The organism is Nostoc sp. (genome assembly GCF_036917315.1).
Lineage (GTDB): Bacteria > Cyanobacteriota > Cyanobacteriia > Cyanobacteriales > Nostocaceae > Nostoc.
This window is the reverse complement of sequence record NZ_JBALDR010000047.1, coordinates 1-112,009: the sequence shown is the minus strand read 5'-3', so window position 1 is coordinate 112,009 and position 112,009 is coordinate 1. Positions and strand designations below refer to the sequence as shown.

Annotated in this window: 129 protein-coding genes and 2 pseudogenes (1 of these 131 cut by a window edge); 73 read left to right on the top strand and 58 right to left on the bottom strand. The window is 39.9% G+C overall.

The annotated features are described in order from the left end of the window. Window positions 1-585, bottom strand: partial view of a YihY/virulence factor BrkB family protein gene (locus tag V7K84_RS21015; RefSeq protein WP_292724100.1) — the 5' portion only. The gene continues 432 nt to the left of window position 1, outside the view; the window shows 585 of its 1,017 coding nt (coding positions 1-585); its start codon is at window positions 583-585; its stop codon lies beyond the left edge, outside the window. Between the two features lie 211 nt (window positions 586-796). Between V7K84_RS21015 and V7K84_RS21010 the strand changes: the two genes are divergently transcribed. Next, window positions 797-1,426 (top strand): type I restriction endonuclease, encoded by a 630-nt coding sequence (locus tag V7K84_RS21010; RefSeq protein ID WP_334840870.1) that lies wholly within the window; start codon window positions 797-799, stop codon window positions 1,424-1,426. A gap of 358 nt (window positions 1,427-1,784) precedes the next feature. Here V7K84_RS21010 and V7K84_RS21005 read toward each other — a convergent pair. Continuing rightward, window positions 1,785-2,408, bottom strand: a pseudogene (locus tag V7K84_RS21005) (ATP-binding protein); the annotation flags it as partial. Window positions 2,409-2,454: 46 nt separating this feature from the next. On the opposite strand from V7K84_RS21005, the gene xisF reads away from it, so the two are divergent. After that, window positions 2,455-3,936, top strand: coding sequence for a fdxN element excision recombinase XisF (gene xisF / locus V7K84_RS21000; protein WP_334840869.1), 1,482 nt, complete (start codon window positions 2,455-2,457; stop codon window positions 3,934-3,936). Between the two features lie 372 nt (window positions 3,937-4,308). Here the strand turns inward: xisF and V7K84_RS20995 are convergent, their stop codons facing one another. From V7K84_RS20995 to V7K84_RS20975, 5 genes are read right to left on the bottom strand one after another with little or no spacing between them, the layout of a single operon-like run. Beyond that, window positions 4,309-4,542, bottom strand: a complete 234-nt coding sequence (locus V7K84_RS20995; protein ID WP_334840867.1) for a hypothetical protein — start codon at window positions 4,540-4,542, stop codon at window positions 4,309-4,311. Continuing rightward, complete coding sequence (locus V7K84_RS20990; protein ID WP_334840866.1) at window positions 4,539-4,736, bottom strand: hypothetical protein; 198 nt, start codon at window positions 4,734-4,736, stop codon at window positions 4,539-4,541. Before V7K84_RS20990 ends, V7K84_RS20995 begins: the two co-directional genes overlap by 4 nt. A gap of 1 nt (window position 4,737) precedes the next feature. Beyond that, window positions 4,738-5,013: a hypothetical protein gene (locus tag V7K84_RS20985; RefSeq protein WP_334840865.1), complete on the bottom strand. Its 276-nt coding sequence runs from the start codon at window positions 5,011-5,013 to the stop codon at window positions 4,738-4,740. 17 nt (window positions 5,014-5,030) lie between these two features. Continuing rightward, on the bottom strand, window positions 5,031-5,522 hold the full coding sequence (locus V7K84_RS20980) for a hypothetical protein (protein WP_334840863.1): 492 nt from the start codon (window positions 5,520-5,522) through the stop codon (window positions 5,031-5,033). After that, window positions 5,519-6,319 carry a hypothetical protein gene (locus V7K84_RS20975; RefSeq protein WP_334840862.1) on the bottom strand — a complete coding sequence of 267 codons (801 nt, stop codon included), beginning with the start codon at window positions 6,317-6,319 and terminating at the stop codon, window positions 5,519-5,521. Before V7K84_RS20975 ends, V7K84_RS20980 begins: the two co-directional genes overlap by 4 nt. A gap of 329 nt (window positions 6,320-6,648) precedes the next feature. Here V7K84_RS20975 and V7K84_RS20970 point away from each other — a divergent pair, with 329 nt between their 5' ends. The 11 genes from V7K84_RS20970 (at window position 6,649) to V7K84_RS20920 (ending at window position 13,957) form a co-directional block, all read left to right on the top strand. After that, window positions 6,649-6,921: a helix-turn-helix domain-containing protein gene (locus V7K84_RS20970; protein ID WP_196511572.1), complete on the top strand. Its 273-nt coding sequence runs from the start codon at window positions 6,649-6,651 to the stop codon at window positions 6,919-6,921. A gap of 181 nt (window positions 6,922-7,102) precedes the next feature. Continuing rightward, complete coding sequence (locus tag V7K84_RS20965; protein ID WP_334840860.1) at window positions 7,103-8,167, top strand: hypothetical protein; 1,065 nt, start codon at window positions 7,103-7,105, stop codon at window positions 8,165-8,167. Between the two features lie 180 nt (window positions 8,168-8,347). After that, window positions 8,348-9,922 (top strand): AAA family ATPase, encoded by a 1,575-nt coding sequence (locus V7K84_RS20960; RefSeq protein ID WP_334840858.1) that lies wholly within the window; start codon window positions 8,348-8,350, stop codon window positions 9,920-9,922. Continuing rightward, window positions 9,915-10,220 (top strand): hypothetical protein, encoded by a 306-nt coding sequence (locus tag V7K84_RS20955; protein WP_334840856.1) that lies wholly within the window; start codon window positions 9,915-9,917, stop codon window positions 10,218-10,220. Before V7K84_RS20960 ends, V7K84_RS20955 begins: the two co-directional genes overlap by 8 nt. Before the next feature lie 42 nt (window positions 10,221-10,262). Then, window positions 10,263-10,664, top strand: a complete 402-nt coding sequence (locus tag V7K84_RS20950) for a DUF6876 family protein (protein ID WP_334840854.1) — start codon at window positions 10,263-10,265, stop codon at window positions 10,662-10,664. 26 nt (window positions 10,665-10,690) lie between these two features. Continuing rightward, a complete protein-coding gene (locus tag V7K84_RS20945) occupies window positions 10,691-10,909 on the top strand; it encodes a hypothetical protein (RefSeq protein WP_334840853.1) in 219 nt (72 codons plus the stop codon). A 428-nt stretch (window positions 10,910-11,337) separates the two neighbouring features. Continuing rightward, on the top strand, window positions 11,338-11,550 hold the full coding sequence (locus tag V7K84_RS20940; RefSeq protein ID WP_334840852.1) for a DUF2997 domain-containing protein: 213 nt from the start codon (window positions 11,338-11,340) through the stop codon (window positions 11,548-11,550). Next, on the top strand, window positions 11,529-11,864 hold the full coding sequence (locus tag V7K84_RS20935) for a hypothetical protein (protein ID WP_334840851.1): 336 nt from the start codon (window positions 11,529-11,531) through the stop codon (window positions 11,862-11,864). Before V7K84_RS20940 ends, V7K84_RS20935 begins: the two co-directional genes overlap by 22 nt. Before the next feature lie 144 nt (window positions 11,865-12,008). Further along, the gene (locus tag V7K84_RS20930; RefSeq protein ID WP_196511562.1) at window positions 12,009-12,422 is read left to right on the top strand and encodes a DUF1257 domain-containing protein; all 414 of its coding nucleotides are present in this window, start codon (window positions 12,009-12,011) and stop codon (window positions 12,420-12,422) included. Between the two features lie 84 nt (window positions 12,423-12,506). Continuing rightward, window positions 12,507-13,358 carry an ATP-dependent DNA ligase gene (locus tag V7K84_RS20925; RefSeq protein WP_334840849.1) on the top strand — a complete coding sequence of 284 codons (852 nt, stop codon included), beginning with the start codon at window positions 12,507-12,509 and terminating at the stop codon, window positions 13,356-13,358. A 101-nt stretch (window positions 13,359-13,459) separates the two neighbouring features. Further along, the gene (locus tag V7K84_RS20920) at window positions 13,460-13,957 is read left to right on the top strand and encodes a hypothetical protein (protein ID WP_292850628.1); all 498 of its coding nucleotides are present in this window, start codon (window positions 13,460-13,462) and stop codon (window positions 13,955-13,957) included. A 152-nt stretch (window positions 13,958-14,109) separates the two neighbouring features. Here the strand turns inward: V7K84_RS20920 and V7K84_RS20915 are convergent, their stop codons facing one another. The 4 genes from V7K84_RS20915 to V7K84_RS20900 all read right to left on the bottom strand — a co-directional run bounded on the left by V7K84_RS20915 (window position 14,110) and on the right by V7K84_RS20900 (window position 19,437). After that, on the bottom strand, window positions 14,110-14,643 hold the full coding sequence (locus tag V7K84_RS20915) for an HU family DNA-binding protein (protein WP_196511559.1): 534 nt from the start codon (window positions 14,641-14,643) through the stop codon (window positions 14,110-14,112). 48 nt (window positions 14,644-14,691) lie between these two features. Beyond that, window positions 14,692-17,307, bottom strand: coding sequence for a hypothetical protein (locus V7K84_RS20910; RefSeq protein ID WP_334840846.1), 2,616 nt, complete (start codon window positions 17,305-17,307; stop codon window positions 14,692-14,694). 5 nt (window positions 17,308-17,312) lie between these two features. Next, window positions 17,313-18,878 (bottom strand): hypothetical protein, encoded by a 1,566-nt coding sequence (locus V7K84_RS20905; protein ID WP_334840845.1) that lies wholly within the window; start codon window positions 18,876-18,878, stop codon window positions 17,313-17,315. 313 nt (window positions 18,879-19,191) lie between these two features. Continuing rightward, entirely contained in the window at window positions 19,192-19,437 is a 246-nt protein-coding gene (locus V7K84_RS20900; protein WP_334840843.1) for a hypothetical protein, read from the bottom strand. A gap of 204 nt (window positions 19,438-19,641) precedes the next feature. Here V7K84_RS20900 and V7K84_RS20895 point away from each other — a divergent pair, with 204 nt between their 5' ends. Together V7K84_RS20895 and V7K84_RS20890 are read left to right on the top strand one after the other, a co-directional pair. Beyond that, entirely contained in the window at window positions 19,642-19,824 is a 183-nt protein-coding gene (locus V7K84_RS20895; RefSeq protein WP_196511554.1) for a hypothetical protein, read from the top strand. A gap of 89 nt (window positions 19,825-19,913) precedes the next feature. Continuing rightward, window positions 19,914-20,480 (top strand): GIY-YIG nuclease family protein, encoded by a 567-nt coding sequence (locus tag V7K84_RS20890; protein WP_334840841.1) that lies wholly within the window; start codon window positions 19,914-19,916, stop codon window positions 20,478-20,480. 246 nt (window positions 20,481-20,726) lie between these two features. On the opposite strand, the gene V7K84_RS20885 is transcribed toward V7K84_RS20890, so the two are convergent. The 9 genes from V7K84_RS20885 to V7K84_RS20845 form a co-directional block, all read right to left on the bottom strand. Then, on the bottom strand, window positions 20,727-21,761 hold the full coding sequence (locus tag V7K84_RS20885; RefSeq protein ID WP_334840840.1) for an endonuclease NucS domain-containing protein: 1,035 nt from the start codon (window positions 21,759-21,761) through the stop codon (window positions 20,727-20,729). A gap of 69 nt (window positions 21,762-21,830) precedes the next feature. Then, on the bottom strand, window positions 21,831-22,346 hold the full coding sequence (locus V7K84_RS20880; RefSeq protein WP_334840839.1) for a hypothetical protein: 516 nt from the start codon (window positions 22,344-22,346) through the stop codon (window positions 21,831-21,833). Between the two features lie 46 nt (window positions 22,347-22,392). After that, entirely contained in the window at window positions 22,393-22,689 is a 297-nt protein-coding gene (locus V7K84_RS20875) for a hypothetical protein (RefSeq protein WP_334840838.1), read from the bottom strand. 60 nt (window positions 22,690-22,749) lie between these two features. Continuing rightward, window positions 22,750-22,965: a hypothetical protein gene (locus tag V7K84_RS20870; RefSeq protein WP_334840837.1), complete on the bottom strand. Its 216-nt coding sequence runs from the start codon at window positions 22,963-22,965 to the stop codon at window positions 22,750-22,752. A 1-nt stretch (window position 22,966) separates the two neighbouring features. After that, window positions 22,967-23,455 carry a hypothetical protein gene (locus tag V7K84_RS20865; protein ID WP_334840835.1) on the bottom strand — a complete coding sequence of 163 codons (489 nt, stop codon included), beginning with the start codon at window positions 23,453-23,455 and terminating at the stop codon, window positions 22,967-22,969. Between the two features lie 11 nt (window positions 23,456-23,466). Continuing rightward, complete coding sequence (locus V7K84_RS20860; RefSeq protein ID WP_334840833.1) at window positions 23,467-23,706, bottom strand: hypothetical protein; 240 nt, start codon at window positions 23,704-23,706, stop codon at window positions 23,467-23,469. Window positions 23,707-23,741: 35 nt separating this feature from the next. Continuing rightward, on the bottom strand, window positions 23,742-24,188 hold the full coding sequence (locus tag V7K84_RS20855) for a hypothetical protein (protein WP_334840831.1): 447 nt from the start codon (window positions 24,186-24,188) through the stop codon (window positions 23,742-23,744). 9 nt (window positions 24,189-24,197) lie between these two features. Then, window positions 24,198-24,497, bottom strand: a complete 300-nt coding sequence (locus tag V7K84_RS20850) for a hypothetical protein (protein WP_334840829.1) — start codon at window positions 24,495-24,497, stop codon at window positions 24,198-24,200. An 11-nt stretch (window positions 24,498-24,508) separates the two neighbouring features. Next, window positions 24,509-24,886, bottom strand: coding sequence for a hypothetical protein (locus V7K84_RS20845; protein WP_334840828.1), 378 nt, complete (start codon window positions 24,884-24,886; stop codon window positions 24,509-24,511). A gap of 65 nt (window positions 24,887-24,951) precedes the next feature. Between V7K84_RS20845 and V7K84_RS20840 the strand changes: the two genes are divergently transcribed. After that, on the top strand, window positions 24,952-25,098 hold the full coding sequence (locus tag V7K84_RS20840) for a hypothetical protein (RefSeq protein WP_334840827.1): 147 nt from the start codon (window positions 24,952-24,954) through the stop codon (window positions 25,096-25,098). 80 nt (window positions 25,099-25,178) lie between these two features. Here V7K84_RS20840 and V7K84_RS20835 read toward each other — a convergent pair whose 3' ends face one another. The 3 genes from V7K84_RS20835 to V7K84_RS20825 all read right to left on the bottom strand — a co-directional run bounded on the left by V7K84_RS20835 (window position 25,179) and on the right by V7K84_RS20825 (window position 26,940). Continuing rightward, a complete protein-coding gene (locus V7K84_RS20835) occupies window positions 25,179-25,415 on the bottom strand; it encodes a hypothetical protein (protein WP_334840825.1) in 237 nt (78 codons plus the stop codon). Window positions 25,416-25,496: 81 nt separating this feature from the next. Then, on the bottom strand, window positions 25,497-26,447 hold the full coding sequence (locus V7K84_RS20830) for an HNH endonuclease (RefSeq protein WP_334840823.1): 951 nt from the start codon (window positions 26,445-26,447) through the stop codon (window positions 25,497-25,499). Window positions 26,448-26,499: 52 nt separating this feature from the next. Then, window positions 26,500-26,940 (bottom strand): hypothetical protein, encoded by a 441-nt coding sequence (locus tag V7K84_RS20825; RefSeq protein WP_334840822.1) that lies wholly within the window; start codon window positions 26,938-26,940, stop codon window positions 26,500-26,502. Between the two features lie 137 nt (window positions 26,941-27,077). On the opposite strand from V7K84_RS20825, the gene V7K84_RS20820 reads away from it, so the two are divergent. From V7K84_RS20820 to V7K84_RS20800, 5 genes are read left to right on the top strand one after another with little or no spacing between them, the layout of a single operon-like run. Continuing rightward, window positions 27,078-28,118 carry an HNH endonuclease domain-containing protein gene (locus tag V7K84_RS20820; protein ID WP_334840821.1) on the top strand — a complete coding sequence of 347 codons (1,041 nt, stop codon included), beginning with the start codon at window positions 27,078-27,080 and terminating at the stop codon, window positions 28,116-28,118. A 36-nt stretch (window positions 28,119-28,154) separates the two neighbouring features. Continuing rightward, the gene (locus V7K84_RS20815) at window positions 28,155-28,388 is read left to right on the top strand and encodes a hypothetical protein (protein ID WP_334840820.1); all 234 of its coding nucleotides are present in this window, start codon (window positions 28,155-28,157) and stop codon (window positions 28,386-28,388) included. Next, window positions 28,381-28,635 (top strand): Nif11 family protein, encoded by a 255-nt coding sequence (locus tag V7K84_RS20810; RefSeq protein WP_334840819.1) that lies wholly within the window; start codon window positions 28,381-28,383, stop codon window positions 28,633-28,635. Before V7K84_RS20815 ends, V7K84_RS20810 begins: the two co-directional genes overlap by 8 nt. 11 nt (window positions 28,636-28,646) lie before the next feature. After that, window positions 28,647-28,937: a hypothetical protein gene (locus V7K84_RS20805; protein ID WP_334840818.1), complete on the top strand. Its 291-nt coding sequence runs from the start codon at window positions 28,647-28,649 to the stop codon at window positions 28,935-28,937. Window positions 28,938-28,941: 4 nt separating this feature from the next. Further along, complete coding sequence (locus tag V7K84_RS20800; protein ID WP_334840817.1) at window positions 28,942-29,334, top strand: hypothetical protein; 393 nt, start codon at window positions 28,942-28,944, stop codon at window positions 29,332-29,334. Here V7K84_RS20800 and V7K84_RS20795 read toward each other — a convergent pair. Further along, a complete protein-coding gene (locus V7K84_RS20795; protein WP_334840814.1) occupies window positions 29,331-29,510 on the bottom strand; it encodes a hypothetical protein in 180 nt (59 codons plus the stop codon). The genes V7K84_RS20800 and V7K84_RS20795 overlap by 4 nt on opposite strands. A 180-nt stretch (window positions 29,511-29,690) precedes the next feature. Between V7K84_RS20795 and V7K84_RS20790 the strand changes: the two genes are divergently transcribed. Genes V7K84_RS20790 through V7K84_RS20780 form a run of 3 tightly spaced genes read left to right on the top strand, consistent with a single transcriptional unit; the run spans window position 29,691 to window position 31,524 of the window. Then, window positions 29,691-30,776, top strand: a complete 1,086-nt coding sequence (locus tag V7K84_RS20790; protein ID WP_334840813.1) for an AAA family ATPase — start codon at window positions 29,691-29,693, stop codon at window positions 30,774-30,776. A gap of 57 nt (window positions 30,777-30,833) precedes the next feature. Beyond that, window positions 30,834-31,397 carry an HD domain-containing protein gene (locus V7K84_RS20785; RefSeq protein WP_196511540.1) on the top strand — a complete coding sequence of 188 codons (564 nt, stop codon included), beginning with the start codon at window positions 30,834-30,836 and terminating at the stop codon, window positions 31,395-31,397. After that, window positions 31,369-31,524: a hypothetical protein gene (locus tag V7K84_RS20780; RefSeq protein WP_196511539.1), complete on the top strand. Its 156-nt coding sequence runs from the start codon at window positions 31,369-31,371 to the stop codon at window positions 31,522-31,524. Before V7K84_RS20785 ends, V7K84_RS20780 begins: the two co-directional genes overlap by 29 nt. Here V7K84_RS20780 and V7K84_RS20775 read toward each other — a convergent pair. Further along, window positions 31,504-31,983 (bottom strand): hypothetical protein, encoded by a 480-nt coding sequence (locus V7K84_RS20775; protein ID WP_196511538.1) that lies wholly within the window; start codon window positions 31,981-31,983, stop codon window positions 31,504-31,506. The two genes, V7K84_RS20780 and V7K84_RS20775, sit on opposite strands and share 21 nt — an antisense overlap. 566 nt (window positions 31,984-32,549) lie before the next feature. On the opposite strand from V7K84_RS20775, the gene V7K84_RS20770 reads away from it, so the two are divergent. After that, window positions 32,550-34,535, top strand: a complete 1,986-nt coding sequence (locus V7K84_RS20770) for an ATP-binding protein (RefSeq protein WP_334840810.1) — start codon at window positions 32,550-32,552, stop codon at window positions 34,533-34,535. Between the two features lie 173 nt (window positions 34,536-34,708). On the opposite strand, the gene V7K84_RS20765 is transcribed toward V7K84_RS20770, so the two are convergent. Both V7K84_RS20765 and V7K84_RS20760 read right to left on the bottom strand, forming a co-directional pair. Further along, window positions 34,709-36,583: a 3'-5' exonuclease gene (locus tag V7K84_RS20765; protein WP_334840808.1), complete on the bottom strand. Its 1,875-nt coding sequence runs from the start codon at window positions 36,581-36,583 to the stop codon at window positions 34,709-34,711. Between the two features lie 101 nt (window positions 36,584-36,684). After that, window positions 36,685-37,911, bottom strand: coding sequence for a UvrD-helicase domain-containing protein (locus V7K84_RS20760; protein WP_196511535.1), 1,227 nt, complete (start codon window positions 37,909-37,911; stop codon window positions 36,685-36,687). 451 nt (window positions 37,912-38,362) lie between these two features. Between V7K84_RS20760 and V7K84_RS20755 the strand changes: the two genes are divergently transcribed. The 4 genes from V7K84_RS20755 to recD2 all read left to right on the top strand — a co-directional run bounded on the left by V7K84_RS20755 (window position 38,363) and on the right by recD2 (window position 42,309). Next, entirely contained in the window at window positions 38,363-38,590 is a 228-nt protein-coding gene (locus V7K84_RS20755; RefSeq protein ID WP_196511534.1) for a DUF2188 domain-containing protein, read from the top strand. A gap of 78 nt (window positions 38,591-38,668) precedes the next feature. Then, window positions 38,669-38,881 (top strand): KTSC domain-containing protein, encoded by a 213-nt coding sequence (locus tag V7K84_RS20750; RefSeq protein ID WP_196511533.1) that lies wholly within the window; start codon window positions 38,669-38,671, stop codon window positions 38,879-38,881. A gap of 168 nt (window positions 38,882-39,049) precedes the next feature. Beyond that, window positions 39,050-39,874: a hypothetical protein gene (locus tag V7K84_RS20745; RefSeq protein ID WP_196511532.1), complete on the top strand. Its 825-nt coding sequence runs from the start codon at window positions 39,050-39,052 to the stop codon at window positions 39,872-39,874. A gap of 197 nt (window positions 39,875-40,071) precedes the next feature. Then, window positions 40,072-42,309 carry an SF1B family DNA helicase RecD2 gene (gene recD2 / locus V7K84_RS20740; protein ID WP_334840803.1) on the top strand — a complete coding sequence of 746 codons (2,238 nt, stop codon included), beginning with the start codon at window positions 40,072-40,074 and terminating at the stop codon, window positions 42,307-42,309. A 205-nt stretch (window positions 42,310-42,514) separates the two neighbouring features. Here recD2 and V7K84_RS20735 read toward each other — a convergent pair whose 3' ends face one another. After that, window positions 42,515-42,937, bottom strand: coding sequence for a hypothetical protein (locus tag V7K84_RS20735; RefSeq protein WP_334840802.1), 423 nt, complete (start codon window positions 42,935-42,937; stop codon window positions 42,515-42,517). A 72-nt stretch (window positions 42,938-43,009) separates the two neighbouring features. Between V7K84_RS20735 and V7K84_RS20730 the strand changes: the two genes are divergently transcribed. Further along, the gene (locus V7K84_RS20730; protein ID WP_334840800.1) at window positions 43,010-43,360 is read left to right on the top strand and encodes a hypothetical protein; all 351 of its coding nucleotides are present in this window, start codon (window positions 43,010-43,012) and stop codon (window positions 43,358-43,360) included. Between the two features lie 68 nt (window positions 43,361-43,428). Continuing rightward, window positions 43,429-43,836 (top strand): nuclease A inhibitor family protein, encoded by a 408-nt coding sequence (locus tag V7K84_RS20725; protein ID WP_334840799.1) that lies wholly within the window; start codon window positions 43,429-43,431, stop codon window positions 43,834-43,836. Between the two features lie 5 nt (window positions 43,837-43,841). On the opposite strand, the gene V7K84_RS20720 is transcribed toward V7K84_RS20725, so the two are convergent. Then, window positions 43,842-44,669 (bottom strand): DNA/RNA non-specific endonuclease, encoded by an 828-nt coding sequence (locus V7K84_RS20720; RefSeq protein WP_334840797.1) that lies wholly within the window; start codon window positions 44,667-44,669, stop codon window positions 43,842-43,844. A 225-nt stretch (window positions 44,670-44,894) separates the two neighbouring features. Between V7K84_RS20720 and V7K84_RS20715 the strand changes: the two genes are divergently transcribed. The 6 genes from V7K84_RS20715 (at window position 44,895) to V7K84_RS20690 (ending at window position 52,285) form a co-directional block, all read left to right on the top strand. After that, window positions 44,895-45,752: a GIY-YIG nuclease family protein gene (locus V7K84_RS20715; RefSeq protein ID WP_334840796.1), complete on the top strand. Its 858-nt coding sequence runs from the start codon at window positions 44,895-44,897 to the stop codon at window positions 45,750-45,752. Between the two features lie 394 nt (window positions 45,753-46,146). Then, window positions 46,147-46,356, top strand: coding sequence for a hypothetical protein (locus V7K84_RS20710; protein WP_334840795.1), 210 nt, complete (start codon window positions 46,147-46,149; stop codon window positions 46,354-46,356). A 118-nt stretch (window positions 46,357-46,474) separates the two neighbouring features. After that, entirely contained in the window at window positions 46,475-48,565 is a 2,091-nt protein-coding gene (locus V7K84_RS20705; RefSeq protein ID WP_334840794.1) for a pentapeptide repeat-containing protein, read from the top strand. Between the two features lie 77 nt (window positions 48,566-48,642). Further along, the gene (locus V7K84_RS20700; protein WP_334840793.1) at window positions 48,643-50,817 is read left to right on the top strand and encodes a pentapeptide repeat-containing protein; all 2,175 of its coding nucleotides are present in this window, start codon (window positions 48,643-48,645) and stop codon (window positions 50,815-50,817) included. Window positions 50,818-50,826: 9 nt separating this feature from the next. Continuing rightward, window positions 50,827-52,017, top strand: a complete 1,191-nt coding sequence (locus tag V7K84_RS20695; protein ID WP_334840791.1) for a formylglycine-generating enzyme family protein — start codon at window positions 50,827-50,829, stop codon at window positions 52,015-52,017. A 76-nt stretch (window positions 52,018-52,093) separates the two neighbouring features. Further along, complete coding sequence (locus tag V7K84_RS20690; RefSeq protein ID WP_334840789.1) at window positions 52,094-52,285, top strand: hypothetical protein; 192 nt, start codon at window positions 52,094-52,096, stop codon at window positions 52,283-52,285. A gap of 140 nt (window positions 52,286-52,425) precedes the next feature. On the opposite strand, the gene V7K84_RS20685 is transcribed toward V7K84_RS20690, so the two are convergent. Both V7K84_RS20685 and V7K84_RS20680 read right to left on the bottom strand, forming a co-directional pair. Then, window positions 52,426-52,809 (bottom strand): RNase H family protein, encoded by a 384-nt coding sequence (locus V7K84_RS20685; RefSeq protein ID WP_334840788.1) that lies wholly within the window; start codon window positions 52,807-52,809, stop codon window positions 52,426-52,428. 40 nt (window positions 52,810-52,849) lie between these two features. Beyond that, window positions 52,850-53,713 carry a DNA cytosine methyltransferase gene (locus tag V7K84_RS20680; protein ID WP_334840787.1) on the bottom strand — a complete coding sequence of 288 codons (864 nt, stop codon included), beginning with the start codon at window positions 53,711-53,713 and terminating at the stop codon, window positions 52,850-52,852. Between the two features lie 18 nt (window positions 53,714-53,731). On the opposite strand from V7K84_RS20680, the gene V7K84_RS20675 reads away from it, so the two are divergent. The 17 genes from V7K84_RS20675 to V7K84_RS20595 all read left to right on the top strand — a co-directional run bounded on the left by V7K84_RS20675 (window position 53,732) and on the right by V7K84_RS20595 (window position 62,403). Further along, a complete protein-coding gene (locus tag V7K84_RS20675; protein ID WP_334840786.1) occupies window positions 53,732-53,899 on the top strand; it encodes a hypothetical protein in 168 nt (55 codons plus the stop codon). Between the two features lie 79 nt (window positions 53,900-53,978). Continuing rightward, entirely contained in the window at window positions 53,979-54,338 is a 360-nt protein-coding gene (locus V7K84_RS20670) for a hypothetical protein (protein WP_334840784.1), read from the top strand. 154 nt (window positions 54,339-54,492) lie between these two features. Next, complete coding sequence (locus V7K84_RS20665) at window positions 54,493-54,888, top strand: DUF4326 domain-containing protein (RefSeq protein ID WP_334840782.1); 396 nt, start codon at window positions 54,493-54,495, stop codon at window positions 54,886-54,888. 43 nt (window positions 54,889-54,931) lie between these two features. Beyond that, a complete protein-coding gene (locus V7K84_RS20660; RefSeq protein WP_334840780.1) occupies window positions 54,932-55,315 on the top strand; it encodes a hypothetical protein in 384 nt (127 codons plus the stop codon). Between the two features lie 122 nt (window positions 55,316-55,437). After that, window positions 55,438-55,839: a zinc-finger-containing protein gene (locus V7K84_RS20655; RefSeq protein WP_334840779.1), complete on the top strand. Its 402-nt coding sequence runs from the start codon at window positions 55,438-55,440 to the stop codon at window positions 55,837-55,839. Between the two features lie 139 nt (window positions 55,840-55,978). Further along, window positions 55,979-56,320 carry a hypothetical protein gene (locus V7K84_RS20650; RefSeq protein WP_334840777.1) on the top strand — a complete coding sequence of 114 codons (342 nt, stop codon included), beginning with the start codon at window positions 55,979-55,981 and terminating at the stop codon, window positions 56,318-56,320. 130 nt (window positions 56,321-56,450) lie between these two features. Then, window positions 56,451-56,975, top strand: a complete 525-nt coding sequence (locus V7K84_RS20645; RefSeq protein ID WP_334840775.1) for a hypothetical protein — start codon at window positions 56,451-56,453, stop codon at window positions 56,973-56,975. 126 nt (window positions 56,976-57,101) lie between these two features. Beyond that, on the top strand, window positions 57,102-57,392 hold the full coding sequence (locus V7K84_RS20640; protein WP_334840773.1) for a hypothetical protein: 291 nt from the start codon (window positions 57,102-57,104) through the stop codon (window positions 57,390-57,392). A gap of 73 nt (window positions 57,393-57,465) precedes the next feature. After that, window positions 57,466-57,948, top strand: a complete 483-nt coding sequence (locus V7K84_RS20635) for an SLOG family protein (RefSeq protein WP_334840771.1) — start codon at window positions 57,466-57,468, stop codon at window positions 57,946-57,948. A gap of 40 nt (window positions 57,949-57,988) precedes the next feature. Continuing rightward, entirely contained in the window at window positions 57,989-58,315 is a 327-nt protein-coding gene (locus V7K84_RS20630; RefSeq protein ID WP_334840769.1) for a hypothetical protein, read from the top strand. Window positions 58,316-58,526: 211 nt separating this feature from the next. After that, complete coding sequence (locus V7K84_RS20625) at window positions 58,527-58,748, top strand: hypothetical protein (RefSeq protein ID WP_334840767.1); 222 nt, start codon at window positions 58,527-58,529, stop codon at window positions 58,746-58,748. A gap of 29 nt (window positions 58,749-58,777) precedes the next feature. Next, window positions 58,778-59,224 carry a hypothetical protein gene (locus V7K84_RS20620; protein WP_334840765.1) on the top strand — a complete coding sequence of 149 codons (447 nt, stop codon included), beginning with the start codon at window positions 58,778-58,780 and terminating at the stop codon, window positions 59,222-59,224. An 84-nt stretch (window positions 59,225-59,308) separates the two neighbouring features. Then, on the top strand, window positions 59,309-59,485 hold the full coding sequence (locus V7K84_RS20615) for a hypothetical protein (RefSeq protein ID WP_334840763.1): 177 nt from the start codon (window positions 59,309-59,311) through the stop codon (window positions 59,483-59,485). Window positions 59,486-59,534: 49 nt separating this feature from the next. Continuing rightward, window positions 59,535-60,191: a hypothetical protein gene (locus V7K84_RS20610; protein ID WP_334840762.1), complete on the top strand. Its 657-nt coding sequence runs from the start codon at window positions 59,535-59,537 to the stop codon at window positions 60,189-60,191. Window positions 60,192-60,460: 269 nt separating this feature from the next. Further along, the gene (locus tag V7K84_RS20605; protein ID WP_334840761.1) at window positions 60,461-60,937 is read left to right on the top strand and encodes a hypothetical protein; all 477 of its coding nucleotides are present in this window, start codon (window positions 60,461-60,463) and stop codon (window positions 60,935-60,937) included. Then, the gene (locus tag V7K84_RS20600; protein ID WP_334840760.1) at window positions 60,934-61,242 is read left to right on the top strand and encodes a hypothetical protein; all 309 of its coding nucleotides are present in this window, start codon (window positions 60,934-60,936) and stop codon (window positions 61,240-61,242) included. Before V7K84_RS20605 ends, V7K84_RS20600 begins: the two co-directional genes overlap by 4 nt. A gap of 81 nt (window positions 61,243-61,323) precedes the next feature. Next, complete coding sequence (locus V7K84_RS20595; RefSeq protein ID WP_334840758.1) at window positions 61,324-62,403, top strand: DUF5131 family protein; 1,080 nt, start codon at window positions 61,324-61,326, stop codon at window positions 62,401-62,403. A 92-nt stretch (window positions 62,404-62,495) separates the two neighbouring features. Here V7K84_RS20595 and V7K84_RS20590 read toward each other — a convergent pair whose 3' ends face one another. The 16 genes and pseudogenes from V7K84_RS20590 to V7K84_RS20515 all read right to left on the bottom strand — a co-directional run bounded on the left by V7K84_RS20590 (window position 62,496) and on the right by V7K84_RS20515 (window position 78,781). After that, entirely contained in the window at window positions 62,496-62,942 is a 447-nt protein-coding gene (locus V7K84_RS20590) for a thermonuclease family protein (protein WP_334840756.1), read from the bottom strand. 54 nt (window positions 62,943-62,996) lie between these two features. Then, window positions 62,997-63,797, bottom strand: coding sequence for a hypothetical protein (locus V7K84_RS20585; protein WP_334840754.1), 801 nt, complete (start codon window positions 63,795-63,797; stop codon window positions 62,997-62,999). A gap of 291 nt (window positions 63,798-64,088) precedes the next feature. Then, window positions 64,089-65,480: pseudogene (locus V7K84_RS20580) on the bottom strand (YifB family Mg chelatase-like AAA ATPase); the annotation flags it as partial. Between the two features lie 249 nt (window positions 65,481-65,729). After that, window positions 65,730-66,956, bottom strand: a complete 1,227-nt coding sequence (locus V7K84_RS20575; protein WP_334840752.1) for a pentapeptide repeat-containing protein — start codon at window positions 66,954-66,956, stop codon at window positions 65,730-65,732. A 575-nt stretch (window positions 66,957-67,531) separates the two neighbouring features. Further along, entirely contained in the window at window positions 67,532-69,499 is a 1,968-nt protein-coding gene (locus V7K84_RS20570) for a hybrid sensor histidine kinase/response regulator (protein WP_334840750.1), read from the bottom strand. Next, a complete protein-coding gene (locus V7K84_RS20565) occupies window positions 69,499-69,975 on the bottom strand; it encodes a response regulator (protein ID WP_334840748.1) in 477 nt (158 codons plus the stop codon). Before V7K84_RS20565 ends, V7K84_RS20570 begins: the two co-directional genes overlap by 1 nt. Beyond that, on the bottom strand, window positions 69,972-73,106 hold the full coding sequence (locus V7K84_RS20560; RefSeq protein ID WP_334840746.1) for a PAS domain S-box protein: 3,135 nt from the start codon (window positions 73,104-73,106) through the stop codon (window positions 69,972-69,974). Before V7K84_RS20560 ends, V7K84_RS20565 begins: the two co-directional genes overlap by 4 nt. Before the next feature lie 4 nt (window positions 73,107-73,110). Then, a complete protein-coding gene (locus V7K84_RS20555) occupies window positions 73,111-73,350 on the bottom strand; it encodes a helix-turn-helix domain-containing protein (RefSeq protein ID WP_334840744.1) in 240 nt (79 codons plus the stop codon). 143 nt (window positions 73,351-73,493) lie between these two features. Then, window positions 73,494-73,673, bottom strand: coding sequence for a hypothetical protein (locus V7K84_RS20550; protein ID WP_334840742.1), 180 nt, complete (start codon window positions 73,671-73,673; stop codon window positions 73,494-73,496). Window positions 73,674-73,818: 145 nt separating this feature from the next. Then, a complete protein-coding gene (locus V7K84_RS20545) occupies window positions 73,819-74,487 on the bottom strand; it encodes an HAD family hydrolase (protein ID WP_334840740.1) in 669 nt (222 codons plus the stop codon). A 24-nt stretch (window positions 74,488-74,511) separates the two neighbouring features. After that, window positions 74,512-74,688 carry a hypothetical protein gene (locus V7K84_RS20540; protein WP_334840739.1) on the bottom strand — a complete coding sequence of 59 codons (177 nt, stop codon included), beginning with the start codon at window positions 74,686-74,688 and terminating at the stop codon, window positions 74,512-74,514. Between the two features lie 4 nt (window positions 74,689-74,692). Then, complete coding sequence (locus V7K84_RS20535; RefSeq protein WP_334840738.1) at window positions 74,693-74,836, bottom strand: type II toxin-antitoxin system PemK/MazF family toxin; 144 nt, start codon at window positions 74,834-74,836, stop codon at window positions 74,693-74,695. Further along, a complete protein-coding gene (locus V7K84_RS20530) occupies window positions 74,793-75,068 on the bottom strand; it encodes a type II toxin-antitoxin system PemK/MazF family toxin (protein WP_334840737.1) in 276 nt (91 codons plus the stop codon). Before V7K84_RS20530 ends, V7K84_RS20535 begins: the two co-directional genes overlap by 44 nt. Continuing rightward, a complete protein-coding gene (locus tag V7K84_RS20525; protein ID WP_334840735.1) occupies window positions 75,047-76,243 on the bottom strand; it encodes a pentapeptide repeat-containing protein in 1,197 nt (398 codons plus the stop codon). The genes V7K84_RS20530 and V7K84_RS20525 overlap by 22 nt, the downstream gene beginning before the upstream one ends. Before the next feature lie 115 nt (window positions 76,244-76,358). After that, window positions 76,359-77,834 (bottom strand): pentapeptide repeat-containing protein, encoded by a 1,476-nt coding sequence (locus V7K84_RS20520; protein WP_334840733.1) that lies wholly within the window; start codon window positions 77,832-77,834, stop codon window positions 76,359-76,361. 236 nt (window positions 77,835-78,070) lie between these two features. After that, window positions 78,071-78,781 (bottom strand): pentapeptide repeat-containing protein, encoded by a 711-nt coding sequence (locus V7K84_RS20515; protein WP_334840731.1) that lies wholly within the window; start codon window positions 78,779-78,781, stop codon window positions 78,071-78,073. A 277-nt stretch (window positions 78,782-79,058) separates the two neighbouring features. Here V7K84_RS20515 and V7K84_RS20510 point away from each other — a divergent pair, with 277 nt between their 5' ends. Then, window positions 79,059-80,261: an FAD-dependent oxidoreductase gene (locus tag V7K84_RS20510; RefSeq protein WP_334840728.1), complete on the top strand. Its 1,203-nt coding sequence runs from the start codon at window positions 79,059-79,061 to the stop codon at window positions 80,259-80,261. Between the two features lie 535 nt (window positions 80,262-80,796). Here V7K84_RS20510 and V7K84_RS20505 read toward each other — a convergent pair. Then, window positions 80,797-82,614 (bottom strand): tetratricopeptide repeat protein, encoded by a 1,818-nt coding sequence (locus tag V7K84_RS20505; protein ID WP_334840726.1) that lies wholly within the window; start codon window positions 82,612-82,614, stop codon window positions 80,797-80,799. 629 nt (window positions 82,615-83,243) lie between these two features. Between V7K84_RS20505 and V7K84_RS20500 the strand changes: the two genes are divergently transcribed. Beyond that, window positions 83,244-84,098 (top strand): sulfurtransferase, encoded by an 855-nt coding sequence (locus tag V7K84_RS20500; protein WP_334840724.1) that lies wholly within the window; start codon window positions 83,244-83,246, stop codon window positions 84,096-84,098. Between the two features lie 19 nt (window positions 84,099-84,117). Here the strand turns inward: V7K84_RS20500 and V7K84_RS20495 are convergent, their stop codons facing one another. Together V7K84_RS20495 and V7K84_RS20490 are read right to left on the bottom strand one after the other, a co-directional pair. Continuing rightward, window positions 84,118-87,285, bottom strand: a complete 3,168-nt coding sequence (locus tag V7K84_RS20495) for a plasmid replication protein, CyRepA1 family (protein ID WP_334840722.1) — start codon at window positions 87,283-87,285, stop codon at window positions 84,118-84,120. A gap of 259 nt (window positions 87,286-87,544) precedes the next feature. Continuing rightward, entirely contained in the window at window positions 87,545-87,799 is a 255-nt protein-coding gene (locus V7K84_RS20490; protein ID WP_334840720.1) for a hypothetical protein, read from the bottom strand. Between the two features lie 155 nt (window positions 87,800-87,954). Between V7K84_RS20490 and V7K84_RS20485 the strand changes: the two genes are divergently transcribed. The 8 genes from V7K84_RS20485 (at window position 87,955) to V7K84_RS20450 (ending at window position 93,201) form a co-directional block, all read left to right on the top strand. Beyond that, a complete protein-coding gene (locus V7K84_RS20485; protein WP_334840718.1) occupies window positions 87,955-88,377 on the top strand; it encodes a hypothetical protein in 423 nt (140 codons plus the stop codon). A gap of 119 nt (window positions 88,378-88,496) precedes the next feature. After that, the gene (locus tag V7K84_RS20480) at window positions 88,497-88,640 is read left to right on the top strand and encodes a hypothetical protein (RefSeq protein WP_334840716.1); all 144 of its coding nucleotides are present in this window, start codon (window positions 88,497-88,499) and stop codon (window positions 88,638-88,640) included. A gap of 286 nt (window positions 88,641-88,926) precedes the next feature. Continuing rightward, window positions 88,927-89,742: a hypothetical protein gene (locus V7K84_RS20475; protein ID WP_334840714.1), complete on the top strand. Its 816-nt coding sequence runs from the start codon at window positions 88,927-88,929 to the stop codon at window positions 89,740-89,742. Between the two features lie 320 nt (window positions 89,743-90,062). Beyond that, entirely contained in the window at window positions 90,063-90,410 is a 348-nt protein-coding gene (locus tag V7K84_RS20470; RefSeq protein ID WP_334840712.1) for a DUF2281 domain-containing protein, read from the top strand. A gap of 159 nt (window positions 90,411-90,569) precedes the next feature. Further along, window positions 90,570-91,127, top strand: a complete 558-nt coding sequence (locus V7K84_RS20465; RefSeq protein WP_334840710.1) for a DUF262 domain-containing protein — start codon at window positions 90,570-90,572, stop codon at window positions 91,125-91,127. Between the two features lie 79 nt (window positions 91,128-91,206). Then, a complete protein-coding gene (locus tag V7K84_RS20460; RefSeq protein ID WP_334840708.1) occupies window positions 91,207-92,364 on the top strand; it encodes an AlbA family DNA-binding domain-containing protein in 1,158 nt (385 codons plus the stop codon). A gap of 164 nt (window positions 92,365-92,528) precedes the next feature. Beyond that, complete coding sequence (locus V7K84_RS20455) at window positions 92,529-92,786, top strand: hypothetical protein (RefSeq protein WP_334840706.1); 258 nt, start codon at window positions 92,529-92,531, stop codon at window positions 92,784-92,786. After that, entirely contained in the window at window positions 92,776-93,201 is a 426-nt protein-coding gene (locus tag V7K84_RS20450) for a type II toxin-antitoxin system VapC family toxin (protein WP_334840704.1), read from the top strand. Before V7K84_RS20455 ends, V7K84_RS20450 begins: the two co-directional genes overlap by 11 nt. A gap of 63 nt (window positions 93,202-93,264) precedes the next feature. On the opposite strand, the gene bchB is transcribed toward V7K84_RS20450, so the two are convergent. After that, on the bottom strand, window positions 93,265-94,791 hold the full coding sequence (gene bchB / locus V7K84_RS20445; RefSeq protein WP_334840702.1) for a ferredoxin:protochlorophyllide reductase (ATP-dependent) subunit B: 1,527 nt from the start codon (window positions 94,789-94,791) through the stop codon (window positions 93,265-93,267). Window positions 94,792-95,280: 489 nt separating this feature from the next. On the opposite strand from bchB, the gene V7K84_RS20440 reads away from it, so the two are divergent. Next, window positions 95,281-95,970: a Uma2 family endonuclease gene (locus V7K84_RS20440; protein WP_334840700.1), complete on the top strand. Its 690-nt coding sequence runs from the start codon at window positions 95,281-95,283 to the stop codon at window positions 95,968-95,970. Between the two features lie 266 nt (window positions 95,971-96,236). On the opposite strand, the gene V7K84_RS20435 is transcribed toward V7K84_RS20440, so the two are convergent. The 3 genes from V7K84_RS20435 to V7K84_RS20425 all read right to left on the bottom strand — a co-directional run bounded on the left by V7K84_RS20435 (window position 96,237) and on the right by V7K84_RS20425 (window position 98,079). Beyond that, window positions 96,237-96,614, bottom strand: coding sequence for a DUF2358 domain-containing protein (locus V7K84_RS20435; RefSeq protein WP_334840698.1), 378 nt, complete (start codon window positions 96,612-96,614; stop codon window positions 96,237-96,239). A 53-nt stretch (window positions 96,615-96,667) separates the two neighbouring features. After that, window positions 96,668-97,231, bottom strand: a complete 564-nt coding sequence (locus V7K84_RS20430) for a hypothetical protein (RefSeq protein ID WP_334840696.1) — start codon at window positions 97,229-97,231, stop codon at window positions 96,668-96,670. A 152-nt stretch (window positions 97,232-97,383) separates the two neighbouring features. Next, window positions 97,384-98,079, bottom strand: coding sequence for a HupE/UreJ family protein (locus V7K84_RS20425; protein WP_334840694.1), 696 nt, complete (start codon window positions 98,077-98,079; stop codon window positions 97,384-97,386). A gap of 231 nt (window positions 98,080-98,310) precedes the next feature. On the opposite strand from V7K84_RS20425, the gene V7K84_RS20420 reads away from it, so the two are divergent. The 3 genes from V7K84_RS20420 (at window position 98,311) to V7K84_RS20410 (ending at window position 100,554) form a co-directional block, all read left to right on the top strand. Next, the gene (locus V7K84_RS20420) at window positions 98,311-98,937 is read left to right on the top strand and encodes a DUF416 family protein (protein ID WP_334840692.1); all 627 of its coding nucleotides are present in this window, start codon (window positions 98,311-98,313) and stop codon (window positions 98,935-98,937) included. A 113-nt stretch (window positions 98,938-99,050) separates the two neighbouring features. Next, entirely contained in the window at window positions 99,051-99,824 is a 774-nt protein-coding gene (locus V7K84_RS20415; protein ID WP_334840690.1) for a DUF416 family protein, read from the top strand. 10 nt (window positions 99,825-99,834) lie between these two features. Continuing rightward, entirely contained in the window at window positions 99,835-100,554 is a 720-nt protein-coding gene (locus V7K84_RS20410) for an A/G-specific adenine glycosylase (RefSeq protein ID WP_334840688.1), read from the top strand. 106 nt (window positions 100,555-100,660) lie between these two features. Here the strand turns inward: V7K84_RS20410 and V7K84_RS20405 are convergent, their stop codons facing one another. Then, a complete protein-coding gene (locus tag V7K84_RS20405) occupies window positions 100,661-101,503 on the bottom strand; it encodes an SGNH/GDSL hydrolase family protein (RefSeq protein WP_334840686.1) in 843 nt (280 codons plus the stop codon). A gap of 372 nt (window positions 101,504-101,875) precedes the next feature. Here V7K84_RS20405 and V7K84_RS20400 point away from each other — a divergent pair, with 372 nt between their 5' ends. The 4 genes from V7K84_RS20400 (at window position 101,876) to V7K84_RS20385 (ending at window position 107,384) form a co-directional block, all read left to right on the top strand. Then, a complete protein-coding gene (locus tag V7K84_RS20400; RefSeq protein ID WP_334840684.1) occupies window positions 101,876-102,136 on the top strand; it encodes a hypothetical protein in 261 nt (86 codons plus the stop codon). 113 nt (window positions 102,137-102,249) lie between these two features. Next, a complete protein-coding gene (locus V7K84_RS20395) occupies window positions 102,250-102,531 on the top strand; it encodes a hypothetical protein (RefSeq protein ID WP_334840683.1) in 282 nt (93 codons plus the stop codon). A gap of 104 nt (window positions 102,532-102,635) precedes the next feature. Next, the gene (locus tag V7K84_RS20390; RefSeq protein WP_334840682.1) at window positions 102,636-103,823 is read left to right on the top strand and encodes a TRC40/GET3/ArsA family transport-energizing ATPase; all 1,188 of its coding nucleotides are present in this window, start codon (window positions 102,636-102,638) and stop codon (window positions 103,821-103,823) included. Window positions 103,824-104,078: 255 nt separating this feature from the next. Beyond that, window positions 104,079-107,384 (top strand): GAF domain-containing protein, encoded by a 3,306-nt coding sequence (locus tag V7K84_RS20385; RefSeq protein ID WP_334840681.1) that lies wholly within the window; start codon window positions 104,079-104,081, stop codon window positions 107,382-107,384. 550 nt (window positions 107,385-107,934) lie between these two features. Here V7K84_RS20385 and dnaN read toward each other — a convergent pair. Then, the gene (gene dnaN / locus V7K84_RS20380) at window positions 107,935-109,098 is read right to left on the bottom strand and encodes a DNA polymerase III subunit beta (protein WP_334840679.1); all 1,164 of its coding nucleotides are present in this window, start codon (window positions 109,096-109,098) and stop codon (window positions 107,935-107,937) included. A 104-nt stretch (window positions 109,099-109,202) separates the two neighbouring features. After that, on the bottom strand, window positions 109,203-109,421 hold the full coding sequence (locus tag V7K84_RS20375; protein WP_334840677.1) for a hypothetical protein: 219 nt from the start codon (window positions 109,419-109,421) through the stop codon (window positions 109,203-109,205). Window positions 109,422-109,643: 222 nt separating this feature from the next. Between V7K84_RS20375 and V7K84_RS20370 the strand changes: the two genes are divergently transcribed. Next, window positions 109,644-110,081: a hypothetical protein gene (locus V7K84_RS20370; RefSeq protein WP_334840675.1), complete on the top strand. Its 438-nt coding sequence runs from the start codon at window positions 109,644-109,646 to the stop codon at window positions 110,079-110,081. A 183-nt stretch (window positions 110,082-110,264) separates the two neighbouring features. Here the strand turns inward: V7K84_RS20370 and V7K84_RS20365 are convergent, their stop codons facing one another. Further along, on the bottom strand, window positions 110,265-111,749 hold the full coding sequence (locus tag V7K84_RS20365; RefSeq protein WP_334840673.1) for a leucine-rich repeat domain-containing protein: 1,485 nt from the start codon (window positions 111,747-111,749) through the stop codon (window positions 110,265-110,267). Between the last annotated feature and the right edge of the window lie 260 nt (window positions 111,750-112,009).

Below are 112,009 nucleotides of genomic sequence, written 5' to 3'. Positions count from 1 at the left end.
GAACAGCACTGTTGTGATTGCAAAAGAGATGATTAAATTGGCAATCTGCCAGATGAAATCGAAACCTGGCAACAAGTTACTAAAGTACGTTACTAATGTTGCTAATATCGTACTAATTACTAGAGAAACTAAAAGTAAAAAGCCAATTCCGATCACCATTGCAAAGGACAAAACGCGGAGGCGAATCATATTATTTATGCCACGTCCAGGTTTGGGTTTCACTTCCCAAATCGTGTTCATGGCATCTTGCAACTCAGTAAATAAGCCTGTAGCACCCACTAGTAGAACTAGGACACTAATAATCGAAGCGATCGCTCCTGTCTTTGGTTGGTTAGCATTTTTGATGGCTGTTTCGAGAAACTTTGCGCCATCTACCCCGACTAAACCTTGAATTTGTCCGACAATTTGACCCCTTGCCGCTTCCTCTCCAAATACTGCACCTGCGATCGCAATTACAATAATTAGCAACGGTGCAATAGAAAAAATCGTGTAATAAGCTAACGCCGCCGCTAACCGTGAGGCTTTATCGTCACTCCATTCTTTGAATGTCTCTTGTAATAACTTCCAAATTTCTTGCAAATTCATCCAATCAGTCTCCTTCTAGGGAATGTTGCTTAGTCCCTGATATATTGGATACTGATTTACTGAGTTTTGACATCCTCCCAAGGGTATTTGTGAAGCGTTCTTGGGGAAGAATTTAGATTTTTTTAGTGAGATGACAATGCGATGTCTACGGTGGGATACGCCTACGCGCCAATTGGCGATAATAAAGATGCGTTGATGTTTGATCGAAGCAATGACACAGACCAAAGCGATTACCACTCTTGAGGATGCAGAAAATCGATTTGGTTTTGTCCGTGTTGAAAACGAGCAATTTTTCCCAGAGTGGTATGAGGGATTGTCTGAAATTACAGAAGCGGAAAAAGCCTCTGTGGATGTCGTGCGCCGCAGGTATATCTATCACCGTGCTGGAGGTGATTTACTAGAAGGGACAGTCATCTTATTGCTGGTGTCACCAATACTTGCACTCTCTGGATTTTACGATCCCCCTTTCAGAATTAAGGCTGAATCATCTGTGGAACTAATTCTGGATGATGGCGAGGAAATACTACGCGGACGGATTGATATTTTAGTGTTACAAGATCGGTTATGGGTGATGGTGTTGGAGTCAAAAAAAACCACACTCTCAGTTTGGTCGGCTGTACCGCAAGCTCTAGCTTATATGATGGCTAACCCCAATCCCAGGAAACCTGTGTTTGGGATGGTGACGAATGGAGACGATATTTTATTTGTCAAAGTGACGCAAACAAATACACCACAGTACGATTTGTCAAGAGTTTTTGCTCCGTTTGTATCCGCGAGAAAACTGTACGCCGTTTTGCAAATTCTCAAGCGTATTGGTCAGTTGATTTCTCCTACGTCTTAGTTGTTTGAAAAGTATCAAGCTGTATAAAGATCCCCCCTAACCCCCCTTAAAAAAGCTATCCATTACCCGGATCTTTCTTAACATTTGCGAGAGTATTGACTCAGGTTTTTATAACCCTGATTCGTTCGTTGTTCATTCTCAATAAAAACGCAGTTTTAGCGAGAAGATTAAAAGCTAATTTGTCAAGTATACCTAAATTCTCAATGTCTAAGAAGGTTATAGAACATGGGTTTCAAGATTGTAAAGAAAGATGTGGGTAACGCATAGCTTAAAAAAGGGGGGAACCGGAATCAAAGTCCCCCTTTTTAAGGGGGATTTAGGGGGATCTTCTAGTCTATTTACCTGAAAATAGCTATTATTACTGCATTCTATCAATTGTGCGATATTGAATTGCTTCCGCTACATGATTGGTTTGTAGCTCATCTTCTCCCGCTAAATCTGCAATAGTTCGTGCTACTTTGAGAATGCGATCGCTTGCTCTTGCCGATAAGCCTAATTTTCTAATTGCTGCTTCTAATAAATTGCGGCTAGGATCGTCTAACTTGCACCATTTTTGGAGATGACGACTTTGCAAATGGGCATTGCAACGCAGATTTACTTCTCCTTGGAAACGGGTAATTGCGCGATCGCTTGCTTGTTGCACTCGTTCGCGTACTGATATTGATGTTTCTCCCGTCGGTTGTTGGGTAATTTCTTCTGGTTTCAAACGATTCACCGCAACTTGTAAATCAATTCGATCCATCAACGGGCCAGAAAGTTTTGCCCAATATTGCTCGCGTTGGCGGGGAGAACAAGTACATTGTTGGATCGTATCGCCATAGTAGCCGCAAGGACAGGGATTGGTACTTGCAACTAAAGTAAACTGCGCGGGAAACATTACCGATAGTTTGGTACGGGAAATTGTCACATAGCCATCTTCTAGAGGTTGACGCAGAAATTCCAACACATCTCGTTTAAATTCTGTCAACTCGTCTAGAAATAAGTTACGTTTTTAAGTTTAAAATTGACTCACAATCTACAGTCTTTTCATGAAAATCATTGGTTATGCGAGAGTATCGAGCAGAGAACAAGCAGAAAACTCCCATGCTCTAGAAATGCAATGCGATCGCCTCAAGGCTGCTGGGGCTGAAGAATTATTGATTGACATAGAATCAGGAAGCAGGAATGACCGAAAATCATTTAATAAATTGATGGATTTAGTGAGGCGTGGTCAGGTCAAGGAAATTGTTGTTACTCGTCTTGACCGACTGACGCGATCGCTCCCAACTCTTAGAAGTACTATTGATGACCTGCAAAAACACGACTGTAATCTACGAGCGCTTGATGACAGCATTGATTTGAAGACTGCGGCGGGTAAATTTCACCTGAATATGCTGGGGGCGCTGGCTGAAATGGAAGTTGACCGACTTTCTGAACGGGTTCAGCATGGCTGGCAGCATCTCCGCGATCGCAAAGTGGCGATGAATCCACCCTTTGGTTACACAAAAATAAATGACCAGCATCAGCTAGATTATTCGCCGTTTCTGTGCCTGATTAATGAACGCCGAGAAATATCAAAGGCTGAAATTGCTCGTGAAATCGTTGATGCTTTGTTCTCTAGAAAAACCCTGCGGCTGGCACTAAGGGAAATCAATGAACGCTATGGAATTCAGACTTTTGCCCACAATAACAAAGCTGGTGAGAAGAAAAAGGGTGGTCGTGTGGCTCAAGGTGTTTTTAAATTTAGCCCAGGTGGTTTGAGAAACTGGCTTTTGAATCCGGTACTACGCGGGCATCTGCCTTACTTAAGAAGGGATAGCGATCGCTCACAAATCCATTACGATACTCATCCCGATCACAAACTAATCTCGGATGATGAATCTAGAGAAATAGAATCTATTCTTGCTCATAATCAGCAATTTAAGGGATATGGTAGTACTGCCCTTAAATATCCCTGTTCTGGCCTTGTTTTTTGTGCTGAGTGCCGAGCTTCTTGCTATTCGCTTAGTGGAGCAAACAACTATCACAAAGCTAAAAAAATGGGCATTCCGCCAGACATGAACTACTATTTTCAATGCAAAAACTGGCGGCTGAGAAGCTGTAATAACAAGAAAGTTATCAGGATGGAGATTATCGAAGCTGCTGTAGTTGATTCACTTACCAAGAAAGCAGCCCAAATCGCCGCTATTGCTCAAACTGTAACTAAACCTGCCATAGAACCCGAATCCCCGGAGATCCAAAAACTACGGAGCCAACTTTTTCAACTTCAGGAGGCAAACGCGATCGCTCCCAATGATGCAATCAAAACAGCAATCGCCCAAATCGAAAGCCAAATAACGCAACTACGTTATTCGTTATCCAAATCACAGGAAATTAACACTGCTTCTCATGAATTGTTACTGTGGGCATTTTCTGATGCCGAACTTTGGATGAATGCCAGCAATGACGACAAAAAAAGGGTTTACCGGGAATTGATAGAAGCTGTGGTTGTCCAAGATGGTCAGGTAGTTGAGGTCAGGCTGAAAATTTGATGTGTGGGCTATCGCCGTTTCTCAACTATTACAATAGTGCAGCATCCTAAAATTCAGTAATTAAACGAATTAATAAGACTTTCGTGCTTTTTCATCCATGCACTATGACAACTAATTTTCAATTGACCTGAACGGATATCGGGGATTGGGTATTAGAGATTGGGGAGTTGGGGGTTAGTTTGGACTATCAACTTACGCACAGGTAGCATAAAATAAAACCGCAGAGAACACAGAGTACACGGTGAAAAAAGAATTTCAGAGAGTTTTTGCATAAGTCCTATCTATGCAGTGACACCGGCCCGATTCTTGCATCGAAGCATCGCGTCTCAGGTAGCAAACTAGCTCTAGCTGTAAATTCATATTTCCCATTCTCTATTCCGATTTCTTGCTTCTCGCTTCTTGTTTGTTATTTGTCGTTTTAAACCGACTAACACGATTGGCTTTGTAATCAGCGATTGTCGAGAGGGTTGCTACTGCACATAAAAGTAATTTAATTCCATAGCGATGTCTAAAAATTTTTTCTATCAGTTGATGGCACTCAGTTCTTAGTTGTTCTCGTTTCCGCCAAAGTGCTTCTTCATCAATATAGTGATTGTGTGTTTTCACGCTGCCTCTTTTATTTCTGCCAATTCGACTAGTGCTTCTACAAGTTCATTTCTGCCTATAAAGTTTTCGTCAAATTCCACAGAATGTTTTGCAAGTTCAGCAACAGTTTCTAGCTGTCGGATGTATTCAGCAGTTTTGCGCTCTAAGTGAGCGATCGCCAGCCTATTCAAAAGTTGGGGAAAAGTTTCAGCCACGCTATTCCTCCTTTGGTAAAGCAATTGATAATCCAAGTTGAAGCATTTCTGTGCGGCTTAGAAGCTGGCATTTAGTTATTCTGTAAGAACCAAACAAAATGCTTTTGTCTCTGCCATCAAGTTGTAAATACTGGTGTTCACATCCCCAATAACCAACAATTTGCGCCAAACAACCTTCCGTTCTCACCCAATAACCAAGCGGAAATCTTTTTTCTAGTTGATTGAGAATTTCTGTTTTTGCCTGTGGCTCACAAGCTTCTTTGTTATCATTATCCATCTTTGAAACTCTCAAATTTAGATATCTTCTTGACAAATTTCTTCTTCTTTTGCTTGAAAATTATCTAATTCAAATTGCACCTGTTCTTTTCTCAGTTGCACTTCACGCTCATCGTTCTCTGTCCGCTTATAAATTTGATTAGGCATTGCCCTTTTTTGAGCTAATTCTTGAATGTTTAAAAATTTTTGCTTTACTGTGTTGTTCCAATCTTCGCGGCTGATTCTATCCAATTCACCACAGATAGCAGCCGTTAATCTCATATCTAAGTTGTCTTTGAGGTGCATCCATTTAGACCCCTCATAGCATTTAAGTCTTTGGCAGACAGGGATGCGATCGCGATCGCAGTCGTACTCTGGAATTACCAAGTGAACTAAGTGTGGATGAATTCTCCCCGTATCTTGACAACAAAAACAGTTCCAACTTGGTTTCCAGATTTCTTTATCAACACCATCACCACTTCTTGCTCGGTTAACTCGGCTAGGAGGTAGCTGTGGAAGCGGATCGCTCATGTTACCTCCGCTTTGTCCAATACGCCGCTACATCTAGCCCAATCAAAAAACTCTTGGCGTTCTGGGTTCTGGTCGCCGCTTTCGTAGATAAATGCCAAAAACCCGCTTTCGATTATTTGGTTTACCCACTCCTGTGTTCTGGGGTCATCTTCCCATCTTCGATTTTCTGCTTGTGAGGTCTTTCCTTGCCTCCTCAAGTTTTTCTCCCATTCCCCACGAATTTCCTCCCAGTGCCGTTTTACCCATGCTTCAGGTAGCTCTGGAGGTTTGGGTAGTTTTTGGGCTTTCTCTAGTCCAAAATTCAAAAAACTCTCTCTCTCAGATGGTGAGAGAGAGTTGATAAATATTTGATAAATATCTGAAGAGAAGCTGAAATCATTGCTGGATAAAGATTTCGGCTGGTTAAATTCTACGTTTGGAGAATTAGTTTCTATGTTTGGAGAATCGCTTTCTACATTTGGAGAATTGCTTTCTACGTTTGGAGAAACTTCAATACCTGACTGGATTTCGACTACATTTGATTCAGGAATCCACAAGTCAAGCCCAGCGATCGCCTCCCAATTCAGCCGCCCCTTGAGCTTCAGCTTGCTGATGGCTTTGTAGAAGGTGCTGACTCCAATGCTTAGTTCAGCACAGAAAGCTTCGATATGTTTGACTCTCAGCTTTTGACCTGGCGCTCGGTAAATTCCTACCGTGTAGTAAACAAGTCCAGTTGCCGTGATAATGCCGTCTTTATAGTCCTGAATGGCTTTACCCAGCGATAAACGGTAATGCTGGTTGGTATTTGGCAGTGTCATGTGTGCCTCTTCAACTACAAATCCCTTGAAACTTGCTTCAAAGAATTTTTAAGTAAACGAAAAAATTACACTTCGGATGTAGACTTTTTTACATCCAAGTGATATCCTTACTTGCCCTTTACAGGGTTGATAAATTTAGACAAAAATATTTGGCTAGAGAAATACTGAAACTGAAATTCTTATTTAATTTGAGATTCTTTTGGAGGTTAAACGTTGCTTTCTGTTACGCATGATTTGATAGTGGCATCCTGCATTGATTCTGGAGCCTTTTGTAAGGTTAACCTTGCTAAAATATAGCAGGCTGACCTTACACTGCCAAGTGTAAGAGCATGAAGAGATATAAATTTATGTCGTTATTGGAACGTAGAGGATTAACTCAGGAGCAATTTGCTGAAAAAGTTGAATCTGCTTGGAAAGAAATTTCCGGGAGAAAGTTGTCACGCCAAGCCGTTAGTGCCTGGATTAACGGACGCGCTATGCCAAACTTAAGCCCTGCTGAAACACTTGTAGTTATTGAAATCTTGGGTTGTACACTCACTGAATTGGCTATGGCTTTCCCCCATAATCAGGACTTGTTAACTAATGGTGTTCGAGAATCCTAAGTACAGATAGCCGTGCATGAGGTAAAGAATTCACATTTTGCAATGACTAACGTCAAGTGCAATCGCAATTTTCATTTCCGACCCCTTTATACTGACGTTTACTAAGATCCTATTTGATTGACATTGTAACCTTAACCTTACATAATAGTCATATATCTTTGTAAGGTTGAGCTTACATATCATGCCAAAGTTACCAACAACGTTCACGGCTTTAGACCTAACAGGCTTTGATATAGACAAAACTCAGCGACACAATGCAATTACGCGAGAAATGGTTGATGTTGCTTGTAATGTTTTGCAAAAGAACAGAATCGGTATTGTGGTTCGCAGTGTTCAATCTGCCTTAAAATTCATTTACGGAATTGGTGGAAGTGCTGAGACTATCTGCCAGCTACTTAAGGAGTGGAGAGCGGATAACCTCGCGGCACTGAAGTCTGGCAAAGGCGAAAAAGACCTAATTACAGCAATTCTGGAAACTTCTGACGATGGTTTGCTAGATGAGTCTGATATCCCAGAAGAGTACTTGCAAACACAGCGACAGATGGCGATCGCCGGGTATAGATTGGCTTACCAGAAAGCCGATACGAGTGTAAGCGGCGATCGCATCCAAACTCTAGTTACTGAAAACGATTTATTAAAGACTCAACTCAAAGATTTTCCTCACCTTCAGATGGAACTTGAGTTTTATAAATCTGAAACTGAACGGCAACGGTCTGAGTTGCGTGAAGCTTATTTGAACATTAATAAACAAGAATTAGCTAATTCCGAGACTTTTCGCATCCAGCTAGAATCCTTACAAAATCAGAACAACGATTTGGTTCTTAAAAACAATGAACTGAGCAAGGAGCTAGAAAAATTAGAGGAATTGCGAGATGGCGAACAGGAACGCCAAGGTAAAATCTCTAATCTGACTAGTCAGCTAGATGCCCGCGATCGTGAAGTTTTAAGCTTACATAGTCAGATTCAAAAACTACAAGCTGAGGTGGGTCAGAAGCAAGTGCTTGAATCTCAGCTTTCCACCGCCAAAAATCAACTTAAAGAAGCTAACGAGGCTGTTACTAGGCTTCAAACTCAACTACAGGAAAAATCTACATCTGAACTGCAAGTAGATATTGATGTTGATGGGTTAATGACTGAGAGAGACTCTTTAGTTGCTGAAAGAGACTCCTTGAAGCTCCACATACAAGAGCTAGAGTCTCAAGGAAAAAAGGGTAAGCAACAAACCAAAGAACCCATAGTTGCATAACAGAAGTGTTTTTCCCTGTAACAACGTTTTTGTTATGGGGTCACTTTGATTTTGTGAGTTTAATTATGAAGTTACTAATTTTTAACGCTTGATTCTCAACCTTACCTAACTCAATTTAGCAACGGCAAATGTAGCTAGAAACCATAACAGACTGCGGTACTTAATTAAATCTGCCTAGATATGCAAAGCAAAGCAGGGTGTAAAGCTGGTGAAAAATCAGAACTTGAATTGATGCTGGCTGCTAGATTTCCTCTGATTTACGTAGTCACGCTAGAGGAAGAGATAGCAGAGAAAGAATTAATTGCGATCGCCCAATCCCGCAAGGGTCAGATTTATTTCTGGGACTATGCCCGTGGTTGGTCAGACAATTCTGGACAGGACAAGGGCAACCCGATGAATGCCTTGGCGCGTGTGGCAAAATCTCCAACGAATCAGGTGGCATTATTCGTACTAAAAGACATTTGTACTCTGATTGCCCCTGGCAGCAACAGTCAAATTACCCCAGCACAATTGCCTCTGGTTCGAGAGATTAAGAATTTGGCGCGGGACATTGCACGAGACAGGCGCACACTTGTACTACTTAGCGACCAACTCAGGCTACCTCTGGAACTGCGTGAAGAAACTACGATTGTAGATTTCTCATTGCCTACTGCTACAGAGATTTCCATCCTCATTAATGATTTAGTTGGCAAGAAAACCGCGATTACTGAACCAGACCGTGAGCAATTAATCAAAGCTTGCCAGGGATTGAGCCGTTGCCGCATCAGTCGGGTGCTGGCAAAATGTTTGGCCAAATCGGGAAAGGTTGATGAAAGTGCTATCGCTGCTGTGATTGAAGAAAAGCGCCAAGCAGTATGCGAGACAGGCATTTTAGAATTTATTCCCGTGCAAGCTGGACTGGAATCTGTGGGGGGCTTGGAGAATTTGAAAGCTTGGGTAAAAGTTCGTAGTCAAAGTTTCAGTGATAGGGCTAGAAAATATGGTTTACCCGCTCCTAAAGGGGTGTTACTTGCAGGGATTCAAGGCACGGGTAAGTCACTTTCGGCTAAAACCATTGCGGCTGAATGGAAACTGCCACTCCTACGGCTGGATGTTGGGCGGTTATTTGGGGGGGTTGTTGGTGAAAGTGAATCACGGGTGAGGCAGGTGATTAGACTGGCTGAGGCGATCGCTCCCTGCTGTTTGATGATTGATGAATTGGACAAAGCATTTGGCAATATCACCAACGGTTCTGATGGTGATTCTGGAACTAGCCGCCGTGTATTTGGAACACTACTCACCTGGATGCAGGAGAAAACGGCACCGGTTTTTATCATTGCCACTGCCAATAATGTCGAGCTACTTCCAGCCGAAATGTTACGCAAGGGCAGGTTAGATGAACTATTTTGGCTTGACCTTCCCAATCAACAAGAGCGCTCGCAAATTTTCAAAGTTCATCTTTCCAGACTCAGACCGCAGCAGGTTATTGATAACGAGTTTGATTTTGACTTACTCGCCTCTCGTGGTAGAGATTTCTCAGGCGCAGAAATTGAGCAAGTGATTTATGAGGCAATGCAGCAAGGGTTTAGCAGGGGGGAGGAATTTACACAGGGGGATTTGTTAGATGCGATCGCTGGCTGCGTTCCCTTGTCTCAAATCGCATGGGTTCAAATTCAATCATTAATCAAATGGGCAGAACGCAGTGGTGCTAAAAGTGCCAGTTCTAGAGTCTGTGTGAACAGTGAAGAAACATCACTTTTGGAAGTTGATGAATAATCCAGTTGAAATGAGTAAATGTCAACATCTAGGTTGTGCAAGCACAGACGTTACAGAATGCTTTTACCCAACTGAATCAGGGGTGACAGAAAATCCTGAATATTACTGCACTAAACACGCTCGTGAACATGGTTTTTGTTACTTATGTGGTCAGTTTTGGGGTGGTGTTGAAACATTTGAATTTGCCGTCATTTATGGCGGTATAGAGGGAGTCTGTGAAAACTGCGAGGCAGAAGTTAGAGAAGATTTAGACGATTTTGAAAAGGATGAAGATAATTATTTCACAGACTATTTTTAACTAATGCTGTCGCTTTTTGAATTTGATGATTGAGGATTTATCATGCAAGCTCAAGAAGAATTAGCACAAAAACTTGAACAGGAGCTACAGCAATTTACTGGGACTGAGAACTATTACAAACACTTTCTAGGGTTTCATTTTACTGATGGAGTGAAGTTTCTTGCAGATGAGGCGCAAGCATACTGGCTAATTGATGCTATCGGCTCTTACCAAAGAAAGCTTCAAAGTTACGATTTTCAACTCTGGTTGTTAGTCGTTGGTAAAGAGCATGAATTTATCAAGCCAAAACCAGGGAAAGACGCTGTTTTAACTTGCTGGGAAGATACTCCGAATGCAGGAGTTAAGCCATTAGTTAGACAGGACATTATATTTACTGACTTTCCACTGAAAACAATCAAGCTCTATCTAGAGAACAAAGTTTTGCTGTTGCCTAGTGAACATTAATGCTTCTCAAAACATCAGGTAAAGCTATGACTAAAACTATAACAGTTGAGCAAATCAAAGCAATTATTCGAGGTAGTGAGGAAAATCTCAAGCTGCTGTCAGCGTTGCCAGAATACCAGAAATTAGAACAAAGTGAATATTTCACTACGTCTAATGATTTAGTTTTGGGTGATGCAATTGAAACATTGTTTGAGATTTACGAAGCGATTATCTCAATTGAATATCAACAAAAATCCAGTGAGTAATGCTTCTCCTAAAACTTGGACAGCATCAATCTAAGTAATTAGCGTGATTGGTGGGTCGCTCCCACCTTTCAACATGAATCAATTTAAACAAAATTTAACCGAACATCAAATAACTTTGACTGAAAGCCTGAAAACTACCAGGGGAAAAGAATATATGAGGTTTTATCGACTGGTTTTTGAGAGTTTATCTGGACAAATTAAGACAGATGCAACTGCCATTCTCGAAAATTATCATAAATTTACAGCAGTTAATATTGCAGAAATAGCAATTAAATACAATCTCGGTTTCAAGCCTTGCTGTGAATTTCTTGAAAAATTAAAAATTTTACCTCAAGGAACCTACGATAGGCTGAGATTCCAAAAAGACTTTAAAGTTGGCAATATCTTTGCCACAGCCAGAAAGAGAATATCTGAACAGGAGAAAATTAATGCAATATCGACAAATTCAAATAACAATCGCCAAAGACGGTACTATCACCGAGCGCGTGATTAATGGAGTTGGTAATAGTTGTACAGAACTCACTGCCGGGTTAGAGAAGGCATTGGGTGAGGTGCGATTGCAAGAAGTTCTACCTGAATACAATCAGCAACCAATCGAAAATCAGGAGGATGAGAACCTGTGGCAGAACCAGAACATTTAGAGTTTCCTGAACCACTATCAAGCCATGAATACTCTGCGTTTTTAACAGGATTGGTAAACTATCTTGAAAACCCATCAGAACTAGGGCGATTGGAGCAATCCCTAGAAATAATTAACGAGCAACTTAATTCAAATAGTTCTGAAAATTACTATTGCTACCACTGCGGTGCTGATTTCTCTGATTGGTACAGCCTTTCTGACGAGGAGCGAGAACATCAAATAGAGTCTGACCCAGATATAAATCCTAGAAACTTGCCTATTTGTTGCCCTTGTTGTGGGATTCCTTATGAAGATGAGGATGATGAAATATATTAAACACTATTGCTTTTGATGGAAAGCTTTTTTGCCCCCAATGTAATCGCAAGGTAATAGAAGCTGTCCGTTACTTCCAAAAACCAATTTTTGAAATTACAACACCTTTGACCCGCCCAATTTCATCAATTTTACCGGAGCAGAATAATGTCTCACCTAACCCATATCAGAACCACTATCAAAAACCCGCAAGTTCTTGAGAAAGTTCTAATTGAAATGATTGACGATGGACTTAATGGCATTCTCCAAGGAGCAAAACTGGAGCATAACACTGATATTCACGATCCTTTTGGGAATAGCAAGATAGCAGAACTTGTTATTAGACGAGTGCAAAACTATCAAGGAGGTTACGATTTTGGATTTAAACTTAGTGATTCTGGAGAGTTTCAGTTTCTAACCCGTGATGGTTCAAAGCGTGATGCCCAGAAATTTATGGAAACCCTAACTCCTTGGTACGCCAAAGAGAACGCAATCGCTGCCCTAATTGCCCAAGGTTTTGATATTGAATCTCAGACAGAATCAAATGGTGAAATGATAGTCACCGCTAGTAAATGGGCTTAGTTTTGGCAATTGAAAATTTATTCCTCGTTGAAATCAGCGAGGGATTTTTTTAAGTTAGCATAGAACATCTGTACTACAATATTTATGTTTAGTTGTCAGCTTGCAAATACTTATAGCCCGACTAAAAACTATAGCGTTAACAATTGGTTTTCAACCCCAAAACTGGATGGAATTCGAGGGTTATATATTCCCGGTCAAGGATTAATAAGCCGGACGTTAAAAACAAAATATGTTGGCCTTGAACATATCGAGAATGTCTGCGCCCAGATAGCACAAGCTGGTTATGTTATTGACGGAGAGCTTTACATTACTGATGAAAAATTTGATGTCATATCAGGAATAGTCCGCGATCGCAAAGGCTATGACATTACCCAAAAACAGCGTGTTCAGTTCCATGTATTCGGTCTGTGGAAAGACAACACCACCTGGGCGAATACAGAGGCAATGGTTAGTAAAATTCAAGAAATAATTCCTGCTAGTCAATCGGCAGTCGTAGCAGTGCCGTATACAGTTATCGAAACTAATCCGGTGATTGTGCAAACTCAAAACCAACTTAATAAAGATTCCGGTGCTTCCGATGAAGGAACGATGTTAAGGCATCCAGACGTAGCCTATTACCAGGGGCGATCGCAACACCTACTGAAAGTCAAAAACTTTGAGAAGGGCACGTTTATTGTCACGGACTTTCACAAAGGTACTGGCAAATATTACAAAAGTCTGGGGAAACTTTCTGTTGAAGGTAAGGCAGGTGAAGTCACAGTAAAATCCAAAGTTGGCACGGGATTTACTGATGCAGAAAGATTAGATATTTGGGCTAATCAATCCAAATATACTGGAGCTAAGATTGAGGTAATTTATATGGGCATCACTAATAGTTCTAGTAGTTCTATAAAAAGCTTGAGACATCCGGTATTTTCTCGAATCATTCAAGATTAATTCAGAATGAAAAAAATATTTTAAATATAGTTAATTTGTACTACCTTTGCTAAACTAGGCAGTATTAAAACTTAAAGCCTACCTACAAATCAGGAGAGAAAATGGCTTTTGAAACCGCAAGTTTGGCAGTTAAAACATTAAATGCAGTCCTGAAAGATTATAACTTTTGGGGGCAATCGGAAAGTGACTCACCGCTAAAGCCTGGACGAACAAAAGCAGTTATTGACAGTGACAAACTCTTGTCTTTGGATAGAAGTTTACGCATTAAGGCTGGTGCAACTTCTAATAGCATTCCCAAGGATCGCATTATCACTAGTAAGACGTTGGACGAAGTGTTTGTGCCACTTGCCAATAATGCGATCGCAGAACTCAAAAATCAGAGTGATATGGTTGATGCTGGAACTGCAACTTTAGAAAGCCTAGCTAGCGAAGCTGAAGCAGTTGAGTACTACGTGCAATTGTATGAAGTATTCAAGCAACTAACAGATGCAAAAATATGGTACGTTGACAGCCCAAGCGATGCTCCCGTTGGTTTGTTTATCACCGGAACAGTAGGTAGCGAAACTGTTTACGCACAGACTCTGTTAATTCAGACCTAATTGCATCTAGTTTGACAGCCCATTTCCATCTATAACCCTGGACTAATTTGGTTCAGGGTATTTTTTTATTTTTAATTCTTTTTCTACAAATTAATGCCCAAAATATAACCCTCCTTAATTTGACCGGAGGGTTTATTTTTTTCTGCATCAAACTAAGCAGCTTTTTTAAATAAGTAACCTAGTTCAGGGATGTCTTGAGCAAGTTTCCAACCAGTGCGCTCACTCCATAACGGAGTTGTTTCGGTTAACCCCTTGGCAACAAGTTGAGACTCAGGCACTTCAACAGGTTGACCATTGATTTGTATATGCCACAAGTTTTCAGTACCACTTGCTAGTAGCTCTAGTGGAATTGGTGGGGGGACTTTAGAAACTTCGGTTTTATTTTGCTCAACTGGCAATACAGACTGCGAAACAGCAGGGTCAGGTTCAATCGAAAATGTATTAGCAAATTTAAACACTGCCTTTCGTCTGGCAGAAATTTTAATTGCTTCTCCTGTTTTGGGATTTCTGCCGTCACGTTCGGGTAAATCTTTGTGAGAAAAAACCCCAAATTTTTCTAGTTTGACATTTTCCCCTTTACGAAGTGAAACTTGTACAAAATTAATGAAAGACTCAAGAATGCTATCAACAGTTGTCTTGTTGTAACCAGTTGAAGACTGAATGTATTCAGATAAGTGGGAGTTCATAATTAGAAAACAAACGCAAAACCTTCACATGATTATAGCTAATTATAGCTATTTGAAGAAAAGATAGTCTTTGATTTCTTCTTCGGTCATGTTTGGATCAAAAAGTGTAACTTCAGTTGTTTTAGAATCCTTCAATCTAGTTGAGTAAATCTTCATGGTTTTAGTAATTCCTGGGAGCATATAGGGACGATATTTTTCACCAATATTTCCTAAGTGAAACCAGCCGATTTGAGTTTTTGCACCCTCCCATTTCATCTCAAGGGCTAGATATTGCTTGCTAGAAACTTCACGAATGTAAGCACGAACCATTACCTCTTGCCCTTTCCAAGGGTTTTTTTGTGGTGCTGACCAAGAACCGTGCTGAACTGCGTAGCAAATAATAACCTTGGCTTCCTCTGGTTTAGAGTTCTTGAGCTTTTCCACAATTTCGTCAGCGAAGATCATAAACACTAATCCAGCATCGCCAGTTTCCGCCTGATGTGCCACTGTCCAGTAGGCACTAACCCAAGACATCGCTTCGTAAAAAGTGCCGTCAGGTTTGGCAGTTTCCAGAATGTTTTGCTTACTGGCCTTTGTTGCCTCCGCAGTTTCCCGAATTAATCTAGTAGACCCATCATTGGCTTCTTTCCATTCAATAGCTTTTCGCATTGCATCTCGGTAGGTGTCCCGGTGAGAAATAGCGATCGCTAATTGTTCCGGTGCATAACTTACATCATTGAACAAAACCTTTTCGTAAGTTCTAGGTGAGGAATCAAGCCGGAGGTCTGGTGCTTTCCATTTTGAATTAACTGTTTGAACTATGCGGGATACGGTATCAAGAGCATCTGCTTTTACTGCACAAGGACGGTCACGGTAACAGGCTGGTTCTTTGAAGTCTTTTAGCCAAGGAGACTCAGCGCCTTGTTCATTCAGAAACGCTTTAACAGCATCTAACCCATTGGTGTTATTGGGGTAAGCACTCTTGAGAGAGTCAACCGCGATTTGCACTTGCTGAGAGAGAAAATCGATAATCCGCATTTCCTCATCTTGTTTCTGTTCACCCCCAGCAGGAATGTTTAAAACGATTTGCTCACAACCGCCAGAACGCGCCCTTGCCAACAGCGAGGCAACAATCCCCGTTAAGTCGTTCATTGAGTTGATGGCAATTTGTTGTAAGTTGCCAGTCAGTGCCATTTTAGGAAATTTCTTCGTTGCTGGAGGTTCATCAAAGTTAGCGATCGCCTCCCTCATATTTGGGTACGCACTACTCCTAACGAGTTGAATAAAATCCCCATCGGTATCGCGCCCCAGGTTTAGAAGAAGTAAACGGGGTGCAGCCATAATACCGGTGCTGTTGATGTAAGTTCCTTCATGAAGGTTCTCCCACAGTTGACAATCGCCCCAGTGCCGCATGGGATTGCAGAAAACTATGTACTCGCCCTCTTCAAAGTCAGGAGCGCAAAATACCTTTCGTCCTTTAATTCGTCCATCAGGTAAAACAATGTGGTAGTGAGCTAGCACCTCGTCAGGTTGTGCCATAAGTGAATAGAACCGCACACCTGCGGCTTTAGCTAAATTCAACCAGACAGCTTGCATACGCTCTTTCACCCGCCGCACAACATAGGGGTGCAGCAGCAATATTCCTTGTTTATCTGCCTGGATGATGCGGATCATTGTGTTCTCATACTCAGCTTCCGATTGAAGCTTGTCAGACCCTTCTTCAAGTTCGGCTTCAGCTTCAGACTGGTCGATTCTCAGAATTTCAGCTAAGTCAGTGATACTGTTGTAGGCTTTGGATAAGCGATCGCACTTTTCTTCTAACCGACTAATAATCTTGTCTTTTTGTAAAGTCCCGAAATCAAACCATTGAAACAACATCCATCCTGGTTTAGCGCGGCGTTCTTCTGCTTCAAAGACTAACCCCATGAGAATCTTGCCTTCATGGTTGCCCAGTGTCGGTTTATTGCCCTTGAGTGAGGATAGTGGAATTACTAAATCAGCGCCAAAATCATCAAGCTTGGGGTTGTAGGCAACTGTACCCTTGCCAATCCATTCACCCCACAAAGCAGCGCGAAACTGTAGCGGTCTACCTTCATCTACATAGTTGTTATCACCATCTGGGTCAGCAGGTAAGCCCAAAAGTTGCATCAGACGTTTACTAGCTTTGGCATGAGAATCACCACTTTCCCAGTGAATATTGTTTACTTGGTCATCCAAGAAATTGCCATCATCATCTTTAGCTTCATCATCAACGACGATGAATCTCATTTGTTGATAGACCATTTTCTTACAGCCAGTGTGCAGAATTGATCCATAGATAATGCGTTTCCATTGGTCTTTGGCTGCCTCGCCGTAATATTTCTTACCTATAGTCTGTTTATTAGTAAACGTAAATCTGCCGTGATTCCTAGAACCACTTGCCATATCCAAAAAGAAAGCAGCCTCATATCCCTTTGGCTTGAATGAGTCTAGCGATCGCGGGTTAGTTTCGGTTTTCTCAATTTCCCCAATACAAAATTCTAATTTAGGGTGAAGTCCTGCAAGTAATATATTGCGGCTAACAACAACAGGTGCTTCTGACCAGTTTTTATGCTTGCAACTCCATACCCGCCACTCAGAAACAGTCTCGATTCTACCCTGAGAGGCATCTGGTAAATATCTCGTGTTTTTAAATTGAATACTCATACTCTTTACTCTTTACTCAAGAAATCAAAATTTGTAGAAAACTCAGTCCATAATGTATTAGCTATTTCATCTTTCATAGGAATTGGTACAGCCAAACTCATATCAATACATAGTTTTCTCGCATCTCCATCAAATGAAAATGCGTAGACATTGGTATACTGTTTCCCTGTTTCTTGAATCAAATCTTCTTTAATTTTGCCCAAGTCCTTAAGCTTTTCTTGAGCATCACCAAGGAGTCTAGCAAATACTGTATCAGGTTCCTGATTGTTATTACCTACTGCTAATACTGTTATCCAGTTACCGATATCAGCCTTTTGACTCAACTTAATCGTAATGATAATAATCACTGCTGCTGCAATTATGTAGGGAGCGCATGAAGTCAGAAAACTCCAAGCCCCTGCAAACATTCCAGTGTTATTAAATACTGCGGGAAGTAAGTCTTTTGCACCTCTTAGGACTCCTCCAGCGATGTAGCGAACTGCTTCAGCACCAGATGCGTTTAATCCCTTCAGAACAAGACTAGTCACTGTTTTAGTTACTGCTTCTGCTAACTGTGCGGGGATAGCTACGCCTTTGAGGATCAATGTTTGCAGCAATCCAGAAGCGATCGCATTTACCACACCAATCACATCAATAACACTCGGCGAAGCAACAGGGATAATCGCGCTGGGTGAGAAACTTGAAGAAATTGTATAGCCGCCAACCGAATCATTTTTGTATTTTTCGTCTTTTATTATTGCCAATAATTTGTTAAGTTTGTTTATAAGTTTGCGAAAATCTTTAATTGCCGGATTTAGTACTTTTTTCCTTAACTCTCTCATGTCAGCCAGAAAAGGTTCTAGAGCTTTTTTCTTCAATGCTCTAATGCCCTCAGCAAAATCATTCTTTATCTTTAATAAACTTTTCTCTAAATCAATATAGAATTTTGCAAATTCGTCTAATACCTTTTCCCTGACAATCTGAATACCTCTAATTACTTCTTCTGGAATATAATCTTTTCGTTCTTGTAACTGGTCAAGCAGAGGTTCTAAAATCTGAACTGCTTTCTCTTGAATTTTCTCTGCTAGACTCTGCAACCAATCTTTGTTTTTAATTTCTGTTGCTTTAACTTTCTGATAAATTGAAACCTCTCCCATTTGTCCGTCATAACTGTTAGAACTAAGTTGCTTGTTCAACAAACCTATATTCAAGAATAAATTGTTTGCTTGAATAGCGGCATTATAAATCTGAAGGTCACGAGTTTTTAATTTTAAACTAGCTGCAAGCTGGTCGCCTTTTGCAGCCAAATTATTGTACACCTTGGAATTAAAACACTTGTTTATCCCGTAGGAAGTTCGTAGTATTTCAATGGACGAACTTTTTACGATATTACTTATCTCGCTCTCAGAAAAGTAGCTAAGTATATTTTCTATGGTGGGTAAATTTCCTCTGGAAAAGCTGATAGGTTTCAACTCGTCGAACCAATCAAACGGACTTTCTAAGGCGCTAAAAATATCGTCGGGGACATCTAAACCACCTTTTTTTATCCAATCTTCGCCAGATATTTGACCTAAAATGTCTTCTTTGCTCATAGCTACTTTTAGTACAAAAATACTAAATATTTTAGCTCATGATTCATGTCAAGTCCGAACAATCATTTATCATTTAAATCTCTCCCTTCCGTGTCAGAGCATCCCCGCTTCCTTCTTTGAAAAAGGGCGGTACATTCCGATGTCTGGCTTGGGCTATCGCCTGGGGGCTTTCTCTAAGAATGAAGGCATGAAGGGCGATCGCTCCCTTTCCACAGAACTGGAGGTCAAGCGATCGCACTTTTGACCTTCTCAAATTACCGCCAAAAAATAGCTCCCGCTTGGGGGCATCTATTACTTAGATTTGGCGTGATGACTATTTCACCACAATAGGTCTATTCAAAATGCTCATGACTTCACCAGCATTAGGACTGGGTAGTAAAGGACTCCAATCTCCAACATCTGCATAGCCAATCACCTGCAAGTAGTGAATTGTGCTAGTTACAGCTTTAGAAGAACCAATCAACAGATGTTTGAGCGGTTCTTTAAGAGGGGTTGCTTCAGAGGATGTTTGATTGGTGGTGGGGTTGTTAGCACCTGACAAAAAGTTTTGTGTCATCATTTATTAGTCTCCCAATATGGGGGTAAACATCCGCGATCGCTCTGTTTGGTGTCCAGCCGAGGGGCGATCGCTTCGCCGTTGCGCGTTGCAACACTCACAATCATATCGCCGAAATAGGACAATCGGATAATAGGATAAACCGCTAAATCAAAATATCCTAAAAAGCTGTGCAAAAATTAAGCCGTTGTACGCTGTGCAAGGTTGATGAGCGAGAAGAAGGAATTACGGGGCTATGTTTCTCCAGAGTTAAACCGATTGTTTCGGGCAGTAGTAGCCCTCAAAGATAAAAACCTAAGCGATACGATCGCTGAGGCTCTAGAAGATTGGCTCAATAAACCTGAGAACCAGGAAATAATCAAAAAGCACAATTTGAAGTCCGAAGAATAACCGATCGCTCACTTTCCAAGAGAACTACAGCTGTTAACAGGTTTACTCGATTCAGTTCTGAGAGATAATCTGCTTTGTAACTCCCAGTGATGACTTTGGAACCCAACCAGCTAAACCTATTTCCAGAAGTGAAACCCACACCAGCACCTAGAACAGAGGCGCTGGTGATGAGCGAGGCAGTACTGCTGAAGTGGAAAGCGCAAATCTTTGACTATCAGCAGGTAGTAAGGGAAATTCAGCCACCACAACAGACGGCATTATTTGATCTAGCCCCGGCGCACTGCGGCCCAGACAGGATTGATCCGTTGCAGTTGTCAGTGCGATCGCTCTCGTTTTACCGAATGCCAGCTGATAGCCCCGGCGATGCGTGTCTTTACTTTGTTGTTGATTCTGCGGCTGACCTGATTTTGTATGTGGGGGAAACTTGCAGAAGTAACAAGCGGTGGAAAGGGATTCACGCCTGCAAGGATTACATAGCCAGCTACCAAGATTTACATTATCGCTATGGGTTGCAAACAGCAGTCAACATCGCTTTTTGGTGGGACACCCCTGTTGACCGACGCGCACGGCAGGAGTTGGAGTTGAGTTTAATTTTGAAGTGGCGATCGCCATTTAACAAGGAAATGTGGGAGCGGTGGGGGCAACCGTTTGGGTAAACTTTTTTTGTAACGATAAGAGGCTTACGAGAATGTCTGATATTTTCCTTTTCAAAATCCTGAGCAACTACAACAATGGCATCAGGGTATAAAAGATGCCAACCGCAATAATATTTTCTGTCACTGTCGTACTTGCGGTTATGAGTGGATGGATTCAAAATTTGATGTTACTTGTATTCAATGCAGTAGCAAAGATGTAGAAAGTATTTCATATTGGCAATTTCCAGATGATTAAATCAGAATAATTTATATTCTTGCTAACCACTTGCCAAGTGCTAAATCTGCTAATGATTCTAGGGAATCAGGATTTGCAATTAACTCCTTATAAGTGTTAATTACCACAGGAGAAAATGATTTATAAGAAAGGCTCCAATACAAATTTCTAGGTCTTTTTTCTCGTGGCATGGCATCCCATTCAGATTGCAGCCTCATCCGACCGAAACCTTCTGGTATATGGCCAACATGGGTAACAACAGATCCAGCCATCCACAGCCTCATTCTGCCAATCACTTGTCTTCTTTCTGCAAATAATAATGAGCTTGGAGTTGGCAGCCACAGAAATATTACTGGTTTATTAATCTTTCTTTGAAAACAAAACTCAGCTAATGGTTTAGTCTTACCCCTTCCATATCTAATGGTATTTTTACCTTCAATTTCTTCTTTGATTCGCTCATCAAAACTCAGAATTTTTTCTCTAAGTTTAAGAATTGCTTGCTGTTCTTCTCCAGTACAAGCACCAAGCCAATCTAAAAGTAATTGCGGTGGGTCTGGAATATTGCTTGATGTACTGCTAATATCAAGTTCCTGATAGGTAATTGGAATTGACCAAGTTTGATTAGTATCAGTATCTTGCAGTTGTAAGTGAAAATTTTGATTAATCTGGGCAACAGTAACCTGCAAAAAATCAACTATCAACTTTGTGTGTTTGCGGTCAATCAAATTATGTCTGTGAAATGAGGGTGCGATCGCAATTAACCGGACAGGCTGCCTGTAATCAATTTGCTCTTGAAATGGTTTTTCGTCTAGTAAGTTATCGTAGTAGCGAGTTAATTGCTGGACAACATATCTATCTTCAGCATTTTTGAGTTCTAAAATTACTAATTGTCTCGTGTTGTTAAGTGCTAAGATATCGCAGATTTCGCCCTTAACAGCATACTGTCGTTTTAAAGGTGTTAAGCCTGATAATTGCTGTAGGTTATCCCAAACAAAATCTTCTAATGCTGCCTCTGATGCAAATTCCCAACTAGAACCTGTTTTACGCAGTGCTGCACCAACTAACATATCTTCGTCACTGCAATATTAATAGAATACTGAATATTATGGCATAACACGATCGCACCCAAAACTGTTTCACTCAGGCACATTTACAGAATAGTGAAATATGGGATGAAGTGCGTGAGTTGGAAATCCTTCTTGTTTAAGTTGGTGTTCATTCATATAGTCGTTATCTAGGATTCCATAGCATTTAGTCTTTTGGGCTATTTCTCTTACAAAATCATCGGTAAAGACTACTCCAAAATAAGCACTACCTTTAAACCGCTCACCTATCCAAGTTGGATCAATTAATTCTCCATCATTATTTACTAACCAAGCATGGGATACAGCTATATCAATATCCTCACTAATAGCAAATCCTTCACAATAGTTTAGGTTTGGATACCTCAACAATCCTTTTAAGCAGTTTTCAAAGCAAGCTTTACGTTCACCTTTGAATGGTGATTTAACCTGAGTTACAAAAGGTTTACCATAATCCAAAACTAGCCTTTGTGTACTTTTATAGCGGAAATCAGAACGTGTGTTAAGTTTATCAATCAAGTCTGCTTGTTCTTTTAATATTGCTAGCAGACGGTCTAAATTAATGCTCATTATAAATACTTTTTTGCTAATTCTTCAGTCAAATTATTTTTATTATCTAAATATTAAACCACCAATACTTATGTAGTCCTCTCAGTTTTGAATTTGCATTACTATGTTCATCCCCCCATGTTAGTGTACTCTCATCACCACAAACATAACCAGAACCACCAAATTTATTCTGACCCTCATCTATTATTTCCATCATTACTTTAATAATTGTTCTTTCACTTACAGAAATTTCGTAATGTTCCAAGAGCAAATTTTTAATATCTTTAGCGCAAACACCATCAAAAAACCTTGGTTTTTCATTAATAATATTAATAATTATAGTTTTTAATTGTTCTGCTTTCATTGTTTTACATAAATATATTCAGATTTTTATTTTATATATAAATTATTGTATTAAAACCAATCATTCTATAGGTTTTAGCCAACCAATAAATTTTTCATAATGAAATTGCTTATCTTCACAGTTAGCAATTCTAACAATATCTTCTTGATGATGAGGAAAAGAGAATGAGCCAAAATATCCTTCTTTGATGGAACCATCTTCTAATAATACAAAATAAGTTCCATTGTCTTCTGGTAGCCCTTCAATTAATTCAAACTTTAATATTTTATTTGGCATTTTAATTTCCCTTAAACGAATCGCTAAAATCTTTTTGTTCTAACTGTCTAAGTTTTTCTAACTTCCGATTTAAGAGTGAAGCATCAGTTTCTGGTTCACCATTGTCATCAGTTTCGCGTTCCTCGTCCAGCCATTCCAACAGTTCGGCTTTTGGACGAAATGACATTATAGGGCGCTTCTGGTTGTAATTTTCTTGAGCTTGGTAAAGTGCATCACGATTGGCTTCATTCCATCGCTGCTGAGAAGATTTTTCTTTTCCATTATCAGTAATTTCTGGCATTACCTCAATTTTGAGATAGCCTCCTTTACTTTTAAACTGCCAATTATTATTGTAATGATCGAAGTGTTTTTTAGCTCCTTTTTCTGTTTTCCATCGCTTGCACAAATGGAAACTTTTATTGATAAAAGCATATTCAAGATTAGAGTCAAATGTGTATAGCCAACCCAAAGGCTTATCTTCTTTGGTATAGCAACGGTATCCGTAGTACATATAAGGTTAAATCACAGACCTAAGCTTTTTTTCAGCAACTTTGATAAAAGTACTTCTCTGACAGCTAACTTAATTTCATCTGCTGTTTTACCAATTGGGTTATAGTCTGGTGGTAATTCAAAAAACTCAGATGCCCAATAGCTGTTTTTGGTTTCCCGCTCGTACTTTTCTACTTCTTTATATGAACCAATACAAATTTTCTCTTCTGTAAAGTACAGTCTGACTTGACCTTCTGCGTTTGGTTCAAACATAAAAGTTAACCTCAATTAATGAAATACCTGAATCTTTAGCTAATAGGTTCGTGTTCGCTGACATATTTTTTGATAATTTGCTCAATTTCTGATTCCATAGCATCCATGTGACCATCAACATCAGCATACCAGCCATATTGATTGAGTGCTTTAATAGCAGCATTTACTGATGATGCCGCAGCTTTATCACGTCTACCTTCAGGTGATGCTATGTATGCCTTATATTCTTCTTCTTTTTGTTGTTTACGTTGTTCTGCTTTCTTTATAACAGCTTGAGCTTTTTCTGTGGTACATAAATAAGTTCCCTCGCCCAAAGCACCTACTTCTCTTCCATTTCGGTTGTAGCGAGTGCCATTTTTGAGAGTAATTGTACCACTAGATGAAATATGTATAACTTCTTCAATTACGGCTTTAGTGCCACGCTTGTCATCATAGAAAAATACTCCGATTTTATCCCCTGGTTTTAGTTCTAATGTGTTCATATTTTTTTATTAAAAAATAAACTCAATTGATGGTGAAATATTTACCGCACGTTCACCACCACTCCTAAGACCGAAAGCACCACGACCCGAAGGGAGATAGTCACCAGTTTTATAAATCACATCTTTAGCCCCAGCCATTGCTGCAATTTCTTGACTTTGGTTTTTAATGAGAGTTTGTAGCCTCCGAGTATCTATACCTGGAACACGAGCTAAAAATGTTTTTGTTGATTGTGACACTCGATTTAGTACACCCATTTCTACATAAATTTTGATGGCATTTTCTAGAGATGCTCTCTCTTCATTCGTCATAGGATTATTGCTCACGACATCAAACTCAATTCCAGCAATGCTTCACTTCGAGTTAACAACTTACCTGTATAGGGAGATAACCAACATACACCAGGAGGTTGACAGTTTTCTTGCTTCTGCCATCCAGCATCGCGTAATGTCTGCTCTTTGCGATCGCACTCGACAACTAGAGCAATAATTTCTTTCGCTTCTGTCAGCGTATCCACCCGCCGCAGGTTACTTTTATGGTGGTTTCTTTGAAACGGGGTTGCCCCGCTTCTATCCTTAATCAACCATCCTGTGCTGGTGTTACTCCGTCCGGGTATTCCGTTGGAGTAGTAAGTACTGCGGACATAAAACCTACCATCAGGAGTAAGATATTCACCTGCTTCGATACGTTGCAGTTTCATGATGGTTTTAATGGGGATAGTCAGAATGTGCGATCGCTTACTCTTAATATTCTACATAGTAAACTATGTATTTACAAGCTGACAAAATTGTATTCATAGCGATCGCCGTTGAGTTGGTAGACCCAGCCGCCTGTTACTTCTTGAATTGTTACTGCACCGATTTAGTGGCGGATGTGCATTGCGGTGTTGATATTGCCCCAGATGGCGTTTGACATCGTTGCATCGTTTTGCAGGTATGCACCGCTATCATTTTTGATTACATAGGGGTAAGCAGTATACATAACTTTTTTAATTAACTCTCTATTTCTTCTTCATTAGCATAAACGTTGATTTCACTTTCTACTTCTTCAATAGCCGCTTCTGCCATTGTTATCAAAAGATGAATTCGATGATTTTCAGTATTAAAAATATCTGTATTCTCTTCAATTTCCCAGCCATTAATTTTTGCAAAACGTCGTACTAATTTTTCAATTAAGCTGTAGCGTTGAAAGTATCCTAATTCTGTTTCGATAGTCGAATCGTTTTGCATTTTACATACTCGCCTGATTACAAATGTAAGTTATATCCCGCTTTATGATAATACAAGGCACGCTAATTTAAATATCAAAATTTAGGCTGCCCGCCGCAAAAACTCCTGACGATGCCATTGTAGAGAATCAAGTCTAGGATAATACTGTTGTTGGCTTGGTAAGATAATGCCATTGCCCCTAAATTCCCGCATTGGTTTGGCGTTGGGTGAATCTTCCCGCAGGTTGTCAGCAACAATAATGGTGTAATCGTCGTTGATAGTAAACCAAAAGCGGTCAAATGCCCAGTGATGATTTTTGCACAGTGACAGCCCGTTATTGATGCGGTCGTCGTAGAACTGGGAGAATGGTTTGATGTGTGAGCCGTCAACGATATTCTGAGCATTGATATCGAGTATCTGTAACCCGCAAAACGCGCAGCGTTGGTTGTAAGTTGAAACTACAATTTTGCGAAAAGCACCATCTCGTACAATTACAGCTTGCTCATCTTCTAATTCCTCTGGCTGGTAGACCTTGCCACCAGTGCGTTGCAACTGGTCTTGTAGTTCAGCAAAGGCGTTGACTTGCAATAATGACTCGATATCTTGTGTGCGATCGTTAAACCATGAATTAATGAGTGTGTGGGTTAGTACAGTGCGTTCGCTCTCGTTTTGCAGCAGTGACCAGAGTTCATCATCAAGGTAGGCGTACTCAACTGCCTGCCGAATAGCCCCAGGAGTAACAATTTTTGCTTTAGATGTAACCGTTAATTCAAATCCGAGATTGGGTTGAAAATGCCAAAAGCCATCGCTTCTAAGGTAGAAAAACGGTTGCCCAATATCTGGTTTGCGTACTGGCTCCAGGTGACTCCACAGTTTAAGAAATGTGGCGATGAGTTCAGCCGATAAAGGAACTTGATTTTGCCTTATTTCCCCTTGGCTTATCAGTTCAATAATTGATAGCACCAAAATAGGTTTATTCGGTGCAACCCCACTAGAACGGGATACCCTGAGATTGGCAAACTTATTGACGTAGTAGGCGAGATTTTTCGTCATTATTCACATAACTGTATAGGTCGTTTGCCATCTGCCACAAATTCTTACTGATTTACTCAACTAGAGCTAGAGCAATTTTATCGTTTAAAATAACCGCTTTAGCAGTAGTTATTGGTGTATAAGGCATTACATCTTTGCAATAAAACAGTGGGTGGTCGGGATGCAAGTTATATGTCACTCGCTGGTAGCCTAATCCTATGAGCGATCGCACTGCGTTATCACTCAGATGATCCCACCCTAACGACTGCAAAATACCCACAACATAGGCGTGGACATTTTTACGACCTTGAGCGATCGCACGTTCTCGTCCCTTGCGCTCAACCTCAAACACCGCATTGGTTAGTTGACACACCCCAGCATGAGTTAGCAGCGACCCGCTTTTTCCTCCTTTCTTGAGTGAAAAGACGTGGTAATGCAGGTTGAAGTAAACCCCTACACGCTGTCCGTAATATGCGGCTGGGTGCATTGTGCTAAATGGATACCGATGAGTCATGATGAGCGTGCAGCTACAACCCGCATATTCTACAGCAAATATTAGCTAACTAATACCGATAACCGTAATGTAACCGAGGTGTTTTTAGTTACTCCCAAGCTAGGCTTTAGCCGAAGTAATAAGTATCTAAAAATACAATGAGCGAGTCAAAGTTTCTGGCGATTGACCCGAAGTTAGAGGATTACTGGCGAGCAATTATATTGTTTGGTAAAAACGTTGCGTGTTATAAATTTGCGTTGGCAAAGTCATTGTTAGAATTAGCACCGCAGGGTAAAAGTATCATCACCTTGGAAGATTTAGCAGAACCGTATTCGAGACATATTATCGAGCATTTAAAAATTGTGGATAAGCAAACTACCTCAGTTTCTAGCCGCTTTTTAGACGCTTGCCGCAAGTTTAACACCGGAGACATAACTAAAACACGATTGATTGACACCACAGTGCAGCGTGGCTTTGAAAATGTGATTGATGCATTCCATAACCTTAGCGTCGGAGAGACGGCGGTACGGTTTTTTGTGGATGAGCGCCGAGGGGCAAATAAAGGTATTATCTTGACCAATGAGCTATTTAAACTGTTAGAAAAGCTTCAGTCTGAAAACTTACCCCACGAAGTCGAAGCACGATGGCGGCTTGTAGAGACAGCTTGGGAACTAAACATTTCGCGCAATTTGATATCTATTGGTTACGACCCAAACAACCAACTGCTGTTTACATTTAGCGATCGCAGGCGGCGGGTAGATGTTACTTCATGCCGAGATGCCCTCAACGGCTATCAAAAAGGTAAATGTTTTTACTCATTTGCAGATATTTCGATTGAGCCAGGTTCTACAAACTTAGCTGATGTAGACCACTTTATTCCTTACTCTTTGAACGAATACATAAGCAATATCGATGGTGTATGGAATTTAGTGTTGTCATCCACCGAATGTAACCGGGGCAAAAGAGGAAAATTTGATAGACTCCCAGATATTAAGTATTTAGATCGCCTACACAACCGCAACGAATTTTTGATTACCAGCAACCATCCACTACGCGAAACACTTATTCAACAAACGGGCAACACAACAAAACATCGGCGAAATTTTTTGCAGTGCAAGTATAGGAAAGCACAATCCCGTTTAGGAACTGGAAGTAATCATGGCTGGAAATCAGAGTTTGAATATCCAGTAACGTTCTAAAATAGCAGGTGCAACGTCTGGTTTCCAAAAAAAAATATGCGCGAATATCGCTGCACCCGTAACGCCCTCTATACTCATGACTGCACTGGGCGCGATGACCTTAGAGAACGCCAGGGTCATTACATCTGGGCAATCAACGAAGAAGCTGCATGGCAAGAAATGGCACGGCGGTATCCAGAAGAAACCGAGGCGGGGTTTACTGTCCAGGAGTGGGAAGGGTTTGATGTTATTGTGGTAGAGGTTCGGCAAGAGGAGTCTAAAAATGAATGAGTCACTAAATGCTGCTCAAAGCGAACTACAAGTTATGGAGTTTTTTGCAGCAGCCCTCCAAGATCAACTGTTGTTAGACCGACTGATGGAAGCAATGGGTGCAAAAGATAACGCTGCAATCATAACTATGGCTGTTGAACGTGGCTATAACTTCTCTCAAGAATCATTGCACCAGGGGCTAACGAAGATATTCCATTTGATGACACCAATCATGCAAGAGCAAAACTTAGCCGTGTCCGAAGAGTAGGTGATATTGAAATGAAAAGCAGCGTAGACAATAGGCATCGCCCCCCGCTTTTAATGGAAGCATTGGCTGAGGTTAGGGCTAGTGGACTGTGCAATATGTTCAATTATGCCTGCGTTATCATCACCCTTCAAGACCTTGGTTTTGAATTACAAGCAGATTGGTTAGAGGAACATCTTGATATTTATAACGAGATTTTAATACATGAATTTTCTGAGTGGTTGCAAGCTAATCCTCGCCCATTTAGAGAATCTGTAGCTCAACGGGTGGCTAGAGAGACTGGGTTGGAACTAATTGAGGAGTAAGAAAGTGACACAAAGGGAAATAATTAAACAACTCCTTGACCCCTATGATTCTTCTCAAACTGAATGTGATGGCATGACTCGCATCTGTCACACCGTACTAACTAATCACGGCATTGAGCATCAGCCAATGTTTGGGGTTTTAAATTTGCAAAATCAAAAGGTTGAGCCGCATTTCTGGATTGATTTACCAAATGGATATCGCATCGATTACCGAGCTAGGATGTGGTTAAAAGGAGAGGGTATTCCTCACGGAATCTTTTACCCTCAAGACTTTCCAGAGGTCATTTATACTGGTGAACCTATAAAGTTAGAGGTGCTGTCACCAAAACTATTTGAAATACTGACTCTTGAGTTTGATTGGAAAAAGTTTCAACAATATGAAACATCTGATGCTTAATTTTGCACAGGTTCTACTGTCATGATATATTGCCCATACGCACGACCATTTTCCCATTCCCTAGCATCAACTATATAATAAGTGTTATCAAGCTGGAAGACTGCCATTATTTTATTTCTTCTGGTCGCTACTTGGATTGCAACATTAACAAGTTCTTGAAAATTTTCAGATGCCATTTATAATTCCAATTCAATCTTGATAAATTGCTAGTATTTTTGATTAATTATCACAAATGTAAATAACAAAATATATTTAAAATTTTGTCATACACAGGTTTGCTCAACAAGATTCTTACAAAATCGCTTTAGATAAACAAACTATAATAAAATCGGAGAACATCTATATTTTAACTATTAATGATTAGCTCATTACGGCTGCTAAATTTTAAAGCATTTGAGAATCAATTGATTGAATTCAAATCGCTTACCTTACTCTCTGGTTACAATAACACTGCTAAATCCTCTGTGTTGCAAGCACTATCACTGCTGCATCAATCTTACCAGCAAAATTTACTACAAAGCACTGGTTTATTGCTCAATGGAAACTTGGTAAATATTGGCACAGCTAATGATGCTTTGTATGAAAATGCCAAACAAGACTACGTAGGATTTGAGCTTAGTTTAAAAAACGGAACTAAAGGAACATGGCACTTTAAATACAACTCATTAGAGAGAGAAGCAAATTTTTTAGAGAGTGGATTCAACTCTGTTGATGCCGATGTTTATCAGTCAAGCATTTTCAACGGGCAACTTTATCACCTTCAATCAGAACGTGCAAAAGTTGTATCAGGAATCTTAAATTACCAAGTGCAAGAACTTAAACAAATTGGTGCGCTTGGCGAATATACAGCACATTTTCTTTATACCTACGGTAGTCAACCAATCCCTATCGCCGAACTCGCTCACCCGCAAGCAAAATCAATAAATTTGCTAGACCAAGTTGAGGCATGGATGGGAGAAATAAGTTCTGGTCTACGCATCCAAGTTAATGCACATCTAGATATGGATTTGGTTAACTTAAAATTTAGTGACCCTATTGGATACGGCATTGCTTACGTTTTACCAATTATCGTTGCAATCCTCGCTTCCAGTCCAGGTGTGTTAATTCTTATTGAACACCCAGAAACCGGACTTCACAACCAAGCACAAACAATGTTGGGTAAGCTGTTAGCACTGGCTGCTAACTGTGGCGTTCAAGTTGTGGTAGAAACTCATAGTGAGCAGATTTTAAACGGTATTCGTCTTGCGGTACATAGTGGTAAAAGTGAGCCGGAAGATATGCAATTACATTACTTTCAACGTCACCACAACCAAGATCAAGCTTTTATTAAAGTTGTGTCACCCCGCATTAATAAAGACGGCAGAATTGACCGATGGCCTGATGGGTTCTTCGATGAGTGGGAAAACAGTTTGGAGGTTTTGTTAGAGCCTGCGAAATTATAACTCGCTTCTATTGCAAGCGTTACGCTCGTCGCTACATCCTATGACCAAAATTGACAAATGGAAACATATCAACTCAGCTTACAAAACTGGTCACAAGAAAGTTACATCAAAGCCTATAAGTTTGCTGCACACGCACATCAAGGTCAAAAAGTGCCAGGGTCAAATATACCTTACATCATGCACTTGAGTTTTGTAAGTATGGAAGTCATTGCAGCCTTAAGTGTAGAAAAAGAACATGATGGCGACCTTGCTATTCAATGTGCTATCTTACATGACACAATCGAAGATACTGATACCACTTTTGAGGAAATAAAAACTGAATTTGGTGAATCAGTAGCTAATGGTGTACTTGCATTGACTAAAGATGAAAGTTTAGCAAAACATCTCCAAATGTCAGATAGTTTACGAAGGATAAAAGAGCAACCGCCAGAAATATGGATGGTAAAATTAGCAGATAGAATCAGCAACCTCCAAGCACCTCCACATTATTGGAATCAAGACAAAATTATTCGATATCGAGAAGAAGGTATTCAGATTTATGAAGCTTTGCACGATGCCAGCCCGTTTCTAGCATCTCGCTTGGCTACTAAAATTGAAGATTACAAGGCGTTTATTAAATAGTAGCGATCGCCTTCAGTTACCCTCAGAAGCAATAAACTGGTTAACAAGTTTTGGGTGCGATCGCGCTTTGCGGGCGCTTTGCGCGATCGCTCATCCGGCAGTTCTATTACACTTCCAACTCACGTAGCAATGCCTCATTTATTCTTTGTGCCTCTTCCCCACTAGTTTCTACCACATCAAAAGCTTCTCTAACTGCTGCTTGCACTCTAGGCGGCAGCGCTTCAAATTTATCGTTATTGAGTATGGAAATGCGGCAACCAATGTAGGGCATAAAATCAACGAATGGCTGCATTCCAGATTTAATCAAAAGTTTTGATAACAAGGTAATGGGATGGTAGGGTTTATCGTTGTCTGAAGTGCTGTTAATTTCCGATGCAAAGTAACCACACAGCCAACTGAGACAATCAATGTCTTTTTTTAAAGCTGCTACTGTACCATCTAACACTTGCTGGTTAAGCTTAACAGGCAGATTGTCAAAAATTTGGTCTAATGCTTCTGGCTGTCGCTGTTGGCAATAACGCACCGCAGATTCAACAAGTTTATCGATTTTTGTAGGTTGGCGTTGTCCAAATCCTTTGCCAGACATGGTAGTTAGTGTACTGAATACAGGGATTTTAGCAGGGTTTGCGGTTGTGAGGTGGCGATGTCTACTTTAAGGGGCTGCGCCTACGCTTTCCTCTTAAAAAAAATTGAAGTTACACCGCCATGTTTCAAGGTTCTGGCAATTTGGCATAACTTATCTCTGAATTGCGGTTTAAATGAGATATCAACACAACAGAACAGCCACAAATCGCCAGTTGTTGACCCAACGCTGTAGAAAAACTCAGCAGCCAACTCACAGCACTCGGTCATCGCTTCGCCACAACTGGCTAGTAATGTACTAGAAAACACATAGTAAAGGTAGTATGGCGTACCCGGCCACTTTATAGCGATCGCTCATAATTTTTCGTCTAAGAACGAGAGGCGATGTTTTGTAGACGTTTAATGTCACTTACGTTATGATACATTGTTGATTATGTACTTTTCTGTTTTATTAGTAATGTTGTCGCTTTTTGTCGACTTAATTAAGTATTAAGTAAAATATTTTTTTCATTTTACTTGTTTTCAAAATTGTTCCAACATATAGCAGTATCAATTCTAAAGTAGAAATATATGAAAAATATTCAAATTACTTCATTAGGCATTCTAAAAGCACTTAAACATCATAGTTATTTGTCATCTATTGCAGAATATATATGGAACGGCTTTGATGCAAAAGCTACTGAAGTTAAGATATTGATTAAATCTGATGATTATGGAAGGATATCGGAATTCAAAATTATAGATAACGGATGTGGTATTGCTGATTCAAGTAGATTTACGCTTTTTTATGAATCTAATAAACAACTTACTCTTGGTACTTCAAAAAACTTATCATCTATTCACGGTACTAATGGTATAGGTAGGTTAACTTTTTTTACTTTTTGTTCTTCAGCAAAATGGAACACTGTTTATGAAAAAGAAGGTAAAAAGTACAAGTACAGCATAACTATAAATGCAAATCAATTAGACAACTATGATATATCAGAAGAAAGAGAAACTGATGAAAAAACAGGAACAATAGTTTCTTTCTATGATATTCATACAATTAGCCCTGATGATTTTGATAATGAAATTAAGAGTTATTTATATAGAGAGTTTAGTTGGTTTATTGAACTAAATTCAATGAGAAATTTTTCAATTAAAATAAATGACTCAGATTTAAATTATCAAGAAAATTTTATTAGTGATTCTATTGAATTAGAACATAAAATTGGTGAATATTTATTTAAAGTAAAATTTATTCGCTGGCTTCAAAGCCTAAATAAAGAATATTCAAGATACTACTTTATCAACTCAAAAGGCGAAGGAATATATAGCAATACGACTACTCTCAATAATAAAGGTGATAATTTTTCTCATAGTATTTTTGTTAAAAGTTCTTTTTTTAATCAAGAACATTTTTTCCCTTATGAAATTTCTGTATTAAGAAATACGCCAGATGGACAGATTTATCATTCTCTAATTCATTTTATTAATCAGCAGCTTCAAAATCGCAGAAAACTTTTTCTTAAGGCTAAATCAGACCAGATTATAGAAGAATTTAAAAGAAATAATGCTTTTCCAAAATTTGGCAATAATACTTGGGATCAACACAGAAAAAATGAGCTAGAAGATTTTCTCAAAGAATTATATCAGGTAGAGCCAAAAATTTTCAGTTCTCTAAACATTGAACAAAAAAAAGTATTTGTTCATTTTTTAAATTTAATACTTGATTCAGATGAGAGAAATAAGTTAATTGATGTACTGGGAGAAATTATAAAATTAGACTCCTCTGAATTAGAACACTTATCCGAATCTTTAAAAATTACAAAACTTGCAAATATTATTAAAACTGTAAGATTGATAGAAGATAGGTACAGAGCTATTAATCAATTAAATAATTTAGTTTTCAAACCGGATTTGGAAGCTAATGAGCGAGATCATATTCAAAAATTTGTTGAAAATCACTACTGGATTTTTGGTGAGGAATATCATCTTGTAACTGCTGCTGAACCAAAATTTGAAGAAGCATTACGTAGATATATTTATCTATTAAGGGGCGAAAAGCCCGTAGTTTCTATCGATCATTCTGATAAGAATAGAGAGATGGATATATTTATGGTACGGCAGCTTCTAAATAATTCTTCTATTAATAATGTAGTTGTAGAGTTAAAACATCCTAAAATTAAGCTTGGCTCAAAAGAACTTGAACAGGTAAAAAGATATATGGGAGTAATTTTACAACAAGATGAATTCAATGCCTCTAATATGTCTTGGGAATTCTATTTAATTGGTAATGATTTTGATCAATCTAAATATATTGAAAGAGAAATACAAAATGCTAAGTCTCATGGTGAAAAATCACTAGTTTACTTTGTTGATAATTATAAAATATACGTAAAAAAATGGAGTGAATTATTTACTGAGTTCGATTTAAAACACAAGTTTTTGAATGATAAGCTCGAATTAGAAAAGATAAAGCTTAATGCAGATGTTACAAGTGCAAGCGAAGTAATTAGTCATATCCATAGCAATAGTGCTGTGCAAGCTCCTCAACGTGTTATTCCAGAAAATTAAAATTTTTTTAATTTATAGAATGTAATAAAACTATTAGTAAACATTACCTTAATGTTCACCTCAATATTGAAAATAAAAAATAAATTGCAAGAAATTAATAAAGTGCGATTGCTCCTATTGTCCTACAACTAAACTTGTTAACAAGTTCTTTTGTCTGTGGGCAAGCTTTACGATTAAATTATTTTTGTTGCTACTTTACCTAATACTGTCTCCAAACGGCTGGTAAATTCTGAAGGGCGATCGCAACTCATAATCAACTGCTCCATTGCTCGTGTCATCGCCACGTAAAGTAACCGCGCCTCTTCTTCTGGTGTACCGTGTCCGTACTGGTCAGGCATAAAACCAATACCAGGAATAAGCACCACTGGGAACTCTAGCCCTTTGCTGGAGTACATGGTTATGAGTTTGATACTTAACTCGTCCGGGTGATAGTTGCGGCTGTCACTGTTGGCATTTACCCACTCTATTGGTATTTGGGCTTGTTGGAAACTGTTGTAAATGTTTTCGCCCATAAAGTTGGAGCGATAGATAATTGCTATTTCGTTCCAAGGGATATCTCGCTCGTGTAATTGTTGCACTCGCTCTGCAAGGTAATCTACCTCGTGTTTAAAACTGGGTAAACGGATGAGGTCTGGTTTGGGCCCTTGCCGTCCTGCACTAGTCGGTTCTACCAATACTACTTGGTCATCATCCCCGGTGGTAGGAGTCATCACTTCTTTAGCAAATTCATAGGCTACCCCTAACACCTGCTCTGTGTTGCGGTAGTTGAGTTTAAAAATGGTCGTGCGTCCCTGTGCCTGGATGCCTACACTCTTAAAGCTAAATTTCTTAGTGCGTTTTTCTCCGTAGAGGTTTTGGGCATCGTCGTAGAGGATAAGCAAAGAATTGGTTTCGGGGTTGACCATTTGAGCAATCAACTTTAACCACTCTGGTTTAAAGTCGTGACCCTCGTCTAGCATGACAGCGCCATAAGTGCCAGCCTGTATTAACTTGGCATCAACGGCTGTAATTACTCTTTGAACCAGTTCTTCTATATAAGCTTCACCTTGATACTCTCTAGAGTCGGGTCTGGGGATGTCATACTTTTTGAGTAAATCCATGCACCACCCATGAAAATGTCGTACTTTGATGCGACTAACTTTGTTTTGGTCTTGGATAGTTTGCCGGAGTTTGGCAGCAAGAGAGACGTTGAAACACAGTACCAAAATTGGTTTATTACTGACTTGTGCAAGGTGCTGGCAACGGTAGGCTAAAATCATGGTTTTTCCTGAACCCGCTACACCATGAATTACCCGATGCCCATCACCTAGACTCCTGGCTAACTGTTCCTGTTGCAAATCCATAATTTTGAGAATGTCGGGGATTTGCAACTGTGGTGATTCTTCGGTGGTATTTACATCAAATAAAGATAACTGCTTGGCACTAATGCGTAATTCTGGGAAGATATGCCAACGGATTCTATCTATTTGGCTACTGGTGAGGGTCTTGCCAAATTGATATGCCGATAAATCCCAAAGTCGTTGCTGAAATTCGCCTGCATCGATGTTTTCATACATCTCATCTTTGCAGATAACCAAGTGTTCCTCAAACACTGCTGGTAGTTCACTTTCATTGAACCCTTTGCGGGTGATGTTGGTAAATACCACGCCGTAACCATAGGGAATGACCAGCTTACCCTGATATTTACCTTCTTGCTGCACCAGGGCGGGGTCTTTTTCTAGCATTTTGTTGACTGCTAGGGCATAATCTCTGGCCTGTTGTAGTGGGTGTTTGACTTCTTTTATCCCATTCTCTGTAATGATGGTGACTGTGGAGGGGTTAATACTTTGAATAGTGTCGAGTTTCCAGTCTTTCACCTCCAGAATAAATAAGCCCCGGCTGGGGTGCAGTACTATAAAATCTGGGTGCAGCTGCTTTTTACCTACTGGCACGTCATACCAAAGTAAATAGTCATCCTCTAATTTGTCCTCCAAGCGCTGCGCTAATCTCCTCTCGCCAGAGGTCATCCGCATTGAGCAACTATTAAATGAGGGAATTAGAGTAGCCATAAATGGTAGATGTTTATATGGGTTTTTAAGGGGGACGATGTATGCCTGGGGTTTCCTCTAAGAATTTGGCGGGGGCGATCGCAATCAACGAAATGACTGTTTTAGTCTTCACTCTCTAATTGATCAGGGGAGTTTAAAGCACTTTCCATCAGGTCAACAATAGAGTTTTTTGTGTTATACAGTACAACTAAATGATCTCTTGCCCTAGTCATGGCAGTGTAAATGCCAGCTTTTTCTTGAAAATCCTTATCTAGATCATCTGGGTCTTCATCCGCTTTATCCAGTCCAGCAATGATAACCGCATCAAATTCAACACCTTTTAAGGCATTCCAAGAGTCAACAATTACAAAAGGTCTATCCACTACATTCATATTTCTGTCTGTGGATTTTTTTGGGGCATGATGCTGAATACCTAAGCTTGATAACTCTCTGCCAATAGCTTCTTTTAATCGCCAGTTTTGTGGATGTACCAAAACGCCGATTGAAGATTCTTTATAGCTTTCTAACGCATATTTAACTTGCTGTGCAATCTTAGCGGGCATTGCCTGATCTGAAATTTGCAATAAAAGTGGTTGAATATTTGAACTTCTAGATGTTTTCTTTTTAGGCTGAATAATATCACCAATTCTGTTTCCAGCTTGTCCTTTTTTGGAAACTTTCATATTGGCTTCAGATAAAGAACAGAGTATAAATTCCCAAGCCAACTCTAGTATTTCAGGAGAGTTTCTATAATTAACATCAAATATTTGAGAACGTCCTACAATATCAATTCCTAAACTTTTCCATGTCCATTCTGGCTTTCTTCTATGCGGCTGACCATATACTGATTGAGTGTTATCATACACAAAAAATAGGGAATTAGTCTCATCTAAAATTTCTAAAAGAGCTAAAAACCACTCATCATAAAAATCTTGTGCTTCATCTACTAATATTGCTTGATATTTAAATTTTGAATTTTTAGCAAAGCTTATAATTTGCTTTCTGGATTCGTCATTGTTATCAAATTTATAATCATAGCCTAACTTATTATAAGCCCAACTGTGGAATGTATTACAGGTAATTTTTCTGTTAATACTATTCTCTTGTAATTTTGAGTTGAGCCATCCACTCATAAAACGGTTATAGCTCAAAATCAAAATATTATCAAATTCCTCAATTATTGTCTCTACTCTATTTCTTAATACTAAGGATTTCCCAGAGCCAGCAATACCCCGGACAAGAGAGTGTCCCTTGATATTCATGTTTTTGACTTTGGTTTGTTCTTTATCTAGGTCTTCTCTCACCAGTCTTTGATTAACAGTTTGTTGAAAATCAATCCATTGACCCATGATTTTTACTCCAAATAACAAACTTGATAAGTTGATATATCATTTGACACATCTTAACTACATCTAGGCTTGTGCGCTCTCCGTAAAAACAATGAAAAGGCATGGAGTGCAATTGTATTTCGCCCAGAACGAGGAGTGATCGCACCCTGTACCAACAAAATAAAATACCCGCACTTGAGGCGGGGACTGTGGCTTTCTCTAAGGAATTTTTTAAATACGAATGTACTATAAAGAGTGGCAATAGACTAGCGATTGCCTCAGCTTCTCCCATAGCTGAAAGGCGATCGCACAATTGCATATTGTGCATTTGACTTGTAATCGTCAGGTTACAGCTTTAGATTTAAGTAGGTGTAAATTATATAACTCAATTTATGAACGAAAGGTCTAGTGAAGTCAATTAGTAAACCTTGTGCTAGCGTGTATATGTCATACTACATAAGTGATACTTCTTATGACAAAAAGCAAAAATCAGCACATTGTCCCCCATGCTGAAGGATGGGCAGTCCAGTCTGAAGGTGCTACTAAAGTAACTCAGGTATTCACTACTCAGCAAGAAGCGATTGCGCGCGGACGCGAGATTGCTATTAATCAGCAGTCAGAACTGTTGATCCATAATCGAGAAGGACAAATTCGAGAGCGGAACAGCTATGGCAATGATCCACACCCACCCAAGGGGTAAAAACTGGTGAGTTAAATCAAACCATACGTTCAGGTGAGGACAGCCCACCTGACGTTTACTTTACTATAAGAAAAAATAATGCTACGAACGCCAGTTAACTCACGCAATTTGCACAGTGTTGGTTACGATGCTACGACTCGCACACTTGAAGTTGAGTTTAATAACGGAAGTGTATACCAATATTCGGGAGTTCCAGAGTCCACTTATAGGGGACTAATAAGTGCCTCATCGCACGGGAAATATTTTCACGCTAACATTAAAGACTCTTATCCTTATATACAAGTGTATTGAAACAAAGCACATTACTAAACCATTACTACTTATCTTAGCTGTCACACTGATATCATTACCGCAGGCATTGACCAAGCAAAATGCAATCGCCCAATTTATTGCAGAACTAAAAACTGTTAACAAGTTAGTTCTCGCAGAACTATATTTTCCCACGATTTAGTTGGTGTTATGAAAAATAGCAAACAATCAATCATTGAAAAGTTTAAGAAAAAGGATAATATTTGTAATATTTGCCAGCAAGAGAAAGAATTATCAGATGATCATGTGCCCCCTAAAATATGTCCTCCAGCTAAAAATATAGTCATCTCTAGGCTTTTGTATGAGATGACAGGAGAGCGCTCATTTCGTCCAAGAATTTCTCAAAATGGAATAACTTATAGAACAATATGCAGCGATTGTAATAATGGATTGGGTACAAGATATGATTGGGCTTTGGGTGAATTTAGTCAGAAAATCGAAAATTTCATTAATAGCAAATTGATTCTACCAGACTCCTTTGAAATTGAATGTCACCCAAATGCAATCATGCGTTCTGTCTTAGGTCATCTTCTGGCAGCCAAAACAGAGACAGATGAAGTAGTTATAGACAATCTCATAAGACCTTGTATTCTAGAGCCTTCATTGCCTATTCCTGATGATATTCATATTTTATATTGGGTTTATCCTTATGAAAAAACTATTATATTGAGAGATTTTGTAATGCCAGCCATGAGAGGACATCTCCAAACAAGCGGCTTTTTCAATATGATTAAGTTTTATCCGATTGCTTTTTTAATCACTCACCAACTTAATAGCTATGAAAGGCTACTAAGCCTACATCGATTTAATAAGCTTACCCCAAGTGACAAGGCTAATATACCAATTAATTTACGTTCTATAAAAAGCTCTACATGGCCTGAAGAGTGTCTTGGAACGGAAAACTTTCTTTTCCTTAGTCGATCTGCCAATGATTCTGTTTATGCAGTTCCCAAAGCTCAAAAAATAAAGATTTGATTTTTAAGACTTGCGATCGCTTGGGTGAACTGAATAAACTGGTGCTATACCGAAAATTCCAAACTAGATAGACTTCTTGAACCGTAGGCATCGCTATTCTCTATAATTTTATAGTACATAAATACTATAAAAGCTCACTCTATGACTTTTCCAACAGTGAGTATCGAGTATAATAGCTGCGCCGTTTCCTGAAAGTGATGTCCACTACACCCCTACCAAGCCAGCAGCAAGTCAATGCGACTCCTAAACATGAATCAATTACCGGAGTAGTAGAACGCCTGACCTATTACAGTCAAGAGTCAGGTTATACTGTGGCACGTTTGCAACGCTCTGGTGCTAAGGAACTAACTACGATTACTGGTAGCTTTGCAGATATCCAGCCAGGACAAACGCTGCAATTAACTGGTTTTTGGCGCGAACATCCCCAATATGGTTTGCAGTTTCAAGTTGTTAATTATAAAGAAACCAAACCTGCAACTCTCACAGGAATTGAGAAGTATTTAGGTAGTGGTCTAATTAAAGGTGTGGGGCCTGTTACTGCGAAACGGATTGTTGCCTATTTTGGGATAGAGACTCTAGATATTATTGAAAACCAAATTGAGCGCTTGAGCGAAGTCAACGGCATCGCCAAAAAGCGTATTGCCATGATTCAAAGAGCCTGGAATGAGCAAAAAGCCATTAAAGAAGTGATGGTATTTCTGCAAGGTCACGGCGTTAGCACCACTTACGCAGTCAAAATTTACAAGCAATACGGCGATAAATCCATAGATACAGTTACTCATAATCCTTATCAGCTTGCGACTGATATCTATGGCATTGGTTTTTTAACTGCTGATAAAATTGCCCGTAATTTGGGGGTTCCCGCAGATTCCGAGTTTCGCTACTTTGCTGGACTTGTTCATGTTTTAAGTGAAGCAGCAGAAGACGGACATTGCTACTTACCTCAAACAGAATTAATTGAATCGGTGACTAAACTGCTTACGACTGCTGACCATCAACCAACAGAAGATGCGATCGCTCAAACTATCAAAGATATGGCTTTGAAAGATGAGCTAATTAGAGAACGTGATGCCGATAAAACGCTCAATTGTTACAAGCCTACTTACTTTTACACTGAACAAAATTTAGCTCTATTGGTACGCGATCGCCTCACCTACCCCATCAGTTCTGATATTCCTCGCGTCCGTGCTTGGTTGGAGCGTTTTAGCAGTAGCCGCCAAGTTTCACTATCACCCGAACAGCAACAAGCAGTAGAGACGGCTGCTTACTCTAGATTCACAGTCATTACAGGTGGCCCTGGTGTCGGTAAGACATTCTGCACTAGCACCATAGTCAGTTTATGGAAGGCAATGGGTAAATCAATTGCCCTGGCTGCACCAACTGGACGGGCAGCGCAAAGGTTAGGCGAGATGACGGGACTGGAAGCTAAAACCATTCACCGTCTGCTGGAATTTGACCCCAGAACTCGCAGTTTTAAACGCGATCGCACCAATCCGTTACCCCATAGTGCAATTATTGTAGACGAAGCTAGTATGCTCGACTTGTTTCTAGCGTATTCTTTGGTTCAAGCTGTGGCAGACAATGCCCAACTGCTATTAGTGGGAGATATTGACCAATTGCCATCGGTAGGTGCGGGTAACGTGCTGGCTGACTTAATTAATTCGAGAAAAGTACCTGTGGTGCGCCTCACTCAAGTATTTCGCCAAGCTGCTACTAGCAAAATCATTACTGCATCGCATCTAATTAACCGGGGGCAATATCCCAATATTGAATCAATTTCTGACACACCTCAATCTGATTGTCTTTGGCATGGTGGAGGATTACAACCAGAACATGGGGTACAGGCAATTAGCGAGTTGATTGCTGATTTTGTTCCCAAACTTGGTTTTAATCCTGCTACTGATGTACAAGTGCTTGCACCAATGTCACGGGGATTAGTCGGTACACGCAATCTCAATAACGTACTGCAACAGTTAATTAATCCACCTAGCCCTGAAAAAATTGAAATTACCAGGGGTGGGACTATTTTTAGAGTTGGTGATAGGGTTATTCAATTAACCAACGATTACCAACGCGAAGTTTTTAACGGCGATGTGGGATTTATTACCACAATAGACACTGAAGAACAGGAAGTAATCGTCCAGTACCAAGAGCGCGATGTTACTTATGATTATGCTGACATGAATGAGCTTGCTTTAGCCTGGAGTGTTAGCATACATAAGTCGCAGGGGTCAGAATATCCGGTGGTAATTTTGCCTTTGTATACCCAACATTACATGATGCTGACTCGCAATTTACTTTATACAGGGTTAACCCGTGCCAAGAAACTGGCGATTATTATTGGCAGCAAGAAGGCAATCAGTATGTGCGTTCGTTCTACAAAGTCCCAAGAGCGATATACCCGATTGCAGCAGAGGTTACAAGCATTACAATGATTGCGCTCCCACTCTTGACAAACTGTAACTATAGAAACATAAAACCAAGAACCAATGTGAATCAATTAAGAGCTGATTCGTAAAGAAAATCTTAAAGATATCCAATTGATTGCTGGGCAAGACTTTCAGAGAATAAACGCTTGCTTGGCTCAAACTCCTGAAACCCTTACGAATCAAAGACTTTACTCTAGTTTACAAATTAGCTCTAATTCAGCCAAAATCCACCTATTTTTCCATCTTTGAGGCTAAGTTTAGCTAAAACATCATCATTGCCATCTTTAAATGTCAGTTTCCATAAATAAACTTGATATCCTTGCTGATTCAGATTTCCCAAGAAAACTGCTGAATACCCTTTTTTGATGCGAGGAGCCAACTGTCCACTAACTTGTGTAAATATTTGCTTTGTAATGCCTTCTTTGAAAGCAGCATTTCCTTGAGATATAAACTGAGTGTAGTTGTTTTGTTCAACAGCATTTATCAAGCTTGTAAAAGTTCTTTGCACAGACTGTTCTGGTTGATTACTATGAGTTGGTTTTACTTGCTCGTTCACAGCTTGCACGTTTTTTACAGTTAAGGTCAAAGGTGACATGATAACAACTGCTGCAACTACCAATCCAATCTTATTCATTTATTTTGTTTACCTCCTTAAAAACTTATTTAGTTAAATATATTCGTAAAAGCAGGGTATTAAACTGGTATTATGCCAAAAATCCCAGAGTGCGATCGCTGTCTCCTTTACGCCCAGAACCCCCACATCATCTGTGTCGTACATCCGACGGGGGTAGATGGTAACAGTTGCCTAGACTTTCGAGAAGACCCTAACGCCGAATCGGTAGAACCGTGGGAGCCAGAAGCTGCAACCTACTATAACGGCGAGTTGATTTTGCAACCCAATCAGCGATGGACTAGAGAGGAACAGTTAGAACTCATCGACACTCACCCAATGTTTACTGGCAAGTGTCCCCAGTGCCAGCATGAGTTTGACCACGACTACACGGCGTGGGTGCATTGGGATTGCCCTGAGTGTGGTTGGATGGATGATAGCGTGTAGAGGTTGTTGCAGCTAGCTTCAACTTTTAGGATGATACTTTGTGAGGTGCGATTGCTCTACTATGGCTTATGACCAAAACTAATTCAGAAATCCTAGATCAGCTTCGTACAGCAACGAATGGTTTACTCATGATGAACGAATCCGAGTATCCGTTTGAAGTTTTTCTTTGGGAAGATGCTACACCGCCTGCTACACCAGAGAAAGTTATACAACAGACAAATCACCCTCAAGATACACCCATTCAAATTGTGGGGATTGACGATTTTTTTCAAGTGGCAACGACAGAAGAAGATTGGCATGAGGAAGAAGAGAAAGCAACCGTAAAACGATTTCAAACCCTTGTGCAGGAACTTAAGAAAAATCTGACTAATTTGCAGGTGTATCGCCTCGGCAACAAAGAAATTGATGTTTATGTAGTTGGTCAAACCCCGGCGGTAAATTTAGCGGGGATTTCTACGAAAGTTGTTGAAACTTGACTTGCTTACAAATTATCTACTTTGCTTTCAATAACTTCTTGGATATTTGGCGAAACATTCGAGAGGAAATCATAGTTTGTGAGTTTTTCTAATTCGTCAACACTGACTTTGTAAGCCCTCCAGTCATTGTTGATTTCTTGTTCATTTGGTATGTTCACCGCGATGACACGAGTGCTTGCAGTAATACCATTAAGTCCAGAGCCAGGATTATCTAGTACGACAACTATCTTCCAAGTTGTCTTAGGAATCGTCACTTTACCTTTTAGTTCGCCAAGACTACCAAAAGGCCCAGCTACAATATAAAGTTCTTTTCCCTGGCTTACCAAATATCGGCAATAGTCCTCTAAATTACCCCACGTATTTCTATTGTTATCGGCACTTTGCGGCATCATGTTGGTCATTAGGAAAGTTGAAGAATTATCCTCTTCCGTCAGAGAGCGGTCTGCCGAAGGTACAATATGACCCCGGTCATAACCTGAACCAGAGTACATAGAAGGAGTCACTCGCACCCAACCAGCAGGCAACGTGTTGTCCGGGCGGAAGTTATCCTGGCGCTCTGCTTTCCCTAGCCATGACTTGTTAAGCTGCCAGCTTGCCCAATTCGCAGTCCCTTTGGTTTGGTTTACCGAGAGTGCATATTGATTTTTTACCATGAGGTAATTATCAGGCGTGAGCTTTGTGGGAGTTGCACCGCTAGGATTTCCCAGAAGCAGGTGAGGGCTTATTGATGGTGCGCTAGTTATATTAGGCAGTGGCATCTGGGTTTGCGCTGGCGAACATCCAATTAAAATTGCAAGTAAAGCAGCTACACCCCAAAAATGACGATTCAGCATAAATATTTCGTACTCTTAAAGATTTATTTCACTTTCTGATTGTATTTCCAGAGTTCTACTTAGTTTTGGTATGACCTGCACTTAACGCAAGCGATCGCCTATGGTGCGTTCGTGTTTACTCTCTACGAGACGCTGAACACGAAGGCATTGTAATCGCCAAGGAGCGATCGCATATAGGGGTTCCAGTGGGAATCCTAAGAATGAAGGGATTGCTGGTCAAGCTGCATGGAATGGAAAGATTGGTCAAGCGTTGCATTTACCGAACGGTATTGTCTACCATCATGTTCGGGAATCTATGTAATTGTAGATGCAAATGACTGTGTTTGGTATGTTGGGCAAGCTGCTAATATTAAAGCTCGTTGGGCTGGCAAAACACATCATCGCTATCCACAATTGATTCGCTCAAACAAAAAACGCTCTTACAGAATCTATTGGAAAGAAGTTTCAGTTGATTTGTTAACTGAAAAAGAGAAGTATTATATTCAAATGCTTAAGCCAGAACTCAATGGTTGTAAAGTCAAAAAATATTTGCCTAAACAGCCACAAGTTGAACGAGAAATCAAAGGTTTGTTAAAAGTATTAAATAATCCCACATACTTGTTTCCCGTGGTTCGTTCCGTAGTTGCTGGCGGGTATGAAGATAATGGCGGTATTCACTGCATAATTATATTAATCAATGCCAATGATACAAGATTATTATTTAAATCGATGCAAAAAAGACAACCTCCACAAGTGAAGAACGCTTGGGGCTTGTATAAGTCATACTGTGGCAAAAACGAGCAACTTTATCAATCCAGTTCGGTAATAGCGTATAGTTTTTTAAACTATAGATTTGAGTTTCTTGAATTACCAAATATCATATTCTACTTAGAAGAAAATTTAAGCATCACTGAACGTTATGTAGGTATTATCGAAATGCTTGGTGTACAATTGAAAGCCTTTAATTATTTAGATATATTCAATGAATTACCAATTGAAGATGAATATATATTTACTAATTCTGAAGGTAAGAAATGCCTGACAAATTTAGATTATCTAAAATATCGCCACCGTGCAATTAAGCGCTTACAGCAGAATGCTTAACCTGCATATAGTTGAAGGCTGATTTTTACAACAAAAAAGTATTAAAATTTGAAGGACTTCCAGAACTTGAACTGACGATGACGTTTAACCATTCTCTGTATTCAGGTAATTGGTCAGAAATTGCCACTGGAATTAAGCTTGAAGCTGGGTGGCATTGTCAAAAGTGTAGGTTAGAGTGCATTGCCCTGGTGAAAAAATATCATATTTGACACCAAGAAAATGCAGAGTTTACACGGTACAGGTTTACCACTGGAACCGTAACCACTGGAACCGTAACCACTGATAATAGAAGAGAGAATTTAGTTGCTCTATATAAAATATCTGTAATATTTGATATCATCAGGGTGCTAAATCAAACGTTTCACTAGGGCAGTTGTCTTTGTTGTAGGTAAGTATGGACGATACTCAACAACTAATCGCTATCAAAGAAGAACTGGAGCGACTGGGCGATCGCCTGAGAAAGATTTTTCCACAAACTCATCCCCAATTTGACAGCGTGTTTGAAGACCTGGGCGCAGCTGGATATTATATGCGTGAGGCTGGTTATCGTCTCGAATCAGTTCTTCTTACCGTGCAAGGTGATGAAGAAACTGAAATTGAATAAATCCAACGCCTACTAAAACCCATATTCAACACCGATAACGTTTTTTATCCCAAAATATGGAATTTCGGATACCCAATTTGTATAACAATGTAAATCAAGACACCTTGCTTTAAAAACTATGCCCAAGGACTTCTCAGGTCAAAATCTCCGTGGGCGCTCCTTCAAAGGACAAAACCTTGAGGGGGCAAACTTTAGCTATGCGGACATTCGAGGAGCAAACTTCAGCGGTGTTAACCTGACAGGTGCAAACTTTAGCCATGCCAAAGCGGGACTACAACGCCGTTGGGTAATTTTTGCAGTACTTCTGTCGTGGTTGTTTTCAGGATTCGCAGGATTTTACTTGTTTCTCTGTGGTTATTTGGTGTCGCTAATATTTGATACTGCCAAATTAAGGAACCAAATCTGCGGTTGGACTATGTTAATTGTATTGATTGTCTTTTTTTCCAGCATGATATACCGAGGAGTAAGAACTGGCTCACAGGAGGTAGAGTTAATCTTAATCTTATTTTTAGTCTTAGTCTTTCCCTTAGCCATACCCTTCGCATACGCTGGAACCTTTGCTATCTGCTGCGGTATAGTTGGAGTTTTTGCTTTTGCCTGGGCTTTCAGTGGAGTATTCGCTTTTGCCTTTCTCAGAATCATCAGTTCTACAGCTTTAATCGTAGCTACAGCCGTAGCTGGAACTGTAGTCTTACTTAACATTTACGTTGGATGGCGAGCAATGAAAGGAGACGAAAAATATTCTTCGCTTCGTAATCTCGCTCTTACATTTGCTGCAACAGGAGGTACCAGCTTTCTTAACGCTAACTTAACCAATGCTGATTTTTCCCAAGCTACGCTCAAAAGTACAGATTTCCGAAACAGTATTCTTATGTGTAGCCATTGGCATCAAGCCAAAATGCTTGACCGTGTTCGCCCAGGCTTAACTTATCTTCAAAATTCACAAGTACGTCAACTGCTGGTTACAGGACAGGGACAAGATAAAAACTTTGACCGTCAAAACCTGCGCGGTATCAACTTACAAACAGCAAACTTAGCAGATGCTAGTTTTATTGGTGCTGACCTCAGCGAAGCGAATTTACAAGATGCCGATTTATCTAGAGCCAAACTCAAGCAAACACAAATAGACGGCACAGATTTAACAGGTGCAACACTCACCGGAGCTTTCATTGAAGATTGGGGGATTACAAATACAACTAAATTGCATGGGGTCAGTTGTGAATATGTCTTCATGCGTTTACCCACTAAAAAAGACCCCGACCCCCTCCGCAAACCTGATAATAAACAAGAGGTATTTGCAGATGGAGACTTTGGCGATTTTATCAAGCCAATTTTTGACACCCTCGACCTTTATCATAACCAAGACGTTGACCCAAGAGCGATCGCAATTTCTTTTAAGCAGTTAGCAGAGAATCACCCTGATGTTGAGTTAGAAATTGTAGCAATAGAAAAACGGGGTGAGGATAAGGTTTTACTTCGTGCAAAAACCGCAGATACGGCTGATAAGTCTGAACTGAGTGCAGAATATTTTGAAATTTATAATCAACTTAAAGCATTAGCAGAGCAAGAATTAAAAGCATTGATGGCAGAAAAAGATAGCAGAATTCGTAGTTTAGAAAATTTTGTTACTCAAGCATTACAACGTCCTACTTATTATTCAAACGTAGAACAGGTAGCTACTATGACTAACAATCAAGGTGGATTCTCAGTTAGTGATTCTGTCGGTGGTGATATTAATAATGTTCAAGGCGATAACAACAAAGTAGTTCAAGGAGATACAAACATGACTGGCGATCGCAATATCAACACAGGTCGCGGACGATATAACGAGCAAATCCAAGGTGATTACTATGAACAGAATGGAAACTTTGGTATTGGTCACATGAGCGGGGGTGAAATCAAGCAAGGGGCAAAAGTCGCTGGAGTGATAAATGAAGTAGAGAGACAGAATTTAGCCCAAGCTGCCGCCGAGATTCAAAAACTCCTCGAACAGCTAGACAAGTCGTATCCAAGCAATAGTACAGTAGGCAAGATGGCGATCGCTACAGAAACCATCAAGCAAATCGATAGTGATCCAACGTTAGCTGCACGAATACTCAGCGCCCTAAAAGCAGGTGGTGTTTCTGCATTCGAGCAATTCCTGAATCACCCCGCCGCTAGCTTTGTGATTGGTGCGTTGGAAGATTGGAAAAACAGTAAGGAAACTTAAGTATAATTTCAAAACTGAATCTTTCATAATCTAAGCGTATCTAAATATCAATCGCTATTCAATTTATTTGTAAAGTTATGTCAAAAAATTATCAAGAAATAAATTTTCAAGAAATAAGTCTACGTGGTCACTCATTTAAGGGTCGTGACCTTGAGAATGCTAACTTTTATCAAAAAGATATCCGTGGTGCTGATTTTAGTGGTGCTAATTTAACAAATGCAAACTTTAAAGGAGCAAAAATGAATGGGACTAATTTTTCTGAAGCTAACCTAACTAATGCAATATTAGATGAAGCTAAATGTGGGATAACAATATGGTGGACTATTTTTATTCTGATAATATCTTTATTTATAATGTCATTGTCGGGATTTACTGCAAGTATTGTTATAAGTTGTAATTTTTATTTTTTTTCACCTATTCGTGGCGTTATTAAAAATATTTACACTATTTTAATATCTGTTGTTTATATTGCTTGGCTTCATGCTATTTATCTTCCAGCGTTCTTATCCATTGATCAAACTTCTTTGATAATTATAGGAGTGAGCTTTATTGTGGTCGTTGGGATTCTCATTCCATTTATAGAAACTATGAATGAATCAGAAAAGGAACATATTCTAATGTTTATAATTATTGCATTTTCCTCTCTGTTTGTAATTATTATAAATTTCATCTTAATAATTTACTTACCACAACATCCTGTATTGAGACGTGCTATTGGAGCTTTTTTTGGCTCATGTTTAGGAATTGTAATAAGCGGTGAAGCGATTATAAAAAAAGATAAAATATATGTTTGGATTTGGAATTTATTTGTGCATTTTATTTCTGCACAAGGCACTAAATTTCATGGTTCAAATTTAAATGATGCCAGTTTAGTTAATGCAAATCTTAAGGGTAGTAGTTTTTTGGAATGTACAGTAATCCGAACAAATTGGGAGGATGTTAAAAAAATTGATTGCTCTAAAATCAAAGTAAATTACTTAGATAATTCTAAAATTCGGTGTTTACTTATCAATAAACAAGTTGGAAAAGACAAAAATTATCAAGGCATGAATTTACAAGGCTTAAATTTTGCTAATGCTAACCTAAATATGATTAATTTATCTAAAGCAGATTTGAGTGATTCCAAATTAATAGAAGTTCAATTACAAGAATCTATTCTTAGTTCAACACGATTAGATAATGTTGATTTAAGTGGAGCAAATATTACTGGAGCAAAAATTGAAATAAGAAGTATTCCTGCTACAGCACAATTAGATGGATTAATTTGTAATTTTTTTGACCCACATTCAAATCTAAAACAACGTTATCCAAAAAATCAAAATAAAAATTTAACTTCTGAAGAGGCTATTCAAGTATTACAGAAACCATCAGAAATTAACTTAATTTTTAAAGAAGATGGTATTGATTGGCAAGCATTCTTACAAGGATTTAAAAATTGTTTGGAAGAATTTGATATTTCGCCTGATAATTCAGACAACTTAATACAAGCTTTTGAAAGAGAATTAAACGGTGATTTTGTTATCCGATTAAATGTTCCAGACAATGTAGATAAAGTAGAATTTGAACTTAAATTAATTCAAGCATACAAGAAAAGTATAGAAGTTTTAAAGAGAAAATATCGAAATACTTTAAAAACAACTGAGATTGATTTTCAAGAGAATACAAGTATGCTAAAAATTACTGAACAACTTGCAAATCCTGGAAATCATATCATTCAGAATATAATTACAATTGGAAATAATAGTATGTTACAGCCTAACAATGGAGATATAAATATGACTAATAACCCAGGTGGATTGTCAGTTGGTGGTTCAGTTAGTGGCGATATCAGAAATCTGCAAGGCGATAACAACCGCGCAGTTCAAGGGGACAATAATCAGGGTGTCCTTGGTGATGGTAATCAAGTTACACAACAAAATAAAGTGGGGGCAGATACCGGAGAATCACTCACTAAAGAGGATGTTGTCAAGTTACTGGCACAATTAGAAACTTTGATTCAAGGGGCAGAATTACCAGCCGATACTAAAGAAGAAGTAATTGAAGACTTGAGTGCTGCTAAGAAAGCAACGGATAAAGAAGAACCAAATAAGCAACGAGCATTAGAGCGTTTGGGAACTGTGGCAGAAACACTTGATAAAACGAGTAAGGGCGTGGAAGCTGGTCAGAAAATTTGGACAACAGCCAAGCCAATTATTGTAAAAGTTGCAACTTGGTTAGGTGCGGCGGCTGGTTCTCAGCTGTTAGGATTGTAGAACTGAATTATGAGTCAGCAGCTACCAGAAAACTCTGAACCACAACAGCTTGATGCAGATCCAAGGCAGCAGGCTGATAGTTCCACACCTCAAAATGTAGTTCAAGGTAATCAAAACCGAGTTGTTCAGGGGAATGGGAACCAATCTGTTCTGGGTGACAGCAATATAGTCAATCAAGGTAATAACAATACTCAGAATATCTATATAAATTATTATTCCCGTGAAGATGTTATTCAACAAGATTTTGTAAGATTTGCTGAACAAACTAAGAACACCTTACCAAACCAACGATATGAATTAAATGCGGAACCAGACAAAGAAGGCAGAGCGCGGCTTCTTAAGCTCAGTCTCCGTAAGTATCGGTTTGAATATGCAGAAGTCGTTAAACCCTCTAGAATATTTGGATTTTTAGGAGAACCAATCATCAACTCTCGCCGCAAGCAGGCTAACTATTTTGTTGAAGATTTAGGTGGTGGAGTGGAATTGGAGATGATCGCTATTCCTGCTGGAAATTTTTTTATGGGTTCATCTGAGCAAAGAAATGCAAGTAGCCCAGAAATTCCTCAACATCCAGTATCTGTTAATTCCTTCTTTATGGGGAAATACCCTATTACTCAAAAACAATGGAAAGCTGTAGCTTGTTTACCACAGATCATTCGCCCTTTAGTAGTTGATTGTTCCAAATTCAAGGGAGACAGTTATCCCGTAGAACAAGTTTGCTGGGAGGATGCAGTTGAATTCTGCAATCGCCTTTCCAAAAAGACAGGTTATTACTACCGATTGCCCAGTGAAGCTGAATGGGAATATGCCTGTCGTGCTGGAACTACAACTTTATTCCATTTTGGAGACATTATTACTCCTGAGTTGGCAAACTATAAAAATGATGAAAAACCTAAATCTTCAAGAGAAGTTTTTCATAATAAGACTACTCCTGTTGATAACTTCAAGTTTGCAAATGCTTTAGGGCTATATGATATGCAAGGTAATGTTTGGGAATGGTGCATGGATCACTGGCATGATAGCTACAGGAAAGCGCCTAATGATGGTACTGCATGGCTCAAGGCTAAAGATAGCCAACTTCGTGTAATTAGAGGAGGTTCTTGGGCTGATGTTCCAGGAAATTGCCGTTCGGCATCTCGCAGAAACGCTCGAATTCATGAACAAGGGAATTACCTCGGCTTCCGAGTAGTTTGTTCCTAAATCAATATTCAGTCTAGTTAAAGTAAATAAAGAGCAATTTAAATTTAATAATTATTCATTTATTTAAAGCGTAAAAATGAAGTTATCTAACCCAGCTATATTTATAATATTTTTAATTATTGCTGTAACAATTTGGATTGTAACTAAGAAGAAAGAAGACAAAAAAATCATTAATGTTCGTCCATATAAAAAAACGATAACTATCAAGGGACATTCTAGAAACCAGCCTAAACCCAAAAGTAAAAAACGTCGTAGTGGGAAACGATGAAATAATTAAAACCTCTTGCTAACAACTCAGCGTGTTGGTGGTCGCTACCGCTTCATCCACAAACTACTTCAAGACCACTTCGCCGAAATGCCTAAGCAGAATTAAAAAACCACCCACTAGGGTGGTATGAATCACTTTGATTAATTCGTGTGAGATTTGGCGATCGCGTCGCACTCCTCAAGCTGAGGTAATGAATTTCGCTTAACCCAAGTCCAAGTTATGTTGTGAATATCGGCGGCTACATCAATTTCTTGCCATAGGTCGAGATTGACTTTCCGTTTCCAGCCTTTAGACATGGTGTTGACCAAGTACTGAGAATCAGAAATTATCTCGACATCACAAGGGTATTTGAGAGCGTGGAGTCCAGCCAAAGCCGCCATTATTTCCATGCGGTTGTTAGTAGTTTCCTCAACACGGCCACTAACGGTTTTAGGTGGATATTTCTCTGAAGTCAGAATAGCGGCATAACCACCAACGCCAGGATTACCCGCACAAGCACCATCACAGTAAATAGTGATTTTCATTTCCTTGAGACACAACAACACCACCTACAAGCGACAGCACTTAGCCTAATAACTCTGCCAAAAACTTCACTCTCATCAATGCGATCGCTGCTTGAAGTGGAACTATGGAACGTCCGACTAAATTTATTATTTCTCTTCTACCTCGGCTCATCGGTTGAACTCCAAACTCAACTGGTGGTGAATTTTGTTTCCACCATCCCGAATAAGACAATCCAGCCAAGTACCCGGAAACGCCATCATCCAGAGGCACAGATAAGGGCTGAGTTTGAGGGTATTTGATAATCTGCCTTGCGATCGCAATGTGTTCTCTAACTTGTTCGTCCCAGCATCGCCACCCTTGCCGTTGCTGCAAGGATAAGTAGTTGGCGTGGGCAATAACAAATACTCGGTTTCGCCTGTGTGGTGCGCCAAGCTCCGCCGCCGAGATAAGCTCAATTTCTGTTTGATAACCTGCCATTGTGAATCCGGCAATAGCTGCTCGAAGTCCTCTGTAGATAAATCCTTCAGGCTGCTCCACAACCACGAACTTTGGCCGCCCGAAGCAGATGCACCGCAAAGATTCATACCACAGGCTTGATTCTGGGTGTTCAAGTCCTGTTCGTTTCCCGGCATTGCTTGTCCCAGTACAGGGAAATGAGATGAAGTAGACATCAGCTTGTTCTGGAGTTGGTTGATAGGTTTTGATGTCTGAGTGAATGGGAATATTCGGGTAGTGCGATCGCAATACTTTCTGTGCAGTACCTCTAATTTCTACAAACTCAAACGTATTAAAGCAATTAAAAGCATAAATATCACTGACGATTTCCGCCGCTAACTCCCATGCCCCAATACCTGCAAAAAAATCAATACAAGTCAAAGGAAATGATAATAAACGCTGTCGCTTTGAGGGAGTGATTTCTATCATTTAGTGAGGTTTACTATCATGCAAACTCAGCAAACATTGAGTAAGTCTGATTTGTTGGAACTAGTAGCAAAGATTAACTTACTTGCAAATTTAGAACAGGATGAAAATCTTTCTTTAATCTTGTCCGGTGCTAGTCTGTCAATCCAAGACTACTTGTTCCTCAAATCAAAACAGAACATTAACTAATTAGCGCCAACTAATTAAGTGGGGAGAGAACCAGAACTCCCCACAGTTCTAAAATACAGGGTGTTAGGTTAATGTTAACATGAACAAAATGAAATTTTCAGGTATTGAATGTCAGGTTTTACAATCTTCACCACATGGTAATTATATTTTGGTTAACTTGAGTAAACGCATTGTAATATGTGGAACTTATAGCAATCAATTTAACTGGGAAGATTCACCAGATTTAGATTCTGGATTTACTAGCTTTATCACTTATATTGGATTAAGGAATGAGCTAGAGTTTCCAAGATTTAGAGACTTGGCAATCGCTCACAATGGCTACTTTGACAAAGATGATGGCAAACCCAGAAAAGCAAAACGAGTACCAGGGTTTTCACTTGAAATTAAAGTACGTGGATTGCTGGCAGAATCAGTTGTTGAGTTAGTGAAGTTAGGATAACAAATGTAATAGTGTTATTGATCCCCCAATAACACTAAGTTTTTTGATTCTGATATTGAGGAATTGACAATGACCTAAATCCTTACCAAATAGTTACAGTTAATCCTATGTTGGGGTGCTGTACTGGAATTATTAAACTACGGGAATTATGAATATGGATTTCATTAAAGTTGTAAATGGCAAAACTCACGGCTTTATCGGTGAAAATAAAATCTATATTGGTAGAAAAAGCGAACCTTATTCACTACCTCAAAGTCCGTTACACAATCCCTACATAATGGGCAAAGATGGCGATCGCCGCGAGGTCTGCCAAAAGTTTGATTTGTACCTTTGGAAGAAGGTTAAGCTCTGGTCTGAAACTGGTGAATGTGATGACACTGTGATGGAAATTAAAGATATTGCTTGTCAGGTTAAAGAACGTCGTGCAAAGAAAAACAACGGCGAAGATGTTGAGGATATTAAACTAACTTGTTATTGTCATCCTTGGCAGTGTCACGGCGACGGAATTATCAGATGTGTGAATTGGATTTTACAGCAAGGTTTGGTGTAATTGGCTGTCGCTACAAGAAGTTGATTTAGTTTGGTATAGCCTAATGACTATAGTCATGATTTCAGGCAGTCGGTCTATTAAAAATTTGCCCAAAGAAGCCATCGCCTCCATCGACAAAATCATCGAACTTAGCTTTGAGATAATTATCGGTGATGCCCCAGGTGTTGATGCTTTAATTCAGCAATATCTCAAACTCAAAGGTTACGATAAAGTGACAGTTTACTATGCAATGTTCAACGGCTTGGGATGTCCCAGAAACAGTAACGATTACCCGACAGTTGGCATTGCTGGTAATTACGTCGATAGAGATACTCAACTTTGTACGATCGCTAATTATGGTTTAGCAATATGGGACGGACGCAGTAAAGGTACTCGTGACAATATTGCTAGAGTCAAGTGTATTAAGGTAATTGCTGTAATTGTCTGATTTAATAGCTTCAACTTCCTGTGTGGTGTTGGAGCTTTTTATTTTTAGAGATCGCAACGCTTAAGCCAATTAGGTTGCTATCGCTTAAGGAGTATGGTTTTATTTTAGACTTAGGTGAAATAATGAAGGAAATAAATCAAGGTAAAATTTGTCCTTACTGTAACAAACACACTGAATTTGTTGATAGCTCTGTAATCTACGGCAAGTCTTACGGAATGATTTACCTTTGTCGTGATTGTGATGCTTATGTTGGATGTCACAAAGGTACAAACATAGCTTTAGGAAGTCTTGCAAATAGTGAATTAAGAATGCTAAGAAATCAAGCTCACGCTCTTTTTGATCCGATGTGGAAAGCGAAAATGAAGCGCGATCGCTGTAGTAAAACTGAAGCTAGAAAGTCTGGTTATAAATGGTTAGCTCAACAAATGAGAATCGATAGAAAAATTACACATATTGGAATATTTAACGAAGAACAATGTAAACTTGTAATTGAGATTTGTTTGCCCTACTACAGTAGTAAATGATTTTGTGATAAATTCTAATTTAATTTCTATAACTTAGATAGTTAACGATCGCCAAGATAATACATATACCTAGAGTTTTTCGGCGAGGGCGCTGTCGCGCAAGGGAAGTGACGTTTTTCTCTTTTTGGAGATTTTCATTATGGCTATCAACATTCTTTCTAAATCAGTTAAAAGACTTTCTCAACTCAAAGATGCTATTCGTATCCTTGCTTGGGAACAGTACAAGATTGAGAATAAAGAAGTTAAAGGCTTAGAAGGTTATCAATTATTTGCTGAAGAATGGCAAGCTCACGAGATTCATGATATGAGTCAAGCTGAGTTTGATAAGTTCATAGCGGGTTTAGGTTATACCGAGGCTGATTTGGTTGCAGAAAGAAGTAGGTATTACAACAAGCGTAACCAAATTAATGGTACAGCTAGTGTTGCTGCGACTCCTCAAGATATTGAAATGGATAATAGTGATAATTATCCTCCATACTAATATCTGATTTATTAGTTTGATTTGAAAGTCCTAGTTCCCCATGTGGGAATTAGGGCTTTTTTTTATTCGACTTAATTGCATTAGACTGCTGTCGCAGATGGGATTAGATTTAGTTTTATGTGAGGCTTTTATGAACTCTAACCCCAGCGCTCTCAAGTTAGTTGGCAAAGTCAAATCTGAAACTTTAGCGGATTTGAAAAGCTTTTGTAGAGGAAGTGTAGAACTAATGTCTTGTGATGTTAGTACTTATGCTCAAGGTAGATATCGGCTTTGGCTATTTCATGAGTGTAATCTCAAGACTAGTAAAATTACCAAAGGCTATTATAACGATCGCCTATGGAATTTCTGTCAGAGAGCTTATCCTGGAACTAACATCGGCTTACTGACTTTCGGTGGTAAAGTTGGTAATATCCAAAGTACAGGATTGATTCAACCGCATCGAGATCATTCTTATAGTCAAGTAATGGCTAGAACTGTGAATCTTGGTAGTTGTATATTTAACTATGACGGTAAAGATTATCAACTTAATGATGGTGATATCATTGAGTTTAATTGTAAGAAACTTCATGGAGTAACTAAAATCTTAAGTGAAGAAAGATTTAGTATTAATCTCTGGCAGTTGAATGAAGTTAAAGGTTATAAACCAGTAGGTTAGTTTGAATATATCCAGATCATATTATGGGTTTGGATATATTTATATTAAGTACCCTATTGCCGAGTCTAGATGGATTATTTTTTAAATGCTGTCGCTTGTTGACGATGATGTTTTTGTAATAACATTATGTCACAATATACTCAATATCATGAAGCTCATGGAATGCCAGTAGCAGAAAAAAAATATGAACCTGAGTATTGGGAATTAGAAGATGTTCAGGAGTATGAAAAGCGAGATAATGAAATGCAAACTAATTTATCAATGGCTCTCAATAGTGCTTTATCTGCAAAGTTCCAAATCGAAAATCTGAATAATCCAACAACACCTTATAAAGTAAGGATTGAGTTAATTAACAGACTTATTGACAGTACTATCAAATCTATTCAGGAAGTTCAAGGATTACATAACATAGAATAAACTTATGAGTCCCTAGCTAGGGACTTTTTTTATTGCTGTCGCTTATTTGTGGTGTTGTCTACTTTCAAGTAGTATGAAAGCATTTTTCACTGGACACCGAGACATTCATGATATCAAAGTTGAAATTAATCAATTGATTGATGTTGCTTTGGATAAGGGAATAACTGAATATTTTAATGGTATGGCTATCGGTATTGACCAATTAATTGCTCAAGTTTTGATTGAACGAGAATTAAATTGGACTGCTGTTATTCCTTGTCAAAACCAAGATAGATTGTGGAATCTTCAACAGAAAGTTAAATACAAAGAACTACTGAAGTATGCATCAAAACAGATTGTACTTTATCCAGAATATAAACCAGGTGTCATGCAAGCCCGTAATCAATGGATGGTCAAGCATTCTGATATCTGTCTGGCTGTTTATGATGGACGCTTGACCGGGGGTACTGCATTAAGTGTGAATATGGCGATCGCTCACAACCTCCCAATCATTCAGTTGAATCCAAAAACCTTGGAAATTACACTAATTGAACCCAGACAACTAAGTTTATTCTAATGCTATCGCTTCCCGATTCCGTTGTGTTTTGGGAAGCAAGTTGGAAAATACTTCTTGTTTTAATTGGATTGTCAGGAATAATTTTAAAGATGCTGACTTTTGGTTAGTTAATAAGGGTAGTTTAAAAAATTTAGGAAAACCAGTCAAGGAATTTCAACCATATTATACAGGGCTTAAGTGTCCGGTGCTGATATTACCTGATTATGGATATTATCTCTGCGTTTATTTCCAGACAATTGGTTTTTGGCAACAATACGGTATTGGCACAACTAACTACAAAAATCTGAGAATTGCAGATGTTCGTAGAGTTTTTAATGAACTATCTAAACAACATTTAATAAGTAAAAAAGTAGTGAATAGTTATTAATTACTACTGGCGTGATTTTCCTGCATTTATTGAAGATAGTGTAACGCTACTCCAATGTTATCTGACAGTATCAGAGCAAGTTACTTTTTATTGATGCTGTCGCTTTTTGATGTCGATTTATTGGAGTAATTTGCAGGGTTGATATAGAAATATTAATCCCGCAGAATCCCGAAATTATCAAATCAGTTGTTCGACTTAAACACAATTAATTATGACAACTCAAGATTTTCTAACCGCTCTATCTTCTGCCTACTGGGAAATTGATTATTACAAATTCTTAGAAATAACTGGATTTGTTGATAGTCAATACTCGCTTGAAAAATTCAAGCTATTTCAACAAAGTGCTAAAGGCTTAACTCAATTTGACGCAAAAACTTTGGAGTCTTTGATTAATACTGAAACAAAAAAGACTGCCGAGGCAGCCTCCGTGTAAATAATTGTTTTTTTCGATACCATTCTACCATGCAAATTCTACAACATTTATTGACCCTGCGTTCAAAAATTAATGCAATTCAACATGAAATTGACGCATTAATGCCCGATGCGATTGTCGAAGCTTTGCAAGTTGCTAACGATAACAAAAATCAGACAGTGTATCGAGAAGAGAATAACGGGAAAATTGTTTTGGTATTCAAAAAACAGTTTCCCACTCCCAATGATGACTTGAAATTGAGTCGATTGGAATCTGATATTACTGGAGCAATCGCCAAGCTAAACGAAAAGTATTCGGCTGAGATTCAACAAATTGATTTTGAGATTGGGCAGTTGCAAGAAGCGATCGCCCAGTTGGAGAGCAAAAAGCAAAAGCTGTTATCCAGTCGTTATATTTCTAGACTTAGAAATAACTACGAGAAGCATCGGCAACTATCTGCTTATTTGTCTCCTAATTTGTCGGTTTATTTGAATTAGAATGTAAGCATAATGTAGAGGTTAAGCCCTCTACTGTTGCATCAATGCTGTCGCTTTGCGGTTTTGGTGTTTTAATTATTGAACATGGACACAACGCAACTCAATGATGTTATTGCAACATTGATTAACCATTACAGCATTGGCGAAGTGCTTAACGAAATAATCAAAGTCTGTGAAATAGCTAACGCTAATAATCCTGGCTTTGGTTGGGATTCAGATAGAGAGGCGATCGCTGGAATATTACCAGTGATTAAAAACTAATTTGTTGATTTTGTGAATTTTGAAGTGATGTAATTTTTGAGGAAATTAGATGACATTCTCAGTATTTGGAACGAAACCAAGTGATTCGATTTGCTTGCCTGAAATTCCCTACTCAGCACGTTTAAACTGTAAGCTTGGCGGTATTTTTGTCGGGGGACAGGAGGACATTCATCGTAGAACTAGCTCGAATGAAACGGTTGACATTGCAATTATAAAAGTCAGCAAATATTTTGGTAGTTTGGGTTTGGAATACGTTGGCCAATGGATGCAGATATTCTTTATCCCGGCTCCGAATGTAAGTCCAAAAGTTTTACCGACTAACACTGTTTGCGTTGCTTATATCAAAAAGCAAAACATTTCAAATTTATTCGCCAAAGTTCAAGAAGTGATTGGTGAGGAAGACCCAGGTACAGGAATCTTTACTATCGGCTTTGAAAAACAAGCTGGTAAAGATAATTCAACTTACTACACTATTAACTTTGGCTGGCGCAAGCGGGAAGGTGAAGACGAAAATAAGCAATTACAGCAAATTGCTGGTTTCCTGCAAAGTAATCCAACATTAATTGACCTTGAGGGTACTCGCACTATGCAATGCTTGGATGGACTTTCTACAACAGAAGTAGCAGCGATTGTGGGCGGAGTTGAAGAACTAGAACAGTTACCATCTATGCCTAGTAAAAAGCAATTGAAAGGTACTAAAGGTTAGTATTAGCTACTTATAGTGCTGGGCTGGGAGCAATCCCGGCTCATTTTTTAATGCTGTCACTTGTGAAAAGCGATTTTTAAATTAGGAAATATGGTTATAAACATCGGTTAATTAACCGTTATCGCATTTCGTAGAGATACTGATGCGAGCGCAGTCTTTTTTTAATGCTGTCGCCTATCAGTGATGATTATTTATAAATTACTGCAATGGAAATAGATTTTAGTTGTCTAGATTGCAAACATCACGAGCATTCTTATAACACTCCAACTATGGGAGAAGGCGAACCAGAGTTGGAATTTTACTGTAATCATCCAAAAATATCCGAATTGGAGGTTGATGAGGAATCTGAACTTTTTAAAATTGCTCAGAACTGTTCTTGCTTTGAACCTACTGAGCTATTAAAGGCTGAATTAGATGATACTCATGAACCAACTAAATCTTGCTTTCAATGTAAATGGATTTTCGCTAATCTTCCGGCTGAATTATTAGAACAGGAAAACTTTGATGATTCAGAATTTGAATGGCGGTGTGAACATCCTGAATGTGGAGAGGAAAACTCAGGGATACCAATCTCACCAGAGGATCTTGCACCCGATCCAAACTGCAAAGAATGTTACGGACGTGGAATAACTTATGCCGGAAGTGAAGGTTCTTTCTTTTGTGAATGTTTTCCTGATGAAACTAACCATTTACACGTAGCCGAATATCTTGCTAATCATTGTTCAAAATATGACGTTAAATTATGAAATTACTAACAGGATTTATACCAAAAGCATTGTTGACTGCAAACAAGTCTTATCGTCATAAGCCACCAAAGCAACGCTTGTTAGAGGTCATTGAGTTATTAGATGCTCATGGGGAACTGACAGATTATAACGCGCGGTTACTTGAAGCGATCGCACTATCACCGTTCTGGGATGAAAAAGCCTACCTCAAGTTTGAAACTCTAGGTTCGGAACTGGCTGAAGAACAGTTTAATTTAGCCTTTATCAATTGTGAACATGATGAAGCTATAGCCTCACCAGAAAACCCTATAAATTGGCAGAAGTAATAGTTAATGGGTTGGGAGTTTTCCCAGCCTAATTATTAAATGCTATCGCTTAATGAAGTTAGTTATTACAGAGCGCAATAAATGAGTAAAGATTCTGCAATTCAGTGGACTAAAGACACATGGCCAATTGTAACTGGCTGTGAGTTTGCAAGTGAAGGTTGCATAAATTGCTATGCCTTAAAGGATAGTTGGCGACTCGCGCACAATCCTAATCCCAAGGTTTCAGAACCGTACAAAGATACAGTTGTAAAAACGGCTAACGGCAAGCTGCAATGGTCAGGATTGGTAAAATGCCATCCTGATAGATTGGGCTGGATTCTGAACTGGGGAAGTTGGCAAGATTCTCATTTAGTCTTTGTCTGCAACATGGCAGACTTGTTTCATAAGGATGTTCCGTTTGAGTTTGTAGACCGAGCGATCGCCTACATGATTTTGGGTGCTTGGAACAAATACCAAATCCTGACCAAACGCCCACAACGAATGATGGAATACTTTACTGCTCCTGATCGTACAGAGAAAATCCAAAATGCTCTAATTCTGGCTTGGGACACAGTTATGGACAATCCCAGCAGAAAAGTAAAGACAATGCTTGAAGGTTCACTGCATAGTAACTGGTTGTTGAAACAAACTAAAAATCTCAAGCTACCGCTAGAGCATATTTGGCTGGGTCATTCTGTTTGCACGCAGGAGGATGCCCAAGATATTGATTATTTGCTAAAAACTCCCGCAGCAGTACACTTTTTTAGCTGTGAACCTTTACTGGAGGAGGTTGATTTGTCGCAATGGTTGGGCGAGTTTATTGGTGAAGGTATGTGTGATGCTTGTGGTGAACAAGGCAAACTCTATGCTATTAACGTTGCGCCCGTAGCTGGGGCGGCAATCTGTACTGAATGTGCGCCGCGTCCTGATTGGGTTATTGTTGGCGGAGAGTCAGGCGCAAAAGCTAGACCAACTTATCTTGAGCATTTACGATCGCTCATCAAACAAGCTAACTTCGCTGAAGTCCCAGTATTTGTCAAACAACTTGGCGCTAAACCTGTGGCTCATTGGGATGAAGAAAATCAAGTTCTCACCACGCACAAGATTAGCGATCGCAAAGGTGGAATCCTAGAAGAGTTCCCCGCAGAATTGCAAATCAGACAATTTCCCGAAGCCCTGTAAGAATTCAAAACGCATTTGGATTCAACCTGTTTTAGTCAATAGTTTTACTAAATAGCTAGGTTTATGGCTCTCTCCATTGGAGTGAGTCTTTTTTATTTCCAAACCCCAAGACGTTTTTCTTTAGCAATTTGTTCAGCAAGTTTTATAGAATCACTATTGGGGCAATTATCCTGGGCATTGAACTCACCAAGCCCCTTAACCAATAATTCTTCTGAAAGCATTTTTTCTTCCTCGGAAGCAGTAGGAACAAAGATTTCTGCTGCATTGCCAGAAAATACAGCCGATACAGATTTATTTTTTGTTAGGGAAGAAATTAGCTTTCTAGCTTCTGCTTGGCTTGTTGCCGCCACGACCACACCGCACAATTTCACCTGCCGAGTTTGATTATCACAGACGAGAACCAGAGAATCCCCACTTATTACTTGCGTTGCTTCACACAATTTGCTGTTAGGTAGTTCATCTCTCGACAACAGGAACAATATTATTAACCCTAAGAACCCCAAACTAAGTAGACACGCAACAATAGCAAGTTTTTTCATCTCTCTCTCAATAAAACTGACTTATTTTTAACAATTATTCATAAAGAATTAATTTTACTTATTAATTCTTTCGATAGGTATAACTTCTTCAAGGTTAAATACCCTAACTCCCAAATCAATACACAATATACCTAGCATTTGCAAGACAATGAAGATAATTAACCAACTTTTCAAACCACCAGGAATATTGTTAATAATTGCAGATACTCTAGATAAACTTTCGATTTTTTCTATATCCTTCCACTTTTCATTATCACCCTCTTGGTAAATCTCTACAGCTTTTAATCTGTTTAAAAACGAATTATGATCTGTGTAGATTATTTTTTCCATTTGTCTTAATTTTACAGACGCTTCTCTTAACTCTACTTCCAGTGTAATTAATGTTTCAATAGACTTACGCTGGTCAACTATAGGGTTTTCTACCAAAGCTTTGACTAACCATTCCAGTTGTTCAGTGCTACGTCGTTCTTCAACAAATTTCACTGCATCAGGAATAGCCTTTAATAAAATTTTATTTCGTTCGCTGGAAGCTTTTAAGTTTTCCTCTAGAAGTTTGCGCTCAGTGATATCAATGGCTTGGCTAAAAATCAAGCTCTCTTGCCTCTTAGAACACACAAATAAACAAACTTCGTTATAGTAACATTCCCAATTTAGCTCTGTTCCCAAAGGTGAATCTACAAGATTCTTTATAATTTGTATTTGACTGTCGCATTTACTCCCAGCTGGCATACCTGGAACAGATTCTTTGTTCAAGTTAAATAAATCAGCTAGTTTTTGATTTACAGCAAAATATTTAAGATCCAAATCAATAATTGAGATGAATCCAGGCATTAAATCTAACTCAAAATTATTCATAATTCTAAAAAGATAAAAATTCATTTTATCCTATCAAAATTACTATTTCTCACAACCTATTCCATCGCCATCACCATCAAACCCATGCGGGTCATTACCGACAACCCGGAAATTACGATATTCTATTTCTCCACAGTCTATGTCAGGCGCACCCACTGGAATACAGAAATCAGGATATGACGGATCACAATTGGAAGATTGCGATACTGGCTTAGGCGATGAATTTGGTTTTTGTTTGCTGTTCTGTCTGCGAAAATCCCAAGGCATCACAGGCTTAGTCTGGTTCCAGAATCCCAGTTTTTTACTTTTAGCATCCACCTCCGCAGACAACAAACTCTTTTGGCTGGCAGGACAATTTTTTAAGTATTGCTGATACACAACCGCTTGCCCTTCCTGAACCATAACAAGATTGATGTTGCGATTCTCTACAAATATCTCAGCAACAAACCTGCCATACCTATCTTTTTCCTTGATCGAGAATTTAGCTGGTTTTCCAACTGGTAGTAGCTGCTTGAGCCTATCCCGCGATCGCTCACCCCAAGGAGCCTGTTTCATCTCAGCAGCATCAATACAAGCTAGCCGAATAGTTGCTTTTTTGCTACCAAATTGGGCTGTTACCGTGTCGCCATCACCAACACTGATGATTTTCGCGGTGATTGGCCCAGATTGAGCCAGCACTGGCATTGACACCAAAAATAATGCAGCCGACATAGCAGCTGCAACAACAGTTTTTTTGTTCGTGATTAAACTTGGTATTGTGATATCGTTTAGAAACAGCACACCTCTGTGAGATAATGATATTTCTCCAGGACGAGGAAAGCTACCACCGCCAACTAGAGAAGGCCCGGATGCCGAGTGGTGGGGACTGCGAAAAGGGCGATCGCGTACCAATGAACCACGATTTTTCAATAAACCAGCTACCGAATGAATCCGAGTTACTTCTAAAGATTCGGCAAAGCTCAATGGCGGTAAAATTCCCGGTAAGCGCCTTGCTAGCATCGTCTTTCCACTGCCAGGTGGCCCGACAAAAATGAGATTATGCCCACCAGCCGCAGCAATTTCTAAAGCACGACGCCCATGAGCTTGTCCTTTCACATCATGCAAATCTGCACCAGGGTAGGATACTGTTGTTGTCTGTGTTGTACTATCTATCTGCACAGGTTTGTAACGTCCCGGATTATTTAAAAAATCCACCACCTCAGACAAATGCTTGCAGCCGTAAACAGCCAAATCTTCAACCACTGCCGCTTCTTGGGCATTATCAGCAGGGAGAACTAAACCTGCAATTCCCATCTTTTGGGCTGCTGCTGCGATCGGTAATACACCAGCCACCGGACGCAAACTGCCATCCAAAGAGACTTCGCCCAAAAAGAGATAATCCCCCAACAAATCAGCGCTAACCTGCTCAGAAGCCGCCAAAATTCCCACACTAATAGGCAAATCGAAACAGGGGCCTTCTTTGCGTAAATCTGCCGGAGTTAAATTAATTACTATTTTACGCATCGGAAAGGCAAAGCCAGTATTTTTCAAAGTTGCTTTGACTCTTTCTCTTGACTCTTGAATCGCTGAATCTGGCAGTCCCAAGACAACAATTCCCGGTAATCCCCCTGACACATCGACTTCTACGCCGACTTTGACGGCATCGATGCCTACAATTGATGCACTCCAGACTCTAGCAAGCATTGCTTATATAACACTAAACCTTTAAAATCTCTAGCAGATGAGTTGGTAGATTGGCATTAGTGAAACCACATAGACGATTTTTCTGAATTACAGCAGTGTTCATCCACATCTATTTTGACTGATAGAGAATATTTATCAGGTTTTTGGCAATTTTTTAGTTTTGGGTACTAAATTAAACACGATAGAGACGCATAGCTATGCGTCCCTATCGTGTAATCAAGTTTTAAATGCTGAAACTTTCGCTTGTTATTACCACCAATGTTGAGGTATTTTCAAGTTTTCCGGTAGGATGGTTGTGCGATCGCCAATTGCCTGTTCAATCTGCTGTGATTCTACATTTTCCGAGCCACTCAAGTTGGCTCCACAGAGGTTAGCTTCTTGAAGATTAGCTTCTTGGAGGTTAGCTGTACTCAGTAATGCACTGTCTAGATTAGCGCCAGCCAGTTTTGCTCTTTGCAAGTTACTGCCAATTAGGTTTGTATCTTGGAGATTGCTACCCTCGAAGTTGACTTCTTCCAAGTTGGCATCACAAAGGATTGCTCCTTCCAAGTTGGCATCACAAAGAACTGCTCCTGTTAAGTTGGCATCACACAGAACTGTGCCTTCCAAGTTGGCATCGTAAAGGATGGCTTGAGAAAGGTTCGCTTTTCTGAGAACTGCGCCTTGAAGATTGGCTTCTGGGAGGATTGCTTTTTGCAGGTTGGCTTCATAGAGGATTGAGCCACAAAGACAGGTAACAGATAAGTCTGCTTCAGAGAGGTTTACTCTGGTAAAGTTGACCCATTGCAAGTTAGCCCCGACGAAAATTGCTCTAGAGAGGTTAGCTTCCGTTAAGTCTGCATTACAGAGGTCTGTATTGCGTAAATCGAGTTTCTGATTGACTGGATCTTTAGATGAATCGCGTCTGCCAATGACAGTTAAGGCTGTTTGAATATCTGTAGGAAGTTTTGATGATTGCAGTGACTCATCCTCATATTCCCTATTCACTGGGGCATTCTCGCGGATAAAAGCAGCGAGGATTTCCATGATTGTCCAATGATCTTTCGGGGAATCTTTGGCAATTCGTTCTAAAGCATAAATTGCGGCAAATCGCGTTTCAATCTTTTCATTTCCCAGTTGTTCAATCGCTTTAGAAAAGCGTTCGGAAACAATTTCTTGTGGAGCTAATGGGGTCTGATTGATGCAATTTACGATATTGTTATCCCAAGCTACTGTTCCAGTCAGGAGCTGCGTTAACAAGCTGTGATTCTCATCCAGAGAGAGTCTAGAGGTATAGTAAGCATTAAGAATTAATGCCAATCCCCCAATAATTATGGCAATTGTTGTTAATGCTTGAGAGATGTATTCAATTTTTTCTTGATTTGAAAATCCTTGAATGCTTTCAAAAAATAATATAATTAGAGTGAATGATAAAATAAATATAACTGAGACAAATGCCAACAAAGTCGTGAGTCCATTGGTCTTTATGAAAGACATGTCATAAGTCTTCATATCCGACTCCTTACGGAAGTAAATTTAGGTTGATTCTAAGAGTATCCGTAAAGTTATGATAGAGTACAAACACGGATAAAATTGGCGAACCTTTAAATCCACTATATAGAAATTATCTATATAACAATCCTGAATTATTTATGAGGAACAAGAGCATTGACTTTCTAGAGAAGCCAGGGGTCTGATTATTCACGAATGATTAGATATCTGATGAAATTAAATATGCTGTATCCAGAAACCTTGTAGAGACTTAGTACTGCAACATCTCTACACTCTTTTTCACTCATGTTTATTTGATAAAAATTTTCAGGTATTTAACCCACGATCCAGACAGGGAATGAAAAGTAGTGTAATTCAATTAATTGAAAAGTACTGTCAATAGGGTGAGATAAATTTTTGATAAGAGAATAAACTTTTTATATCAACACGCAGTTGGGGCACAACATTTTTCTGGATTACCCGGAGTATTCCAGACAATTAAAAAGACCATATTACCTGTGAAGAATAGTTTAAAATCTGTAACATTCAGCCAGTTCAATTACTCAGGTTGATGACACGCCCTAAGTAGATTGGACTAAGTTAGAAATTGCCACGAGCAATTCTTCTGGTGCTACAGGTTTAACAATGTGCTGTTGAAATCCTGCTCTTAGTGCGTATTGCTGATTTATTTCGCCTGCATAAGCAGTCAGAGCGATCGCAGGCATCTTTTTTGCCCCGACTTTTGCTTCCAGAGTCCGCACCTGTTCTATCAGCATATAGCCGTTCATTTCTGGCATTCCAATATCGCTGAGTAAGATATCTGGCTTTGACTCGGTTAGCGCTTGTAATGCTTCATATCCTGATGCTACTGCGGTGACGATCGCACCAAACTGTTCCAGCACAAAGCTGAAAAAGTCGCGGCTATCATCATTGTCATCCACAACCAGCACTTGTAAACCCATGAGGGGAGAGGAGGCAAAAATGGCAGTTGAGGAATCAGTATTTGTATCGTCCTCGATCGTTGCACTGTCCTTGATTAGCGGCAATCTCACAGTGAAGATCGCTCCCTGCTCTTCGCCAAGACTTTCCGCCCCAATCGTTCCCCCGTGCATCTCAATCAAGTGACGAGCGATCGCTAAACCTAACCCCAATCCACCAAACCTTCTAGTTGTTGTACTATCACCTTGACGGAAATAATCAAACATATAAGGTAGAAAATCAGAGTTAATGCCTTTACCTGTATCGCTGACAGTAATCTGCGCTTGAGCGTCGATGCGCTCCAATCGCACATTTACTTTTCCCCCAGTCTCAGTAAACTTGACGGCATTCGAGAGAAGATTCCAGAAAACTTGCTGTAAGCGGGCTGGATCGCCCAAAACTTTTCCCACATTTGGATCGAGCTTCGTCTCCATGTCAATAGTTTTAGCCTCTGCTGCTAAATGCACTGTTTCCATTGCGGCTTCAATGGTGGATACCAGATCGACTGGGATCGTGTTGAGGCTGAGTTTGCCTTGGAGGATGCGAGAAACATCCAGTAAGTCTTCAATTAATTGAGCTTGTAATTTGGCATTGCGCTCAATAGTTTTCAGGGCTTTGTTGAGTCCTGCTTCATCAAATTTCCGGCTCTGCAACAGTTTTGCCCAACCGAGAATCGGATTCAAGGGCGATCGCAATTCATGAGAAAGTACTGCCAAAAACTCATCTTTGATTCGGTTAGCAGCCTCAGCTTCCGCCCTGGCTCTTTGCTCTAATAGCAAAAGGCGATCGCGTTCTGATTCGCTGCGTTTGCGATCGGTGATATCAGTTAGCATGGCGATCGCACCTAAACACTTACCCTGTTCGTTCAAAATCGCTCTTGCAGAAATTAGTGTCCAGATGTACGAACCATCCTGGCAACGCAATCGCCCTTCTTTAAGATCGCTCTCTTCTCCTTTGAACCACCCCAGTTTTGCTTCATCTGCGATCTCATCAGCCAGATCCATAAAATCAAATATAGAACGACCGAGTATTTCTGCTGCCGGATAACCCAACATCTGAGATATCCGCTGATTCACAAACTCTGTTCGGGTTTTGGAGTCAATCATCCAGATTCCCTCATAAGAAGTATCAACAATTCGGCGATACTTGGCTTCACTCTTTTGTAAAGACTCCTCTGCTTGCTTGCGCTGACGCCGCTCCTTAGCTTCCCGCAATGCGCGTTGCACCGAGGGAACTAACCGCCCTAGTCGTTGCTTTAATACATAATCGGTTGCACCGTTCTTCAAAGCTTCGATCGCTAATTCTTCACCCAGTACGGCAGAGACAAAGATAAAAGGAATCTCAGGATAACGATTCCGGGCAATTTCCAAGGCAGAAATTCCATCAAAAGAGGGCAAGGCATAATCGGCAAGAATTAAATCGAAAGCCTCTGTTTCCAAAGCCGCTAGGAAATCAGCACCGGTTTCGACTCGGATCAGTTCGCAATTAATTCCCCCTTCAGTTAATATCATTTGGGCAAGCTCTGCATCTAACAGGCTATCTTCCAAAAGGAGGAAACGCAGGACATTCATCAGTTGCTCTCCTTTTGAGGATGAGGTGCGGGAGGTAAAGCACCAACCGGAGGCTGATTGATCACTGCCCAAAATAGACCGACACCCTTAATAGAATCCACAAAATCATGGTAATCTACTGGTTTGACCACATAAGCATTCACCCCTAACGCGTAGCAGCGAACTAGGTCAGGCTCCTCGCGGGAAGAGGTCAATACCACCACTGGAATTACTCGCATTAGTGGGTCAGATTTGAGTTGTGCCAATACTTCTAGTCCATCGATTTTAGGCAGTTTCAAATCGAGCAATACTACAACAGGATACCCTTCCATTCGCAACCGGAACAACCCCCGGCGATAAAGATAATCTAGTGCTTCTTCTCCATCACGTACCACCACTACTTCATTGGCGAGATGGTTTTCTGACAAGGCGGCTAGGATTAACTCTGCATCGTTGGCGCTGTCTTCAATTAGCAGAATCCGCTTCAGTTCTTTCATTCACTCTCCTTTTTGGAAAACTTAGGCAGCGAGAAATAAAAGGTGGCGCCACTGTCAACTACAGCCTCTGCCCAAACTCGACCATTATGCCGATGAATAATGCGTTGCACGTTTGCCAATCCAACACCAGTGCTTTCAAATTGTGGGTCGCTATGCAGACGTTGAAATACTCCGAATAGCTTGTGTACATATTGCATATTAAAGCCTACGCCGTTATCTCGTACAAAAAAGACAACTTCGTTTTCATTGTCATTACTGCCAACAGTAATATCTGCTGGGTTTCGAGTCTGGCTATATTTTACGGCATTGCCCATCAGGTTGCGAAGCACCAGCCGCAGCATGGAAGGATCGCCCTGCGCTTCTGGCAGTGATTCGATGTGCCAATGAATTGTGCGTCCTGGGGTTTCTGCAATTAAATCGCGTTTTACCTCATGTACCAATTCCTCCATATTTAAGTTGATGTAGCGCATTTCGGTGCGCCCCATCCGAGAAAATGTCAGCAACTCATCGATCAGTATCCCTGCTTGTTTGGCAGTTTCGGCAATTATTTTTAAATAGCGCTGACTTGTTTGATCTAAGCTTGTTGAGCTATGACGCTTCTGAAGCAATTCGACAAATCCGGCGATGTGGCGCAGCGGTGCGCGCAAGTCGTGAGAGACTGAGTAAGAGAAGGATTCGAGTTCTTTATTGGCGGCTTCGAGTTGGGCAGTGCGCTCTTGAATTCGTTGCTCTAGCATTTCGTTGAGTTGTTGCAGGGCGGCTTCGGCAACTTTGCGATCGTGAATGTCGCTGGCGATGCCCACCCATTTGATAATCTGTCCGCTTGGATCTCGAAATGGTAAACCCCGGACAATATGCCAACGATAGCTACCATCAGAAACTTGACGGAAGCGAATTTCTATTTCGTAGTTGGTCGCGTTAGCAACAGCCTGCATCGAACTTTTAAAGACGCCATCGCGGTCATCGGGGTGAATGACAGAAATCCAGCCATAGCCTGTAGTCTGCTCCATTGTCAATCCGGTGTAGTCTAACCAGTGTTGATTGCAATAGGTAATACCACCATCGCGCTCGCCCATCCAAATTGCCTGTGGCGACACTTCCGCTAAAATTCGGTACCGTTCCTCACTGTCACGTAGCGCTTCTTCTGCCAACTTGCGATCGTGGATATCAACACAAGAGCCGATATAGCCGAGAAATTCCCCCGTTGGTGCAAACCGAGGCACACCAGTATCAAAAACCCAACGGTATTCGCGATCATAGTGTCTGAGGCGATATTCCATTTGAAAATTTTGTCGGGCATCAAAAGCATTGGTGTATGTATCTAAGCAATGCTGAAAATCATCAGGATGAATACCTTCAGTCCACCCGTTGCCCATCTCTTCTTCCAGAGTCCGCCCGGTAAAATCTAGCCAGGGTTTATTAAAGTAGTTACAAAGTTTGTCAGTGCCGGACATCCAAATCAGTACGGGAGCGGTATCTGCCATCTGGCGAAAGCGGGATTCACTTTCACGCAACGCTGCTTCTGCCCGATCGCGATCGCGTAGCGCAGCTTGCTGTTCGCTAATATCGGTGACTAACGCCACATACCCTTCAACGATTCCTTGTCTATTAAACTGGGGAACGTAAATGGCATTAATGTAACGTGTCCCACCATTTTTATAAGGAACTTCACTTTCAAATGTTACCTGCTCTCCTGCCAGTACTTGTTCCACATAAGGACGAATCACTTCATAAGCGGATTCACCCAATACTTCCCAAAGATGCTTCCCATAAACTTCTACCGTCGAATGCCCAAACCAATCTTCATATGCTCGGTTATTGAAGCGGTAGCGTTGTTCTGAATCTACAAAGGTAATCAGAACTGGCAATGTATCTGTAATTAAACGAAGTTCTGTTTCTCGTTGGCGCAGTGCTTCTTCTACGAGCTTACGGTTGGTGATATCGCGCCAGCAATCTATGGCACCAATAATCTCACCTTGAGAATCCCGAATTGGGACGACATTGGCGATCGCTGTAATTGTAGTACCATCTGGACGTTCAATAATGCATTCTTCATCGCAGATCGTTTCTCCATAGCGCGTAGCACGGTATAAAGGTAGTTGCTCTAAGGTAAGGGGCGTTACACCATCAGCTAGGAACAGACCGTAGAGCTGAATATAAAATTCAGAAGACATACCAACGAGAGATTCACTCGGTCTGCCCAAAAGTTTTTGCGCGAGTTTGCTGTTAGCGATGATTGGGAAATCAGGGGGGCCGCCAGCGATCGTAATTCCCTCTGGGACGTGTTCTAGGAGCATTTGCAGGATGCTCTGGGCTTCTTTTGCTTGGCGGGCGCGATGCTGGGCTTCTGCTTGGGCTTGTTTGCGTTCGCTTAAGTCAAGAACAAAACCAATGATTGTCCGATCTCCCTGTTTAGCAAAGCCAATTAGAACCGAAACTAGAGAGCCGTCTTTGCGAATGTATTCCTGCTCAAAGGGCTTACAACTCCCAGTAATTGCCAGTTCTTGAATCCCTCGCTCGCTCACCTCAATATATTCGAGTGGAACAATTTCGCCCCAGCGGATTCGACCAGAGCGCAAATCCTCGCGGGTATAATTGAGCATTTTTAGAAAGGCATCATTGGCTTCAATGATTAAGCCGTTTAGATCGGCCACAATCATCCCAATAATATTAGACTCGGTTAAGCGACTAAACCGGGCTTCGCTTTCGCATAGTGACTTCAGGTTCGCCTCAGCTTGTCGTTGGGCTGTGCGGTGTGATTCATTAAGCCAGCTGATTAACCCTGCTGTCAGCATAAACACTGCCAAGGGAACTACAATATTCGGATTTGTAATGTTCTGCGGATGGAGTGGCTTAAAAAAGAAGTAATTAACTGCAAAAGTAGACAAAAGGGTTGCAAGTAACCCTGGCCCTAAGCCCCCGTACCAGGCACTCACCATCACCGCAGCAAAAAACAGTGCCCCAGGTGTTGAAGTAAAATATGGATTGAGTAGTAGGGTTGCCCGCAGTGCTAAGGCAACGGATAGGAAGGCAACACCATAGTGCAGGAGTTTCTCCCGGATGAATGCGCCCTTGTCTCCATTGCCAGAAAAGATGTTTTGGGATTCAGATGCCTTCGCCTTACGACTCATAACCCTACTCTGCTTCTGGAAAATACTGATTTAGCAGTCTTTTGCCAGGTTCACCCATCTTCTGTAACATTTCTTCTATTAGTTTTAGCGCTATCCGTGAAGGGACTGTATGCCCATTCTCCCAACGGTTGACTGTTTTGAAGGAAACTCCTACTTTAGCAGCAAATTGTTTTTGAGAAAGATTAAGCTGCTGACGAAGTTCCCGAATTAAATCTAAAATTTCTAGCTGCTTTGTTAGAGACATCTCTTGTTTTATCCCCATAGGACAATTAGCGTAGGACAGATGTCTTATTCATTGTCTCTTACTCAGGGAATATTTTAAAAGTGAATGGCTGTAATTTTAGGCACTTGTTGATCCCCGCTAACCCCCCTTAAAAAAGCTACAAGTCAATACATCGGGGGGATTAAGGGGGGTAAAGGATGTACATCATTTAGATGCAAAATGATGTAAGTTCCGCCTGTTGGATCGCTCCTTCTTTTAAATGTTCTCTGAGATTGACTAAGGCTTTTTGAGTAATAAGCTAATGCGCCTATATATTGCACAAACTCCAGACGGTCATTAGTCATTAGTCATTTGTGTTTCTAAGGACAAAGAACAAATGACAACCCTCATTAGTTAATGTGCAATTTTAATGCGTAACAGCTTACAATATTGCACAACTTCGTTGATGAATTGACTGCGATCGCCTACCCTTCTTCCTTCTTTTAGTATTTAAGCATTTGCACCCAGAATAGAAGAGTCATAGTGCTGTAGTAAATCTTCTGGATCGTTGTAAATTGCGATCGCTCCCGACAGTTGTTCATCGCTAAAGCCACCGCAGCGCAAAGCAATCACATCTACCCCTGCTTTCCCAGCAGACTCAATATCGTAGGGCGAATCTCCTAGCATCACTACTTTTTCAGGTGTCATTTGCCCTTTGTTCAAGGCAGCTTCTACAATGTCAGGAGCAGGTTTAGATGCTTCGGCATCATCCGATGTAGTTACTTCCGATAGCAAATCATCTACTTGGGCAATTTTGAGTAATATGTCCAGTTCTTCAGAACTTGCTGAACTAGCAACAACCAGATGCAATCCCGATTTTTGCATCTTTAATATTAAGTTTCTGCTACCATTGGCAGCAGTGATTTGCGGTATATATTTGTTCAATATAAGTTCTTTGCGTAGTTGAGCGATCGCTTTGCCAGTTCCTTCTTCACCATTTAATTCTGGCACTACTTTGGGAATTAGTTGATCTCCACCCATGCCGATGAGCGGTCTAACTTTTTCAAATGGCACTTCCAAGTCATAAGCTGCAAATGCCTCAACCCAGGAATTTGCATGAACATCATTACTTATAACCAGTGTGCCATCAATATCTAAAATCACCCCTTCTAATGCCATGAAAACCTCAACTGACGTTTTGCTTTATTGCTGATGATGGCATGGCAAATAATTTACTTCATCATCCCATGAGAGGAGAAGGGGGTTAGAGAAGAGATGGCGATCGCTTGAGATGATTCCAGAGGGTGCGTAGACGCATACTCCTACGGAGAAGCAAGCTACGTGCAGCGTCTTGTAGAGAAGCGGCTTGTCGCCAGACATCGCCTCAAAGCTTCACTAGGCCAAGGCTGATTTGAATTGCTCGATCTACCTGTGCGATCGTTTCTGGGCGCAGACTTCCCAAACATTTAATTAGCCTTTGCTTGTCAATTGAGCGAATCTGATTGAGAAGTACAACCGAATGAATCATCCTCTAAACCGCCTTCTAGTACTCTAATCAACACTTCAGTGGGATACAAAGGTTCTGCAAACTTTGAGGTGATGGCAGCTACAACCGCGATCGGACTATGTTCGTTAGAAACATCATTTTGCAAAATTAAAGCTGGGCGTGTTTTTTTAATCTCTGCACCAATAGTTAGATCAAAATTGACTAAGTATACTTCACCACGTTTGGGGTAATTTACTTTTCGTTTCTGTGGCACAATTCTTCTTCCAAGTCAAACCACTCTTCTACTAAACCCAAATCACGTTCTGCGCGTTGGATGGCTCCCTCTTTTAATTGTTCTCTAAGATTGATTAAGGCTTTCTGAGTAATATAATATTGCACAGCTTCGTTAATGAATCTACTGCGATCGCCTTTTGCCAAATCAATCTGGTGTTGTTCTAGGTTTTTGGCTCCCCAGAGGAATGCCCCTTGTAGGTTAGCTTCACTAAGGTCTACCCCTTGCAAATTGGTTTTACTGAGATATGCCCCTTGCAGGTTGGCTTCACAGAGATATGCCCCTTGCAGGTTAGCTTCATTGAGATGTGCCCCTTGCAGATTGCCTGCCCTCAGGACTGACTCTTGCAGATTGGCTTGATTGAGATATGCCCTTTGCAGATTGGTTTTTCTCAGGACTGCCCTTTGCAAATTGCTTCCCCTCAGGACTACCCTTTGCAGGTTGGCTTCACTGAGGTCTGCCTTTTGCAGGTCGGCTTTTCTGAGGTCTGCTCCTTTGATATCGATATTACTTAAATTCAATCTCTGATTTTCCAGATCATTCTCAGACTTGCGCCGTCCAATTACGGTAAGGGCAGCTTGAATATCCGTCTGAAGTTTTGATTTTTGCTCTATCTCCTCTGATTTCTTAGCATTCATCCAATAATTGATTAACGGTTTTGCATTCTCTGCCTTTTCCTCGTATTTTTTCAAAGGCGCATTCCCTCGCACAAAAGCCGTCAGGACTTCCATGATTGTCCAGCGATCATCTTTGGAATCTTTGGCAATTCGTTCTAAAGTATAAATTGCCCCTAATCGCGTTTCAATCTTTTCATTTCCAAGCTGTTCAATAGCTTTTGCAAAGCGCTCTGTGATTTGCTTGTCTTGTGCAGCTTTAGCATTTTGGAGTGCAGTTTTAGCACTCTCATTTGCAGCTTCAGCACTTTTATCCATAGCTTCTGCACGTTTAGCTGCATAGAACGCATTGATAAATACAGCAATTCCAACAAAAATTGTTCCAGTCGTTGTTAAAGATTTAATTCCATAATCTAACCTTTGCTCTGTTGATAAACCTTCAACATTTACAAAAGCTAAAAAAACAATAAATAAGCAAAGAATAAATATAAATGGTAGAACTATTAACCAATTTCTCAGAGGGTCTGTCTTGTTATCAGACATAGTTTTCATCTCGTTCATCTCCAGAATTGTTACGGAGACTTTTGGTAAAAACTATAGCACTAAGTGAAAACGGTAGAATACGCCCAAATAACGAATGATGCTGTGATAACTTAACTTAACCCAATTGCCGCCAATGTGTCGGTGCTTCGATATAATCAGGTAGGCGAGTGGTGCGATCGCCAAGTGCCTCTCTAATCTGATGCAACTCTAAGTTTTTCGCTCCTGTCAAAATAGTCCCTTCCAGTTTGACATCATTGAGGTTAGCTTGTGAAAAGTTAGCTCCCATCAAGTTTGCCTGAGTCAGGTTAGCTTGATAAAAAGTTGCCCTATAAAGGTTTGCTCCAATGAGATTAGCCTGATATAGGTCAGCTTCCGTTAAGCTAGCTTCTGAGAGATTGGCAAAATATACTTCTGTTTGGTGGAGTTTGGCTGCATTCAAATTAGCCCCAGAAAGGTTAGCTCCATTCAAGTTTGCCCCACAAAGATTAGCACCAATCAAACCCGTTTGGTGTAGGTTGGCTTTACCCAATTTTGCTCCTTGCAAGTTAGCTAAAAACAACTTTGCTCCAGAGAGGTTAGCCATTTTTAAGGTCGCTTGCTGCAAGTTAGCTTTATAAAGGTTCGCCCCTTGTAAATTAGCTGCACGCAGACTTGCACCAGAGAGGTTGGCTGAACGCAGGTTGGCTCCAGAGAGGTTAGTACGATTCAGGTTAGCCCAACAAAGGTTGGCTCCATATAAACTAGCTTTTAGTAATTTGGTTTCATAAAGAATCGACCTAATGAGTTTAGCGCCACTAAGGTCACATCCACTTAAGTCAGCCCCACGTAAGTCAGCCCCACTCAAATCAGCCCCACGTAGGTCAGCTTGTTGCAGGTTAGTTTTTAGCAAGTCTGCTTGTCTAATATCGGTGTTACGTAAATCAAGTTTTTGATCTTTTGGGTCTTCAAGTAAATTACGCCTGCCAATAACAGTCAGGGCTGCTTGAATATCGGTGCGTATTTTGGGAAATTCTTCATGGAGATTTTGCTCCAACTGCGGTGTCGGACGCGACCCACCTCGACGCCGACTTGAGTAAATTGCTCCTTGATATTCCGGCTGTTGTTGCTCCCCTTTTACGTGCTGGATGGGTGCATTCTCTCGCACAAAGGCAGTGAGAATTTCCATAATTGTCCAGTGTTCTTGAGGAAAATCCTGAGCAACCCTTTCTAAAGCATAAATTGCACCTGTCCGGGTTTCTACCTTTTCATGGCCTAGCTGGGCAATTGCGCCCATAAAGCGCTCTGCAATCAATCTGTCTTGATTGAGTTTGGCGTTTTGCAAGCCAATTTCTAAGTTTTTCTCAGATGCGATCGCACTCTTCTGCATCGCTTGGGCACGTCTTGCTGCATAATAAGTATTAAAGATTGCTGCCGATGCCAGAAAAACTATTGCAGTAGTTGTTAAAGCTTGGTTTCTATACTGAATTTTTTCTTGAATTGACAACTCTTTAATATTGGACAAGGCGAAGAAAATTACAGTCAGCGAACAGCCAAATATAGCTGTTAAAGCTATCAACCAATTCAAAAGAGCGTCTGTCTTTTTAGAAGACATGGTAAAAATTTTCCTTACAACCTAGAATTATTACTTAGATGTTGAGGAAAAATAGTATAGCATTTAGCAGAAATTTATAATAGGTGTCAAAACACTCATTGTACTAGAGGATTATATCGAATATACTTTTACATCACACATTAATAAACGCTGGCGCTACAAGAATTACGAATTACCCTGACAGTAGAGAATGAGTAGAGAAAAATTTTTCAATAAGCAATCAAGCGGATATGATATTACTCAGAAAATTTGGTTTCTCTGAGGTTTGCTTCATCAAGTATGGTGTCAGAGAGAATTGCTCCATGCAAGCTAGCTAGATATAAACTGGCACGATGCAGGTTAGCTTCAGAAAGGTTAGCTTTCTCTAGGTTAGCTGCACTGAGGATTGCTCCTTCTAAGTTCGCTAGATATAAATTAGCTCCTTCTAGATTAGCAGCACTAAGTATTGCCCCCGCTAGATTTGCTTCTCTAAGATTAGCCCCAGCGAGATTAGCTTGATAGAGATTTGTCTGTTGTAGATTCGCCCCTTTTAAGTTTGCTCCTCTCATATCCGTGAAGCTCAAATCAAGCTGCTCATTTACTGGGTCTTTGTTTGTATCTCTTCTAGCAATAACAGTCAGCGCGGCTTGAATATCTACACGAATTTTTGTTGACAGGTTACTCGTTACTTCCTCTTGGGGCATATAAGGAGCATTCTTTCGTACAAAAGTAGTAAGAATATCTACGATCGTCCAGTGATACTGTGGATAACTATGGGCAATTTGCTCTAAATCATTAATTACAGCTAAACTGATTTCTATAGTGTTATTTCCTAACTGTTCGCTTGCTCTTCTTAAGCGTCGTTTTAGCGACTGATGCTGATTTTGTTTAACTTGTTCCTGGAAAACTGGTATCCGCAGGAATATTTTTGATAGCTGGATGGGAGTTTTTGATAAAATATTTTTCATGGCATTAAAGGATTAATCAATAATGGAAATAAATTTCAATATTTAATTTTTATTGAATAAATTATTGACATCTGCTATTGTTTCATACATAGTTATTACTGAAATTTCTTTATGTAACCAACAAAATGTAAAATATAACTTCCGAGTAAGTAGACGGAAGCATACATACTCTTAGCATTCTCAATAATCAGTTGTATTCACTAGTCTTTAGTCTTCACGGACAATTAACTCTCGTCATGATAATTTTGATTTACTTATAATCATTGATTAACTAAAGATGACTATTAAAACTCAGCAAAATATACAACCAATAGTTAAAAATCTGGTGTTAATTGGTGGCGGTCACAGTCATGCTATTGTTATAAAAATGTTCGGTATCAAACCGTTAACAGGAGTACGTTTGATACTGATTACCACAGCATCAGAGACAGCCTACTCTGGGATGTTACCAGGACATATTGCCGGATTTTACAGCCACAATGAATGCCATATTGACTTGCAACCCTTAGCGAACTTTGCTCAAGTACAATTGTATATTGACACGGTAGTTGCCCTTGACTTAAAAAACAACAAAGTTCTTTGTGATAACGGACTTGTGGTAGATTTTGATGTGCTGTCTATTGATATTGGCAGCACTCCAGCCATACTGTCTGTATCAGGTGCGGCAGAATATGCGATCGCAGCTAAACCAGTATTGCAGTTATTAGAGCATTGGTATGAACTAATTGCAGCTGTAAGTAAAAATCCTCAAGAACCAATTAGGATTGCGATCGTAGGTGGAGGCGCTGGCGGTGTAGAATTAGCGCTATCGATGCAATCTCGTTTACATCGGATTTTGGATGAAACTCAACAACCTATTCAAAACCTAGAAATTCATTTATTCCAACGCGGACAAGAACTGATGCCCAATTATCATCAATCAGTGCGGCATCAACTTCAGCACATTTTAACTGACCGAGGTATTAAGTTACATCTGGGAGAATCTGTGTGTAAAATTGCACCTAAAACCCAGAGTGAGGCTAAAGAAGTATTTGAAATTAAATGTGAATCTGGTTTGACAGTAGAGTGCAATAAAATTTTTTGGGTGACACAAGCATCAGCACCCGAATGGTTAAAAAACGCTGGACTAGCAACTGATGAGCAAGGTTTTATTTTGGTAGAAGACACGTTGCAATCTCAAACGCACCCGCAGGTATTTGCATCTGGTGACATTGCCGCAATGGTAAATTATCCGCGTCCGAAAGCTGGGGTATTTGCTGTTAGACAAGGTAAACCCTTGTTTGAGAATTTACAGCGAATTTTATTAGGTAAGCCGCTCAAACCTTATAAACCACAAAAAGAATATTTGAGTTTAATTGGTACGGGAGATGGACGAGCGATCGCAACAAAAGGCATCTTCACTTTACCACCTCACAAACTCTTGTGGTGTTACAAAGATTGGATTGACCGCCGCTTTATGGAACGCTTTCACTTTGAATAATAAATATCATGTCTGGATAATTTAGTTGCGATTCCCAGAGTCATTGCACCCCACACGCCAGTCGCTCATGGGGGAAACCCACAAGACCGCGCTGGCTCCCCTTAATCCCCTCCCCGCAAGCCTACGGTGTACACACAAGTCTGAAATAGTTTACTCACCTGCTTTTTCGCGTCAGTTTTACCCCCTTGGAAAGGGGAGGGAACTAGATTTCTTGTTTCCCCCCTTTATAAGGCAGGGCTGTTTCATTCGATCTCTTAAAGATTTTGTCAAGAGTATGAGTCAGAAATTTGCTTGATTGGGGAAAAGAAAAGCTACCACCTCAACGAGTAAATTTAAGTGCGATCGCGATTTTATTGCCCAATCAGATTTTTTAGTCACCTGACTTTTTTGCTTGAAACGCTTGTAAATCAGAGTCTTTTAGGGAATGAAACAGCCCTGCTTTATAAGGGGGGATTAAGGGGGGTAATTTAACTTGTGTACCGTACCCGCTCTTCGGGAGGGGAGACAAAGCACAGCTTTGGCGGGGTGGGGTTCTTCAAAGCTGTTCAATTAGCTCAATAATTTGTTGATAATACTGGATATTCCCTTCTTGGTAATACAAGTCTGCGGATTTCTGGAAATCGGCAATTGCTCCTTGAGAGTCTCCCAAATTTCGGTAGACATCTGCCCGAAGGATGTAAGCTGAAGCCCAATTAGGCTGACGCTGTAAGGCTTGGTTTAAGTCTGCAAGCGCTCCTTGTAAGTCTCCCAATAGAGAACGACTACGACCCCGATTGTACCAGTCTTCGGCAAAGCTGGGGTCGATCGCGATCGCTCGACTGTAATCTTCTATAGCCCCTTGATAATCTTCTAGGGCATAGCGAGCATTAGCGCGATCGCTGTAAAATGCAGCAGATTGGGGATTTATTTGCAAAGCTTGGGTGTAGTCTGCGATCGCACTTTCATATTCTTCTAAAGCATAGTGGGTGGAACCTCGGTTGTAATATGCTTCAATTAAATCAGGATTAATTTTTAATGCTTGATTATAATCTGTAAGCGCTCCTTGTTCATCCCCTAAAAGACGACGAGCATTTCCGCGATTGCAATACGCTTGAGAAAAGTCAGGAACAAGCTCTATGGCTTGAGTGTTATCATCAATTGCACCCTGTAAATCTTGCAGGGCTTCACGAGCAATACTCCGACCATAATAAGCTGCGGCTAAGTTATCATTAATTTGCAATGCTCGATCGTAATCTTTAATTGCTCCTTTATGATCTCCTGTAGAACGACGAGCCGCCGCGCGATCGCAATATCCTTCAGCTAAATTAGGATTGAGTTGTAATAGACGATTGCTATCTTCAATTGCACCTTGATAATCTCCCAATCGCCGACGAGCATTTGCCCGAAAGCCATATACTAAAGCTAGAGTCGGATTTTCTTGTAACGCTTGGTCATAATCTGCGATCGCACCTTGATAGTCTTCAAGAGTACTACGAACCAGACCTCGCTCACAATAAGCTTGTACATCATCTGGATTCAGCTTTAATGCTTGGTTAAAGTCTTCAATTGCTTCATGATAATTTTTGAGGTGAGCAAGCACCAAACCCCGATTATAGTACGCTCCGGCAAAGCTGGGGTTGATTTTTAAGGCGCGGTTGTAATCTGCGATCGCACTTTGATAATCTGCTAAAGCGTAGTGAGCATTACCCCGGTTATGATAAGCTTCTGCCAAGTTAGGGTCTAATCGTAATGCTTGGTTATGGTCAGCGATCGCTTCTTGATAATTGCCTAAAATATGGTGAATATTACCGCGATTGCTATAAGCTGCGGCAAAATGGGGATGCCATTGTAAAGCTTGCTGAAAATCTGCGATTGCTCCTTGACGATCGCCGCGTTCAAAACGAGTTACGCCGCGATTATGATAAGCATTAGCAATATCAATATTGATATTATCAGCTAATTGGGTACTCATTTCGATAGTTTGGATATAATCTGCGATTGCTTTGTCGTAGTTTTCCAAAGCAAAGTAGGCATTGCCCCGACTGTGGTAAGATTGCGCCAGATTAGGATCGATTCGTAATGCTACGTTATGATCTGCGATCGCACCTTCATAATCGGCTAAAAAGTAACGAGCATTAGCGCGGTTGTAATAGGCTGTAGCAAAATTAGGATTAATTTCGATGGCGCGATTGAAGTTAGCGATCGCACTGCGATAATCTTTGAGTTGACCACTTAAAATCAGCCCCCGATTATGGTAAGCTTCGGCATAATCAGGATTTAGCTTGATTGCTTGGGTATAAGCTGCGATCGCTGCTGGATAGTCCCCTTGCAAATTTTGGTTTAATCCTTGGTTAAAAAAATCTTCCGCATTCATATAATTTTTTGGCTTTTGACATTCTCAAGCCTAAAGCATCAGGATTCTTAACGATATGTTTTGAAAATCATTCCAACTACTGTTGTGTCTGTTGCTAGGATTTTTTATTTCAATTTTGCGAATGGATTTCATTTCTTTGAAAGTTTGCTGTTGTTATAGGAAAGTGCATATTGATTTTTGTTTCAATCCTGCTAAACATTACTTAAGTTTAGGATGCGCCTTCTGACGTAAGCGTTGCGATCGTTTCTTTTAACTTTAACATTTTCCCGATTCTTGCGACATAACTAAACAAATGCTTTTAATTGGAGCTTCTAGACTGCATTGGCGCAATAGCTTACTCCCTTTAAGACTCGCTTGATGATTTTTGGATTATGAGATTGCTCAAATCCCTTTGCATACATCGTTGTAGTTCCTCGAAATTTACGTGCAGACCAGATTGTGAACATAATTGGTGGAGCGATGAGCAAAAGCGCAAACAGCATGTATTGATTTGGTCAGTTTTAAAACAACATAGCCACAAAAGTTCTCTCATAACATTCAACATTCATTCTTCTGTGATTTGCATGACAAAAGGCTCTCTCTAGCGAAGGCGATAATGCCTAATAGTAAGACAACATCAACATTAAAGCGTGAATACAAAACTTCTCATTTCTCCTCAATCACTCACGTTTTTGTTAGCCCAAAAGTCATCAAAGACTGTCATAATTGATACGCGAACTCCTGAAGAATATGCTATTTCTCATATTCCTCAATCCATAAATATTAGAGCTTTTTTCACCTATCTTTTAGACAGTTCCTACCCAGCAGGATTAAAGAAATTACAAGAGTATTTTGCACAAATTTTGAGTGGGGTAGGAATATCGGGTGCAGAATGGTTAATTGTTTATGAAGATACTTTAAATAAAGGTTATGGTCAATCTTGTCGAGCAGCTTTCTTACTGAAATATTTGGGTTGCGCTCAGGTATCTATCTTACACGGAGGATATAGAGCATGGCTCAAGGCAGGATTACCTACTACTGATGAAGTACCATTACGTGAAAGCAGCATCTTTAGATTGCATCCCAGCGCTGACATGATGGTGACTACCGCCGAGATGTTGCAAGCAATTGACAATCGAGCAATTATTAAATTAGATGTGCGCGACAGCGAGGAATGGCTTGGGTTGAGTTCTTCTCCCTATGGTGTTGATTTTTGTCCTCGCAAAGGTAGAATCCCTAACAGTATATGGTTAGAATGGCATCGTTTGATGAATTCCGAATCGCAAATCCCCATGTTCAGATCGCCAGATGAAATCCGAGAAATTTGTCAATCTGTAGGTATTACTTTAGAGTCCATTGTGTACATTTACTGCTTTAAAGGTTCAAGGGCTGCCAATACATTAATAGCTCTGGAAGAGGCAGGGATTTATGCCAGAAATTATTTTGGCTCTTGGAATGAATGGTCTCGTGACTTATCGCTACCCATTGATAGCAGAGTAATGTGAAGAAGGTAATTTAGGATTGCTATATCTTGGATAATGGGACAGTAGACATAGATAATCTCTGGTCTACCTTTTCAGACTTCGTTTGCATAATTTCAAACTTCCAGTCTGAAGAATAATCAGGCAATTCATAACTAACACTCTTAACATGAGCCAACATCAATTCATCTCGTTGATGCCAAACAGCAAATATTTTCTCCCTGCCATCATATAGCGTTTCTAAATCAATTTGATAAACTTCATTTACTCGCTTCAGCTTCAAACCAAACAAATTTAACAGTCGGCTGAGTATTTTTATTGCCGAAACTTGCTCTTTCTCGCCGACTAAATTAATACCAAGCGCTCTTTTAATATGTTGACTATGCTGAAAAGCAATATTTTTCAGCAATATCAAATCTGAATCGTTTTCATGAAATTCGCGTTTTTCTTCGAGAAACTGAAGCATTCCTAAAGCTCTCATAGCTTCAATTTTGAGCGTATAAGTTTTTAAATCTGGGAGAAAAACTTTTCCTTCACCCCAAGATAATTGCTGATGCCATTCTTGCTCATCTCTAATGTGAAAATACTCGCTTTCGTGAGTTAAATAATAGTGGATTAACAACTGACGATAATATCCTTGTTCATCCTGCAATTTCAGCCAAGGAGTAATTTCTACACCATATCTTTGTCTAAGAACATATTTATTAATTTGGTTGCGTTCTCCATCCGTTAGGGAATGCTTAACTAACATCTGCTCATATTCCACATAATCGATATCTTTAGCATTGGCAACAGCAGATGCTAAAGATAGTTGATTTTGCTGCTTAATATCTTTAATTTTACGTTTAATTTCTTTAGCTTTTTGACGACTTTGTGCCCAATCTTTTTGAACCTTAACAATTTCTAAAATTAACCTTTTACGGGTAGCTAAATCATCGGCATCGGTTGCCAAAAAGGCCAGACGTAAATCTCGAATAATATTATTGTGAACCGCATTACTCCGCACCTGAATTTGATGTCCATCAGCAACTAAACCATCTTGCATCGATTGCCGATAGAGGCGAATAGAAGCATTTACCCTTGCAGATAACTTCGCCCAAGTTCGCAAATGAATCGGGTCATAAACTAAGGGTAAATCTACATCTATTTTATGTAGGGGACTCAGCAAAGCTAAGTTTTCTTTTTGATTTTCTTGATACCAATCAGATAACAAGCGATAATTTGTACTACCACTACCAATTAAACCAATACCTCGTTTAGCACACCAGACAACACGCGGTACATCATCCCTGACTCTTGCTAACGCTTGTCTTGCTTCCGAGTCAGGAATTACCCCTTGAAAAATGCCATAAACTCGATCGAAATGTTGGACATCAATACTAATTCCCGTACCAAGGCTAGGGGTAACAAAAACGCCGTCATATTCCGATATTTTTTGATTAATCGCTGCAATAAAATCAACTGCTGCGTGACCAGGTGTATTTGTTGTGTGACTACTAACCACCAGCGTTTTAGGAAATTGTCGCCGTAATTTTTGTAGCCGTTCTTTCAAATAACGTTCAATTGTTTCACAACTATAACGCCCAGCCCGACTATCGGTAGTAACATAACATTTACGTCCAGCAAGTAAATCCAATTCCAGTTGGTGAATTAGCGGTGTTGGATTCGGTGAATCATAAAAAGTCACATCCCAACCTTGTTGAGGCTTCCACTGATTGAGAACTACCCAAGGTGTTAATTTAATTCCTGCCAGTCCTTGTAAATATTCAAGTGAAACATCTGATAAATCAGCATCTTGGGCAATTATTAACCCACCACTTGTTAAAACTGTTGCAATTAGTTGCTGGAATAGTTTTAATATTTTTACCCGCTTGTGCTTACAAGTATTACTATTTAACAGATGCCATAAAGATTGCTCTACTTCATCTAAAATTACTATTGCTCCCCGCCAATTTTCTGGGTTAAGTTTCCAAATTGAATCAACACACAAGCCGAGGGATTGCTGAGGAAAGAGAGAGCGCAGTATGGGAGGAGCGGGGGTAAGTGTTTTATTAATCCTTTTTTCCCCATCGTCTTTATGTGTTCCCCATTGAATACCAATTTTTTCACACAAGAATCGTCCAAGTAGGATTCTGTGAGTAATTAACAAAACGGGTTGGTTTCGACTTTTTGCTTGTTGAACAACGCCTTGCAATGCTGTAGTTTTCCCCGTTCCTTTCGCTGATTTGACTCCTACTAATCCAGAGGTGGGAAAAGGTATTTCACCTATATAAGGACGGTTGAAGGTAAGTGCCGCAGGAATACTTAACTCGGTGTGGGGTTTGGTTTGAGCAAGATAAATTTCTAAATCAACACTTTGGCGATAAACTTTTTCAAAACTACTTGCACCCTTAGCAACAATAAATTCATCAACCCCTTTTTCTATTCCTGGAAGTTCAATGACTTTCACAGGACAATTTTTTTGCTGAAATAAACAGCCAAGTTGAGAAATAGCATTATTTACAGCAGCAATTGTCTTGAGTTGAGTTTCAAAATCAAAGCAAATGTAAAAGCTGCGCTTTGTAATCGCAAACGCGGCTAAATCAGGAATTAGCTGACGACGGGTAACTTTACCAAATTCATCTTTCACAACCCGATAACCACTGGTAATTCCGGGAATGGCAATAGCTACATATCCTTGCGTCAACAACGTGGCTGCTTTCTTTACACCCTCGCAGATGATAAGGGGAATGTTCTGTTGCATCACCCATTGCCAAAAGCCTCCAGCTTCGCCATCAGGAGTAATGGTGATATTTTCAGGCATGACCAGATTGTAACGCCCAGCGACTTGCTGCCACACTTGCAACGTTACCCGCAAACAAAACACCCGCGTTGGTGTGCTGGGGGGATGCTCGTACTTGATGGACTTGCCATTGTGATTTTGTCGGGGTTGGTTTGGCTTAAAGCATCCCCATTCCATCATTTGCCAATTATTTAGAGGGTCTAGTCCCGAACACCACCAACCGCCTTCTGTAATATGAGCGTAACGCTGCAACCATCCGGCTTTCACCATTCCGGTATTGGTGCGGGGGAGTAGCTCAGAAATCAATAGGTACTCATAAGCTGTTACACCTTGGAGCGACCTAAAATTGAGATGCACTAAGTGTAAGTCTATACCACTACTCTTGACTAATTCTTCAAGGTGTTGGGGGTGTAAATAGTGCAGATGCATAGGGAAAGGCGCGAAGGGAAGACAATGAGATTAAAACAGTAACATGCATCTGCTTTTTTTTAATACGCGAGATTGCGAGGCTTTTATGATGCTTTTTTTACTTCGTTGCCGGAGACACATCGGTTAGAACTGTAGTGGGTTATTCTGCCTATTAGATCCCCGAAGTAATAATTTTGTATTGTGATATTTGTTAGCTTTTAATTTTTATTTATCAGTAAATTTCTGCGTTAAGGAATGCGATCGCTACATGACATCGCTATCAGGTAATATCTTCATATACTTCAGCAAAGGCTTTACACTGAGCATCCACTCCATACCACGCTTGTAACCTCTCTGAATGAATAAACACAAAAACGCTCACTCTACAGAACCCTTGAACTCTGCTCCAAAAGTTCGAGATAGCCTTGAGTGTTAATTTTTCTTTGCGATCGCAGCTAATACAGATACCTGAACGTAAAACTTTTACTCCAGTAGTACGGTAACTTCTCAAGCTGATTGGAGGTAAAATAAACAACAACTTTTAAAATAAGTTCAATCTGCTTTATAAACCCTTTGCTTTTAGTTGCGAATGTAGGAAATATGGCTTTGTATTTTTTCATTTTTCCGTGTGTTTGTTTCATCACTGGCTATTTTTTATTCAAAAATAGAAATAATGAAATCTCACATTTAGTGACTGTATTTGCAGCTATCAGCCTGATTTTGGGTTTAATGTTAGCTCCTTGGCAGATATTACTTCTACTATTAACTCTTATTCTTATCAGTACAAGCTCCGAGTATTATACAAGCAAAGTTGTCAACAGAGAAACACAATATACACAACAGCCAGTTTCCAAATCGGAACCAGATTATCACTTAATCTACCGTGGGGCTTGCTATCGTCATGACCTCAACCCCAAATTAGATGGCGAAACCACAGCATCAGTAACCCATAAGTTGAGCTTTCGGGGATGTACTTATGTTGTTGGCGCCGATCCTAATACCCAATCGACTGAAATCATTACACCACAAGCAACTCATAAGTTGAGCTTTCGGGGAAGCGCCTATTCTATAAATAGAACTACACACAGAGAAATTAAAGAGCAAGGTAGTTAGAAACTTGGTACAAGTCTCTGAAAGTTTACATTTTATTGGCTCATACCTTCCAAATCCAAGAGGCGATGTCTACAATGGGCTATGACGATCGCTAACACTACACTATTGATGAGGTACTGGTGCTATTTATACCAAATTCTGCTGTACACCTGCAATTTAATGTCATTTATAGACTTTATGCCCAGCAATATGCCATATCAAGGGAGAGCCTAGCAGCGATCGCACATCCTAGACTATTGCCTACCGAACTTAATGCTGCTTAATTATGCGATCGCTATAAATCATCACCATTTTAAGAAGTACCTCATACATATACTTTGAGAAATGGTATTAATATATGGCTTTGTCAAAATTCCTAGACGGACAAATAATGTTAAAAAATAAGAAAATATTGTGGAAACCACTATTGAGAAAGTTTATTTTTTATATGAGTGGAGTGGAACTTCCTTGGTAAAAGAGATATCTAGTTAGTTTGATTCTTAACTATTCACTCCTTAGGGAGGCGGTTAGTCTCCAGAAATAGACAACATATTTTTAACCTGTAAAATTATGTGGAAATCAAAGTTAATATTTAGACTTATATTGTCGGCTGCGGCGATCGCCACTAGCGTGCAGCTAAATTCAGCGAGTGACTATGCTATTGCTCAAAGTGCATCTTCCAATCCGACTGTTGAATCTGGGCAACAAAATCAAGCTTTAGAAGATGGCAAGGTTGCGATGGTAGGAGTTGGCATCGGAGCCATTGCAGGCTTACTAGTTTCTGGTTTATGGTATCAGAAACGTCGTTACCACAAAACCCAGTCACGTGCCAAAATAAACCGCTTTCGTGAAGAGTTTCTCTGCGGCTCTTTAGCAGATTATTATTTATCTAATTCTAAAGCAAATTCTTCACCTACAAATTCTCGGAAAACTTTACCAACACCCACTAAAGAAGAATCCCCTACTTCTGAGGAAACTTTAGTAACGCCAACTAAAGAAGAAATATCCGATCCCTCTACTTCTGAAACAAATAATCTAGAAGCAGAACCTACGCCAGCCACAGTATCTAATTTATTATCAGACTCCTACCACAAGTTGATCGAGGAAATTGTTAATACCGCCCTCAATGGTCAAATCAGTTTTAAAGAGTATATATATCGCCAATTAGTAGAAAATGTGAGCAGTGGTAATAGTGAAATCTTTGAACGCTGTTTGAGCGATCGTTTGCATTCTACCCAATCTGAACTACATAAAGTAATAAATTCTCCGAGTTTATTCCAAAAAGAGACTCCTGAGTTAAAGAAAGCTCGTTTAAATCGCACCTTGAAGGCATTACAAAGTATTCAATGGGAATGGGAACAAATCCAAAAAGAAACACTAAATTAAGCTTCAGTTAACCCAACTGTGCAACAAATTATTACGGACTGAAAAGCAAGAAGCTTTTCAGTCTTGTTACAAAACCGAACTAATATTATTAAAATTATTGATGTGGACGGTTATGATTAATTGTTGCAATTGTTAGAAAAATACAAGCGATCGCACTAAAGTTTTTGCAATAGATAAAGGTGCATAAGCACAGCCCGCCGCAGGTATCACTCTTTCAGCAATGTCATAAAAATAACCGTAATGCCATACCTAATTTAAAGCTGACAAAAAAGCCTATTCTGAAAGATAGGGGCTATGAGTTAGACTGTTTAATAAAGATCGTGGCTGCAAGTATGGATTCTCTCAAAGAAAAGATTTTAGAGAAACTAGAACATCTCCCAAAAAATGCACAGCAGGAAGTTCTAAATTTTGTTGAGTTTTTAGAGTGGCGAAAAGATAATAGTCAGGAATCTCTGTTATCTTTAGTCAGTGAAGAATCTGATGCAGGATGGCTAGAGACTGACTTATCAAATTTGGGTGGGAATGAACCTTATGATTGGCAACCCGGCGAACTAGATAAAGGTTTGCCTGTTAAGTATATTGAGGGAAACTTAATTGTACAAGCTGAAGGCTCAAAAAAGTGGGAAACAGTTGTGCATGATTTAGGAGAAGAACGAATTAATAAATGAGTATACTCTGGTTGCAGCGTGTCCTAACAGAATAAAAGGATTTGTTTCAACTTACACTCTAGCTGAACTTTATACTGTGTATCACTCGCTTTCTAAAAACTAAATCCATACTCGAAAAATTAAAATATACAAGTCTGAGTTGAAGGAAGACTCAATAATATGGCAAAACTACCAGATAATATTCCTGCTTCCTCTGTGCAAAGAGAACTTTCTATTAGAAGTGAAAGTATTCAAAGAATTTACAATTTTTATATAAATCATCTTTTTTATGTAAACAGAAGATATCAGAGAAAGCTAGTTTGGACTATTGAAGAAAAAAGAGCATTTATAGATTCAATACTTCAGGGATTTCCTGTACCTATAATCTTACTTGCTGAATCTGAAAGAGAAAAATTCTCTGTATTTGAAATTATAGATGGAATGCAAAGGTTAAATGCAATCACATCTTTCATTGAAGGTGAGTTTGAAATAAATGAAAAATATTTTGATTTAGAAACAATGGTAGAATCAAAATCTCTACTAGATCAAGATATTCTAAAACAAAAGAAACCTATTCTCGAACGAAATCTATGTGAGATAATAGCAAGTTACGTATTACCTATCTCTATTTACTCATTTGATAATGACGAGAAAGTTGATGAAGTCTTTAGGCGAATTAACTCAAATGGTAAGCATTTGTCTAGACAAGAGTTGAGAGCAGCTGGAGCGACCGAATGATTTTCCTGATTTAGTAAGGAAAATATCAAATGAAATTAGAACTGATACTTCTGCATCGGATGTTCTTCTTCTTAATAATATGAAATATATTAGTATCACTAATGCTAATTTAGAATACGGAATAAAAGTAAATAATATTTTCTGGGTGAAAAACAATGTTTTAACAAAAGAGATGGTTAGAGAATCGAAAGATGAAGAAGTTGTAGCTGAAATTGTTGCATACATGGCATTACAGCCAGAAGTACCAAGAAGCAGCTCTGAAGTTCTGGATGAATACTATGGATTAATTCCAGGCCCTAGAGGCATTGATATAGAGACTGCCCTACGAAGAAAAAATCCTGATGTCATTAAGGGACAGTTTGTAAAAGTATATGATGAAATGCGTAGGATTCTAGACGAATCAGGACGAAAGTTTAATGAATTATTATCAAATCAAAATGCAGTACCTCGCTACTTTCAAGTGATTTTTCTAAGTTTTTATGAATTGATGTTTATTGACAGAATGCAGATTGCTAACCGTAGAGGATTAGTAGACAGTTTAATGAATATTAGTCAGAATATTGATATCACTAGAGGTGGCAATTGGAGTTCATCGAACAAGACTAAAAATATAAAGGCAGTTAAAGGTATTGTTAGAGATTGCTTCAAGCCAAGTGAGCGGGAAGATCCCGCTCTTGATAGCTGGCTTACAGAGTTTGAAACATTACTGACTCAATCTAAAACTGAGCAAGCTTTGTATGATTTTAAGCAGGGCTTTACAAAGCTGGACGGACGAACTGAGTTTGATCAGGATAATTTCGACAAAATTATAAAAACTCTTACTGCTATGGCAAACCATTCACCAAATTCTACTGGTTATGTTTGCGTTGGCGTAGCAGATAACGATAATGATGCCAAGAGAGTAGAGTCTATATACGGTAGTCAATGTGTAGAGTACAAGGGTTTCAAAATAACAGGAATAGACCATGAAGCTACTAGATTAAAAGGTAGTGTTGATAAATTCTTTGGGTGGTTGAAACAAAAGATTGAATCTCAACCTATTCAACAGTCTGTGAAAAGTAGTATCGGTAGAAATATTAAACTGATTGATTATCACGGCAGAGAGGTAGTCTTATTTAAACTCAGTGCGGGTAGAGATCCTACTGCATACGATTCTAAATACTACGAGCGTATTGGTGCAAATGTTGAAGAAATTAAGTTTTCAGAATACAACGAACTTTTTAGGCGATTTTCTTAGATTTAATAATGATATGGCTTATACGGATTATTTTATTAGCAATGTGAAGTAAGGTTCTTAGGTAAGCGTAAAAAACATGAAGGTGAGTAATGAAGAGTAGAATTTCATTTAGTGTTCATTACTCATATATTAGCGTTTTTTTGAATTCGTAATTGGTGAATCAAATGGCTAAAACATTAACAATACAGTTGTCAGATGAATTAGAAAGTAAATTAAATGCTCAGGCGCAAAAGCTGAATCTATCTTTAGAAGATTTAATTCTGCAATCGTTATCTCAATCAGCTAAACAGGAAAATATCTCCGAATTAGATCCAATTTTACCTTTACTCGGTACATTGGAATTTGATAGTTCTGATGTAGGAGAAAACCACGATCAATATCTCCAGCAAACTTTGCAACAGGAGTTAAAAATTGACGAATAAAGTCTTTATCGATACATCGGGGTGGGCTAATTTATTTATTGCAACTGAATCCTACCATGAACAAGCAAAGCATTGGTTTCAACATAAACGTCAGCAAAATCAAGCAATGGTAACAACTAATTATGTTGTTATTGAACTAGTGGCTTTGCTGAATAGCCCTTTACGCGTACCTCGTCCGCAGTTATTTAAATATGTAGAAGCTGTCAGAACTGCTTCTTATATCAACTTGATTTATATTGAACCAACAATAGATTCAGCAGCTTGGGAGCTACTCAAAACTAGAGAAGATAAAGCTTGGTCTTTGGTGGATAGCACTTCTTTTATAGTCATGCAACAGCTTGGCATTAAAGAGGCATTAACCACAGATCATCACTTTGAACAAGCTGGCTTTATTCGTCTGCTGAAGTCAGAATAAGTAATAATAAAAGGCATTCATTAAGATATGCCCTTTATTATTAATAATTGCTAACCCGTTAACTTACGCTCCAACAGCTTCCTTCGCGGCGTACAATACCTCAGCGTTGATTTCTTTGAAACCGCGATCGCGGGCAAATTTCTCAGTATTACGCTTCACTTTACCGCGCACAAATCCCGGAATCTTATTCAATTCTGCTTGACCATCTTTTGTCCAATTCAAATCAGAATCAGCAGAAATTCCTCTAGTAATAACTTCTTTGGTATCGTGACCGCCAAAGATTTCTAATAGGTGATCTTCCATTCCCAAAGTGAAGGAATTGTAGATCAAATCTGTAATCTGATTCGTACCTTCGTAACCCATAAATGGTTTGTAACCAATGGGGAAGTTTTGGACGTGGATTGGTGCTGCAATTACGCCGCAGGGAATATCTAAGCGCTTACCAACGTGGCGTTCCATTTGAGTGCCGAAAATGGCAGAAGGTTCGACACGAGCGATCGCATCTCCAATTGCACCATGATCTTCGGAGATTAGCACTTCATCACAATACTCACTCACCTGTTCGCGGAACCAGTCTGCATCATATTTGCAGTAGGTTCCAGCCCAAACAACATGAATCCCCATTTCTCGCGCCAAAATCTTGGTAATAGCAGCAGCGTGGGTGTTGTCACCAAAGACCACAGCTTTTTTGCCAGTCAAGTTTTGACAGTCAATCGAACGGGAGAACCAAGCAGCCTGAGAGACATGGAGGGTTTGCTCATTGATGAAGTTTTCATAGTCAACTTCTGCACCTTGAGCGTTAATTACCTGCTGAATCTTGCGAATACAACGGGCAGTTTCCACTACACCCATTGGAGTAATGTCTATATAAGGTGTGCCAAATTGTTCTTCCAGGTAACGGGCTGTGGTTAAACCGAGTTCCCGATAAGGTATCAGGTTAAACCAGGCTTGGGACATCTTTTTCAAGTCATTCACCGAAGCACCTTCGGGAATTAAGGTATTTACCTCAATTCCCAAGTCAGCCATCAGCCGTTTGAGTTCGGTGCAGTCGTGATTGTTGTGGAAACCGAGGGTGGTAGTACCGATAATGTTAACTGAGGGCTTTGCTGTTTTGCCCTCAGCCAATTCGCCCCGCTTCCGAGCTTTTTCAATGTAGTATTGAACGATTTGATCCAAAGTGCGATCGGCGGCTTGCAGTTCGTTGTAGCGGTAGTGGTTCACATCCGCCAGCATTACGTCTCCTTTCGCTTCCAACTGCGCCCGTTCGACAAAGTTGTGCAAATCCTCTTGCAAAATGCTAGAGGTGCAGGTGGGAGTTAACACAATCAAATCTGGGTGTTCCTCGGCATCCTTGCGGATGATGTTATCTACTACCTTCTCTTGGGAGCCGCGTGCCAAAACGTTGCGATCGACGACACTGGTTGTCACCGGAGTAAAATCCCTCTCCCGCGATAGCATGGAGCGCATGACGTTAAAGTAGTCATCGCCAATGGGGGCGTGCATGATCGCATGAACATTTTTAAAAGAACTAGCGATTCGCAGAGTGCCGATGTGGGCTGGGCCAGCATACATCCAGTAAGCCAATTTCATGTTTGTGTCTCCCTTTTAAACTCAAATAACTAAGTAAGTGGGCGTAAAAAATATAAGATAGAGCTTACCACCAACCCCTTCGGTGCGTAGTTTACCACCGTAGGTATCGCACAGCGTGCCGTTGGTACAGAAGGGGAGAGGTTTGGAGAGAGGTATTATCTTTAATTCGGCCCATTTACTTATAAGTGCTTGATTATTAAATCGTTTCTGATTTTCTCAAACCTGCTGGCTGAAAAAAAATAAGGTTTGTTGCGGGTTTTAGGGCAGCGATATGCCTGAAACCTATTTACTACTTGGGATACAGCTATCAATTTAAACAATATTTCTGTTCGTTTTGTAAAAAAATCTTAATGTTTCAGTAAATTAGACCTAACAAGAACAGCCTCTTCCCTACTAGCCTTGGAGAGAGGTCAGAAGTCTCTCATTCTCTAGTCGGTTACGTTTTATCTAATTCGCTAGGATGTACACAAGCTCATTTTCACAAAAATTATGGTGAAAACACCCTCCCAGCCTTGGACAATTCCTCCTTTGGAAAATGGCGACAAACTCACCCGCTATGAATTTGAGCGTCGCTATAATGCCACCCCTAACCTGAAAAAAGCTGAATTAACCGAAGGAATTGTCTATATTATGCCTGCTGCTCTGCGTTTCCGAAGTCACGGTCAACCGCATGGTTGGATTTTGACATGGCTTGGTACTTACGAAGCTGCGACTTCTGGTGTAGCGTTGGGAGTTGAACCTACCGTCCGCTTAGACTTAGATAACGAACCTCAACCCGATGCTGTTCTGTTAATTGTACCGGAAGCAGGTGGTCAAACGCGGCTGAGTGAAGATGATTATATTGAAGGTGCGCCAGAGTTAGTTGTGGAAATTGCTGCTAGTAGTGCGGCTATCGATCTTCATGGCAAAAAACAAGCTTATCGTCGTAACGGTGTCAAAGAATATATTGTTTGGCAAGTTTTAGACCAAAAATTGACTTGGTTTTCTCTTGAACAGGGTGAATATCTGGAATTAGTAGCTGACAATGAAGGCATTTTGCGAAGTCGGGTATTTCCAGGGTTGTGGTTAGTGGCGACGGAGTTATTAGCAGGTAATATGCAGGGTGTGTTGAAGGTTTTACAAACAGGTTTGCAGTCTGCTGAACATGGGGATTTTATCCATAAATTGGGTAGTGATTAACCTCTTCTAAATAGGGAAAATATCTTAATCAATTATGTTTGCACACCAAATTCTTCTACTTTGGTATGTATAGTTAATTCAGCAGATATTTTAGGATTTTTGGCAGCCATCATAATAATTCATGGCTTTCGTTGTTACATCTAGTGTGATAGCAAGACTTCAGTCCTGATTTTGTTTGCCTAGCATCTCGTCAGAGAGGACTAAAGTCCTCACTACAAACCATGAAGATTTTGATGGTAATTATATTATTTGAATCATCCACTTTTTCAAGAGAAAAAATGCTGCTTCACCACATCTAAGCGCGAACAGTTCCAATAATCGATATGGGAAATAATCAAACCATCGGAGTTAAGACCTAATTCACTCCAACCAGGAATAGAGATCCGTGGCTTCCAAGGAAGAGGAGTATTCCAACTGAGTGTCCACTCAGTTTTGATTGTGTCTCCTAAACGTTGAATATTATGTAAGTCCATCTTGGGATTTAAAAACCAAGTTTCGATAAAATTAATCATTGCTTTGTAACGTTTAACACCACGGAATTTATTCATCGGGTCTTGAAAATAAACCTCTGGGGCATAAATGCTGTAAGTTTGATTGACTGGGAATCTTTGATAGTCTTCTTTGAGGATTTCAACGAGATCCATGATAGATAAATATATCTGTAATTTGGTTTAATATGAAAACTGAAAAACTGAAATTAACCCTCATTCCATAAACGTTCTAACTGACGCCGCCAAGCAGTTAGGACTTCTTCTCTTCCTTGGGAAGTTTGATTGATTTCGCCCATCATTCCTTCGGCGTAAAAACGTTCTAAGTTTTGCATGGTAGCTTGCAGAGATTGTCCTTGCTGTTTTGCTGCCTGAATAATTTGCCGGATGCGGCTTTCAACTAGTTGATTAAAGACATTATCTAATTTAGTCTGATGGAGAGATAAAAGTCGGTTGATTGCATTGAATAAATCTGCACTCACTAAAGTTTCACTGTTATGTTGAAATACCCCCCAAATTACTCTTTCATATAAAGCGTAACGTACTTCTTGAGTGTCATCAAAGTTGGCTTCTAGGAACTGTTCTAAAAATGGTTGGGCTTCTTGGATGGGCAGAATAGGCAGTAAAACTCGCAGCCAAGTATTATCTTCGGAAAGCAGCACCAACAGCCGAAAATTAGGAGTGTCTACTTGCCACGATCCAGGAGCAGTCGTAGCAATAGCCGATGTGTCAAATAATTCTGTGAGCGTACCCGCAATTTCTTCAGGTGTCATAACTTTTTATTTATATATAGCTTCTAGATTAGCGCAGAGGTGCATCAACTTATTCACTAGAACGCTTGCCCAGTCTGAAAACGTAGTGGGGGCGCACAGCTAGGTGTACGCCCCCACGAATAAATGTATTCCACTGAATTGAAATATCTGATTTAAATAAGCGAATTGCTCAAAAACACGATACCGATCGCACACAAGGCAAAACCAGCAAGGCTGATTTTCCAAGGTAAAATTCGGTTTATTTCTCCCATACCCATCCCAACACCAATTTCTCTAGCACTCATGGCAACGGCAAACAGGGTTAAGGCAATACCTAGTATATAGGCAACTACTGATATTGTTCCTGCACTAACAATAGATTCAGCATTAGCGTAACCCTGAAATAAACCAGCACTGATGCCCACTAGAGCAAGCACCAGAAAGTTTAGTTGATTTGGCATCATCAGCATAGTACCAAAAACGATGGTAGAAATGGCGATGGCTGCGCCCGCCGAAGGCATCGCTATTTCTGTGCCTGGTAAATCTAACTGAAATATATGAATTACAGTGCCCAAAACTGTTGCCAAGACAAAACATCCAGCGATCGCAGCGCCACGAACAAACACAGATGAGAGTAAGCCAATCGCAACAATACCAACTAAACAATTCAAGCTAATTACTGGATCTGCTAATCCCCAGACAAAGGCTTCCCAGGCGTTAGAAATGGTATGGTCAAATGGCGTTCCACTCAATGAACTCAGTAAGCTAATTAAAATTAAAGCTGCGATCGCCCCAATATGGCGATCCATGAACTTTGAGGGATTAAGTTCCCCCGAAGTACGGGATTCTGATAACTTAGTCTTGAACATCGCTATATACCAAATTAGTTTTTAGGTAATTTATACTACCCACCTACCCCAAAAAACTAACGTGGTAATTACGCTAGATCGTACTAGCTTCAGAAAGTTATGTAAAGCCGCAGTAGTAGAAAAAGTTCTCTCATAAGCAAGTAGGATCGGGCTATTGATATTGAGATTCAAGGTGCGATCGCTAATCAAGAATCCGCCCAAAACTGCTGACAATACAACTAAACAATAAAAATGAATCTAAAGTACCGTCAATTCCATATATTAGAGCGAGAACTAGAAACTCTTTCGCCTATGCATCGAGTGGCGTTTGCGGCAGCTTGTTGCGAGAGATTGTATCCACACTATGATATTTACTTGCAAGCAGCTAGAGAAGATGATTGGGATGGAGAAGATTTATTTAGAGTAGCACTCGATGAAATCTGGCAATTTTTGGCAGGAAAAAAGGTTGATGTGGCAAGATTTCGTCAACTATATTCTGATTCCGATCAAAGCTACCCCGACTATGAAAACGTAGAAACTCCAGAAGCACAGAGAGCCGCAGGTGCAATTCTCAATACTTTAGAACTTTGTTTAGATCCAAGCATACAACAGACCATTTCAGTAGCAAAACAAATACATGAAACTCTTTTTGAGTATATAGATTATTTATGCCAGTGTGAAGATGAATACTCGGCAGACATTTCCCACGAAGAACTAGTAGAAATAATTGCCAACCATCCTTTTACAGTACGAGAAATGGCAAAACAAAGCGAAGACTTGCAGCGCTTGCGAGAAACTCCCACGTTAACCTCTGAGTTTTTACAATGGCTGCGTACTTCTTCTCAAAATGGTGGTCAAAGCATACTAGATTTAAGTTGAGAAAACAATTGATTATAGGGTGCAATTATAGAAATTAAGAAAAGTAGTAGAAAGTTGTCATTTCAATGAACAAGTGTTACAACAACCTTTGACAACATAACTCAAGTATAAAAGTGCATCTTAAGTACGGTAAATTTGATATATTGGAGCGAGAACTAGAAGCTCTTCCGCCTATGCATCGAGTGGCGTTTGCGGCAGCTTGTTGCGAGAGATTGTATCCACACTATGATATTTACTTGCGAGCAGCTAGAGAAGATGATTGGGATGGAGAAGATTTATTTAGAGTAGCACTCGATGAAATCTGGGAATTTTTGGCAGGAAAAAAGGTTGATGCGTCTAGATTTCGTAAACTGTATTCTGATTGCGACGAAAGCTACCCTGAGTATGACAACGTAGATACTCCAGAATCACAGATGGCAGCAGGTGCAATTCTCAATGCTTTAGAACTTTGTCTCGAACAAACTCCGCAAGAAATTATTTTACTAGCAAAAGAAATAGACGAAACTCTTTTTATGTATATAGATTATTTAAAAAGCGAACCTGAAGACCAAAACTCCCAAGACATTCCACACGAACAACTATTACAATTAGAAATTTGTTTAGATCCAAGCGTACAACAGACTATTTCAGTAGCAAAAGAAATAGATGAAACTCTTTTTATCTATATAGATTATTTATGCCAGTGTGAAGACGAATACTCGGAAGACATGTCCCACGAAGAACTAATAGAAATAGTTTCCAATCATCCGTTTACAGTACGAGAAATGGCAAAACAAAGCGAAGATTTGCGGCGCTTGCGAGAAACTCCCACTTTAACTGGTGAGTTTTTACAATGGCTGCGTACTTCTTCTGAAAATGGTGGTAAAAGTCTGCTAGATTTAAGTTGAGAAAACAATTGTGAAAGATGCGGCTAAAGAACCTCAAGAAAACGCAGTATCAAATTTGGATGCTGTAAAAATTAAATGGTTTCGCCACCATCTCTCTATATGGGGAACAGAAAACTTACGCGATTTTCCTTGGCGGCATACTTGCGATTCTTACGCAATTCTTGTTGCAGAATATCTGCTACAAAAAACAGATGCAGTTTCGGTTGTTCCTATCTACAATACATTTCTCTTTAAATATCCAACGCTTGAGCAACTAGTAAAAGCAAGCATTAATCAATTGAGCGAATTGCTTGAGCCTTTGGGTCTTTTCTTCCGCGCTGAAAGATTACAAAAGTGCGCTAGCATTATCTTAGAGCAGTATGAAGGAAAAATCCCCGATTCAGAAAAGCAGTTGCTTGAGTTACCTGGAATTGGTAAATATACAGCTCGTGCTATTTGTTCTCAAGCCTTCAGTCAACCGCTAGCCGTACTCGATACTAACGTAGCTCGCATCCTCGAACGCTTCTTTGGTTTGCAAGGAGAAAGAGTGAAATCGCGTTGTAAAATTCTTTGGAGTGCAGCAGAAATAATTGCTCCTAATAAAGAAGTTGGCAAGTGGAATCTAACCTTGCTAGATTTTGGAGCGATAGTTTGCAGGGCAAAAAATCCTCTTTGTAATGATTGTCCTCTTTCAGCAAAGTGCAATTATGCCCAAACACAACGTAACTTAGAGAGTCTTAATAAAACATAGCATCAAGTTTATCAGAACCTAAAATTATCAAGGCTTTTTTGTTTTTCTGTCGCTCAACTCAACCTACTATTCTAAATTTATTTATGTGTAACACTGTTTTTGCTTTTTAATTTTTGTTAATTGATTCTGACTCCTGAATACTGACTTCTGAATTCTTTTTCACGATATACTCAACTAATTGTTGAATCATTTCGGCATCCGTTTCACTTAAACTTTCCAACTCAATTCTGTTGTTTTCTTGTGGCGTACTAGCATTACTACTATATATACGACGACTCAAGCCTACAGGACTATTCCTATAAAGTGTTGTATAGAATACACACGCTGCTACATACGAGCCAATCGGACTAGGGTGGCTTTTATCGGAACTGTAAAGGTTTAATTTCAGATTCGCTTCCTGAATTTTTTGCCAAGCTATTCCCACAGGTGCAACTTTAGCTTTCAGTTCTTGAGCAATGTTCATATAAGCATCAGTCAATATCTGTTGCGTTTCTGGTTGATTTTGCTTTGCCCAAGTTAAGTAGAAAACTGTTTGGGAATTCACTCGCTTAATCTCAGCATCAAACAGAGTAGCGTACTTGTACATTTCCTCGGGATTGGTAATTGGTAAAGTACTTTGCTCTTGCAGTACTACATAATTCCAGCGTTTTGCTTTCAAAAGTCTGAGTGCTTTACCACGTTTCCAGTGGTTTTGAAGTGTCGCTCCACCAATCACAACCATTTCAGTTTCTAACTTTTTAGGTTCTTTTGCCGAGACAGCTAACTGTTGTGTCAACCAAGGAAGATCGTTGAAATATGTATAGCTGTTGCCAATAAATAAAACTCTGATTGCTTGCTGTTCGGCTACTGGGAAAGAATTTGCCTGAATCTGCCTTTTTAGCATTTGAAACAAGGCAATCATCATCAAGAGGAATAAACATATATATACGATTTTGGTGTTGCTCATCATCCCTGAAATTTTTGCAGTATAACTTATTCTTGGACAGGATTGTTTGAAAATAGTTCTGACTATTGATGAGTGGATGAAATTTTTTCCCAAGAAATTGCAAATTTTACCCAACCTAAAACTTTTCTTAACTGAACTGTATTAAGAAGATGCTACAGTATTGAGCCGACAGGAAACCCCGGATACAAAGTTTCTTACAAAAAAAGGGTGTAGGGTGTAGAAAAGAAGAAATAAAAAACCTATTGTTGCTGAGTTCAAAGCTCAGTTTAAAAAAGAATTGTATCGAGACGCATAGCGCAACTTGCATTGCGTCCAAGTTTTCAATCTCACGTTTTTAAACGTGGGTTCCCTACACCCTCTGAAATCACTTCTCTGATGCCATTCCCACAATTAGCATTACATCAAATACAAGAGGGAAGATGGTTAAAGGCTCCCACTTTCACGACTTTTCAGTATATTGGCGCAGTCATAGACGAGATGAGTTCACCTACAGATGAGCAAATAGCACCGATTCGGCTAACGCTCGAAGATAGGAAAATGAGTTACCCCGATAGATTTGAACAGGAAAAGCTGTTGAATTTGCACAAAGCTAAGATGCTTGTTGAGCCAGTAAACAGCCCCGATCGCAATTTTTAAGTAATTAAACTGTAGTGTAGGGTAGCACAGTTATGCTGCCCTACGGGAGATTGAAACAAAATCCCTCAATACTTTAGAGTTAATAATAAACTCAACTCCAAAGCGCGATCGCAATGACTGATAAAGAACTCAAACATCTAATTGAGAGTAATGCTAAAACAGTCCAAGCTATGTTAGATGAAATGGCGGAAGCACGTCAGGAACGCCAAGAACTCCGAGAAGGAATGCTCCAAATCCAGAGTGCAGTCGCACAATTAACGAATATACAAGAGAGAATAACCAATTTACTAATTTCTATTGATGGCGATCGCCCCACAATTCTTAAAAAACTCTCAGCACTGGAAACTAAGCTGGATCGGTTATTGCAGCAAAACCCAACGGATGAGTTAGGGTAAACACTCATAATAATGCCTAGACGTGTTGAAACAACATTTATTTTCCTTAAACAGTCGATAATGTAAATAAATGTAAAAAATTCTCAGGCAGGATAAAAGCATCTATGCGTGTAATTTTAATGACTGGTAAAGGCGGTGTGGGCAAAACTTCCGTTGCTGCTGCAACTGGACTCCGTTGTGCGGAACTAGGCTATCAGACGTTGGTTTTAAGTACAGATCCCGCCCACTCCCTTGCAGACAGTTTTGATATGGAACTGGGACATGCACCCCAAAAAATTCGTCCAAATCTCTGGGGTGCTGAATTGGATGCGCTGCAAGAACTGGAGGGAAACTGGGGTGCTGTGAAGCGTTATATTACCCAAGTTTTACAGGCAAGGGGTTTAGACGGCATACAGGCGGAGGAATTGGCAATTTTACCAGGGATGGATGAGATTTTTGGCTTGGTAAGGATGAAACGCCATTACGATGAAGGTGAGTTTGATGTCTTAATTATCGACTCAGCCCCGACCGGCACAGCACTGCGTTTGCTGAGTTTACCTGAAGTTGGTGGCTGGTATATGCGCCGTTTTTACAAACCATTTCAAAACATCTCGGTGGCACTTCGACCTCTGGTTGAACCTTTGTTTAGACCAATTGCTGGTTTTTCGCTACCTGATAAAGAAGTAATGGATGCACCTTTTGAGTTTTACGAACAAATTGAAGCTCTGGAAAAAGTATTAACAGATAATACTCAAACCTCAGTGCGTCTAGTAACAAATCCCGAAAAAATGGTGATTAAAGAGTCTCTCCGTGCCCATGCTTATCTGAGTTTGTATAACGTTGCAACAGATTTAGTCGTGGCTAATCGGATTATTCCCAATGAAGTCCAAGACCCATTTTTTCAACGTTGGAAGGAAAGTCAGGAGCAATATCGCCGAGAAATTCATGATGATTTTCACCCTCTGCCTGTGAAAGAAGTTCCCCTATTTTCTGAGGAAATGTGTGGATTGGCTTCATTAGAACGCCTGAAAGAAACTCTTTATAAAGATGAAGATCCTACTCAGGTTTATTACAAAGAAACAACTCTTAGAGTAGTGCAAGAGGAAAACCAATACAGCTTAGAACTTTACTTACCGGGTATTCCTAAAGACCAAGTTCAACTCAGTAAAACTGGAGACGAATTAAACATCACTATTGGCAACCATCGTCGTAACTTAGTTTTGCCACAAGCCTTAGCAGCACTACAACCAGCTGGAGCAAAGATGGAAAATGACTATCTAAAAATCCGCTTTGCTGACAACACAAAAGTTTAATTTTGTTGAACATTAGTCTGTCAACAAAAAGTTCAAACTAAAAAGCAAGAATTTTCTCTTATAGCTAGTACAGACGCAATCTTTTTAGCGTCTGTTTTTATGATGTTTTGGTGAATTTTAATAAAAGCCAAAAAAATATTTTTATTAATGATTTGACCGTAGTTTTACTGAAGACAAAATTATGAAATAAATTTCACAATGTCTTTAGATTTAATTATGTCAGTTTTCAAATTATTAATTTATTTTACTATCACAATGTCCTCCAATTTTGAACAAGATTTGCCCTTATATCGCCATGAAGAAAGCTTACTACGCCGCATTACAAACCGTATCCGACGAAGCTTAGAGTTAGAAGAAATTATCACAGTTACAACGGCAGAAGTGCGATCGCTATTAAAAACCGATCGAGTGATGATTTACAAATTTCATCCCGATGGTAGTGGTCAAGTGATTGCTGAATCAATTAATAAAAATTGTTTGCCGTCGCTACTGGGATTAAATTTTCCCTCCGATGACATCCCACCTTATGCCCGCGAACTATTTATCAAATCACGGGTGCGTTCTGTTGTGAATGTTGACACTAAAGAGATTGGTCAAATTCACCTGCGTGACTTGGATAATGGAGATATCTCAGAGGAGATCCATTACCGCCCTGTAGACCCCTGCCATATTGAATATTTGACGGCAATGGGGGTAAAATCCTCTGTAGTAGCGCCTATTCTCTATCAAGATCGACTTTGGGGGCTGCTGGTGTCTCATAATTCTGAAGCGCGTTTGATTTCAGAATATGAGCTAGAAGCAATACAAATGGTAGTCGAGCAGTTGTCAATGGCGATCGCTCAAAGTACCCTTCACACTCAAGTTCGCAAAACAGCCGAACGAGAAGCGATCGTTAATCGCATTGCTACCCTATTACATTCACTACCGACGATTGTCTTACAGCCAGCCTTAGAAGCGGCTGTTGCTGCCTTTAATGGCGTTGGTGGCAGGCTTTGTATTAGAAATGAAGCTCTTGATTTCCACAATGGCAATGTCACCAGCTTAACAGAATGCTTAATACCAGGAAATACTTGTATCAAGCTTTATATCTGTGGAGAGCAACCTGTAATGCCAGAACAAACTATATATCCACTGATCGAGCAATATAGTATCTGGCAGGAACACTACAAATTTACTAACTACGACGTTTGGGCGATTTCGGATATATATAACACTCCTGGCTTGCGAAGTTTGCAAATTGCTTTTCAACCAACTAAAATTCGCAGCGTGTTGATGATCCCACTCCAGTATCGTCAGCAGTTGTTGGGCTACTTAAGTATTTTCCGCAATGAAGTAGATACAGAAACTTTATGGGCGGGGCAGCATGAGGGCGATCGCAGACAACAGTACCCCAGGCGATCATTTGAGGTTTGGCGCGAATCTAAAACAGCACAAGCTCAAAAATGGACAATTGAAGAGATTGAACTGGCTAGAAACCTCAGTAAACACTTTGCTTCCGCAGTTCAGCAGTATGAACTACATCAACAAGTACAAGTTTTTAATGAAAATTTAGAAAAACAAGTTAGAAGACGCACCGCTGAGTTACAACGGACAGCTGAACAAGAACAAGCTGTGTTTAAAGTTATTGCCGAGATTCGAGAATCTCTGGATACAAATACGATTTTTCAAACCACAACTAAAGAAGTTTGTCAATTAATCAAAGCCGATCGCGTTTCTGTTTATCGTTTTGATTCTAATTGGGGTGGTGAATTTGTCGGAGATTTCGAGGCTGCTAGTCCATACTGGTCGAATGAGTCTGAACTAGGTATTAATACAATTTGGAATGACACTTACTTACAAGATACACAAGGAGGGCGTTACCGCAATAATGAAACATTTGCAGTCGATGACATTTACAAGATGGGCTTTGCTAAGTGTCATATCGACAATCTAGAGCAGTTTCAAATTCATGCTTTTGTCCTTGCGCCAATTTTTGTTGGACAAAAACTTTGGGGTTTGTTGGCAACTTATCAACACACTGGCCCCCGGAAATGGAAAACTTCTGAAGTTAACTTTCTCAGTCAGATTGCCGCCCAAATGGGCGTAGCACTCCAGCAAGCTGATTTACTCACTCAGACACAACAACAGACATTAGATTTGCAACAAGCAGCAGAACAACAACGGGTATTGTTTGAAGTTGTAGCGAAAGTTAGAGAATCTTTAGACTTAGATGCGATTTTTCAAGCAACCACCCAAGAAATCTGTAAATCACTACAAGCGGATCGAGTTGCAGTCTACCGCTTCCAGGCTGATTGGAGTGGTGAATATATTGCCGAGTTTGTGGGCGATAATTGGTTAAAGCTAGTAAGTTCTGATACTAAAACAGTTTGGCAAGATAGCTATTTACAGGAAACCCAAGGTGGGCGATATCGTCACAATGAAACCTTTGCAGTCGATGATATCTATGCAGTTGGACACTCTCAATGTCACGTTGCAGTTTTAGAGCAAATTCAAGCAAGGGCTTATGCGATCGCACCTATATTTATCGGGCAACAGCTATGGGGCTTATTAGCAGCTTACCAGAATTCTGCACCCCGCCATTGGGAAGCCTCAGAAATTAAATTTATTACTCAAATTGCCAATCAGCTTGGGGTTGCACTCCAACAAGCGCAATTACATAATCAAACCAAAGAGCAGACTCAAAAGCTAGCTCAAGCTTTGCATGATTTACAGCAAACTCAAACCCAACTGATCCAAACTGAGAAAATGTCCTCACTAGGTCAACTGGTAGCTGGTGTGGCTCACGAAATTAATAACCCCGTGAACTTTATTTATGGCAACATCAATCATGTCAACGATTACACTCAAGATTTACTTGGTATATTAGACCTCTATTTGCAAAATGCTCCCAACCCTAGCTCTGAGATTCGCGATCGCGCACTCGATATCGACTTAGAATTTATCATTGAGGATTTACCCAAAACTTTATCTTCCATGAAAATTGGGGTCGATCGCATCCGGCAGATTGTCTTGGGTTTACGGAATTTCTCTCGCCTTGACGAAGCAGAAAAAAAACCAGTTGATATTCATGAAGGCATTGATAGCACCTTGCTAATTTTGCAGCATCGCTTGAAAGCAAAACCAGAAAGTCCAGCGATTCAATTAGTCAAAGAATATACTAACCTTCCTTTAGTAGAGTGCTATGCCGGGCCGCTAAATCAAGTATTTATGAATGTTTTAAGCAATGCGATCGATGCTTTAGAAGATTACACGGAATCTCAATCAAAATCTCATAGCAGTCAAATTACTATCCTTACTGCTCTTGGAGAACTTGAAGGCAATATCAAGAGCGTAGTAATTCGCATAAGAGACAATGGCCCAGGAATACCCGAAGCTATGAAGGCAAGAATTTGCGATCCATTTTTCACAACTAAGCCAGTGGGAAAAGGCACTGGCTTGGGGTTATCAATTAGTTACCAGATTATTGTAGATAAACATGGTGGTGTGTTTAGATGTGATTCTCAGCCGGGGTTAGGTACAGAATTTTGGATTGAAATTCCGATTAAACAAATTCGTCATTAGTCATTGGTTATTAGTCATTTGTCATTAGTCATTTGTCATTTGTCATTGGCAAAGACTTTTACCTTTAGCTAAACCGTATTGCTCGAACTCTGAGTTTTTGAAGAAGTTAGGGATCTAAATCAGGGTTAAAAGACATTTCATTCTAGAGTAATATCATGTCCGTATAATTAGTTATGCTAACCACAGTCATAGCACCTCATCCCTTAATCCCCTCCCCGCTTGCGGGCTATCCATTACCCGGATCTTTCTCAACATTTACGAGAGTATTCACTCACGCTTTTTCTAACCCTGATTCGTTCGTCGTCAATTCTCAATAAAAACCTAATTTTAGCGAGAAGACTAAGAGCCAATCTGTCAAGTATGTTTGACACCTCAGTGTTCAAGATGCCTACAAAACAAGCGTTTCAAGATTGTAAAGAAAGATGTGACTAATGGATAGGCTTGCGGGGAGGGGAGACAAAGCCTAGCTTTGGCGGGGGTGGGGTTCTTCAGGTTGAATAAGCAATCAAGCGGACATGATATAATTGGATTTTTACTTGATAAATAACCTCTAACTTCTAAGTTGCACAGGCATAGCTAAATAGGTCATTTTCAAGCCACCCAATGGTGTAAAAATAACTGGAGTTAGGCTTTGATTTAAATGCATTTGAATTTCGGAAGATGGTAACTCTTTCAAGCCTTCCATCAAATATTTAATGTTAAAGGCAATCTCAATATTTTCCCCAGAAATTTGTGCTGGCATCGACTCTCTACCACTGCCCACATCTTGAGCTTCACAAGATAAGGTAATTTCTTGGGCTTCGCTATCAATACTGAGCTTGACAATATTATTTTTTTGATCGGCTAATACCGCAATCCGCTCCAATGTGCTGACGAATTGTCGCCGTTCAATTGTCACTTGTCGCTCAAATTGGCGCGGAATTAATTGTCGATAAGCAGGATATTGCCCTTCTAATGTGCGACTAGTCAAACGTTGATTTTGCCATGCAAACACAACTTGACCTTGATCGAAGTATAAAGCTACGGGTTCATCTGATGAAGCGCTATGAGCTAACATTCGTTGGAGTTCGCGTAATGCCCTAGCTGGTACTGTTACTTCTAGTTGAGTCGTTCCACCTAAAGGACGCTCGTTGCTAGTTTCTACGACTGCGAGGCGATGTCCGTCTGTAGCTGCAAATTCTAGGGTGTCTTGTTTAACTGTTAAATGCACACCAGTGAGTACTTGCTTGGTTTCATCAGCACTGGTAGCAAATAATGAACCGCGTAATCCCTCAATTAATGCGGTGGTGGTGAGATGGATTACTTCTGTATTTTCAATTACAGGTAGTTCGGGAAATTCTTCTGGCCCCATTGCTCGGACTTGGTAATGTCCACTCTTGGGTGTGAGTGTAACTATTAAACCTTCTCCACCGGATGTTGCACCTGTCAAGGCTGATTCATCATCGAGAGTGATCTCGCCCTCTGGAAGACGAGAGGTGATGTCTACAAGTAATTTAGCAGGAAGTGCGATCGCACCACTTTGCCATACCTCTGCGTTAAAACTGGTGCGGATTCCTAAGCTGAGATCGAAGGCTGTTAAGCTTACTTGGTTAGTTTCAGCATCCGCTTGTAACAGCACATTGGCAAGTACTGGATGAGTTGGCCGTGAAGGTACTGCACGACTAACAAGTGAGAGGTTTGTACTGAGATCGCTTTGGGAGCAAACTAATTTCATAAGTCAGATGCAGCTAGTGAAAGATATCCTAACATCCTTATGTTTATAGGCGATCGCTATTTGTTTGATTAGCGCATAGGTGTAGTCTGCCACAAGCATTGCTTCTACGCTTCAGGCTGTAATAATTTAAACGTTTGCAACAAATGCTCTTCCATATATAAGAAAGGCTTAAGCATTTCCAAAAAATGTATAATTAGTTGCTGCAAAGGCTTAATACTTTGCAACACATGCTCTTCTATGTATAAGAAAGGCTTAAGTATTTCTAAGAAATGTATAATTAATTGCTGCAATGGTTTAATATTTTGCAACACATACTCTTTCATGTATAAGAAAGGCTTAAATCATTGCAGCATTTGTTGTAATGAACTTATGAATTAATTTACTACCTGAAATCTAAAAATAATTTAAGTGAAATTAACTAAGCTTTGGAAAATGCAATGTCTAATATGGGCTACGCCTACGCAACTTATTTGTAGTATTTCCCCATGACATTAAATATATTTTTGTATAAAACAGTACTATAAACCTAGTAGCAGAGATGCATTATGGCACGTCGTAAAAGAAATTCCAGCGTTTTAGAACGAGCCGATCGCCGGATTGAAAGTTTGCAATCTATCAGTGTAGAACTTGACTTTGGCCAAGGATTGACTATAGAAGCTTATAATACGACAATTAACGATCTCCGGTCTAAGCTGGCTGCTTACAACACTGCGTTATCTACAATTGACAAACTCACGGATGACGTGAAGAACGCAGAACAGATTGTAATAACCATGTCAGAAAAAATGTTACTAGGAGTTGCCAGCCGTTACGGTAAAATCAGCCAGGAATACGAGATGGCGGGTGGTGCTAGACGAGGTAATACTAAAAAGAAGCGAGGCGTAGTAGGCAATTCCAAAGTCACCAATTCGTTAGCAGCTGATTCTGTTCGGCCTTCTTCTGTAAATGGATCTATGAATGGGGTGTCGGGTGCGATCGTTTAGTTAGCTAAGATCCAACAGGAAATTTAAGTTGTCAAAAGCCTTAAGGATAATGATAAGCAAATAGAGGGGGAGGAGGCAAGCGTAGCCTCACCTCCTACCATGTCCTTATGCAGGATTGTCATTGTTATTAAAACTATTTTGAGTATTTTAATTGATTGACAAAAAGTACTTTATTTTAACCTCTCACGATTGATAGATTTTGAGGTTGGTCAGGTTAGCCAGAGGGGAAACATCGCTCACCTGCGTTCCCCAAAGTTTTAGCTGTGTGAGGTTGGCCAGGTTAGCCAGAGGGGAAACATCGCTCACCTGCGTTTCTGAAAGATATAGCTCTGTGAGGTTGGTCAGGTTAGCCAGAGGGGAAACATCGCTCACCTGCGTTCCCCAAAGTTTTAGCTGTGTGAGGTTGGTCAGGTTAGCCAGAGGGGAAACATCGCTCACCTGCGTTTCTGAAAGATATAGCTCTGTGAGTTTGGTCAGGTTAGCCAGAGGGGAAACATCGCTCACCTGCGTTCCTGAAAGAATTAGCGATGTGAGGTTGGTCAGGTTAGCCAGAGAGGAAACATCGCTCACCTGCGTTTCTGAAAGATTTAGCTGTGTGAGGTTGGTCAGGTTAGCCAGAGCGGAAATATCGCTCACCTGCATGTCTGAAAGATGTAGCTGTGTGAGGTTGGTTAGGTTAGCCAGAGCGGAAATATCGCTCACTTGCGTGTTTGAAAGATGTAGCTGTGTGAGGCTGGTCAGGTTAGCCAGAGCGGAAATATCGCTCACCCACATGCCTGAAAAATGTAGCTGTGTGAGGTTGGTCAGGTTAGCCAGAGCGGAAATATCGCTCACCCACATGCTTGAAATATCTAGCTGTGTGAGGTTGGTCAGGTTAGCCAGAGTAGAAATATCGCTCACTTGCGTGCTTGAAATATCTAGCTGTGTGAGGTTGGTCAGGTTAGCCAGAGTAGAAATATCGCTTACCTGTGTTCTTAAAAAATTTAGCTGTGTGAGCTTGGTCAGGTTAGCTAGAGCAGAAATATCGCTCACTTGCGTTCCCCAAAGATATAGCCGTATGAGGTTGGTCAGCTTGGATAACGAATTTAAGTCACGCAATTTTGTTGGAATAAAAATCGGAAGAAGCCCATATTTTTCAACGTGTTGTCTAATGACTGATATTTGGCTCCAATCATCAACAAAGCTCGCTAGTTCTTGAGCAACTTTGAGAGTTGAATCATCTAAAAACTCTTTAAGAAGATCCCTTGCTCTTGGGTCATTGATTAATCCCAGCGTTCGCACACAAGCTGCGCGTTCTGCTGCTTTCAAGCCTGTTTTATTTTTAAGATAAGGTATGATGGCTTCACCACAGGATGCTAAGGCTGCTGCATCTGTCATATTTTGAGGCGGCAAAAGCTGTTCTGATAACTGAGTAAAGGCTTGGCTAATTTCTGAATCATTTAGCTGGTAAGCATTTGTGTAACACCGAAGAAAAAAGAACTGCTTTGACCTGATTTTTGCAGCTTTTAATCGGTCTTGTTTCGACCGTGCTTTAGAGGGAGCATCTAAAGAAATTTTTTCAAGAATTGCTCTTACAAGCTCAGTAGCAAACTTTGAACCATCTCGTGGTAGTGCAACAGCAAACAAAATAACAGGTTGCCAGGAAGCTTCATCAGTGTGATTTGCCAATGTCTGAAAATCACCAATATTAACAAAACGTTCGGCAGCGAGAAACTCTTTTAAAGTATTGTGCAGAAATTCAATTCTTTGCTCACTTGATTCTTGGAGTATCCCACTGCGCTCAACGAGCGCTCGGCGAATATCACAAGCCTTAATATTAAAATGCTTATAGCTTCCTAGGGCGTGTCATCAATTGAGCCAAATAACAGAAGCAGCTAGATAAATTGCACCGAGAAAGTTGGTCGCCCGTTTATCATAGCGAGTTGCGA

What these genes read in the sequence shown, in the direction of transcription:
- V7K84_RS21010 (WP_334840870.1), top strand. Translation starts at nt 797, where the DNA reads ATGACACAGACCAAAGCGATTACCACTCTTGAGGATGCAGAAAATCGA.
- xisF (WP_334840869.1), top strand. Translation starts at nt 2,455, where the DNA reads ATGAAAATCATTGGTTATGCGAGAGTATCGAGCAGAGAACAAGCAGAA.
- V7K84_RS20985 (WP_334840865.1), bottom strand. Translation starts at nt 5,013, where the DNA reads ATGGATAATGATAACAAAGAAGCTTGTGAGCCACAGGCAAAAACAGAA.
- V7K84_RS20980 (WP_334840863.1), bottom strand. Translation starts at nt 5,522, where the DNA reads ATGAGCGATCCGCTTCCACAGCTACCTCCTAGCCGAGTTAACCGAGCA.
- V7K84_RS20975 (WP_334840862.1), bottom strand. Translation starts at nt 6,319, where the DNA reads ATGACACTGCCAAATACCAACCAGCATTACCGTTTATCGCTGGGTAAA.
- V7K84_RS20970 (WP_196511572.1), top strand. Translation starts at nt 6,649, where the DNA reads ATGAAGAGATATAAATTTATGTCGTTATTGGAACGTAGAGGATTAACT.
- V7K84_RS20965 (WP_334840860.1), top strand. Translation starts at nt 7,103, where the DNA reads ATGCCAAAGTTACCAACAACGTTCACGGCTTTAGACCTAACAGGCTTT.
- V7K84_RS20960 (WP_334840858.1), top strand. Translation starts at nt 8,348, where the DNA reads ATGCAAAGCAAAGCAGGGTGTAAAGCTGGTGAAAAATCAGAACTTGAA.
- V7K84_RS20955 (WP_334840856.1), top strand. Translation starts at nt 9,915, where the DNA reads ATGAATAATCCAGTTGAAATGAGTAAATGTCAACATCTAGGTTGTGCA.
- V7K84_RS20950 (WP_334840854.1), top strand. Translation starts at nt 10,263, where the DNA reads ATGCAAGCTCAAGAAGAATTAGCACAAAAACTTGAACAGGAGCTACAG.
- V7K84_RS20945 (WP_334840853.1), top strand. Translation starts at nt 10,691, where the DNA reads ATGACTAAAACTATAACAGTTGAGCAAATCAAAGCAATTATTCGAGGT.
- V7K84_RS20940 (WP_334840852.1), top strand. Translation starts at nt 11,338, where the DNA reads ATGCAATATCGACAAATTCAAATAACAATCGCCAAAGACGGTACTATC.
- V7K84_RS20930 (WP_196511562.1), top strand. Translation starts at nt 12,009, where the DNA reads ATGTCTCACCTAACCCATATCAGAACCACTATCAAAAACCCGCAAGTT.
- V7K84_RS20925 (WP_334840849.1), top strand. Translation starts at nt 12,507, where the DNA reads ATGTTTAGTTGTCAGCTTGCAAATACTTATAGCCCGACTAAAAACTAT.
- V7K84_RS20920 (WP_292850628.1), top strand. Translation starts at nt 13,460, where the DNA reads ATGGCTTTTGAAACCGCAAGTTTGGCAGTTAAAACATTAAATGCAGTC.
- V7K84_RS20915 (WP_196511559.1), bottom strand. Translation starts at nt 14,643, where the DNA reads ATGAACTCCCACTTATCTGAATACATTCAGTCTTCAACTGGTTACAAC.
- V7K84_RS20910 (WP_334840846.1), bottom strand. Translation starts at nt 17,307, where the DNA reads ATGAGTATTCAATTTAAAAACACGAGATATTTACCAGATGCCTCTCAG.
- V7K84_RS20905 (WP_334840845.1), bottom strand. Translation starts at nt 18,878, where the DNA reads ATGAGCAAAGAAGACATTTTAGGTCAAATATCTGGCGAAGATTGGATA.
- V7K84_RS20900 (WP_334840843.1), bottom strand. Translation starts at nt 19,437, where the DNA reads ATGATGACACAAAACTTTTTGTCAGGTGCTAACAACCCCACCACCAAT.
- V7K84_RS20895 (WP_196511554.1), top strand. Translation starts at nt 19,642, where the DNA reads ATGAGCGAGAAGAAGGAATTACGGGGCTATGTTTCTCCAGAGTTAAAC.
- V7K84_RS20890 (WP_334840841.1), top strand. Translation starts at nt 19,914, where the DNA reads ATGACTTTGGAACCCAACCAGCTAAACCTATTTCCAGAAGTGAAACCC.
- V7K84_RS20885 (WP_334840840.1), bottom strand. Translation starts at nt 21,761, where the DNA reads ATGTTAGTTGGTGCAGCACTGCGTAAAACAGGTTCTAGTTGGGAATTT.
- V7K84_RS20880 (WP_334840839.1), bottom strand. Translation starts at nt 22,346, where the DNA reads ATGAGCATTAATTTAGACCGTCTGCTAGCAATATTAAAAGAACAAGCA.
- V7K84_RS20875 (WP_334840838.1), bottom strand. Translation starts at nt 22,689, where the DNA reads ATGAAAGCAGAACAATTAAAAACTATAATTATTAATATTATTAATGAA.
- V7K84_RS20870 (WP_334840837.1), bottom strand. Translation starts at nt 22,965, where the DNA reads ATGCCAAATAAAATATTAAAGTTTGAATTAATTGAAGGGCTACCAGAA.
- V7K84_RS20865 (WP_334840835.1), bottom strand. Translation starts at nt 23,455, where the DNA reads ATGTACTACGGATACCGTTGCTATACCAAAGAAGATAAGCCTTTGGGT.
- V7K84_RS20860 (WP_334840833.1), bottom strand. Translation starts at nt 23,706, where the DNA reads ATGTTTGAACCAAACGCAGAAGGTCAAGTCAGACTGTACTTTACAGAA.
- V7K84_RS20855 (WP_334840831.1), bottom strand. Translation starts at nt 24,188, where the DNA reads ATGAACACATTAGAACTAAAACCAGGGGATAAAATCGGAGTATTTTTC.
- V7K84_RS20850 (WP_334840829.1), bottom strand. Translation starts at nt 24,497, where the DNA reads ATGACGAATGAAGAGAGAGCATCTCTAGAAAATGCCATCAAAATTTAT.
- V7K84_RS20845 (WP_334840828.1), bottom strand. Translation starts at nt 24,886, where the DNA reads ATGAAACTGCAACGTATCGAAGCAGGTGAATATCTTACTCCTGATGGT.
- V7K84_RS20840 (WP_334840827.1), top strand. Translation starts at nt 24,952, where the DNA reads ATGTATTTACAAGCTGACAAAATTGTATTCATAGCGATCGCCGTTGAG.
- V7K84_RS20835 (WP_334840825.1), bottom strand. Translation starts at nt 25,415, where the DNA reads ATGCAAAACGATTCGACTATCGAAACAGAATTAGGATACTTTCAACGC.
- V7K84_RS20830 (WP_334840823.1), bottom strand. Translation starts at nt 26,447, where the DNA reads ATGACGAAAAATCTCGCCTACTACGTCAATAAGTTTGCCAATCTCAGG.
- V7K84_RS20825 (WP_334840822.1), bottom strand. Translation starts at nt 26,940, where the DNA reads ATGACTCATCGGTATCCATTTAGCACAATGCACCCAGCCGCATATTAC.
- V7K84_RS20820 (WP_334840821.1), top strand. Translation starts at nt 27,078, where the DNA reads ATGAGCGAGTCAAAGTTTCTGGCGATTGACCCGAAGTTAGAGGATTAC.
- V7K84_RS20815 (WP_334840820.1), top strand. Translation starts at nt 28,155, where the DNA reads ATGCGCGAATATCGCTGCACCCGTAACGCCCTCTATACTCATGACTGC.
- V7K84_RS20810 (WP_334840819.1), top strand. Translation starts at nt 28,381, where the DNA reads ATGAATGAGTCACTAAATGCTGCTCAAAGCGAACTACAAGTTATGGAG.
- V7K84_RS20805 (WP_334840818.1), top strand. Translation starts at nt 28,647, where the DNA reads ATGAAAAGCAGCGTAGACAATAGGCATCGCCCCCCGCTTTTAATGGAA.
- V7K84_RS20795 (WP_334840814.1), bottom strand. Translation starts at nt 29,510, where the DNA reads ATGGCATCTGAAAATTTTCAAGAACTTGTTAATGTTGCAATCCAAGTA.
- V7K84_RS20790 (WP_334840813.1), top strand. Translation starts at nt 29,691, where the DNA reads ATGATTAGCTCATTACGGCTGCTAAATTTTAAAGCATTTGAGAATCAA.
- V7K84_RS20785 (WP_196511540.1), top strand. Translation starts at nt 30,834, where the DNA reads ATGGAAACATATCAACTCAGCTTACAAAACTGGTCACAAGAAAGTTAC.
- V7K84_RS20775 (WP_196511538.1), bottom strand. Translation starts at nt 31,983, where the DNA reads ATGTCTGGCAAAGGATTTGGACAACGCCAACCTACAAAAATCGATAAA.
- V7K84_RS20770 (WP_334840810.1), top strand. Translation starts at nt 32,550, where the DNA reads ATGAAAAATATTCAAATTACTTCATTAGGCATTCTAAAAGCACTTAAA.
- V7K84_RS20765 (WP_334840808.1), bottom strand. Translation starts at nt 36,583, where the DNA reads ATGGCTACTCTAATTCCCTCATTTAATAGTTGCTCAATGCGGATGACC.
- V7K84_RS20760 (WP_196511535.1), bottom strand. Translation starts at nt 37,911, where the DNA reads ATGGGTCAATGGATTGATTTTCAACAAACTGTTAATCAAAGACTGGTG.
- V7K84_RS20755 (WP_196511534.1), top strand. Translation starts at nt 38,363, where the DNA reads ATGACAAAAAGCAAAAATCAGCACATTGTCCCCCATGCTGAAGGATGG.
- V7K84_RS20750 (WP_196511533.1), top strand. Translation starts at nt 38,669, where the DNA reads ATGCTACGAACGCCAGTTAACTCACGCAATTTGCACAGTGTTGGTTAC.
- V7K84_RS20745 (WP_196511532.1), top strand. Translation starts at nt 39,050, where the DNA reads ATGAAAAATAGCAAACAATCAATCATTGAAAAGTTTAAGAAAAAGGAT.
- recD2 (WP_334840803.1), top strand. Translation starts at nt 40,072, where the DNA reads ATGTCCACTACACCCCTACCAAGCCAGCAGCAAGTCAATGCGACTCCT.
- V7K84_RS20735 (WP_334840802.1), bottom strand. Translation starts at nt 42,937, where the DNA reads ATGAATAAGATTGGATTGGTAGTTGCAGCAGTTGTTATCATGTCACCT.
- V7K84_RS20730 (WP_334840800.1), top strand. Translation starts at nt 43,010, where the DNA reads ATGCCAAAAATCCCAGAGTGCGATCGCTGTCTCCTTTACGCCCAGAAC.
- V7K84_RS20725 (WP_334840799.1), top strand. Translation starts at nt 43,429, where the DNA reads ATGACCAAAACTAATTCAGAAATCCTAGATCAGCTTCGTACAGCAACG.
- V7K84_RS20720 (WP_334840797.1), bottom strand. Translation starts at nt 44,669, where the DNA reads ATGCTGAATCGTCATTTTTGGGGTGTAGCTGCTTTACTTGCAATTTTA.
- V7K84_RS20715 (WP_334840796.1), top strand. Translation starts at nt 44,895, where the DNA reads ATGGAATGGAAAGATTGGTCAAGCGTTGCATTTACCGAACGGTATTGT.
- V7K84_RS20710 (WP_334840795.1), top strand. Translation starts at nt 46,147, where the DNA reads ATGGACGATACTCAACAACTAATCGCTATCAAAGAAGAACTGGAGCGA.
- V7K84_RS20705 (WP_334840794.1), top strand. Translation starts at nt 46,475, where the DNA reads ATGCCCAAGGACTTCTCAGGTCAAAATCTCCGTGGGCGCTCCTTCAAA.
- V7K84_RS20700 (WP_334840793.1), top strand. Translation starts at nt 48,643, where the DNA reads ATGTCAAAAAATTATCAAGAAATAAATTTTCAAGAAATAAGTCTACGT.
- V7K84_RS20695 (WP_334840791.1), top strand. Translation starts at nt 50,827, where the DNA reads ATGAGTCAGCAGCTACCAGAAAACTCTGAACCACAACAGCTTGATGCA.
- V7K84_RS20690 (WP_334840789.1), top strand. Translation starts at nt 52,094, where the DNA reads ATGAAGTTATCTAACCCAGCTATATTTATAATATTTTTAATTATTGCT.
- V7K84_RS20685 (WP_334840788.1), bottom strand. Translation starts at nt 52,809, where the DNA reads ATGAAAATCACTATTTACTGTGATGGTGCTTGTGCGGGTAATCCTGGC.
- V7K84_RS20680 (WP_334840787.1), bottom strand. Translation starts at nt 53,713, where the DNA reads ATGATAGAAATCACTCCCTCAAAGCGACAGCGTTTATTATCATTTCCT.
- V7K84_RS20675 (WP_334840786.1), top strand. Translation starts at nt 53,732, where the DNA reads ATGCAAACTCAGCAAACATTGAGTAAGTCTGATTTGTTGGAACTAGTA.
- V7K84_RS20670 (WP_334840784.1), top strand. Translation starts at nt 53,979, where the DNA reads ATGAACAAAATGAAATTTTCAGGTATTGAATGTCAGGTTTTACAATCT.
- V7K84_RS20665 (WP_334840782.1), top strand. Translation starts at nt 54,493, where the DNA reads ATGGATTTCATTAAAGTTGTAAATGGCAAAACTCACGGCTTTATCGGT.
- V7K84_RS20660 (WP_334840780.1), top strand. Translation starts at nt 54,932, where the DNA reads ATGACTATAGTCATGATTTCAGGCAGTCGGTCTATTAAAAATTTGCCC.
- V7K84_RS20655 (WP_334840779.1), top strand. Translation starts at nt 55,438, where the DNA reads ATGAAGGAAATAAATCAAGGTAAAATTTGTCCTTACTGTAACAAACAC.
- V7K84_RS20650 (WP_334840777.1), top strand. Translation starts at nt 55,979, where the DNA reads ATGGCTATCAACATTCTTTCTAAATCAGTTAAAAGACTTTCTCAACTC.
- V7K84_RS20645 (WP_334840775.1), top strand. Translation starts at nt 56,451, where the DNA reads ATGAACTCTAACCCCAGCGCTCTCAAGTTAGTTGGCAAAGTCAAATCT.
- V7K84_RS20640 (WP_334840773.1), top strand. Translation starts at nt 57,102, where the DNA reads ATGTCACAATATACTCAATATCATGAAGCTCATGGAATGCCAGTAGCA.
- V7K84_RS20635 (WP_334840771.1), top strand. Translation starts at nt 57,466, where the DNA reads ATGAAAGCATTTTTCACTGGACACCGAGACATTCATGATATCAAAGTT.
- V7K84_RS20625 (WP_334840767.1), top strand. Translation starts at nt 58,527, where the DNA reads ATGACAACTCAAGATTTTCTAACCGCTCTATCTTCTGCCTACTGGGAA.
- V7K84_RS20620 (WP_334840765.1), top strand. Translation starts at nt 58,778, where the DNA reads ATGCAAATTCTACAACATTTATTGACCCTGCGTTCAAAAATTAATGCA.
- V7K84_RS20615 (WP_334840763.1), top strand. Translation starts at nt 59,309, where the DNA reads ATGGACACAACGCAACTCAATGATGTTATTGCAACATTGATTAACCAT.
- V7K84_RS20610 (WP_334840762.1), top strand. Translation starts at nt 59,535, where the DNA reads ATGACATTCTCAGTATTTGGAACGAAACCAAGTGATTCGATTTGCTTG.
- V7K84_RS20605 (WP_334840761.1), top strand. Translation starts at nt 60,461, where the DNA reads ATGGGAGAAGGCGAACCAGAGTTGGAATTTTACTGTAATCATCCAAAA.
- V7K84_RS20600 (WP_334840760.1), top strand. Translation starts at nt 60,934, where the DNA reads ATGAAATTACTAACAGGATTTATACCAAAAGCATTGTTGACTGCAAAC.
- V7K84_RS20595 (WP_334840758.1), top strand. Translation starts at nt 61,324, where the DNA reads ATGAGTAAAGATTCTGCAATTCAGTGGACTAAAGACACATGGCCAATT.
- V7K84_RS20590 (WP_334840756.1), bottom strand. Translation starts at nt 62,942, where the DNA reads ATGAAAAAACTTGCTATTGTTGCGTGTCTACTTAGTTTGGGGTTCTTA.
- V7K84_RS20585 (WP_334840754.1), bottom strand. Translation starts at nt 63,797, where the DNA reads ATGAATAATTTTGAGTTAGATTTAATGCCTGGATTCATCTCAATTATT.
- V7K84_RS20575 (WP_334840752.1), bottom strand. Translation starts at nt 66,956, where the DNA reads ATGTCTTTCATAAAGACCAATGGACTCACGACTTTGTTGGCATTTGTC.
- V7K84_RS20570 (WP_334840750.1), bottom strand. Translation starts at nt 69,499, where the DNA reads ATGAATGTCCTGCGTTTCCTCCTTTTGGAAGATAGCCTGTTAGATGCA.
- V7K84_RS20565 (WP_334840748.1), bottom strand. Translation starts at nt 69,975, where the DNA reads ATGAAAGAACTGAAGCGGATTCTGCTAATTGAAGACAGCGCCAACGAT.
- V7K84_RS20560 (WP_334840746.1), bottom strand. Translation starts at nt 73,106, where the DNA reads ATGAGTCGTAAGGCGAAGGCATCTGAATCCCAAAACATCTTTTCTGGC.
- V7K84_RS20555 (WP_334840744.1), bottom strand. Translation starts at nt 73,350, where the DNA reads ATGTCTCTAACAAAGCAGCTAGAAATTTTAGATTTAATTCGGGAACTT.
- V7K84_RS20550 (WP_334840742.1), bottom strand. Translation starts at nt 73,673, where the DNA reads ATGACTAATGACCGTCTGGAGTTTGTGCAATATATAGGCGCATTAGCT.
- V7K84_RS20545 (WP_334840740.1), bottom strand. Translation starts at nt 74,487, where the DNA reads ATGGCATTAGAAGGGGTGATTTTAGATATTGATGGCACACTGGTTATA.
- V7K84_RS20540 (WP_334840739.1), bottom strand. Translation starts at nt 74,688, where the DNA reads ATGTCTGGCGACAAGCCGCTTCTCTACAAGACGCTGCACGTAGCTTGC.
- V7K84_RS20535 (WP_334840738.1), bottom strand. Translation starts at nt 74,836, where the DNA reads ATGATTCATTCGGTTGTACTTCTCAATCAGATTCGCTCAATTGACAAG.
- V7K84_RS20525 (WP_334840735.1), bottom strand. Translation starts at nt 76,243, where the DNA reads ATGTCTGATAACAAGACAGACCCTCTGAGAAATTGGTTAATAGTTCTA.
- V7K84_RS20520 (WP_334840733.1), bottom strand. Translation starts at nt 77,834, where the DNA reads ATGTCTTCTAAAAAGACAGACGCTCTTTTGAATTGGTTGATAGCTTTA.
- V7K84_RS20515 (WP_334840731.1), bottom strand. Translation starts at nt 78,781, where the DNA reads ATGAAAAATATTTTATCAAAAACTCCCATCCAGCTATCAAAAATATTC.
- V7K84_RS20510 (WP_334840728.1), top strand. Translation starts at nt 79,059, where the DNA reads ATGACTATTAAAACTCAGCAAAATATACAACCAATAGTTAAAAATCTG.
- V7K84_RS20505 (WP_334840726.1), bottom strand. Translation starts at nt 82,614, where the DNA reads ATGAATGCGGAAGATTTTTTTAACCAAGGATTAAACCAAAATTTGCAA.
- V7K84_RS20495 (WP_334840722.1), bottom strand. Translation starts at nt 87,285, where the DNA reads ATGCATCTGCACTATTTACACCCCCAACACCTTGAAGAATTAGTCAAG.
- V7K84_RS20475 (WP_334840714.1), top strand. Translation starts at nt 88,927, where the DNA reads ATGTGGAAATCAAAGTTAATATTTAGACTTATATTGTCGGCTGCGGCG.
- V7K84_RS20465 (WP_334840710.1), top strand. Translation starts at nt 90,570, where the DNA reads ATGGCAAAACTACCAGATAATATTCCTGCTTCCTCTGTGCAAAGAGAA.
- V7K84_RS20460 (WP_334840708.1), top strand. Translation starts at nt 91,207, where the DNA reads ATGAAATATATTAGTATCACTAATGCTAATTTAGAATACGGAATAAAA.
- V7K84_RS20455 (WP_334840706.1), top strand. Translation starts at nt 92,529, where the DNA reads ATGGCTAAAACATTAACAATACAGTTGTCAGATGAATTAGAAAGTAAA.
- bchB (WP_334840702.1), bottom strand. Translation starts at nt 94,791, where the DNA reads ATGAAATTGGCTTACTGGATGTATGCTGGCCCAGCCCACATCGGCACT.
- V7K84_RS20440 (WP_334840700.1), top strand. Translation starts at nt 95,281, where the DNA reads ATGGTGAAAACACCCTCCCAGCCTTGGACAATTCCTCCTTTGGAAAAT.
- V7K84_RS20435 (WP_334840698.1), bottom strand. Translation starts at nt 96,614, where the DNA reads ATGGATCTCGTTGAAATCCTCAAAGAAGACTATCAAAGATTCCCAGTC.
- V7K84_RS20430 (WP_334840696.1), bottom strand. Translation starts at nt 97,231, where the DNA reads ATGACACCTGAAGAAATTGCGGGTACGCTCACAGAATTATTTGACACA.
- V7K84_RS20425 (WP_334840694.1), bottom strand. Translation starts at nt 98,079, where the DNA reads ATGTTCAAGACTAAGTTATCAGAATCCCGTACTTCGGGGGAACTTAAT.
- V7K84_RS20420 (WP_334840692.1), top strand. Translation starts at nt 98,311, where the DNA reads ATGAATCTAAAGTACCGTCAATTCCATATATTAGAGCGAGAACTAGAA.
- V7K84_RS20405 (WP_334840686.1), bottom strand. Translation starts at nt 101,503, where the DNA reads ATGATGAGCAACACCAAAATCGTATATATATGTTTATTCCTCTTGATG.
- V7K84_RS20400 (WP_334840684.1), top strand. Translation starts at nt 101,876, where the DNA reads ATGCCATTCCCACAATTAGCATTACATCAAATACAAGAGGGAAGATGG.
- V7K84_RS20395 (WP_334840683.1), top strand. Translation starts at nt 102,250, where the DNA reads ATGACTGATAAAGAACTCAAACATCTAATTGAGAGTAATGCTAAAACA.
- V7K84_RS20390 (WP_334840682.1), top strand. Translation starts at nt 102,636, where the DNA reads ATGCGTGTAATTTTAATGACTGGTAAAGGCGGTGTGGGCAAAACTTCC.
- V7K84_RS20385 (WP_334840681.1), top strand. Translation starts at nt 104,079, where the DNA reads ATGTCCTCCAATTTTGAACAAGATTTGCCCTTATATCGCCATGAAGAA.
- dnaN (WP_334840679.1), bottom strand. Translation starts at nt 109,098, where the DNA reads ATGAAATTAGTTTGCTCCCAAAGCGATCTCAGTACAAACCTCTCACTT.
- V7K84_RS20375 (WP_334840677.1), bottom strand. Translation starts at nt 109,421, where the DNA reads ATGAAAGAGTATGTGTTGCAAAATATTAAACCATTGCAGCAATTAATT.
- V7K84_RS20370 (WP_334840675.1), top strand. Translation starts at nt 109,644, where the DNA reads ATGGCACGTCGTAAAAGAAATTCCAGCGTTTTAGAACGAGCCGATCGC.